Origin of the sequence: Corynebacterium sp. MSK297 (assembly GCF_030232885.1) — a bacterium.
Taxonomy (GTDB): domain Bacteria; phylum Actinomycetota; class Actinomycetes; order Mycobacteriales; family Mycobacteriaceae; genus Corynebacterium.
In genome coordinates this window covers 1-98,561 of the sequence record NZ_JASPGD010000008.1, presented here as the reverse complement: position 1 = coordinate 98,561, position 98,561 = coordinate 1, and the positions used below count along the sequence as shown (strand labels likewise).

Here is a 98,561-nt window from a genome sequence, read left to right as displayed (position 1 = left end):
CACCACCAACACCCTAGAAGGCGGAATCAATGCCGAGGTCAAACGCTTAGCCAATGCCCACCGAGGACTAACCCTAGAACACCAACGCCGCATGATCGATTGGTGGCTATACCTCAAAACAGAACTGCCTGACGACCCACTAGAGATCGCCAGGCAGTGCAACTGGGGTCAAGACCAACTCGCCAAAGTCAATGCCTTGATCCACAAAGAGAACCACACCAACCAGCTACCTGGTCAGCCAGCCCTCTATGACCAGGGTATCGATGTTGAATACACACACTCAATCGGTATCCGGAAAGGCCCGATCTAGGGAATTGGCGACACGCCGTAAAAACACACTTTTTGTCGTTTAACCCTAGAATCCCCCCTTGTAAATATTTCAATACCCCGGCGAGAATATCTACTCCTGAATAACAGAAACAGATAGCGCTCCACCGGGGCTTCGTAGAATATTGTAGCGCCTAGCTCCTTTTAACTCAACGAGTTCACACTCAGCGCGTTCTTTACCGAAAATAGAGAGAGACACCAGCAGCTCCTCAGACTTCACGGGCTCCAAGCGTCACGGCGCTCAACCAACTATTCTGAAGGCATGAATACTGCGCCGTTGCTGAACTATCTGGAGCCAGCCGTTATTGATCGCGGCCACGAGCTTTTCCACAGAAACGCAGCCGAGATCACCGACATCCAACGTACTTTTAATTTGACGGAAATCAGCGGCAACTGCCTGGGCTCGCAGGGCGATTTATACCACCCGCGTGTGGCTATGCATATATCACCCGACGGTGTGCTCCGCGCATTCATCGGGCATTGTTCCTGTCCCTACGGGATTAATTGCAAGCATACTGCCGCACTGTGCTTGACCTACATGGCAGCGCAGCACAAGCAAGCCGATGATCCTGTGCAGCCAGGGTGGAAGCATGACTTAGACAATATTTTCTCTCCTGCCAGGCCAGCCGGCCTACCCCAGCGGCACCAGAGACAGCCATCCCGACCCCAGACGACGCAGGCTGAGCGTTCTACCCGGCTTGCACTCTTGTTTAATTATTCTCCGGCCGGTGTACGCGAAACCCACTGGGGTCCAATCAACGCACCGGCAAGCCTGTCTGTGGAATTGGTTCGCCCTACGAAAAACCAGATCAACAAACGTAGCTGGGCCAAAACCGACGTGAGCTTTCACCGCTTCCTTAATCAGACCTATGCTCCCACAATTTTGCCTGCTCATGAGCACGCAGCACAGAAATTAACGGATACGTTTATAAACCACGAGATATACTTCGATAGCCAGCATACGCTGGCGCCGTTAACGCATATTGACAATGCAGAACCCCTGAAAGCCATCGCCCGTACCGCAGCAGAAGGCATCGAATTGGTCGATGCCACCAGCAATGGCCGCGTCATCTTCCACGACGGCCTGGTGCGCCCCTACCTAGCCCTTCACCAGCACGAAGATGGCGATATTCAGTTAACCGCAACACTGCACCTCCACGCTGCAGGCTTTATCGAACCAGAATTAGTGCTCGGATACCCCGGCTTTGGGGCGGTGTGGCGCGATGAAACCGAAACGCTCCACATTGCGCGTTTTACAGAACCAGCCAGTGAGCACTGGCGAAGGCTCCACGAAGTGGAGCACACGGTGCGCATCCCGGACGAGGATAAAGATGAATTCGAAGAAGATTTTTTAGACCGCCTGGACAACAACACTCCGTGGGCCAGCCCAGATAAATCTTTTACCCCAGGCCCGCCACCGGCTCCGCATCTGCGGGTCGATATTTCCACAGACCGGCACGCCAACCACCCCTTAACAGCGGAATTCACCTGGTATTTCGTATACGGCAGGCGCACAATCTCCCTGCCAGATGCCGGGCACGCTTCCTCTGATCCACGTCGCAACGCCGATGCCGAACAGGAACTGCTCGGATTACTCTGGTTCACACCACGCAACGGCACCCTGCACGGTGCAGAATTACTAAATTTCTTCCGCACCGGGCTGCCACGGCTAGAACAACTGGGCGTCGACGTGCACATTGATGATGCCGCCCAACGCACAGCGGCACTGACCCCGGCGTCCGACGTCGATGTCGCAGTTGCTGCCCAACGCGGAGCTAATGACTGGTTTGGCCTGGACGTGCAGGTTATGGTGGATCAACAGCCGGTTCCTATAGCGAAACTGATCGCAGCGTTGAACGATCCGCACCGGCTGCTCATCCTCGACAACGGCACCTATGCTGATTTGAACAATGAGGAATACGACGCCTTCGCCAGGTTGTTGGAAGAAGCGCGCGCCCTGGGCGATACTCGTTCTTCCCGCCCGCAGGTTCCCCGCGTGCGCACGTCGTTTTGGGATGAGTTGGAAGCACTCGAATCCATCAATTTCACCCCGGATGAATGGCTGCGCAGCGCCCTCGATGCAGTGCACGAACCAATGGGGCAACTCTCCGTGCCAGCTGAGCTGCAGGCGGAGTTACGGCCCTACCAAGAAACTGGTTTTCGCTGGTTAGCGGGACTCAATCGGCGTGGTTTTGGCGGTGTGCTTGCCGACGACATGGGCCTGGGCAAGACTCTGCAGGTGTTATCAATGATCGTCGATTCCCCAGAGCGCCCATGGCTGGTGGTCGCACCCACGTCTGTAGTGAGTAACTGGGCACGTGAGGTAGCAAAATTCGCCCCACACCTGAAAGCGGCTACGGTGAATGCGACCAGCAAGCGTCGTGAAAAATCCCTTTCCCAGCTTGCCGACGATAACGACATCGTCATTACCTCATATACCTTGTTGCGCCTCGAAGCTGCCCAGTACCAGGACGTCGACTGGTCCGGGGTAATTCTCGACGAAGCACAGCACGCGAAAAACCCTGCCTCGAAGATCTTCAGCACAATCCGCGACCTGCGGGTGGCCAAGAAATTCGCCATCACCGGCACCCCAATCGAAAACTCCCTATCCGATGCGTGGTCCATGTTTTCCCTGACCACCCCGGGATTGCTCGGCAATGTGAAACAATTCCGCGAGCACTTCGAACGGCCAATTTCCCGTGGCGACGACGAAAAAATGGAGGTGTTGCGCCAACGCACATCCCCATTTTTACTGCGGCGGCGAAAAGCCGATGTGGCACTTGATCTTCCGCCAATCCAAACCCAGGTGGTTCCGGTGGAATTAGCTGCTAACCACCGCAAGCTCTACGACCTGCATTTTGCTCGGGAGCGGCAGCGCATTCTGGGGCTGCTTGCCGACGATCCGGATGGCAACCGCATCGAGGTACTCGCTGCCATTACGCGGCTGCGGCAACTAGCCATTGATCCACAGCTGGCTATCCCCGATTCCACGGCAACCTCATCCAAGTTGCGGGTCTTGGATGAGCTATTAGAAAGCATCGTGCAAGAAGGCCACCGCGTGCTAATTTTCAGCCAATTCACCACCTTTTTGCGCAAAGTACGTGAGCATTTGGAGGCAGCTGATATTCCTACGAGCTATCTCGATGGGCAGACCAAAAACCGGCAGGACGTCATCGACGAGTTCAGCAATGGTGACAACCAAGTCTTTTTGATTAGCTTGAAAGCAGGCGGAGTGGGGCTCAACCTGACCTCTGCTAATTACGTGATTTTGCTTGATCCGTGGTGGAACCCGGCAGCAGAGCAACAAGCCATTGACCGTGCTCACCGTATTGGCCAAAAAGTTCCAGTGACTGTATTCCGTCTGGTGTCCATGGATACCATCGAAGATCAGGTTGTCGCCTTGCAGGATTCCAAGCGCGAGCTCATGGAAAACTTCTTAGAACCCGGCCAATCTGGCCAGACAGGTGGTGTCGAATTAAACGCCGATGTCCTCCGGGAGCTCTTCGACGCAGACTAGGACAACGACTAGGGCAACAGCTAAGGCAACGGAGAAGCCGGGATGGTTCTACTCTGGTCAAGTCCATTCGAGTGACCACGTTGCGCGAGGATCATTCGGGCTCTGTTTATGCCACGCAACCAGGCCACGCGAATGCAACTCTTTCAAATGGCGCAGCACAGTAGGGCGCGCAAGACTTACTAACTCGGTTATCTCCCCAGTCCCTAATTGCTTTTGGGACTGCCGGAGCACTGTGAGAATTTCCAATGCTGCCCGGCCCAAGTCTCGCGTTAAATCTGCTGGAATAGCATTGCTTGCATGCAAAGTCAATTTTACCGACTCATTCACCTGCTCATACACTGGATCCACTAGCCCCGATGTGCGCATCTCCTGGAATATACGACGAATACCTTCACCTAATTCCTGAGTAATCCCGAGATCCGCACATACCCTTGCAATGCGAGGGTTACGCGCGTTCCGGCTAATCTGCTCTGGATTATCAATTCGGTTCAAACCGAGGAACCTACCAGGATTAGTAATCTCTATACGGTTAGGAAAGATTTCTACCCGAATATGATCACCGCCCATGCTGTACGAACGGTGAACCAACGCATTTACCAAACCTTCAAGCCATGCGTCCTTCGGAACAATTGCATGAGGCACAAACCGCCCGGCATCCCCCAATGCTTGCCGCTTAGGCATGAGCTGCTCAATAGCTTCTGTCGCTGCCGAAAGCTGCTCAGGGATCGCGCCTTCAGCGCGTATATCTCCCCCGTGAACAAGATTTTGTCGTCGTCCAGCACCACGATCATTATCGTCGTAGCGCAAAATTCTTACATGCGCATTGGGATAAAAAATCTGCGGCCTGTGTGCAAACAATAGCGCTGCTGCAACTGTGACCTCCTCTTTTCGAGTCAATAAATCCCGTGCTTGCAACGCTAATTGCGGGCTTGATGATGTCAGCAACGCCCGGAATTCTTCTACCTTTTGCGGATCCAAAACCTCGTCAAAGCTGCCTCCACCAGGCACTGGCGTCGACTCAAACCGTGATGCTCCCCGATCCCATTCAAGTTCTTGCCGCTGCGCAAACGACAACTTCAGGGTGGAATCGCCCATACGCTGGTAACAATCCCCACGGTTATCTTGGTGCACATATTCGGACATACCAACCCGAAACACCAAGACTTTACCTTCGGCCGTAGACAGCTCTTCTACCGATAACCGCACAGGTGGATCAATGAAGTTATGAGCTACACGGCGTAACTCGTTTTCCTGTTTGTCGCTGACTGGAGAAATTTTGCCACCATGCAAACCAGCAACCACTACGCCGCCTTCAGCATTTGCCATAGCGATTAAGGGTTTCGCGAAATCGCTTGGCTTCACCGCACCCGATTTGCGTTCATACCACTGCGACTCTGGAAGTTTCAGAAGTGCCGATACTGCTTGCTCCGCCGGAAGCGATAAGGCCCGATCCACCTCTACTGCTGTCATGATTTCTACTCTAACATTGTTAGAGTAACTTTAGAGTAGCTTTAACAGTAGACCGTTTCAGCTGGTCATGGGGATTTTCTACTCTAACATCTAGTGTTAGAGTACTTTAGAGTAGCTTTACAGTAGACCACACCGCTGAGCTCTGATCGCGCTGTCAGCTCAGTTAATTGCAAAAGTGCGCTACAATAAAAACAACACGACCGGTTCCGCTCTCCACTCTTGGTGGAAGCCCAGGGCCGGTCTCTTTCATTATTTTCATTGTGGCCCATTGTCACCGTGCCCACGGAATTCAAAGCACCGCACACTACCGCAGCTCCCGCAAACCACCATCCAGGCGACGGGTAATACCCTGCTCATCGAGATACTCCAGCAGCGGGATGGCCACCCGGCGCGTGGTCGACAAAGCTTTCCGAGCTGCCGACAGTGTAAACGGTTGCTCCAGCTGCGCGATACGCTTTTTCGCCTCCTGTACAGCAGACGGCAGCAGCACAATCCCCTGCGACAACCGCAATAAACGCCCCGCATTTTCCGCCGCCGCCAACTGCTTGGCACCCAACCGGAGTTCCTGCAGCTCATCCGCCTCCGGTGCGGCGAAGGGGTCGTCGGCAAGCCAGGTTTCCAGCTTGACGACGGATGCTGCCGCCTCACCCAGATCCACCTTGTGCCCCGGCAGACGCAGCAGCCCGTCGGCCTGTTCCACCTTGGCGGCGGCCACCGCGATGCCCAGCAGCGCATCCTCGCGCAAGTCCAGCGCATCCATCGCAGCCTTACGCGGCATGCCTGCGGCCAGCGGATTATCCTGCGCGTGCTTCTCCAACACCACCAGCAGCTGGTTTTTCCAGCGCGTGATCTGCCGGGCGGCGATCCACCACTGCCGGAAAGCAATAATGCCCTGCGGCGGGACAGCCGGATCACTCACGCTGAACCCGGCGCGCTGCAACTTGCCGACGGGCACGTAACCGACGCGCTGGATGTAGCCTGTGGGATCGGTGAACGGACTCGGGCTGGCCGCGGCAGTAGTGGTGGCATCGCTGGGGCTGCGGTCATTGCGGTCGCGACCAGCGCTGTTGCCGTCGGCAAGCAGTTCCAATTCCTCTGCACGCCGACGCGCCGCACCACGACGGTTCAGCTCCGGCGGATACACATCAATAACCTGCACCCCGGCACTCACATGCCGCCCACCCGGGCTGCGCACCACGAAGCGATCCAACAACTGCAGCGGCAACGGGTGCGCCAAATTCAACCGCGCATAATCCGCGGACAACGGCCGCACGCGCGCCTCCAGCCCAGCAGTGCCAATGTGGACGACGATATTCTGCGGAAACTCATAAAAATCCTGGCCAAAGGTGCGGCGCACATCGACCTGCTCCACCAACTCCCACGCACCCGAGCTCACCAGACTGTGGCCGCGATGGATGGCATCGGAGCTGATCCCGCGCAGATTCACTGCAACCCGAGAAGTCGGGCCCAACACCTGGTGGGCGGTATTTTCGCTATGCAAGCCGCGCACTTCCACCACGCGAGTGCCGTCCGGGCTGGCCAACTGCAAGGTATCCCCCACCCGCAGCGTGCCCGCCGCCAATGTTCCGGTAACCACGGTGCCAGCGCCTTTCACGGAAAACGCGCGATCAATCCACACCCGCACCCGCGCCTGCGGGTCCGGGGCAGGCACCTTTGCCAGCACCTCATCCAAAACCTGCCGCATCTGCGCGATGCCCTCGCCGGTATGGGCGGAGACTTCCACCAGGGGCGCGTCGGCAAGCGCGGTGCCCGCCAGCTCATGGCGCACCTGGGCGGCGACCTCGGCACGACGGGCGGCATCGGCGCGATCAGCACGGGTCAGGGCGATCAGCCCATGCCGGATATCCAGCGCGCGAAGGGCATCGCGGTGATCTGTCGACTGCTCCTGCCAACCTTCATCGGCAGCGACCACGAAAATGACCACCGGCGCCGGGCCCACACCGGCGAGCATATTGCCCAGGAACTTCTCGTGCCCGGGCACATCCACGAACGCCAGATCCGTGCCGGACGGCAGCGTCGTCCAAACAAAGCCCAGATCAATGGTCAGCCCGCGGCGCTTTTCTTCCGCCCAGCGATCCGGGTCCATATCCGTCAGGGCGCGCACCAAAGCGGATTTGCCGTGGTCAACGTGCCCGGCGGTGGCAACGACGTGCATTTAGTTCGCCTCCTGGGTGGGCTGTTGAACGCCCCGAATGGTCTGGGCCAGCAGCTCATCCTGGTCTTCCGGTACGCAGCGCACATCCACCACACACTGGCCATCATGCACCCGCGCGAGCACCGGTGGGCTGGCCTGCCGCAACGGCGCAGCCAGCGACTCCGGCAGAGCCACCGCCACACCAGGCAACGGATACTCCGGCGCTCCCCCGCCACCGACGCGCCCGTCATGCTCCACGACGCGGCCACCGGTGGCGTCGGCAAGAGCCTGCGTGCGCTCGCGATACCGCTGCGGATCAATATGCAATGCATCCTGCACGGCGTTCGACGGCGTCGTTACCGCTGCTTGCAAGGCATTCAGGCGCAACTTATCAATGCGCACCGCCCGCGCCAACGGATGCTTTTTCATTTTCGCAATCGCCTCGGCGCTCCCCAGCACAATGCCCGCTTGCGGGCCGCCAAGCAGCTTATCGCCACTAGCAATCACCACATCCGCCCCGGCAGCCAGCTGGCTATGAATATCTGGTTCCTCCGGCAACGCGGGATCATGCGTGAGCAGGCCCGAACCCAGATCCACAAGCAAGTACTTGCCGTGGGTGCGCGCGAGCTGGCGCAGCTTGTCGACGCCCACCGCAGCCGTGAATCCTTCCATCCGGAAATTCGACGGGTGTACTTTTAAAATCGCGCCAGTATTTGCGGTGATCGCGTTGTCATAATCCGCCAGGTGCGTGCGGTTGCTCGCACCCACCTCGCGCAGACGCGTCGCGGTGGATTCAATGAGCTCCGGCAAGCGGAACCCGGCGCCGATCTCGATCAACTCGCCACGGGAGATAATCACCTCTTGGTTCGGCGCCAGCGCCGCCGTCGCCAGCAACAATGCGGAGGCCCCATTGTTAACGATCAGCGCGTCCTCCGCCGCTGGGCACGCATCCAGCAACGCCTGGGTAGCTCCCGCCCCACGGTTTTTCGATCGCTTACCGCTGGCCAGATCCATTTCCACGTCCGTGTACGAAGCCGCAGCCTGCAGTGCTTCCACGGCAGCCGGTGGCAGCGGGGCGCGGCCCAGGTTGGTGTGGATGATCACCCCGGTGGCGTTCAGGACCGGGCGCAGGGCAAACGGCTGCTGCGCGCGTAGGGCCTCGGTGATGCGCTCTTCGATGGAATCGACAGCGATGGCCCCGCGGCGGGCGTCGGCAAGAATGTTTTTTATGGCCGCGCGGATGGTGTGCTCTGCGAGCTTCTCACGTGCCGATTCGACGGCGGGAAGCTGCAACAGTTGATCCATCTTCGGGATATTCCTGCGGGGATCGTTGTCAGGCGTTAAAGAATCAGGCACCGTGGCGACCTCCTTGCAGGGCGGGAAACTTGCCTGCCTTGTGGCAAAATTTGTGGCGGAGACGGACAGGAATCGAACCTGCCAGACCGAGATGCTCGGCCTCACCGGTTTTGAAGACCGGGGCGCCCACCAGGAACGCATACGCCTCCACCGCGTCAGTTTACTAGGGCACAGGTGCAGGGTGGCGGAGTAGGCAGCAGAATAACGAGCACACCGGTACAGCGACGGCGCACAGGTAGCATAGGCCTATGAGTGACGAAGCTGGAAGCAATAACATCAACCTCACCTCGTTTGCCGCCGGCGGTGGCTGCGCCTGCAAGATCCCAGCCGGGGAGTTGGAATCGGCCGTCGAGGGCCTGATCGGCAAAGCCGACCCCAACGTGCTGGTCGGGCTGGACGACGGCGACGATGCCGCGGCCGTAAAAATCCAGGACGGGTTGGCCGTGATCTCTACCGCAGACTTTTTCACCCCCATGCTCAACGACCCTTATGACTGGGGCCGGGTAGCAGCCGCCAATGCGCTTTCCGACGTCTACGCCATGGGCGGCACCCCGGTGACCGCGATCAACCTGGTGGGCTGGCCCAACGACATACTCGGCCTGGACGTGCTGCGCGAGGTCCTACGCGGCGGTATGGATGTGGCCACCCAAGCAGGCATTTCTGTCACCGGTGGGCACTCGATCACCGCTCCGGAACCGATGTACGGCATGGCTGCCACCGGCATTGTCGCACCAGAAAAACTCATGCGTAACGACGCCGCCCAGCCCGGTTTGCCCATCACGTTAACCAAGCCGATCGGCGTGGGAATTCTGAATAACAAGCACAAAGCCACCGGGGAGGTTTCCCAGGCAGCTGTTGATTCCATGACCGCCCTCAACCGCGAAGCTTCGCAGGCCGCGCTGGCGGCGGGCGCAATGGCGGCCACGGATGTCACCGGCTTCGGTTTGCTGGGGCATTTGTACAAAATGTGCCGGGCATCCGGGGTGGCCGCGGAACTGGACTTTTCCGCGGTTCCTGCCATCGACGGCGCCAAGGAAGCGCTTGCCGACGGCTTCATCCCCGGCGGTTCACACCGCAACCTGGATTGGGTGCGCCCGCACTTGTCGGTGGAATCGGAGGCGATTTCGGAAGAAGACTTGATCTTCCTGGCCGACGCCCAAACCTCCGGCGGCTTGCTGGTCATCGGCGAAGTGCCTGGTTACCCGGTTATCGGCCGCACTGTAGAACGCGCCATGGAACCCACTGCGGAAGGCAACGGTGGTAACGGCTCCGGCGAGAACACCGCGTATATCTCGGTGTGCTAGTGCTGCTTTAATCCGGCGGCGCCACCTTTAGTCCGGTGCCACCACCTGTAGTTCGGTGCCACCACGGGCACGCTATTCCGGCGTCACCACGTCGCCAGCTAAGCCCTGCTGCTCACGGCGGCGCTGCGCACGACGCTTCTGCGGACCAATGGTGGTGGCCGGATCTTTCACTGCCTCCAGCCCGGCATCCAACACCCCGAAGCGCGTGCAGGCAGAACCCGCCAACAACGACAGGCCCGAAAGCACCGAGACAGCACGGGATTTCGTCACCGCCGACACCACAGCACCCACACCACCAGCGGCGATGAGGTATTCCGAGGCTTTCATGAGCTTGCCGGACAAGCCGTGGTGCAAAGCCTCGCGCGGTTCCGGCTCCATGCCATTTTCCAGTACTTTCGTGGCCACCAGATCACTCACAGCCGCACCCATGGCCAACGCGCGGGCCGGACCCGCGCTGCCTACTGGCGTGGTCACCATCGCACACCCCGACGCCGCCGCCGAGGCCGAGGACACAAACACATACGGCAGGTGGTTTTTCATGTCATTCCACACCGGGTTCGAGGTATTCGACAACAGCACCGCCGTATAACCAGCCAGCGGGCCACCCAAAACACCTATGGCCGCACCAGCGGGCCCGGCGAGTTTCTGCAGCACAGTGCGCGCGAACTTCGGCAACGGCAGACCAGAACGGCCCGCCAGCTCATCGACTTCCACCAGCGCCGGGATCACCGAAGCACTGGCGAAGCTCATCAAAATCCACGAGCCCACAGACATCGGCGAGGTCACCTTGAACACGCGGAACATATTCAACGCGCGTTCCGGCCGCCCCAAATCCAGAATCAAAAACACGGAACCAAGCGAGGCAGCAGACAGCGTCGTCAAGCGAGTTGTGCGCAGCAAGGGCTTATTGCCGGTGGCCTGCGCGCCCGCGGCCAACATGCCGGAGCCGCCGCTGACACCGCCGAGGAACAAATAAACACCAATTGGCCACTCCCACGGCGGAGCCTTGACGACGGGTTTTCCGTAGTAGGAAGAAAACTCGAAGTCTTCTGCCATCCGCTCTTCTTTGGAACCATCCTGTGCACCCGCACCTGGGCGTTTGCGCTTCTTCTTCGGCTTTGTGCCATCGAATTTTCGGTAGCGGTTCGGTCGTGCACCCTGCGGTGGGCGGTATTCGTCGAAGTTGCTCACTTCCGGCCTCCCATAACAAACGCGCCAGCCACGGCCAGCGCCATGCCACCGATGGCCTTCACGGCGGTCTTATACATCTGCGGCAAATCCGCCGTTGGCACGCGGGGGTCTGGCGGCAAACCGTAGACCTCGGGTGAATCCAGCAGCAAGAAAATCGAGCCCGTGCCGCCCACACCGTCCTGGTTGTTCGCGCCATACAGGCGGGCCTCGGTCAACCCTTGTTCATGCAGCACGCGCACGCGTTGTTTTGCGGCGACCAGCATGTCCTCGTAGGTGCCGAACTGAATGGAATCCGTCGGGCAGGTCTTCGAACATGCTGGTTGTTCGCCGAGTTTCAGCCGGTCGTAGCACATGGTGCATTTCTGGGCGACGCCAATATTTTTAATCGGCATGGACTTACCCGGGGTGTGGTCGATCTTGTTCGGACCCTGCAGCCCACGCTGCTTCAACTTCGCCAGCACATTCACCCCGGCGTGCGAATTATCCTGGTAGTCCACGGTGGCGGTTTTGTCTTGCTTGAGCGTGACTCCGCCGTCGTCGCGGCGCTCAATAACACCAAACGGGCACCCAGCCACGCACGTGCCGCAACCATTGCACACATCATCTTGCACGACGACGGTGCCGAACTCCGTGCGAAACAGCGCACCAGTAGGGCACACGTCCAGGCAACCGGCGTTGGTGCAGTGTTTACACACATCCGAGGACATCAGCCAGCGGAAAGAATCCGTATCCGGCGGGGTGGTCTCTGTTGCGGCGCCAGCGGGGCTACCGGTTGCGGCGCCCGCGCTCGAGCCAGCCTGACCAGCTTTCCCATCCTGCCCACCGATCGTCGGCATGCCCAGCGAGATCAGCTTCTTGCCCTCTGCGCGGGACTGCTCAATGCGGTCGTTGTTCTGCTCCACAAACGCCACGTGCCGCCAGGTATTCGCCCCCAGCGAGCCGGTGTTGTCATAAGAATCACCCGTGACCTCGTAGCCTTCCACGGGGTTGCGGTTCCACTCTTTGCAGGCAACCTCGCAGGCCTTGCAGCCAATGCACACCGAGGTATCGGTGAAAAATGCCATGCGCTGGTAATTGTCATAGCCGTGTGACGAGCCGTGTGCGGCGCCATGCGAGGAGGCGTTTTCGGTCAGAAGCATAGTCCTTTACTTCCCTTCTTCGCTCTCATCGGGGCTGTGTTTGCCGACGCTATCCTTGCCGACGCTGTGCTGGTCAGCGCTATCCTTAGCGGCGCGATTCTCCGGCCCGTACTCAGACTTGCCGACGGCATCCAGACGTTGTTGCCGCGAGGCTGCATCAGAAACACTGCCGTCCTCGCCGGTGAGCAACTCATTGCCGCTTTCCACAGTCAACTGCGCACGCTGCTGGTATTCCACCAGCAAATCCCGGCGCGCCTGCCCGCGGGGGCGTCGGCCCGGCTGAATATCGCAGGCACCGATCTTCGAGTTCTGGATGAGCACGTTCGGCTCCAGCGTCAGCCCCAGCAGATCATTAGCTCCGTCACCGGCGACTTCCGTGGTATCGGATTCGCCGTAGTGGAACGGCAAACCAATCTGGTGGAATTCCTCGCCGTTGATCTGCAGCATCTGCATGCGGTCGGTGACCAGCACCTGCGCTTCGATCACGCCACGCGGAGAAACGATCGTCGCCCACTCGCCATTTTCCAGCCCGCGCTTGGCAGCCAAGTCCTTATCCACTTCACAGAACAAGCCCGGTTGCAACTCCGCGAGGTACGGCAAGCGTCGTGTCATCGCACCCGAGGTGTACATCTCGGTCAATCGGTAGGTAGAAAACACGAACGGGAAGACCTCAGAGCCAGGCTTGCCCGGCTCCGGACGCGAGAGGTTGTCTTCCCGCTTGATCGGCATACGTGTCGGCGACTGCTGCTGGGTATACAGGATATTTCCCACCGGCGATTCGTGCGGTTCGTAGTGCGTCGGCAAGGGCCCATCCGACAAGCCATCCGGCGCGAACAACCAGCCGCGCCCGTCGGCCTGCATGATGAAGGCGTCGGTGCCATCCAGTGCGTCCGGGCCCACGGCGTCGGCAGGCGCCTTGTAGTCCGGGGCTTTGTCCACCGGGAAATCCGGCACGTCGTCGCCAACCCACTTGCCAGCGTCCTTGTCCCACCACACGTACTTTTTGCGCTCCGACCAGGGGGTTCCGTCCGGTCGCGCCGAGGCACGGTTGTACAAGATGCGTCGGTTCGACGGCCAGACCCAGCCCCAATCCAGCGCGACCTCGTTTTGCTCGCGGCCCGGGACCTTCTTCTGCGAATGGTTGATGCCCTCTTTATACACGCCAGTATAAATCCAACAGCCACCAGAGGTGGTGCCGTCGGCTTTCATCTCCGTATAACTCGGCAACAACTCACCCTTGTGCGGCCCATCCAGGTAGTAGCCGTTGATCTCTTTAAGCACGTCCTCTGGGTTCGGCTCGCCTTCCTCGGTTTCCACGTAATCCCAGGTGAGTTTCTGCACCGGAAGATCGCGCGGGTCCGTCGAATCCGCCAAGCGCTGTTTGATCTTCTTGCCCAGCTGGTAGAAGAACCACAAATCGCTCTTGGCATCACCCGGCGAAGGTGCGGCTTTGAAACGCCATTGCAACATGCGCTGGGTTTGCGTGAACGTACCGGCCTTTTCCGCGTGCGTGGCGGCAGGCAGCAAGAAGACCTCCGTGCCGATCTCCTCGGTTTTCAGCTCACCAGTTTTAATCTCTGGCGCATCCTTCCAGAACGACGCCGTCTCAATCTCCTGAAAATCACGCACGACCAGCCACTTCAACGCGGCCAAACCACGGCGTTGCATACCACCGTTGGATTGCGCCACCGCCGGGTTCTGCCCAAAGACCAGATAGCCTTCCACAGCGCCGTCCAGCATCGCCTCCAGCGTCTGATACGTGGAATGCGCACCGGAAATCCGCGGCATCAAGTCATAGCCCCAGTTGTTCTCGGCCGTTGCCGCATCGCCCCAGTAGGACTTCATCAATGAGACGGCATAGCTCTCGCCAAGCTGCCAGAAGCCCTTCTGCGACTCTTCCCGAATCTCGTCGCAGTATTCCTGCCAGCTTTGCTTGTCGACGCTCGGCATCGGCAAGTAGCCCGGCAGGGAATGGAACAGCGTCGGGATGTCCGTCGAGCCCTGGATCGAGGCATGCCCGCGCAAGGCCATGATGCCGGAGCCCGGGCGGCCCACGTTACCCATCAGCAGCTGCAAAATCGCGGCAGTGCGGATGAACTGCGCGCCCAGCGTGTGCTGGGTAAAGCCCAATGCGTAGGCAAAACACGTGGTGCGATCCGGCTTGGAGTTATCCGCGATCGAGCTGGCCAAGTAGTAGAAATCTTCCTGCGAGATGCCGCAGGTTTCTTCCACCAGCTCCGGGGTATAGCGGGCGAAGTGGCGCTTGAGAATCTGGAACACGCTGCGCGGGTGCTGCAGGGTGTCGTCGCGTTCCACGTTCCAGGACGAGCCGCCATCTTTGCTCTCATATTGCCAGGTATCGGTGACGTATTTGCCGGTTTCTGGATCAAAGCCCGAAAACAGCCCGTCGAGATCCTCGGTGTCTTGGTAGTCCTCAGAAACCAGCATCGGCGCATTGGTATATGCCACCACGTAATCGTGGAAGTACAAGTCATTGTCCAGCATGTACTTGATCAATGCACCCAAGAGCACAACGTCGGTGCCGCCGCGAATGCCGATGTGGCGGTTCGCAAACGCCGAGGTGCGCGTGTAGCGCGGGTCGACGTGGATGATGCGTGCGCCACGCTTTTTCGCTTCTACGACCCACTGGAATCCCACCGGGTGGCACTCGGCCATGTTCGAACCCTCGATGACGATACAGTCGGCATTTGCCATATCCTGCAGCGGTTGCGTCGCACCGCCGCGGCCAAAGGAAGTTCCTAAACTAGGAACTGTGGCGGAGTGTCATATGCGCGCCTGGTTTTCTACCTGAATCGCGCCCGTGGCGGTAAACAGCTTTTTAATCAGGTAGTTTTCCTCATTATCCAGCGTCGCACCGCCCAACCCGGCAACACCCATGGTGCGGTTGAGCCTGCGACCTTCGTCGTCAGTATCCTGCCAACCATTACGACGGGCTTCCAAGTAACGATCCGCGATCATGTCCATCGCGGTCTCTTCATCCAGTTCCTGCCATTCGGTGGAATAGGGCGCGCGGTATTTGATCGTGGTTAACCGCGATGCAGAGTTAATCAGCTGCTCAGAAGCCGAGCCCTTCGGGCACAACCGGCCACGGGAAATCGGCGAATCCGGGTCGCCTTCCACCTGGATGACACGATCGTCTTTGACGTAAATGCGCTGTGAACACCCCACCGCGCAATACGGGCAGACGGATTGCACCACCCGGTCTGCCTCCTCAATGCGGCCACGCTTGTCTTTGCTCTTTTGCGATTGCGTGTTGACGTCCCTACCGAAAGGGTCTCTGCCGCGGATCTGGCGCACAACGGGCCAGTTGAGGGGGCTAAAACGAGACATGTTTTTAATGTATTCCGCGGCATAACAAAAATCCAGCAAGGCAAGGCTTGGCATTACGAAATCTAATCCACACGCGAAACCCTCCCGCACGCCACAACCCCTAAGTCACCGTGTGCATCGTCACGGCAGGTCACGTGTGCTTCTGGTTTTACATAAGAATATATTTTCGCGTCGTGTTGCGCCCCAAAAACTAGAGGGAGTACAGTCAAGGAAACGTTGTTGAACAGAATGGTTCACCAAGAATAGACCAATCTGTTCATAATGAACGACATTTAGCCCTATAAACTCACGCGATAAGGAACACTTATGGCACATCAAAACTCCGCGCAGGCGTCGACAAGCGCGCCCGAGCACGCAGAAAGCAAGCACAAGCTCCCCAGCTGGGCCACCGGCTTCGGCGCACAAGTCATCGCCGGTTTGATCATCGGCGTGATCTTAGGATTAGTTGCCTCCAACATGGACACCGACCCGGAAAACCCGGGGTGGCTGACCAGCATTCTTAGCAACGTTGGCAGCGCCTACGTGCAGTTGCTGAAAGTCATGGTGCCACCGCTGATCTTTGCCGCAGTGGTTACCTCCGTAGCGAACCTGCGCAAGGTCACCAACGCCGCGTCCCTGGCGTTTTCCACGCTGCTGTGGTTCGCAATCACCGCGTTTTTCTCCGTTATCGTCGGCATCATCGTCGCCCTGGCACTGAAACCGGGCGTCGGCACCAGCGTCGATGCTTCCCAGGCGCAAGACCCAACCAGCTTGGGTTCGTGGACAGCCTTCTTCGAACAATTGCTGCCGCAGAACTTCTTCGGACTGAATGCGTCGGTCAGCGACGGCGAAGTTTCGCTGAGCTTCGGCGCGCTGCAGCTGCTGGTAATTTCCCTGGCTATTGGTATCGCAGCGGTGAAAGCAGGCAAGGCTGCGGATCCGTTTTTGCGGTTTACCGAATCCTTCTTGAAGGTCATCCAGGTCGTGCTGTGGTGGATCATCCGCCTGGCACCCATCGGCACCGCCGCATTAATTGGTAAAGCTGTCGCCACCTACGGCTGGGACGCAATGGGCTCACTCGGCAAATTCGTACTCGCAGTTTACGTCGGCCTGGCCCTAGTCTTCCTGGTGGTCTACCCGGCCGTCATGAAGGCGCACAACATCCCGATCTTTGGTTTTTACAAGCGCATCTGGCCAGTTATTTCCTTGGGCTTCGTCACCCGCTCCTCGATGGGTGTCATGCCAGCAACGCAGCGCTTCAGCGAACGCGCCGTGGGTGTTCCCCGCGAGTACGCCTCCTTCGCCATCCCGCTGGGTGCTACCACCAAGATGGACGGCTGCGCCTCGGTCTACCCTGCCGTCGCCGCGATCTTCGTCGCCCAGTTCTATGGCATTAACCTGGACTTCACCCAATACCTGCTGATCATCTTCGTTTCCGTCATTGGTTCCGCAGCCACCGCGGGCACCACCGGCGCCACCGTCATGCTGACGCTGACCTTGTCGACGCTAGGCCTGCCGCTGGCTGGCGTGGGCTTGCTGCTAGCCGTCGAACCAATCATCGACATGGGCCGTACCGCGCTGAACGTCACCGGCCAGATCCTGGCCGCAACCGTCGTCGCCAAGCGCGCCGGCATCCAAGACATGGATGTGTGGGATGCTGCCGAAAGCGGTGTCAACGATCTGCTGAATGACAATGCTCAGAATGATGACGCCGCCTCACTGGATGACGCCGCCGAACCAGCCAAGGCTGGCGCTGGGGCCCATGCTGAAACCGGTGAAGATTTTTATGCTCCAAACAGATCTAATGGGATGACAGCGACCCCATCGTCACGTCGATAAGCATGCTCACCGGTGTTTAGTACAACCATATCCACCAGGTCTTCACCTAGTTTCTCCTTGAGCCAATGCAGGTGCTCCACATCATCGTCATTGATATGCGCAGCTAGCTTCACCTCAATGGCGATGACATCACCATCCTGGTTTTGCACGATCAGGTCTACTTCGTGATCACCTTTTGCCGTACGACAGTGCGCAATGCTTCCAAATAGCGATTCGGCAGCAACCCGAACAGATAACGTGGCCAAGGATTCAAACAAAGGCCCCAAAAAATGCGCAAACCGCGAAGTATTCAGTTTCGCGCGCGGTATCCGCAACAACCGCATCGCCAAGGCGGGGTCTGCAAGCTGATGTTTTGGTGCTCGCGCCAATCCTGCAAAAGCCCCACGCTGCGGCGACCAGGCTTTGACTGGATCAAGCATCCAGATCTCCGAGAGCTTTTCCCGGTAGGTCATGGTCGTGGACTTAGCCGGTTTCTTCCCTTCACCCGACGTAGCTGCAGCAAGAATTTCTGAATACCCAGTGGTAGTAGAACTCGCAGCGGCATACGCCGTCAACCAGCGCAACAAGCCATCGCGGTTTCGCGCTGTATAACCCTGATCGGGAAGATCACGGTCCGCAATTCGCTCAATATAAGAATCCAAGTATTCATTACGCACGATTTCTGGAGCTCGATAAATTCCAGGAAACCCGCTACAGGAAATGTGTTCAATGTAATCGCTCAGCGAAAGCGTACTTTCCCCCGATATTTGCGCGCGAGATTCGAAGAGTTCGGATAATTTCACAGACGGATTCATGCCCTCCCGTTCGAAAAGCGCAAGCGGGCGCATGCGTACGCTCAGAATCCGCCCTGCCCCGCTGTGCGTATCAACTCCTACTTGCGGCGTCGCCGACCCCGTCAATAAAAACCTTCCGGCCCCAGCCCCATCATCGACTGCGCGGCGGACATAATCCCAGCTTTCGGGATGCTTTTGCCACTCATCAAGCAGAATCGTGCCTTCGTCGAACGAGTGGAACCCTGGATCTGCCCTGAGGCGCTCGCGGCCAGTCGTCGTATCTAACCGAATTTCTGTTTCTGCGCGACGACGTGCAGTCTCCGTTTTCCCTACACCCTTCAGGCCATCAATCGCCACCGCCGACGCAAACGGCAACAAGGTATCTAATTGCTGGTCAATCACTCGAAATAAATAATCCACTGCTTAATCCTACTTATTTTCCGTCTTCTATCGGTCGAATTTTCCGCGACTTACGCTACTTATTTTACCCGTTCTACGCTACTTATTTTCCGCATTGTTTTGTAATGGCCATTAGATGACTGCGAAAAATAAAACGAATAAATTTTCGATATTCAGCACATTCAAGCTCCCGCATTCTGGATCTTTGCTAGCGTTTGACCTAAGCAATGGTTAGTAATGGTTCCGCAACGCCTATGTCGAGACGACGCGCAAGGGTACAAGGACCAACAACCACAGAAGGTTCAGAAGGCGCGGAAGCCGCTTGAACGGTAGACAAGGAGGCGACGATGGCGACAATCCTCGATGTAGGTCAATACATCACAGAACTGCTTCCTGGCGTCGACAAGCACAGCGATGAGGCTACACAGCATTCCAACAACCGGGTGCTGTCTGCACAAGCGCACGACATCGTCGACATCCACCACTCCTACTGCTGGCTCGAGATGCCCGAATTGCAAGAGCTTGTACATAAAGTCGCTCGTGTGCACGGCGGCGCGCACCCAGAACCTAATACCCCACCGGGTCGCGCGTGATCGGGCACGTCATGCAGTGCCCACCACCGCGGCCACGTCCCAGTTCTGCCGAGCTGATCTCCAGAAGTTCCACACCTGCCGCCCGAATCAACTTGTTGGTATAGGTATTTCGGTCGTAGCCAACCACCACTCCAGGCTCTAGGGCGACCACATTATTGGCATCATCCCACTGCTCACGGGCCGCCCCATAAAAATCCCCGCCGGTTTCTACTACTAGCAGCGAGGAAAGCCCCAGCGCATCACGTACGACCTCGATAAAATTCTTGTCGACGACTTCCACCTCCAGACCCGTCGGCGCATGACCGGGGCGCAGCACGGTCGGTCTAATCTTGTCGACGACCGGTGGATACGCCGTTACCTTATCTGCATCCAAAAAAGTAAAAACTGTATCCAGGTGCATTGAGGCGCGCTCCGACGGCATCGCCGCCACAATCACTTTTTCGGCTTCCTGCGCGGCAAACAGGTTCGCCGCCAATCTAGACCCGTTCGCAGCTTATTACCGTTCCAATTCAGGCAGAGACCTTCTCGATGAATTTCAACAGGAGGCCATGCCTATTGAGGATAAGGCTGATTTGCATGACCAACTCGACGATTTATTGGCTCGCATCGAGGCCGTCGACAAGCAAACGCTGGGCAACCGTGTACGTCGACATCACGCCCATCTCCGCGATGGCGCGGGGTAGGTTGCGCTGCAGGTACATCCGCCGCAGCAGAATCAGCGCATCACTGACTAAAAACAGCACAGAACCAGCGGCAAAGCGCGTACTTTTATCCTGCCCGCCAAGCACCCCGGAGGTCCCCAACACTGAGGTCATCGCAACCAAGCCCCCGTACCCGGCAGCCGCGGGCAGCACGCGTGGATCATGCCGGGCGGCCTGGCTCACCAAACCCACCAGCCCTACGCCATGAGCGGCTAGCACCCCCGGATGCACACGTGCGCCCTGCCGCCACGCACTCACCTGATAACACACATGCGCCACCCCAAAAGCCAAAGCCGCGGAATTCAGGCTGTTCCCAGAGGCTTTCGCATCTTCTCCCAAAGCCTTCGGGCTCTGCAGAATCACATCACCGCAGGTAGAACCTGCCACAGCACTCAGCAGCAAAGCATTATCCGTGGCTTGCCGACGCCGCCAGCCGCGCGCAACCGTACCCGCTAGCGAAACTCCGATTAACGGTTTGAACACCCGCAGCAACCGGTGCCGCTCGGTAGCCGCGGCGGCGGTGGCGACCGTCGAGCTAGCAGCAAACAACAGCCGTTCAGGTTGGGAAAATATGCGCATGCCCTGCAGTGTATCCTGCTTGAGGTTTTAGCGCCGTCGTGCACGCAACACCAGATCACGGTGATGGTGCGCCCCGCCGCCACGTTCGAGGTTCTTTTCAAACACGTAGTCGTCGACAAGCTCCAACTCCGTGAGCTGCTCTTTCAGACTCGTCGGCATCAGGTATTTCTCGGATTCCATATCGTGATGCACGAAAATCAACCAGCCGCCCGGCGCAACCACCGATTCCAGCTTCGGCACATCGTCGTCGCTAAGCTGCCCGAAAAAGCAGATGACCAAGTCAAACATGGTCCGGTCGAAGTCCTGGAAACTCACCGTTTGCGCGTTGATCTGCACGTCGTTGTCCGCCGCCAATTCCTTCGCGCGCCGCACGGCAGTGGGCGCATGATCAATGGCGGTTACCTGCCAGCCTTGCTGCGCCAACCACACGGCGTCTGCTCCCTCGCCACAGCCAATATCCAACGCGGTGCGCGGGCTGGTCGCGCCTGGCTGTGCCTGTGCATCCGGGCCCATTCCCGCAAGCGCATGAAGCAGAGCCACATTCGGATCCCCGGACCAGACACGCTCTGTACCTGCGTAACGCTCCTCCATCGCCGCAGCTGTCGGAGCATGGTGGTCGGCGTCGTCGGAACCACCGGGCACGTTATCAGCAAGCGCTTTTCCGTCAGTCGCGTTATCGTCGTTGTGGTGACAAGCGCCAGTGTGCATTGCGGAGTCCTTTCGCACGAATACCTCTAGGAGAATTTTACCGATGACCCAGGCCTGCGGCTGCAAGCATTCCACGAACACAGCCTCTACGAACACAGAAGACTCCAACCCATGGTGGCGTGATCGCAGCCTACTCATCCCGTTGAGTGCGGGCCTTCTTTTACTTTCCGGGCTGTTGGTCTCTTGGCTTGTCGACGGTGCGCTTGCCGACGGTGCACTTGCCGACGCACTAGCCCAGGCACTGTTCTGGGCATCATTGCTAGCTGGTGCCTCACAGTTCGCGCTCGGAGCAGTACGCGGATTGCTCCGCCACGGGCGGCTGGGCATCGGTTTGTTGATGACCATCAGCGCCACCGGCGCCGTCATCCTGGGGCACGTAGAAGAAGCCGCTGCCCTGGCGTTTTTATATTCGATCGTGGAAGCCTTGGAAGACCGCGCGATGGACAAGGCCCATTCCGGGCTGCGTTCGCTGTTATCGCTGATCCCGACAACCGCCACTGTGCTCGTCAGCGACCAAGATCATGCAGCTGCGCATGAACCTGAGCACAGCACCCCGCGCGCCATCGATGTCGAGGTCAGCGCCCTGCAACCCGGCCAGCTCCTACTCGTGGCAGCCGGTCAGCGCTTAGCTACCGACGGCATCGTGCGTTCTGGGTTTGCCAATCTGGACGTTTCTGCAATCACCGGCGAATCCATGCCGGTACGGGTCGGCCCCGGTGACGAGGTGCTGGCTGGTTCCATCGCGGTGGATTCCACGTTGCAGGTCGAAGCCACTGCAGCGGGCACGGATAATTCTCTGACCACCGTGGTCAGTCTCGTAGAAAACGCTAACGAGAAAAAGGGACAACGCGCACGCATCGCTGACCGCCTGGCCCGCCCGCTGGTTCCGGGAGTACTCATCTTGGCGCTGGCGGTCGCGCTAGTGGGATCGAGTTTTGGCGACCCCGCCGTGTGGATCGAGCGTGCCCTGGTGGTGTTGGTGGCGGCCTCACCGTGCGCATTAGCGATCTCTGTGCCGGTCACCGTGGTTTCCGCGATCGGTGCAGCCAGCCGCATGGGGGTGATTATTAAATCTGGCGCCGCCTTTGAACAGCTCGGCACCATCAACCAGATTGCCGTCGACAAGACCGGCACGCTGACACAAAACCGCACCGCAATTATCGATATTCTGGCCACCGATGCCACCAGCCCTGAGGCCGTGCTGCAGCTAGCAGCCGCCCTGGAATCCCACTCCACGCACCCGCTGGCCGCGGCGATCACCCGCGCTGCACGCTCTGAATGCACTGGTCAACCAGACAAGACAGAGCTGGGCTCTGCCTCCGAAATCACCGAACACGCCGGTTCAGGCATCAGTGGTGTCATCAACGGCACCCCCATAGCGCTAGGAAATCCGCGTTGGCTGGATCCGGGTGCGTTGCAACCGCAGGTCACAGAGCTGGAATCTGCCGGCAAGACGGTCATTATTGTGCAACGCGCAAAGGAAACCATCGGCGCGGTGGCTCTCCGCGACGAGTTACGCGCGGAGGCCCCGAACGTCGTCCAGCAGCTTGCCGACGACGGTTACGGCATCACGATGCTGACCGGGGATAACGTGCGTACCGCTAAGGCGGTGGGAGCAACCGCAGGTATTTCCGATGTACGCGCTGGTTTGTCGCCCCAGGATAAGGCGGACGCGGTCGCTGAACTTGCACGTCAGCGCTGCGTGGTGATGCTCGGAGATGGCATTAACGATGCCCCGGCGTTAGCGGCGGCAGATGTGGGGATCGCTATGGGGGCGACAGGCTCAGATGTCGCGGTGGAATCCGCAGATGCCGCGCTCGGCAGCGATAATTTAGTGCTTCTGCCACGGGCATTGCGCCACGCGCGACGCGGGCGGGCGATCATCAACCAGAATATTGCGCTTTCTCTCGCCATCATCACCGTGCTGCTACCACTGGCAGTAACTGGTGTGCTCGGCCTAGCCGCCGTGGTGTTGATCCACGAAGTAGCCGAGGTATTCGTGATACTCAACGGTTTGCGGGCGGGGCTGCTCAAAGCATCGCCCCACGCTAGAAATTAAAACCTGCCGCTGGCTAGTTACCGCCAGTTGCTTGCCGCTGCTTGGTTACTTTTTATCCGACTGTACCCAGTCATACGGCAGGTACTTGCCGTCGATGGTGATGTGTACGCGGTCACCACCAGGGTGTTCCACGCGCTGGAAATCAAGGCTGCAATTGATCGCGCTCATGATTCCGTCACCGAATTCATCATGAATCAACGCCTTCAAGGCCGGGCCGTAGATGTCGATGAGTTCATGAAAGCGATAGATGGTGGGGTCCGTGGCGATTTCACGCTCCGGAACGCGGGTTGGTTGCCTGCGCAAAGCCTTGACCAGCTCGTCGTCAAGCTCAAGTTCTTTGCGTAAAAACTCCGCAACCTCTTCTGGCACTGGGTGCATGCCCAACACAGCAGAAACTAGCCAGACATTCGGGCACTCGGCGCGCTCGGCAAGCTCTGACCAACTCAAGCCCTTTTCTTGGCGCAATTCATCAATCATGATGCCTGCATCTTGTTTGGATAACATATATGCTCCTCACAGCCGATTTTACTCGTGAATCTGTCCCAAGTTTAGCGGAAATAGATAGCCACCGGGTTCTGGTTAAACAGTTCGATTTGCATATCCATGTCGTAAATAGAGCGCATGACTTCTTTCTTCATGATCTCACCCGGCGATCCCGCATGCACAAGTTGGCCATGCTTCAGCGCGATAATGTGGTCCGAATATGCCGCCGCAAAGTTGATATCGTGAATCACCACCACGATGGTTTTCCCCTGCTCATCGCACGCTTTGCGCAGCATTTTCATCATGGACACTGCGTAACGCATATCCAGGTTATTCAGCGGCTCATCCAGCAGAATATAGTCAGTATCCTGTGCTAACACCATGGCGACGAAAGCCCGTTGTCGCTGTCCACCGGATAACTCATCCAACGCATGATCAGCCATGTGCTCCAGCCCCATCTGTTCAATGGCGTCATCGACGTATTTTTTATCGTCTGCAGTCAGTCGGCCTTGCGTGTGAGGGAAACGCCCGAATTCCACCAGCTCGCGTACCGTCAGGCGTACCACCAGGTGGTTTTCCTGCCGCAGGATCGCCATAGTGCGTGCCAACTCTGGGCCTGGAGTGGTGGATACGTCCAGATCATCAATCAGCACCGCACCCTCGGTAATTGGTTCCAGGCGAGCGATCATCTGCAGCAGAGTGGACTTGCCCGCACCATTCGGCCCAATGACCGAGGTGAATTTACCACGCGGGATCGTGGTGGAAATATTATCGACGACGGTGTGCTCGTCGTAGCGTTTGGTGACTTCTTCGATGCGGATCATTTGTTGATTCCACCTTTCCGGAGCAACAAGTACAAGAAGGCCAGGCCACCGAAGAGTTCGATGATAATCGACAGCGCGGTGTTAAACGCAAAGACTTGGCCCAAGATAAACTGGCCGGCTAGTAACGCGGTAATACCAATCAGCACGGCACCGGGAAGCGTCCACGCATGGCGATCAGTGCGCATCAGCTGGTACGACAGGTGCGCAACCAGCAAACCAAAGAACAGTACCGGGCCGACGAGCGCCGTTGAACTGGACACCAGCACCGCGATCAAAATCAACGTGATAATGACTTCGCGCCGGTAGTTGATTCCCAGGTTGAGCGAAATATCTCGGCCCAGCAGCAAAGTGTCGTAAATGCGGCGCTTCTTCCACATCACCACTGCGCACCCCAGCGTCAGTGCGGTGGTCACCCACAACAAATTCTTGTCGATGTAGCTAAAATTCGCGAAAAATCTATCTTGCAGCGCAGCGTGTAAACCGGGGTCAATCAGCCGCTGCAGAAGCGAGGACACGCTACGGAAAAAGACTCCGAATACGATGCCCACCAGTAACAACAGATCCAAGCTGGTACGGCCGCCGCGGAACATCAGTGCATACAGCAGGATGGCAAAGCCAACCATGATGCCAACTTCCACCGCGAATAGCCCCCGTGCTTCCCACGGCGAAAGCGCGCTAAGCCCAAAGAAATACACCAACGCGGTTTGCAGCAGGATATAAAGGGCATCAAAGCCCATCAGTGACGGGGTTAAAATTCGGTTAGCAGTAATAGTCTGAAACAACACCGTCGACAAGCCGATGGATGTAGCGACGACGATGAGCCCACCAGCAATGTAGGCACGGCGTTCCAGGGCCCACTGCCAAGCTTTCGGCAAATCCCAAGCCAGGAACAGACCTAAACTCACCAGCGCTAGAACGAGCAGGATAGACAACGTCAGTGTGCGTTTCTGGTTAGTGTGCATGCTGATGCCTCCGGAGCAGAATGACCAAGAAGATCGCACCACCGACCACGCCGACGACGGTACCCACCGGGATTTCAAATGGATAGCGAAGCAGGCGTCCGGCCAGATCACATATCAAAGTAAAACCGGCGCCAAGGATCATCACCCATGGCAGGGAGCGTCGCGCATTGTCCCCGAAATACAGTGAGACTATGTTGGGCACCACCAAACCCAAAAATGGCAAAGAACCAATTACCGTAACCACGATCGCCGCGGTAATCGCCACAATAACCAGACCGAGGGTTTCTGTGCGTTTGAAGTTAATGCCAGCGTTAATGGCGTAGCTTTTACCCAGCCCCAACAAGGTGAACCGGTCGGCGACGAAATACGAGATCACTAGCATCACGGCGACCAACATCAGCAGCTCCCAACGTCCGACGATTGCGCCGGCGAAAGAGCCTAATTGCCAGGCATTAAGAGACTGAATGAGATCCACGTCCAGGGCAATAAACGTGGAGATCGCACCGATAACGGTACCGATCATGATGCCGACCAACGGCACGATGAAGCCTTTGCGGTGGCGCAGGCGACCGATTGTGAAAATGAACAACGCTGTACCGGCGATAGCAGCCGCACATGCGACCGCCATTTTGACAAAGATAGGCGAGGCTGGCGCGAAGATAGTGATCAACAGCAAACCAAGCGCGGCTGATTCCGTGGTGCCGACAGTCGATGGCTCCACAAAGCGGTTTTGTGTCAGCAGTTGCATCAGCAAACCAGCCATCGCTAGCGCAGACCCTGCCAGCAGGACTGCGGCGGTGCGCGGCAAGCGTGATTGGCGTAGTAGCTCCCAGTCGAAATCGGCGGCGCCAATCATAATACTAGCCCCTGCCAAGGCAACGAGAATGCCTATGGCCAGGGGCATAGCCCACCAACGGTGCAAAAGTTTCATCAGAGAATACTAGAGCGCTGCTTCAACTTCGCCGATCATGGCGTCCACGTTGTTGATGCCACCGCCCATCAAGTACCACAGTTCAGGTGACAGGTAGACGATATTGTCGTTCTTCGCTGCCTTGGTGCCCTGAACCAGTGGGTTATCCAGGGTTGCCTCTGCGGTAGCTTCATCAGAACCACGGGCTGCGTCACGGTCAATGACGAAGATGTAGTCCGGGTCAGCGTCCGCAATGTATTCGAAGGAGACGACCTCACCGTAGCGACCATCCATCTTTACTTCTGCAGCTTCCTTGAAGCCGAATGCATTGTGGATCGCGCCGAAACGGGACCCCGGAGCGAAAGCGTGGGTCTCGCCACCGTTCGTCATCAGGATCAGAGCGTTCAGGTCTTCAGCCTCAACTTTCTCCTTGAGTTCGTCGGCACGCTTCTGGATAGCCTCGATTTTTTCGTCCGCTTCTTTCTGCACATCCTCACCGAACAGACCAGCCAAGTTGTGGGCGGTCTCCAAGTTCAAGTCCAAGCTGCCCTCGGTGTAGTCGGTGGAGTAGTCCAAAGCAGGAGCAATCTTGCCCAACTCTTCCACCAAGGATGGTTCGCGAGCAGTACGCGCACCCATGAGAATGACATCTGGCTCAGCGGAAGCAATAGCCTCCAGGTCCGGCTCGCTCATTCCGCCGGCCTCTGCAGTATCAGCATATTCTTCTGCAAACGCTGGTGGATTGTTGCTGGTTGGAGTGAGCACGACAGAATCGCCCTTGCCCAGAGAATCAATCACGTCCAGGACGGAATAGTCCAAGACGACAATATTTTCTGGCATAGCGTCCAGCTCTACCTCACCGTTGTTATCGGTGACGGTAAATTTACCTTCCGCCGAAGCAGCAGAATCCGCGCTCGCATTGGACTCACCAGAAGTGTTTGTCTCATCAGCGCTGCTACACCCTGCCACTACCAATCCGGCGGCACAGACAGTAGCGATAGTTTTCGCTAGTTTCGCAGTCGTCTTAGTCATTAATCGGTCTCCTCCTGAACTCTCACTGCGAGTTCAAGCAAATTATCATAATGTTCATTACAGGTTTCTTAGATTAACCTGACGTAAAATAAATTATCGGAGCCTTTCGGAATAGTCAACAAAACATAAATAAATACTCCGCAGAAAAACCCGCACTTTTACTGCGGAATATCGTCTCACCATTTAAACGAAGGCCTAAACGAAAATCCGAAATTGGGGTTATACGACAAAAGCGTGTCTGGTCGGGGCGTCGACCAGAATATGGTTCCGTTTTACAAATAGGCCGCCTGAAACCGGCCTTTTTCGTCCACTATTTGCAAAACGGGACCCCAGACATGATTACCGGCGATGGAGTAAGCGGGTGAAGAAGCAAAAATCAGGGGATGCGGACGAAATTACCCCCCCCCTGAAGAGAGGCAGACGAAAACCCGGATTATCACCACGCTATAGTGATAATCCGGGTTTTTCTGTGTGCGCCCGGAGGGATTCGAACCCCCAACCTTCTGATCCGTAGTCAGATGCTCTATCCGTTGAGCTACGGGCGCTTCCCGCTACACTGTGAGAAAATCTTTCGATTGCTCTTCTGTGCAACGAGAATACACTTTACTGACCATCCCGGTTTCTAGCAAATCGCCAGCACAGAACATATAAACACGAACAATTACCGCACGACTACAGCACGGCTAGAGACCGGCTCGAGCACGGCTAGGGCACGACTACAGCACGATATCGAAGACGGGGATGGCAACGAAATAGACCACCAGCGTCGTCAAGATCACGGCCACGACGTTCAGCCACACGCCGCCCTTGATCATGTCACCGATGCGCACGTAGCCGGAACCGAAAGCGATTGCGTTTGGCGGGGTGGCCACCGGCAGCATGAACGCACACGTAGCAGCCAGCGCGACGGGAATCGCCAGCACCAACACGTTGTGATCGGCGTTTGCGGTCAGGCCAATGCCGACGGCGACACCGCCCATGATCGGCAAGAACGTCGCTGCAGTTGCCGTGTTGGAAGTAAACTCCGTCAAGATCAGCACCAGACCAGCGACCGCGAAAATCAACAGGAACAGCGGCAACGAGCCCAGCACCTTGGCAATCTCACCGATCCACAACGACAATCCCGTATTCGTAAACATTGAGGAAAGCGCCAGGCCACCACCGAACAGCAGCAGCACATCCCACGGCAGCTCGTTCGCGGTTTTCCAATCCATCAGACGGGTACCCTTTTTATCTGCCGGGAGAGCAAACATCAGCAGGCCGGCAGCAATACCGACGATGGCGTCCTCGTAGCCGGTTTCAATTTCTAGCCACTGATCCAAAATCAGCGGCACGAGAATCCACGACACCGCAGCCAACACAAAGATGATGCTGACGCTAATCTGCGGGCCGGTCCACTTGCCCATCTCGTGCAGCTCTTTTTTGATCAGCTCACGGCCACCAGGAATTTCCGTCATCTCTGGTTTGAATACCGTCACCAGCACCGCCCAGGCGATGAACACGAAAACCACCGCGATCGGCATACCGACCATCATCCACTGCGCAAACCCGATGGTGTAGCCGTGCGCCTCGCTCATATAACCAGCCAGCAGCGCGTTCGGCGGAGTACCAATCAGCGTGCCCAGCGAACCAATCGAGGCCGAATACGCAATGGCCAACATCAATGCAGTCGCAAATTTCGCCTGCTTACGCATGCCACCAACCACGTCAGCGGTCAACTGCAACACCGACATACCAATGGGCAGCATGACGACGGCCGTGGCGGTATTGGACACCCACATGGACAAAAAGCCGGTCGCGATCATAAAGCCCAAAATCAGCTTCTTCGGCGAAGTACCCACCAACAGCACCACCATCAGCGCGATCCGGCGGTGCACGTTCCAACGTTGCAGGCCGAGTGCGATCAAGAAGCCGCCCAAGAACAGGAAGATCGTCGCCGAGGCATAAGGCTTGGCGACGTCAGAGAACTCGCCAACTTGGAATAGTGGAAACACCACCAGTGGCACCATTGCGGTGGCGGCCAGCGGAATGGCTTCTGTCATCCACCAGGTGCCCATCAGCACCGTTATCGCGGCAACAATCCGCAGCGACTGCACACTATACTCAGTTTCTGGGTCAGCACCAGCGGATTGGCTGAGTGTTTCTACTGCGTTCGACGGGAAAATCATATACACCAACACCGCCAGGGCAATACCGACGAGCAAGCCGGTGTACTGGCGGGTGGTTTCGCGGCGTTCACGAACCTCGGTGTCTTGGCCTTCGGCCTTCGAGGTGCTCTCGTGCACCTGCGGAGTGCTCATAACGAGTCCATTTCTTGCTCTATGTCATATGGGCTGGGAGTGTCTAAATCCTAACCCATGAGCAACGCCTAAATCCCCAAAATGGTTTTCGCAATCAAGAAATAGATGATCAGGCCCGTCGCATCGCAGAACGTCGAAATGAACGGGTTAGAAAACACGGCTGGATCTGCACCAACAGTCTTGGCGACGATCGGCATCGCTCCACCGACAGTCGCCGACATCGCGCACACGCTCAACAGCGTCAAACCGATCACTATTCCAATATCAGAGCCATAGACCAACGTCGCCAAGATAAAGCCCAACGAACCCAAGGTGGTACCCAGCATCAAGCCCACGCGCAATTCGCGCCACATCACCTGCGCGATATCGCGTTTTCGCACGTCACCCAGCGCCAACGCACGAGTGACTGTCGTCGCCGCCTGGTTGCCCGTGTTACCGCCAGTACCGGTCAGCAGCGGAATAAACAGCGACAGCACCACGGCTTTTTCCAGCGTGCCTTCAAAAGCATCCAATACCTGCACCGTCAACAGCGCAGATACCGCCAACACCAACAGCCAGACGATACGCGAACGCATGATTTTCACCAGCGGCGTCGACATATACGGCTGCTGCAACGGCTCGGCACCACCGGCACGAGCAGAGTCCTCGCTGTCTTCTTCCTCCACGATGTCCTGCGCATCGTCGAAGGTCAGGATACCCACCAGGCGTTCGGTGTGATCGACGATCGGCATCGCCAGCAAATCCAACGGTAAGAACCAACGCGCGGTTTCTTCGGCATCATCGTTAGCGCAAGCAAAGATCGGATCCGCCATCACGGATTTCACTTTGCGGTCGCCATGCGCCAAAAACAGCTCACGCAGCGAAGTTACGCCCACCAGGCGGCGGTCCCGGCGCGTCACCGGGATGGAATACAGAGTTTCCAGGTCATCGGCTTCTTTACGCAGCAGCGTCATGGCCTCATTGACCGTCATATCCTCATGGATTTCCGGCACCTCCGGCGACATGCGGCGGCCAATCGAGCCTTTCGGGTACCCCAAAATGACGCCGGTGACATCACGCTCGGTTTTATCCAGGTTCTTCAGCAGCCGGTCGGCAATTTCCGCCGGTAGCTCGTCGATCAGCGAGACCCTGTCGTCCGGGTCCAGCTCATCAAAGAAGGAATAGACATCTTTATTACCCAGCGCACCAATCACATCGGCCTGGTGGGCAGCATCCAGCGCATCGAATACGGCAATAGAGCGCTCACGCGACAGCAGCCGGAGCACGACCGCAGCACGGGTGGCATTGGAGCGTTCTACCAGCGCAACAATGTCTTTGATTGGGGGCTCGTCCAGCAGCGTGCGTAATCGCAACGCTTCCTTCGGAGGTACGTCATCATGACTCCTCAGCAGACCTTCTAGTTCGTCAATTGCTTCTACTGCTGCATCGTGCATAACGCACCTCCCTTACAGGATCATCGAGCGCCCTCGTGGGCCGGACTAGCCCCTGGGCAGATAGCTGCCCCAGTAAGCTTCGGCTAGAATATACCCGTTTGGCAGTTATAAAAAATTTCGCCAGGGCACTTGAGAACACCAGCAGGCGCGCTCCGGAAGCTGCTGCTCGCCGTTGTAGAGTCGCTGCCTCAAAGTGACCGCCTTAGAGTTACCGCGCCAGGGCTTTCACCGCGCTTTCAAAATTCACCAGGGACTCTGCTGGGCTGGCAAACCCCACCATGGTTACGCTCATGCGATCATCCCCTGCCGCAATCAGCATAAAACCGCATTCGTTGACATCGGCGACCCAGACTTGGCCGTTCCAGTGCGGGCACATCGGTTGTGTGCGGTCACTTAGCACTAGCCCAGCGGTCACCCCGGCCATGACTTCCTCGTGCAGGGTCGCCAGGCGTCGCTTGCCGACGCCATCCAGTACCTCACGCGCAGCAAATTCATCGATCCGCTCAGCCGTGTGCTGCACCGCGCCTTCCTGCAGCTCCGCCATCCGAACCAGGCTTGCCCCACACGGCCAATGCAGGTGCGCGTGGTCCAAGGTCACGATACCGAATCGCAGAAACGGGGTGGGTTCTTCCACCAGATCTTGCGCAGCATACCAACCGTCCTGCCATTCCACCTCTGCAACAGCATGCAAGCTGGCGATGGTGATGTCAGTACTGAATTCCAACGCCTTCTTAATGCCATCCAGGCGCGCACGCCCGTCGCTCAAACAAGCAACATCATCGACGTGGCAGGCGATGATCATTTGGCCGTGATGATCAAAACCGTGGGCAGCTACCGCGATGGACGCGGTGGCATCCATATCTAAAGGGATGAGTGAAAGCGTGCCAGCGCCACCCAGAATGCGTCTGGTTAGGCTTTGTGCACATATTTCCGGCGTGAGCATACAACCTCCATCTTTAAGGTATGGCTACCCTATTGCATATTGGCCTCTTTGCGCAACACCGCCTTGCTAATAAGCCGTGCCACGAGCCATTCCAGCGGACCACGCCGGAAAAACGCTTTCCACAACGCTGCAAACGCAATAAGCCCCAGCGCGTTCCACGCAGCAGTGGCCCAATCATTGAGCTGACCAGAACCTTTCGCACCCAGCTCGCCTTCGCCTTCACTCGGACCCCAGCCTTGGGTAACCTTGTTATCCCAAAACTCCGCGGTCAGTTCGTCATATTCCTGCCAAGTATCAGCCTCTTGAATAATTTTTTGGTAGCGCTCAAAACTCGGGTCAGATTCGGCTGGACTCGCGTCTTCTACATCTTGTCCATCTGCCACGGTTTCCGCCTTCGCCACCTCGGCGTCCTCCAACGGAACGCCACCGAGCATGAAGAACCCCGCGATAAACACGTGTGCGACGTACGTCGTCAAGGCCATCGTGCCCACCGCACGCAGCGGATAAGAGGCAATATTCACCCACCGCACGCGACACAGCAAGCAGCACAGACAAATCACCGCAATGGCGAATGCGATGCTTGCCAACAGGTCACCAAACATTCCGGTGTGCGGCTCAAAACTCTGCGTCAACAGTGATTGCGCACCCGGATCACTGTCAATCTGCGACTCGGTGGCCTCAGCAAGCGCTTCATCAGGCACAACGGCGGCATTGTTCACACGGATAACAAATCCCACGGCAGCGACCACCAACGCGGGCACCACCGCAATCGCCTGAGACTTGGTGTTACCCACGAGGAACCGGTGCACCAGAACCCCCACCGAACCATAGGTCAACCATGCCAATATCGGGTACGGCGGCATGAACAGTTCAAAGCCCAGCGGTACGAGCTCCACCAGCACAAATCCCACGGAAGAAATCGCGGCCAGCACCGCGACCAGCACGGAGATCACCCAGGTTTTACACCGTGGTAGCCAGAACAGCAGAAGGTAGATAGCGGCAATAGCCGTCAACACGATGGCAATGGTGGACTGCACCATCGACATCAGCGTACCGGCGACTAAAAGTATGACACCACGCACCAGCGTTGCAAGCCGTGTACGCACAGGATCAGCAGCGCCGCGCTCAGTAAACAGACCTAACGAAACCCCGGCCAGCACCGCGAACAGTGCTGAGGGATAGCCAGCAACAGCGGTGGTGGTATAGTCCGCGACGACTCCGCCAGCAAAACCGGTAGGGCCCAAATGGGCGAATACCATGCCCACGATCGCAAGTCCGCGGGCCAGATCAATACCATCAAAGCGGAAACTAGACTTCATACAGCTTAGGATAGACCAAGCAATCAAGAACTGAGCCCAGGCATCGGGGCAACTACATCGCACCGGAAAAGGCATTGTTGCTAGCCCTCAGTGCGAATGCCAAGACGAGTCACACCATGTAAGTACTTTCTTCCCCCAAGTGATCACGAGCTAAAGATCCCCGAGAGTGTAATCAGATACTCAACAAAGAAACAATTTATATTCACTCTTCCGTGGGATAATGGAGCAGCTGGCTGACAATAGTCAGCACACTTCGAAATTCCGAATCTATAGGAGGAGACCACAATGTCTGTTTCATCTTTGCTAGCCGGCTCTCTCTCAGCTCTTATGTCATTGTCCAGCGTAATCACGCCAGCCGATCACTTAAATAGTGTCGATCAACCCAACATCGGTATTGTTTCTGCCCAGGATGAGACTGCTCAACCCGGGGCCCATGCTCACAAAGGTCGCATGACTGGCGACAACGAAGAATTGATCAATGCCCACAAAGATCAGGCCACCGGCTTTTTGCAAAGCGGAAAACTAGCAGTGCAGCGTGAACTGGCGCTCGCCACCGAAGAAGTCGGCCACGAATTCTTAAACATCGATTTCAAGGATAACCACACCGCGCACCTCACGTTCCCAGCAACTTTCAATCATGACACCGATCAGGCTGCTGTGGACCGCGTATTGGACGCTTTGAAGATTAATGGCTACGACAACATCACTGCCGCAATGTAACTTCGAGGTCGTGCAACCTGTCTTCACTGTGCTGAAGATAACCGGGCAACGGCACGTCGAAGACTAGATAATACACTCAAGCGGGTGAGCTAAGCACAACTAGCTTGCTCACCCGCTTGAACTCTGGATACTGCGGCGAGGCCAAGCAAAACTCAGCCTTCAAGGCCGCAGAACAAAATTTCGTACCGTCAGAGTCTTTTTAATCAAATTGTCCTTGCACAATTGCGGCCACATCAAGTGGGGTCACATGGTAGGAAATATTCTTCTGATTTGCCCCTGCCATAAGAGCACCATCGCACGAATGTCCGGCTCCCATCAGGTGACCAAGTTCATGGGCGATCGTACCTTGCAGCGCTTCCGGATACATGAGAGTGGCGGTTTTAATAACCAACCGCTTCTGGCTTGGAATTGCTGATCCTTGTACAAAACCACCAGGTTCCGGGCGGTATTGGATCTTTACCGTGTCATCATCAACCTCGTCTCCACTGACTTCTTTCAGGGAGGCTTTGCCCTCTAAAGAATTGTTCCAATCCGCGACAGCGGCATCGAGTTGCTTGCGGTATGGGAAGTTATCTTCGACTTTATACTTGAGAACACCATCGCGGAAATATCCCGGAAGGCTATCTTCGTCGTGAAGGATAGAGACATCCGGAACAGGCTTGCCTTCATTCGCAAGCTGAGTGATCTTGGTGCATGTTGCTTTGTCGATGAGCGACAGCTGCGGATGGCTTTTCGCATCAGCAGCTGGGGCAAGCACAGAAGTGAAAATGGCAGCAGCCGTTAATGCTGCACCACAGAAAGTCTTCGCCGATTTCATGCGTTATACGCTACCTTCCTCTTCGAATTGGCCCACGTCGTTTTACGATGGTCATCGCAAACGGATAAATCGCGGAATCTGACTTCCCAGTTTAGAGGATTTCTCAAACAGGCATCAAGCTGTTTATCAAGCTGTTTTCCGCGCTCATCGTGGTTCTAGCATCAACCCAAACACGAAAAATTCGCGTTAACGCCAAAAATTCTACCGATGATCAATAATCTCGCCGTCGAGATGAAGCAGAAGCCCCGATGACTTCACAGAGAAATCTCGGGGCTTCGCAGTGCGGAGATGAGAGGATTCGAACCTCCGGCCCGCCGTTAAGCAGGCAACTCATTAGCAGTGAGTCCCATTCGGCCGCTCTGGCACATCTCCAACGCGGTCTAGCATAACTGTTAGCATGCCCTCGCGCAATTAAGCCCGTGCGAGCATCAAATACGGCTACACTGACACGCATGTTGCGAGAAGATCTCAATTCACTGCCATCATACGTCCCCGGTAAACGTATGCCGGATGCAGTTAAGCTTTCTTCTAACGAATCCGCCCACCCGCCGCTACCAAGCATTACCGAGGCGATCACCGAATCCGCCGCGCAATCCCACCGCTACCCGGATATGGGAGCCATAGAGCTACGCAAGAAGCTCGCCGCACACTTGGGGCTTGCCGACGAAACCAGCGTCACCGTCGGCACGGGTTCTTCCGCATTGTGCCAGCAGTTGGTGACCATCACCTGCCAGCCGGGCGATGAAGTCATCTTCCCATGGCGCAGCTTCGAGGCCTACCCGATTTTCAGCCGGGTCACCGGCGCCACTGCCGTGCCGGTCCCACTGCGCGAGCTGCGTAATGACCTACCCGCCATGGCCGACGCCATCAGCGAACGCACCCGCCTGATTTTCGTGTGCAACCCAAACAATCCCACCGGCACCACCATCAGCACCAAGGAATTCCACGAGTTCATAGACCGGGTGCCCGCCGACGTCGTTGTCGCACTAGACGAGGCTTATGTGGAATACAACACCGCCGATAACACCCCGCTGGCCACCGAAGCCGTACAGCAGTACCCGAACGTGATCGGCCTGCGCACCTTCTCGAAGGCCTACGGGCTGGCGGGTTTACGCGTCGGCTATGCCTTCGGTAACCCAGAAATCATCGCTACGCTGGGAAAAGTCGCCGTTCCCTTCAGCGTGTCCGCGGTAGCGCAAGCGGCAGCGCTAGCTTCTTTGGAGGCTGCCGACGAGCTCAACGAACGCGTCGTCGAAACTAATCAGCAGCGTGACCGGCTTGCCGACGAGCTGGGCCTGACGCAATCTTTCGCTAATTTCGTGTGGGTTCCGGCCGAATCTTTGCACGACAGCGCACAAGAAGTAGCTGCACATTTGGCTGATTCTGGGGTGTTGGTGCGTGCTTTCGACGAAGGTCTGCGCATCACCGTCACCACTGCAGAAGAAACCGACGCCTTGCTTGCCGCGTGGAAGAAGGTGACCGCCTAATGCGTGCGCTGGCACTGTTGCTCAATATCATCACCATTGCCGCGGCCCTCGCTGTGACTGTTTGGCTGGTGCCGGGCGTGAATTACACAGGCCCGAATAAACTGCTTGTCGACGAATCTTTCGATCCTGCCATCGCGCTGGGTGTCGTCGCAATCGCGTTCATGCTGGTCAACTCCACCGTCGGCCCAATTGTGCGCACAGTGGGCGCGCCGATCAATTGCCTGACGCTAGGCCTGTTTTCTTTCTTCATGAATATCGCGATCCTGTGGTTGGCGGCGGCGATCACCAATGCAGTCAGTATCTGGGGTATTACCTTTACTATTGACGGCTTTTGGTCCGCTGCTTTCGGTGCTGGAATTTTCGCTTTCGCACGCAGCATCGTCGCGATGATCACCAGCCCCGTGCGCGCCCGGGGCTAGAGTGGCGCCGCTACTTGCTGGTCAATAGTGACTGACCGTTAGTCGTTAGCCGTCAGTGGTTAGTCGTTAGTGGTTAGTTACCGAGTAGCCCAATTGTTGTAGCTGCGGGACGACGCCTTCACCGACTGACCAGGTTTCTTCTAAATGTGGATACCCGGACAAAATGAAATGCTTGATCCCGGCTTCTCGGTATTCCGCCAGCCGTTGCGCCACTTCCTGGTGGCTGCCCACCAACGCAGTGCCTGCCCCACCACGGAGCAGGCCAACACCTGCCCACAGGTTCGGCGCGATCTCTAACTCATGGGCATCGGCGCCGGAGACAAAATCCTGCCCCTGCCCATGTAGTTCACTTTGTAGGCGCTGGCTTTCTGATTGCGAACGAGCCAAGTCTTGTTGAATCTTCTGCACCTCTTGTGGGTCTACACTGTCTAATAGCCGCTGTGCTTCTGTCCAAGCTTGCTCGGAGGTATCGCGGGCGATGACATGCAGCCGGATGCCGTACTCGATATCTCGGCCTGCCTCGGCAGCGGATTGCCGCACCCGATCGAGTTTTTCTGCCACCTTATCCGGGGTCTCACCCCAGGTTAAATACACATCTGCGCGTCGTCCAGCAACCTCAATGCCGGGCTGCGAAGAGCCACCGAAAAAGATGCATGGGGTGGCCTCAGGTCGCTGCGCTAATTGTGCATTTTCTACCGTTTCGTAGGTGCCTTCCCGTGTGATCGGTTCCGGGCTGGTCCACAAATCCTGCGCTAGACTCAGCGCTTCATCGGCCCGCGCATAGCGCTGCTTTTTAGTGGAATAATCACCATACGCTTTCTGTTCAATATCCTCACCACCAACCACCACGTTGAGCAGCACCCGACCGTCGGATAGTTCTTGCAGCGTTTGGGTTTGTTGTGCAAATAGTGGGGTGCTCACCAATCCTGGACGAAAAGCAATCAGAAATTTGATACGGGAGGTTCGCGCCAACAAAGCAGCGGCGGTAACCCAGGCGTCTGCACACCACTGCCCGGTGGGGGTGAGCAAGGACTCGAAGCCATTGGCCTCAGCTGCGAGAGCAATTTGCGTGAGGTAGTCCAGCGTGGGTTTTCTTTCGCCGTGATAGATGCCCCCGCCGTGTCCGCCGCCGATGATCTGTCGGGAATCGCCGTAAGTGGGTAGGTACCAGTGCACTGTGATCTCGTTATCAGTCATAAAAATAGTAGACCATACGGTCTACAAAAGATACCAAAATTACATTCACTCAACGCTATTTAATAGACCGATTAGTCTACTAAGTGCATATTTAGCTGCGGGTTTATAGGAAGACAAACCACTAAACTGCAACACGCTATGCAGACAGATCAGTCTGCAGTTACCGAATTTGCGCCATCTTTCGCAAGGTATTATGCCTATCCAGAAACTTCCCGACCCAATACTTCTTGCCACAACCCGTTCTACTCGGGCAAAGCCCCGACGGCTTATCATCAGCACAGGCAGCACACTAGGGCAGCGAGGCCAATACCAGCATTGACCTCAGCAAGGTTTGCGAACAATATTGACTTCAGCAAGGTTTGCTGAGAAACGAAAAGAGGACATCATGTCGACCTTCACTGAGCCCAAGAAAATCGTTCGATCATTTGCTGCGATCATCGCCGGTAGCTGGATCTACTGCCTAGTCTTAGCACCAGCTTTTTCGGAACAAAATTATGCCGATGTCGCGGCGGAAAAATCAAAAGAAATCAGTATCGGATTCACAGTTGTGGCACTGCTCGTAGGAGCAATCTGGTTCTTTATCGCCACTAAAAAATCAAAATCCTAACGAATTCTTGCCCAGGGCATTGCACATAAAAACAATCGGTAGCACCTGAGATAAACAACCGGGTGGCACCTAAAATAAAAACAGGCACCACCGGTATCTCCACTGGCGGAGGCGGCGGGATTTGAACCCGCGGTGAGTTTCCCCACGCTGGTTTTCAAGACCAGTGCATTCGGCCGCTCTGCCACGCCTCCAGCGACATTAACCTACCATGGAATTCTATGACTTCGAAAAAGGCCCAGAAAAATGTAACCGCCAACACTGCACAAGCCACCACAGACGCGACTATCCCGGCCACCATGCACGCCATCGTACAAACCGATGCCGACGACCCACAGTCGCTAGCACTCACCCAAGTGGACGTGCCAACCCTGCGCGCGGGCGAGGTGCTGGTCAAGGTGGCAGCATCTGGCGTGAACCGTGCGGATTTACTCCAGGCCAAGGGCGCATACCCGCCACCACCGGGGGCCTCCGAACTCATTGGCCTGGAAGCCGCCGGCACCATCGTCGACGCCGGTGATACCGGCCGCGCGGTAGGCGAAGAAGTCGGCGCGTTGCTCGCCGGTGGCGGTTATGCGGAATACGTCGCTGTGCCCGAAGGCCAACTCACCCCGATCCCCGAGGGCTATTCCCTGGAAGATACCGCCTCTGTCGTGGAGGTAGCCTGCACCGTCTGGTCCAACCTCGTAATGACGGCTGGCCTGCGCTCCGGCCAAACCATCCTGATTCACGGCGGCGGTGGCGGCATCGGCACCTTCGCCATCCAGGTCGCGAAAAAACTGGGAGCGAAAGTCGCCGTCACCGCAGGCTCGGCGGAAAAGCTGGAAACCTGCAAAAAATACGGCGCAGATATCTTAATCAACTACAAAGAAGAGGATTTCGTCGACAAGCTGAAAGGCTCCTGCGATGTCATCCTGGACATCATCGGCGCGAAATACCTGAAGCAAAACCTAAAATCGCTGGCCAAAGACGGCAAATTGGTGATCATCGGCATGCAGGGTGGCACGAAAGAAGAAATCAACCTGGGCGCGGTGCTGGCCAATCGCCTGAGCATTTTCGGCACCACACTGCGTTCACGCGATATCGAGGCAAAAGCCGAGATCGTGCGCGAGACTGTTGCCAACGTCTGGCCGTGGCTTGCCGACGGCTCCATCACCCACCACCGGCACGCCAGCTACCCGCTTGCCGACGCCGTCGCCGCGCACCAAGCACTCGACTCTGGCGAAGTCACCGGCACGCTGGTGCTCACGCAGAGCAGCTAGACCCCATCGCGTGCAGCGGAAACGTCACAATTCCGCTTGGTAGCTGCAGCACCGGGCCATCGGAAGTAATGATTGCCATGAATTCCGGTGCGCCCGACTTTTTCGTATCGATGACCTCGGCGAAGCTGTGCAACGATTCCTCTGCTTTCGAGATCTGCCGCTGCCCAAGTTTTATTTCTACCGCTGCCCACCGGCCGTCACGCAGTTGCACGATGGCATCGACCTCGCGTTTCGACGAATCCCGGTAGTGATACACCTTGCCGCCGTGGGCCTCGGCAAACACTCGCAAATGTTGTACCACCTGCGACTCAAACAAAAACCCGGCGGTTTCCAGATCACGGCGCAGCGAATCCGCTGATGCACCGTGGATTGCCAGCGCCAAAGAGGGATCAACGAAATGCAGTTTCGGGCTCTGCCGAACTTTCGCGCGCGAACGCAAATGTGGTGCCCACGCAGGTTGCTCTTCCACGACATAAAGGCGTCGTAAAGCATTGATATACGCCGCTACGGTATCCGGTTTTGTCGTGCGAGTACCAGAAATATCTTTCGCAACCGTGGCATATGAGACTTCCGATGCCACATTTCGCGCCAAGCTGCGCAACACCGCCAGCATCAGATCTGGATCCCGGCGCGATTCCCCATCGAGACGCTCCACATCGCGGTTAATGAGGTCATCGACATAATCCGTGAGATGCGCCAGCGCCTGATTCGTCGGTAATTCCAGGTCAGTCGGCCAGCCGCCGTGCGCAAGATGGTCTAGCGCATCAGAAACCGTAAATGGGTTGTCCAACACTGGCGGCAGCTCAGCACCCGAGAATAATTTTTGCAGCGACACCGACGTATCACCAATGCGGCGTTCTACAAGCGTCATCGGACGCATCCGTAACCGCGCAATGCGATGTGCCCCGGAATGGCGCTGTGCATCTTCCGCTGGCACCGAAGAACCAGTCAGAATAAACTGCCCTTTTTCACCACGTCGATCAATCTCTCGCCGCACGATATTCCATAACGACGGTTCCAACTGCCATTCATCAATAAGTCGCGGATTCGCGCCTTCTAGCAGCAAGTTCGGGTCATTGTCGAGGGCTACCTGTACTGACGGCACCCCAGAGTCCAACGCTACCTCCGAGTTGGAATGTGCCCGAGCGGTTTCGGTTTTGCCGCAAGCCCGAACTCCCTCAATAAGCACACCACCGGAATAAGACAAGCGATCAGCCAGCATCTGATCAACAACCCTCGGTAAGTACATAATTGCTGATCATAGCGTCGAGGGGGTGATTTGTCGACAGTTTAGGGGGCGGTTTGTCGCCCGTCTAGGGGGTGATTTGTCGTCTATTTACGGGGCGAAAAGTTAAGCCAACGAAGCCACCACGCGCGTCAGATGCGCAATATCGGCCTCAGTATTAAACGGTGCGGCGGAAATCGTCACCGCGCCACCAATCTCACCGACCCCCATGTTTTCCAACAGCGGGGTATTCGGCGCGATGGTCGTGACCAGCCCGTTATCGAATAAGCGTTGATGCACCGTCGCCGCCGGTACCCCATGCACGGCAAAAGACAAACGCGGCAGCCGGTCCGCCGTCGACCCAGCCGCGGCCTCACCAGTCACACCAATGATGTGCGCGGCAGGCAGCGTGCCCAAAAACGTATACATCTGGTTAGTCAGCCGCGCCATGTACACATCCAACTCCGCCATGGACTGCTGTACACGCTTGCGCCGTGATCCAGCAGCCGCAGAACCCAGCCGTGCTATATGATCCACCGCCGGGCCGACGCCACCGGCCAGACCGGCAGAAAACGGAGATTCCAGCTTCGCGTAGGTGTCACAATCTTGGGTCGGCGAAATCGGTGCAATGCGTTTAAACATCGCGGTATCGCGGAAGACCAACGCGGCCAGCTGCGGGCCGCCAATCTGCGCCAGGTCGATAGCCAAGATGTTGCAGTCCCAGTCATCGGCCACGATCGGCCGGTACATCGCGATGCTGGAGACGTCGACAAGCGTCCAGGCTCGCGAACGCGAACGCACGTGCTCCACGATCTCGCTGACCGGCGCGACCGTGCCCAGCAAGTCATGCGCGGCGGACAGTGCGACGAAGCGCGTGTGGCCGTCGACCAGATCTTGATACTGAAACGCCGGCAACTCGCCCGTGGCCAAATCCGGCAAGGCCCAGCGGGTATCGTCGACAAGCCCGGAAAACGGCGCAGAAACCTCCGGGGCATCCAAGCCCGACAACACCACCGAGGTGCCACGGCGCGCGAGCATCGGCTCCATCGCGCGCGCCAGAGACTGATACAGCACCGGCAAGCTGGAACCCAGCACGACTCGATCGGCGCGCACCCCCAGCAAATCCGCCACGGCGCCGCGGGCATTTTCGATGTACACATCGCCTTCTAACCGCCCGGCGTGTTGGCGCTGCGAATGGCTCCCGGTGGGCCCGGTGCTGACAGAAGTGGCATTACGGAAAGCACGGGCGACACCCACCGCCACTCGTTCCGGGACCTGCGGAGTGGCATGCGCATTCAGATACGTCCAGCCCTCAGATAGCGTGGTGTACAAACCGCGCACGCTGTAGACGTCATAAGCCATGCCTGTCTCAGCTCCCTTCTGCCTTACCCGTTAATACTGTATACCGAAAATTGCGGCGCATTCAATCCTCCTGGCCGACGCCTGTCCCCCAAGAAATTCCCAGCTCACGCAAAGAAACACGGCAGGGTAGTGCGCGTTTGAGACTCGCCAGGCAGCACGCAACTGCTAAGGTTTGCCCTTGTGCAGGAGAACAATACGCAGCTTGACCAAGATATTGCCCGGATGACCTCTGGCGCCGACGGCGATGCACCCCAGTCTAAGTCCATGACCTTCGGGGCCGCCTGGCGTGATCTATCGCATGGCCTCAAGCAGCACGAATTATGGCTGCTGCTGGGTCTGCAGGATATGAAGCAACGCTACCGGCGCTCGGTGCTGGGGCCGTTCTGGATCACCATCGCCACCGGTGCCATGGCGACTGCACTGGGCTTTTTGTACTCCATGCTGTTTGATATCCCCACCGCGGAATTCTTGCCACACGTGACTGTGGGCTTGATCTTGTGGACGTTTATCTCTGGCTGCCTGAAAGAAGGCGCGTTGATCTTCATCGACAACGAAGGGCTGATCAAACAGCTCCCGGCCGCGATTTCTGTGCATGTCTACCGGCTGGTGTGGCGCCAACTGCTGTTCTTGGCGCACAATATGATCATCTGGGTCGCGCTGATCATCATCTTCCCACGTCACCTGGGCTGGGAGGTGCTGCTAGCCATCCCCGCATTGACATTGTTGGTGCTTAACGGCGCGTGGGTGTCGATGTTCTTCGGTATCGTCGCGACCCGTTTCCGTGACGTCGCCCCGCTGCTGGAAGCCCTGACCCAGCTGCTGTTTTATGTCACCCCAATCGTGTGGACGGTGCGCACGCTGGAAGAACAAGGCGGTGACGGCATTGAAGGCCCTGCCCGCCTAGTGGAGTTGAATCCACTGTTCCACTACCTCGAAATCGTTCGTGGCCCACTGATCGGCCAGCCTGTCGACGCCTACCACTGGTGGGTCGTGCTGGGCTGCACCGTCGTCGGTTTCGGCCTGGCACTGCTGGCGATGAAGCGCTGGCGTTTCCGCGTTAGCTACTGGGTTTAATTTAGCTGGGTTTCATCCTGCGGGATTGTTTAAGGAGTTTCCACCATGGTCTCAATCGATACCTACAACGCCTGCGTCGATTTCCCGATCTTCGATGCCAAGTCGCGCTCACTGAAAAAGGCAATGCTGTCCACCGCCGGTGGCGCGTTGGGCAAAAACGCCAGCAACACCGTCGTCGTCGAAGCGCTGCGCGACATCAATCTGCACCTGCGCGAAGGCGACCGCGTTGGGTTGGTCGGCCACAACGGTGCCGGTAAATCTACCTTGCTTCGCCTGCTGTCTGGCATCTACGAGCCCACTCGTGGCAGCGCCGATGTGCGCGGCCGAGTCGCCCCTGTCTTTGACCTGGGTGTAGGTATGGACCCGGAGATTTCGGGTTACGACAACATCATTATCCGTGGGCTATTTTTGGGCCAATCGCGCAAGCAGATGGAAAAGAAAATGGACGAGATCGCGGAGTTTTCCGAGCTCGGCGACTACCTGCGTATGCCTCTGCGCACCTATTCCACTGGTATGCGCGTGCGCTTGGCACTGGGTGTGGTCACCTCTATTGAGCCGGAGATTTTGCTTCTCGACGAAGGCATCGGCGCTGTCGACGCGGCGTTCATGGCCAAAGCCCGCGTGCGCCTGCAAGATCTGGTCAAACGCGCCGGTATTTTGGTGTTTGCTTCGCACTCCAATGATTTCTTGGCACAGTTGTGCAACACCGCGCTGTGGGTGGACAAAGGCGAGATCCGTTCCGTGGGCCGCGTGGAGGACGTCGTCGAGGATTACGAAGGCGTCGAAGCCGGTAATTACGTGCGCGATCTGGTGCGACGCTTTCAGAACTAAACGCTTTCAGAGTTAAGCGTTTCCAGAACCACACCCAACCTCAGCAATAGGATGGATTCCATGACAGCTTCTTCTGCTTCGCCAGAGCCGACCTCTACGTCGTCGCTGCGCCGTACTGGCACCACCGCCGCGGTGATCGTGACCCACCGCCGCGCCGAGCTGCTGCGCGCCTCGCTCGAGCAGGTAGTTGCGCAAACGCACCCGGTTGACTGGATCATCGTCGTCGACAATGGCGCGGAAGCTGCGGTGGAAACGCTTGTCGACGAATTAGCTGGCGAGCGTGGCCACTATTTGCCGAGCCACACGAACCTCGGTGGTGCCGGTGGTTTCGCTTATGGTTTTCTCACGGCCCTGGCGCTGGGCGCGGATGCCATTTGGTGTGCCGACGACGACGGGCGCCCCGCCGATAAGCACGTGCTAGACAAGCTGTATTCCGTGGCCGAATCCCACGGGCTGCACCAGGTCAGCCCAGTCGTGTGCAATATCAACGATCCGCAGCGCCTGGCCTTCCCGCTGCGGCAGAGCCTGGTTTGGCGTCGACGCGTGGATGAGTTGGACGGCGAGTTTTTGCCGGGCATCGCCTCGTTGTTTAATGGCGCGCTGATTTCGGCTGCCGCCATGGAGCAGATCGGAGTGCCGGATTATCGTCTGTTTATCCGTGGTGATGAGGTGGAATACCACCGTCGCCTGGTCAATTCCGGTGTGCGTTTTGGCACGTGCCTGACCGCGGCGTATTTACACCCGGATGGTGCCGACGAGTTCAAGCCGATTCTCGGTGGCAAGATGCACACGCAATTTCCCGATAATCCAGGCAAGCGATTTTTCACCTACCGCAACCGCGGTTATATTTTGTGGCAGCGTGGAATGAAGAAGCTGTTGCCGCAAGAATTCGCCCGCTTTGGGTGGTTCTTCTTGGTGCAGCGGCGTGATTTCGCTGGTTTTAAAAACTGGTTGCGCCTGCATAACCGTGGCCGTACGGAAGATTTCCGCCGCCCGGAGCATTAGCGCAGTGCTGCATCGGATCAGAGTTAAAGAGGCTCAGCGTTAAATCGGTTCACTGCTAAATCGGTTCAGCGTTTTTAAAAATGAACAAGCGCTGCACGAAGAAGTTGATGACCGTCGCAGTACCCTGCGCGATCACGAACGAAACCGCCAGCGCAATCGAGTCTGCCCAGCCGAAAACTTCCGAAAACAACTCGAAAAGCAGGCGCGAACCACCGACGTTAATCAGATACGTCATCGTGTACAGCAACGCCACCGCCGCGAAGCGTCGGAAAGATTTCTGCGCCCGGAACGTCCACGCGCGGTTCAACAAATACGCCGTCAGCGTGCCAAAAATAAAACCAACGGTACGAGCCCACAACGGAGCCAAGGCTTCCAGCCCGATCTGCAGAATCCATGTCAACGAAAAGTCCACGATCGCGGCGATGATGCCCGTGAGCAAGAATTTCAGCGATTGCGTCCGCAGCTTCTTCGAATCATCTACCGACGACGAACGCAGCGCCTGCACCGCGGAAAACTTAGGCATGAAACTCACTCGACTTTCTCGGCAAACAATCTGCCAACAACGGCAAACAACAACTGCACAGATCCTACCTAACCGGCAGCATCGGCACCGCGCAACACAACCCGATACACATCCAACCGGTCCACCGGCGCCACCGCCGCCACACACTGCGCCAACACGGCAAGCGAATCCGCGCACAACTGGCGTGGCTTAGCGCTCTGGTCTGTCTGGCCTGTCTGGCCTGATTGCCCAGAATCTCCCAGCGCAGCAAACAGCACCCCAGCGATCTCGTCGGTCATGTCCAGCCCACCCATGCACGAAAGCCCCAGTACACAAGCCCAAAACGCTTCTCGACGCCGCGGCTCGGTTTCCAGTGGCAACTGCTCCAACCGCGCGCGCACCTGCGCATCGACCGTGCATTCTCGGCGCACATCAATCGCCTGCAACAACGGCACCAGATCTGTCACTCCGGAACGGCGAATCAACGCCCCGACTTCCGGGTTTACCTCCGCCAACACCTGATCAATGGCATCCGGCCCCGTCAACTGCGCGTTAATCGCGGTGAGATCAAATTTACTGCCCAAAAACGAGCCCGATCCACCGACGCACAACGCCACCGGGGTTTCCTTATCGCGCGGATACGTCTCCACGGTCTGCAGCTGAAAGACCCACAGGCCCCAGTGAAAATTCAAACCGGCGTGCTCGCTGCCTAGATATTCGCCAACCAAGTGCTGCGGATCGACGCGGGAGGTTTCTGTGCGCGAGGTCGTCGGCAAGCGGCCCGTCGTCGTGAAGTGCCAGGGGGTTTGCTCATCACGCAGATCAAAACAGGTCGCCAACACGTCGGCAAGCTCCGCCAAATCCAGAGACTCGGACACGCCAATATGCCGGTGAATTTCATAGTCGTCGCGCACCAGGGAAGCCCGCACGATGACAGTCCGCTCCCGCAAATACACGACGTTGCTGTGCCTGAGCATGCGCCCCAGGGTAGACGAGCAGGCCAGAACACGTAGGCTTAAAGCATGTTCGGAAAACGGAAAAAAGACTCCTACGACGCCGAAAATGACCGCCTGAACGGCTCTTATATCGCCTCACAAGAAACCAACCTGCCACTGGATGAGTTCATGACGCGTCTGTTCGCCGAGGAGCTTCCCATGTTGGATAGCACCTCCCGACGCGAGGTGTACCGCCTGCTGCGCGAATACGATGGAAAGACGATCACCTCACAAGACGAGTTGCCTGCCCCCATCCGTGAATTGATGGACTTATAGTAATAGCTATGGAATTACACACCAGCGAAGCCACCCTGCACGGCTGGGGCCGCACCGCCCCTACCCGTGCACAAGTTTTGAGCACGGAAGACCTCGACACCATCGTCGCGGCCGTCAAGCAGGTTGCCGACGATAACGCCGACAAGCCGGATCACCTCAAGCGTGGCGTCATCGCCCGCGGCATGGGCCGTTCCTACGGGGACCCGGCACAAAACGCTGGTGGGTTGGTCATCGATATGCGGCCCTTCAACAAAATCCATTCCATTGACCCGGACAACGCCTTGGTGGTTGTCGACGGCGGCGTGACCCTGGATCAGTTGATGAAGGCAGCCCTGCCGTATGGTCTGTGGGTTCCGGTGCTGCCTGGTACGCGCCAGGTGACCATCGGTGGTGCGATCGGCCCGGATATTCACGGTAAAAACCACCACTCGGCCGGTTCTTTTGGCAATCACGTCGTGTCTATGGACCTGCTGGTAGCCAGCGGCGAGATCCTTACCCTGAAGCCGGAAGGCTCCGAGGATGATCCAGATGGCGAGCTGTTCTGGGCGACGGTTGGCGGCATGGGGTTGACCGGCATCATCGTGCAGGCGACTATCCGCATGACCAAGACTGAAACCGCATTTTTCATTGCCGACGGGGATTTGACCAGCAATTTTGATGAAACCATCGAGTTTCATGCCGACGGTTCTGAGGCCAACTACACCTACTCCTCGGCGTGGTTCGACGCCATCAGCCCAGAACCGAAGCTGGGCCGCGCCGCGATTTCCCGTGGCAGCTTGGCGACGTTGGATCAGCTGAAAGAGCTGGCACCGAAACTGGCGAAGGATCCGCTGAAATTCAGCGCACCGCAACTGATCACCGTGCCGGATATTTTCCCAAACTTCACCATGAATAAGCTGACCATGCAGGCCGTCGGCCAGGCTTGGTGGCTGAAATCCGGTGAATACCGCGACCAGGTGCAGAACCTGACGCAGTTCTATCAGCCACTGGATCTGATCGGTGAATGGAACCGTGGTTACGGTTCACGCGGCTTCTTGCAGTACCAATTCGTCGTGCCACGCGAAGCCACCAGCGAATTGAAGTCCATCGTGCGCTCCATCCAGGCTTCCGGCCACTACAGTGCACTGAACGTCTTCAAGCTCTTCGGCGAAGGCAACCGCGCGCCGCTATCGTTCCCGATGCCGGGCTGGAATATTTGTGTGGACTTCCCCATCAAGCCAGGCCTGGGTCATTTCTTGGATGAGTTGGACAAGCGCGTGCTGGATTTCGGCGGCCGGTTGTACTTGGCGAAGGAATCGCGCACCTCGGCGGAGAAATTCCACCAGATGTACCCACAGATGCAATCGTGGTTGGATACCCGCAATGAGATCGACCCAACCGGCGTGTTCGCTTCGGACATGTCGCGTCGTCTGGAACTGCACTAAACCCACAAGCTACGCTAAGCCCACAAGCTGCACTAATCCCCAAAAATTTTTAAAGGACCCTATTTTTATGTTGAATGCTGTAGGTCAAGCTCAGCACATTTTGTTGCTCGGCGGAACCAGTGAAATTGGCGTCGGCATCGCCCGCGAATTGCTGTCGGCCGGCCCAGCCAAGGTCACTCTGGCTGCGCGCAAGGATTCGCCACGCGTGGCTGATTCCACACGCAACCTGGAAAGTGCTGGTGCCAGCGAGGTCAACGTCATCGATTTCGACGCCACCGATTACGATTCCCACCCAGCTGTGCTGGAGGAAGCATTTTCTGCTGGCGATGTGGATGTCGCGGTGGTTGCCTTCGGCACGTTGGGTGACCAGGAAGAGCTGTGGCAGTCCCACGAAGCCGCGGTGGCTTCGGCTCAGGTGAACTACACCGGCGCAATCTCGGTCGGTGTGGCACTGGGACAGAAGATGCGCCAGCAGGGCCACGGCACCATCGTCGCATTGTCATCGGTGGCTGGCATGCGTGTGCGTCGTTCCAACTTCGTCTACGGTGCCTCCAAGGCCGGGGTCGACGGTTTCTTCGTCAACTTGGGTGAAGCCCTGCGCGATTCCGGCGTGAACGTGTTGGTCGTGCGCCCAGGCCAGGTGCGCACCAAGATGTCCGCGGAAGCTGGTGAGGCCCCTCTGACTGTCGATGTCGACGACGTCGCCAAGGCCACCGTCGAGGCGATCAAGGACGGCAAGGATAATATCTTCGTCCACCCGCTGTTCCGCTATGTCTCGCTAGCATTCCAGTTCATCCCACAAGCGATTTTCCGTCGCCTACCGTTCTAACTTTCGTACACTGCTCCACTAACCGCGTATCCCCCGTAACCCTGAATGAACAAACCAGACCAACTCACCCGGCCCCAAATATTTTCGGCCCTAGCCTGCACGGGGCTGGGCAGTTTTGTCGCCGCGCTTAGCGCGTGGATCATCCTGGACCGGACGAATCTCCCGGCGTTTAATACCTCCATGGTCACCCGCGCGCTGGCCACCGCAGTCTCGGTGGGCTTGCTCGTGCTGGTGGCCGTGTTGCTGTGGCAGTGGCGCAAAACTGACCACCACCCACGGCCACGGTGGCGCAGCGCGCTCACCTACCTGGTTAGTTATCTCTCTCCTGCCGGGCTGACCATCGCGACGCTGGGCATTCCGCTTTCTGCCACCCGCCTGTGGCTCGACGGCCTGCAGGTGGACCAGCTGTTTCGCACGCAGTTCCTCACCCGCACCGCCACCAACTTCGGCTACCAGGACATGAATTACCTGGATATGCCCACCTACTACCCTCTGGGCTGGTTCTGGGGCGGCGGTCGTTTGGCGAACCTGCTGGATATGCCCGGATGGGAGGTCTACCAACCGTGGGCGTTGGTGTCCTTGGCGACGGCTGCTGCGTTGTTGGTTCCGGTGTGGCAGGCATTAACCGGCTCACTGCCTTTGGCCACGAGCCTGGCACTCGCCAACACCGCGGTCACACTGTCCATGGCGGCAGATGAGCCGTATGCTGCCATCGTCGGCATGGGTATCGCCCCGGCTGTGGTGATGGCAGCCCGCGCGGTGCGCGGCTCCTGGCTGGCCGTCGCCGGCGTGGCGGTCTACCTGGGAGTTTCGGCCACAATGTACACGCTGTTCGTCGGCGTGACTGCGCTGATCACCATCGTGTTGACGATCCACTATTTCTGGGCCCGCCAACCGGGCCAACGCAACCTCGGACCGTTTATCCGCCTGGCGGTAGTGGGGCTGGGATCAATGGCGATCGCCGCTATTTCCTGGGGCCCCTACCTGTGCCTGGTGGCCACCGCGGACTATAAGCCATCCTCGGTAGCCCAGCACTTCTTGCCTGCCAACGGCACCGAAGTTCCACTGCCGTTTTTCGAGTTATCCGCGCTCGGCTTTTTCAGCTTGCTCGGCTTGCTGTACTTGGTGCTGCGCAGCACGCGTCGTCCGTTGTTAATTGCCACCGTCGTGCTCTACGCCTGGGTGTTAGCTTCCATGCTGATGACGCTGCTCGGCTCCACCCTGCTGGGCTTCCGCATTGAATTACCAATCGCGCTGATCCTCTCCACTGCAGGTTTTTTCGCCTTCGCCGATACCGATCGCACGAAGGTGGTGCACTTTTTCGAATCCCGCAAAATCAACCTGTCCGCCCGCCAAGTTTCGGGCGCGTTCACCGTGTTGTTGGTGGCAGCCAGCATTGGTTACGCGCAACAGATTTCCGCAACCAACGAAAATGAAATCGACCACGCCTATACCGATACCGACGGCTACGGCGAACGCGCAGATCAATACGCCCCTGGCTCGGCGAAGTACTTCGCCGAGATCGTCGCCACGCTGGGCACCGCCGGCCACTCGCCGCAACACACCGTGCTGCTGACAGACGAAAATTCGCTGCTGTCCTACTACCCGTACTACGGTTTCAACGCGTTCACCTCGCATTACGCGAACCCGATGGGCCAGTACACCGAGCGCAATGACACCATCAAGCATTGGGCGCAAGCCTCGTTCGATGAGCTTTCTGCCCCGCAAGATTTCGCCGCTGCGCTGGAAGATACCGAGTGGAAAGGCCCGGATGCGTTTGTCTTCCGTGGCCACAAAGACGACGAGGAATACAAGACCCACGTCGCGGTAGATTTGTTCCCGAATAACCCGAACGTGGCCTACGAAGGCGTGTTTTTCAATTCCGAGGTATTCGCAGATGACGCATTGTGGGATATCGAACAAGTCGGCCCTTATGTAGTAATTAGCCGCACCAAGTAAGCACACCCAATAGTGCGCTGTCACATGGGCCAGAACAAGGGCCCAGTCAAGACCAGTTTTGGCCGCGGCTGGGCTAGACTGACACGTTGTGTCACCTCAACCTCTCACCCCCCAAGCAGTCGGAACCGAGGAATCTGCACAGCGAGCAGCCAGTGCACACAGTGCCTCGAACCCCACCACAGCCGCGCGCGCACACAAGCTACATCTCACGGCGATCATCACCGGCGTCGTGGGCTTTCTGTTGTTTATTGCCACCCCGCTGCTGCCGGTCAACCAGACGCAGTCGTCGTTCGAGTGGCCGCAGAATGGCTCACTGAATTCCATCAACGCGCCGCTGATTTCCGTGGCGCCGGAATCCTTCGAGGCCACGGTTCCAGTCGCTGCGCTGGATACGCTCCGCGACGAGCAGACATTGGTGCTGGGCACTGTTCCGGAGGATTCCCCTGAGGCCTCCAACCGTGGGCTGTTCGTGCGTTCTGCCGACGGCGGTTTGGATGTGTTCGCCTTGGACGAGGTTCTGCTGAGCTTGCAGGAATCCGAGGTCGCAGCGCTTGCCGACGACGCGTTGATCAAGATTTCGGTGACCGCAGATGGCACGAAGGTAGCCGTCGGCAAGCATTCGGAAGTAACCGAGGATGATCTGCGCCCGCAGGTCACCGGCATTTATTCCGAGCTGGAGGACACGCCGGAGAATGTGGCTGCGCTGACCGCTGCAGGCCTGGATGTGGATGTGGAGATCAACTCACGATTTACCTCCACCCCGACGCTGGCGAAATCACTGGCGATGGGCTTGGGCGTGTTTTTCATGGTGATCGCACTGATCGCGTTGGCGCGGATGGATCTATTGGATGGCCGCAAAGATCTCAAGGTACTGCCAGCGCGCTGGTTTAAGCTACGCCCACTGGATGGCCTGGTGGTGGCTGTGCTGGCATTGTGGCACGTATTTGGTGCGAATACCTCGGACGACGGCTATATCCTGACCATGGCGCGGGTGACCGAGCATGCGGATTATATGGCGAATTATTATCGCTGGTATGGCGTGCCGGAATCGCCGTTTGGTACCCCGTATTATGACCTGTTGGCGCTGTTTGCCGCGGTATCCACGAACTCTCTGTGGATGCGCCTGCCCGCGCTGCTGTGTGGTCTGGCGATCTGGTGGGTGCTTTCCCGCGAAATCCTGCCGCGCCTGGGCGAGATGGTCAACGACCGTCGCGTGGCGCACTGGACCGCCGCGCTGGTGTTTTTGGCTTTCTGGCTGCCGTTCAACAACGGTATCCGTCCGGAACCATTCGTCGCCCTGGGCGTGGTGCTCACCTGGGTTTCTTTCGAACGTGCCATTGCCACCCAGCGTCTGTTGCCAGCGGCAATCGGTACGTTCATCGCAACGGTCACCCTGGCCGCGGGCCCGACGGGTCTGTTCGCGGTCGGTTCGTTCTTGATCGCGCTGCCGTACCTGATCCGCATTCTGCGCTACCGCCTACAACTGCTGGAAGGCGGCAAGCTGACGGCCGCGGCGATGATCGCGCCGTTTTTGGCAGCCGGAACGATGATCATGGTGATGATCTTCAACAACCAGACCATCGCGACGGTGCTGGAATCCGCAAGCGTCCGCGGCGAAGTCGGGCCGTCGCTGGAATGGTTCTTCGAGTTCGTCCGCTACCAAACGCTGTTTGCGCAAACCGTCGACGGTTCGTTTACCCGCCGCTTTGGCCCTGTGGTGATGTTCGCCTGCATCGGGCTGATTCTGTACGCGTTCGTGCGCGACCGGAAAATGGCGAATGGCCCGGCGTTGCGTTTGGTGCTGATCGTGTTCGTCTCGCTGTTTTTCTTGATGTTCACCCCGACGAAGTGGACCCACCACTTCGGTATTTATGCCGGTATCGCCGCCGCGATTGCCGCCTTGGGTGCGGTGGTGCTCTCGCAGGTGGCGGTGCGTTCCCGGCGCGCCCGCGTGTTCTCCATCGCGGGTGTGTTGTTCCTGTTGGCGTTTACTCTGGCCGGTTGGAATGCCTGGTGGTATGTGTCGTCGTTTGGTATTCCGTGGTGGGATCGCACGATCCAGTTGCACGGAATCGAGGCCACCAACGTCGTATTGCTCCTGGCCCTGTTGGTGCTGCTGGTCGGCGTTATTTATTCTTTCCGCACCCCGAAACCGGAGCGTAATACGCGCTGGGCTGGTGTGATGGCCGCCCCCATCGCGATTGTGTCTGCGCTAGCGGTCGCGCTCTCGCTGGCCTCGTTCGCGAAGGCCTTCGTGGATCAATATCCTTCGTACTCCGTGGGCAAGGGCAACCTGCAGGCGCTCACCGGTAACCACTGTGCACTTGCCGACGACGCCTTGCTAGAAACCAACACCAATGACTCGTTCTTACGTCCGGTTAATGGGGAACTCGGCGAATCGCTCGAGGCTGGTGATTCGCGCGGTTTCGCCCCGAACGGTGTGCCTTCTGAGATCGAGCCGGATGGTGGCGATTCGGCTGCTGTTGGCGTGATTGGTGATGCTGATTCGCCAACCAGCGCTGGTGCTGGCTCAGAATCGACTGAGGAAACCGAGGACGGCAACCGCGAGGACGCTGGCGTGAATGATTCCACGATCCGCCTGCCGTTCAACTTGGACTACAACCGCGTTCCGGTGCTGGGTTCGTGGGCGGATGAATCCGAACCACAATCCGCTGCCGAACTGACCACCGGTTGGTACGAGATGCCGGAACGCCGCGAATCTGCCCCACTGCTGGTGGTCTCTGCTGCCGGGCGCATCGCCCACCACGACATCAACGGCATTGAGCAAGAAGGCGAAGAGCTGTTGCTGGAATACGGCACCCGCGGTGCAGATGGCAAGGTCACAAACACCAAGAAGGTGGAGATGATGGACGTCGGCCAGCGCCCCGCCTGGCGCAACCTGCGCTTCCCGCTGGAAGAGATCCCCGAAGACGCCGACGTGGTGCGCTTGGTGGCCGAGGATTACTCGCTGGCCCCAGAAGACTGGATCGCCGTGACCCCGCCACGCAACCCGGAGTTGGAGCCGGTCAGCCAGCGCTTCGACAGCGATACCCCGGCGCTGCTGGACTGGTCGACCGCCTTCCAATTCCCGTGCCAGCGCCCGTTTGATCACTACGCTGGCGTTACAGAGATCCCGGAGTTCCGCGTGTTGCCGGATTCTGATGCGCAATTCCAGCTGGGTGGTTTCCAGGATTACTACGGCGGTGGCGCGATGGCCACAGCAGAAGCCGTGAACTGGTCCTATGAAATCCCGGGCTACCTGGATGGTGACTGGAACCGCGACTGGGGTGCGGTGCACAAATACGAGCTGCGCCGCGATTCTGCGGGCAATGTCCCGGATGAAGCTGCGATAAACTACGCCGAACACACCCGGAGTGGTTTGTGGCACAGCTCGGATATGAAAATCCGCGAGGAACGGAGTTAAGTAATGGCAGCAGCGATTTTCGTCGCCAGTCTCATCGCCGTGGTGATCGTGCCCGGGTTGCTGGTTGGCTGGCGGGCTCGCCTGTCAGTGCCAGTTGCTCTGCTGGCGGCACCTGCGGTCACGTTCGGCATCGTCGCTGCTGGTGTACAAATAAGCAACGTTTTTGGGGCTGGCTGGCGCGTGCCGACAGCCGCGATCACCTTGCTGGTTGCCGTTGTGCTGGCAGAATTGTGGGGACGGTGTGTTCCGAAGCCTGCGACCCAGACGCGCCGCTGGGAAGCCAAGGACTGGCTCCCGGTCGCCGGAGTGGCTGCGGGAACGCTGACCATCGGCGGGATGTACTGGAATTACTTGGCGGCTATGCCGCACGGCATCAACAACATCTTCCAAGGTTGGGATGCGCACTGGCACGCGAATGTGCTGGCATTCATCAGTGAAGAAGGCACCGCTGCCCCGGGTGCGATGGGTGCGTTGCATCACCAGTTCACCGATGCGCCCATGTATTACCCCACGGCATGGCATTCTGTCGTTTCCATTCCTGCCCATTGGGTGGATCTCACGACGATGGCCGAGTACAACCTGGGCTCAGGTATCATGCTGGCGCTCGTCACCCCGTGGGCAGTGGCTGCGTTGGCGAATTTGTTGGGCGGTCGTGCCGTGGCCGGTATCGCTGGTGCGGGCACCGCTTTTTTCCCGGCTTTGCCGTGGATTGAGATTCGTGTGGCGGCCATCCCTGCTGCCACCTCGATGATGCTGGGCGCGATGGCAGCTGTGCTTACCATCCATTGCCTGCGCGATCGTCGGGCCATCCCGTTCGCGATTCTGGCGTTGTTTGGTGCATTGAGTAGCCAGCCACAGGGGTTGTTGGTCGCGGTATTCCTGGTGCTTATCTACTGGCTATTCCACGCATTATTCGCTCCGACGCGTTCACGGTTGGGGGATTTCTTGACTTTGGCCGCGGTGGGCCTGGGTGCGATGGCTACGGCGATCCCGGCTGCTGTGTTCCTGTTCGGCAACGAGGATGCAGAAGATTTCGGTGATTTCGCCCGGACCTTCGAAGTCCCGGAAATTGACCGCGCTGAAAGCTGGCGCCTGGCTGCCGGGTTAATGACCCGCCACACGAACGAATTCGGGCCCACGTGGTATTTGCTGCTCATTGGTGGGATCGGCGCGCTGATTTTACTTACCCGCAAAACGGTCTGGCCCATCCTACTGTGGGGTTTTGGTGTGGCACTTTCTGCCCACGCCATGAAGTATTTTGAAACCCCGGTGGGCGATTTCCTGCAGAGCCTCGTCGGCCCGTTTTATTCAGATGCCCGACGCATCAACGTGTGGGTGTCCCTGTTAGTGGCTGCCACGAGCGCGCTGGCGCTGGGGTGGATCATTCACACAGTGGCAGCGGCTGTCAACAAAGACCGCATCCGTAAACTACCCGTCACGGTCGGGATCACCAGCGTCGTCATCGCCATCATGGCAGGCACTACCCTAGTTACCCTGCAAGAACCAGCACGGCGATTGTCGCAGGAATCCCGTACTGGCCGTGTGGTCAACGAGCGCGACCAACGCGCCTATGACTGGCTGGCGCAGCAACCGAAGGCCTACGATGGGCATGTTTTCGTCCACCCTAGTGAAGGCAATGGCTGGATGTATGCCTATAACCGGCTGCCTTCGACATCACGGCATTATCACTACACCGGCGCTGTGGAACCAGAGCTGACCACGCTCTTCCTTCATCTGAACGAGGCCGGATCAGGCACCGCTACAGGCGAGGCCGTCGATGCCATCCTCGAGCGCATGGACATCAACTACGTGTTCATCAGTCCGCCGAATTGGTGGGGCCCGGAGGTGCAACCACCGAACGAGATGCTGCTGAACCTGCGGGATAATGCCCCTGGGCTGACGGAGGTGTATCGCAACCACGAGGTCAGCATCTATGCCGTCGATGCGATGTTTAGTGACGCAGAGATGGAAAAGATCCTTAGCGATAGTCCGTACCCACCGCAGACACAATAGAGCGCAGGGCGTACCCTTAGGGTCATGAAAGCTTTGGTTACCGGCGGCGCCGGATTCATCGGTTCTACATTGGTCGATCAGCTTTTGGCGCGGGGCGACAACGTCGTCGCCCTCGATAACCTCAGTCGGGGTAGCCGCGCCAACCTGGCGCAAGCCCGCGACCATGACGGTTTCAGTTTCGTGGAAGCCGACATCATCACTGGTGATCTGGAAGCCCTCTGTGCCGAGCACGAGCCGGAAGTGATTTTCCACCTGGCCGCACAGATCGACGTGCGCCACTCAGTGACTGATCCGCTGCATGATGCGCAAGCGAATATCATCGGCACGATTCGTCTGGCCGAAGCCGCGCGGAAAACCGGGGTGCGCAAAATCGTCGGTACGCCATCCGGCGGTTCTATTTATGGGGTGCCAGAAGATTACCCAGTCGATGAATCCACAGCAATTGATCCGCACTCGCCATACGCGGCCAGCAAGGCAGCTGGCGAGATTTATTTGAATACCTACCGGCACCTCTATGGCCTGGAGTGTTCGCATATTGCACCAGCGAATGTCTACGGCCCGCGGCAAGATCCACACGGGGAAGCCGGTGTGGTGGCGATTTTCGCGCAGCGTTTATTATCTGGAGAGCCCACGAAAGTCTTTGGCAACGGTAGCAATACCCGGGATTATATTTTCGTCGATGACGTCGTCGCTGCCTATCTGGCGGCTTCCGGTGCCGCGGGTGATGGCGAGCGCTTCAATATCGGTACGGGTGTGGAAACCTCCGACCGACAGCTACACACCCTGGTTGCGAAAGCCGCCGGTGCCCCCGACACCCCAGAATATGCACCAGCTCGGCTCGGCGATGTGCCGCGCAGCTGCCTGAACCCTGCCAAAGCGGAGCAGCTATTAGGTTGGCGCCCGCAGGTGGATATCGCGGAAGGTGTGGCTAGGACCGTGGAGTATTTCCGCCGTTAGCCTCGGTATTTTCCGGCCGCGCGCTTTTTTCTGGCTGTGCAGTTTTTTCCGGCGCTGGTGCCTGAGCGTTACTCAGCGCCACTGCACGCGCCAAGCGGGCAAAGCGCAATTCCTGCTCGCGGAAACGCAAATACGAGCTGATCGTGACAAACACGAAAGCCACGATCAACCCATACAGCATCAAATCAGTACCGCGCTGCACGCCAACCAGCTGGGCAATCCACGTGGTGGCATCCGGAAATAGCACCGCAAAAATGGCGAGGATCAAAAACACCATGAAGCCGATTTTCACGCCAGCTTTCGCGCGTGCTTTGCGGCGGTTGCTCAGGAAATACAGCGTCAACGCGGCCACGGCGATGACCAGCAGAATTTGAATCAACAGCATTTAATCGAGTCTCTTTCCCAGTAGCCCGTCGGCAAGAATATTGACACCATTGAACAGCGACTGGCCCTTCGACATCGAATATTCGGTATACAGCACGTCGACGGGTTCTTCGCCCACGGTCCACTCGCCGTTGCCCATGATGTCGACGAACTCACTGGCATGGCTCATGCCGTTCATACGCAGCTGCAGATCATTGCCGAAGCGATGCCCCATCACACGCAAACCATTGTGGGCGTCGCTTAAGCCCAGGCGCTTCAGCTTGGGTGACAGGGCCACCACGACACGTAACACGATGCGTTTGATCAGCGGAACCTGGGACGATTCGCGTTCGTAAGCTCCAAAACGCGTACCGACGACTATGTCGAGGTCATCTTTGCGCAGCCGGGCGATCATATTCTCCACATCGTGCACCTGGTGCTGGCCGTCAGCATCAAAGGTGACAAAGATCCGTGCACCGGGTTGCGCCCGGGCGTATTCCACGCCGGTTTGGATCGCCGCCCCCTGCCCCAGGTTCACAGGATGTTGCACCAGGTGCGCGCCGCCAGCCAAGATTTGCTCTGGAGAGCCATCCTTGGATCCATCATCAACCGCCACGATATTCGGAAAAGTCTTCCGCGCGTTTGCGATCACGTCACGGATTACCGTCGCTTCGTTGAAGCACGGGATCACCAGCCACACATCGGAATATTTCATTAAGCGTTACTATATCCTAATCAGACGCGTAATTTGCGCGAAGGCGCGCCAATGTGGCCACATGCCAGACCACACCGGCCAATGGGCCCACCGCCAGGGCGAGCGCAGATCGGGTCACCAGGTCCAACGGCAGCAGCAGCAACAAGATATACGCAATGGCTGCCGCCCACCAGCCTAGGGTGTATGAGCGGTGGCGCTGATGCGCCAATACCGCCGAACCTGTCACCATCAACAGCGCGGTGCCCACCGAGGCCGCGGTCAGTACCGCGAGCACCCGGCCAGACAGAATGAAATCGTCGTCCAGAAACAGCCCGAACAGCCGCGGCCCGATCGCCCATGCCAAGCCCGCGCCGACGACACCCAGAACGACGAGCCCGGCCGCCGGCGCGCGCAAGGCGCCGAGTGGTTGCTCGCGGCGCTGCAGGAAGAACATGACGACGGCTGATTGGAATGCCGTGAGCGGCACCAGCAGCGGGGCTCGGGTGAGCATGACGCAGTACAGCAACGCGGCGATGGGCACAGCGGTGCTCGTGGGGGAAAGTGCCAGGCTGAGATCCACAAGTGCGGGAAAACCGGTGACCATCAGCGCGGTCGCGGCGGTAGCGGCCATAGCAGCGAGGCTGTTGCGCCAAAACTGCTGCCCAGTCACGTCAACCGCGGCATGTAGAAAGCCCACCCGATCGCGCGAAGTGGCAATGATGATGATCCAGGAGATCGCACCGCAGACTGTGGCGACCATGAAGCCGATTTGATAGCCGGCATCCGGAATCATCTGCACCGTTAGATAATCCAGGGATAATACCGCGGCGATAATTAAGCGCAGCACAGCATCCATGCCCAATAATGCGGCGTAGCGGTTCCAACGTTGTGTGCCAGATAGCAAGCCCGCCACCGTCTGCTGCACGAAAATGCTGGCTATGCCGAAGGCCATGAGAATACTCGCCCACCAGGAATGTTGCGGGGCCACCGACGGCGCCCACCACAGCGCCGATAACGCCGCGAAAGCGCCCAACCCGATGCCGACGGCAGCACCGATGCGCAGTGGGTTGGCCTGATTTTTTAGCGTGGGGTTGGTGGTGTGCTCGGTTGCCGCCTCGCCCACCGCGCGGGTAGTTTCTTGCAACATGCCGTTGGCCACGGCCGCGACCGCGAAAAACGAGGACCAAAACACCAGCCAACGATCTGCACCATCGGTGCCCAACACGGCTGCGGCCAACACCATGACCACATAGCCACTGGCTGCAGCAAAGACCATCGCCACTGTCATCCAACGCACGGATTTGCTCCTTAATTTTTTTCCTGCTCCACCGCAGAACGGAACAACGCTCGGTAGGCCAAACGCAGAAGCGGCCCTGGTAACAGACGAAAAGAGTTACGCAGCAGGAAATTAAATACTGCACGCGGCCACGAAATCAGCCCATAGCTGACCAAGTTGCGTTGCAGATGCCATTCGGAAATAAACGCCCGTTTATTCAGGCGACGCTGAAACATCGCGCTGTTGACCCGAAAGTACAACAAAGGTTCTGTTAAATTCGCTGCCTGCGCCCCGTTGGCCAGCATACGCGCGAAGAGATCGTAGTCCTCTAAAAAGTCCACCGGCCGGTAACCGCCAGCTGCACGGACGCATTCGGTGCGCATGATAATGGTCGGGTGATTAAACGGCGTGGCGGTTTTAATTCGCGTGGCGATCTCGGAAGTCTTCGTGCCGGCACGTCGAGCAATCACCAGATCTTCCGGCTTGCCTGCTCCATCACCGTCGAATTCATACATCGCCGCCCCCAGTAGATCCAGGTTTTCGTCGACAAGCACCGGGAGCTGGGTGGCAAAACGTTGCGGCAAGCACACATCATCGGCGTCCATCACCGCGACATAAGTGGTGGTAACTTCATCCAGGCTACGCTGGCGTGCGATCGCGGAACCACGGTTTTCAGGCAAGCGGAACAGCGTGATGTGCTCGGAGTATTCCGCGAGCACGGCATCGAGTTCCGCGCCTAACGGACCGTCGGCAGTCACCAAGATTTCGTGCGCCGGAAGGGTCTGCCGGAGCAACGAGTCCAGGCATTCGCGCAGCGCGGCGGGTTTATCTTTGTGATACACCGGCATGATTACACTGAAGTCTGTACTGTGCTCCATCAGCGGCCGTCCCAAAATTCTGCGATCCCCTGGAGAGCTTCGCGCGAAACCGTCGGGGTGGCCACATGCCGTTGGGCGACGAGGTCTTGTACCAACACTCGTGCATCTGTTGCTGGTGCGGAACCACTGGTGGGATCACTGCTAGAGAATGTCACCGCGAGGGAGTCGACAAGCTCGGCATTATCCAGCAGCAAATCGGCCCCTGCCCACTTGCCCCAGGCAACAATTTCACCATCACCGCGGGCGGATTCCACGGCCTGGCGCACAAACGTGCGCGCCTGCTCGACGGTAGCTTCTGGCTGTAACGGAAAGTGCACGCTCAACACCGCACGCTGGGAATAACCGGCCAGCGCGGCAATCTCCGGCTCCCAGGCCATCTCGCGGGCCGCCCCGGCATACCACCAGCCTCCGACCACCGCGACGGCCACACCGCGCGGGTTTTCTGGGATATACCAGCGGCCGAACTCGTCGTCACGCGTGTCGATGCCACCGGCGTAGGCAGTCACCGGCAGGGAATGATCCACCGCGCTGCCCAGCATAATCATCGCGGCATGCGTGATGCGATCCGGCAGCCGGGCGAGGTAATTTTCCAACTCCGTGCGCTGCTCTACGGAGCCCGTGTGCGCGGCTTCGGCTTCCCAGCCAGGGGGTTTGTCGTAATGCGCATCAATAAACGACGCCAGCTGCTCCAAACGTTCGCTTTCTGGCATCTCACGCTCGTGGCCGCCGATCTGAAAGTCGTCGTACATGCGGGCTTCTTCCGCACTCAAACCTTCCGGGCGCTGCTTGCTGACGTTTTTATTAATCGCGCTGTTTTCCGTCATGAGTTGTAGTTTACGTGGTCTGTCCAGCCGATTAATTGAGCTCACTAATCCGGCAAGCTCATCCAGCTGGCTCGGTACTATGGGGCCCAACAGCGATCCATGTGAAAGGAGTCTCTGATGACCGCAGTCGCAGAAATTTTTAACGCGAAATTGCAGCCAGGCAAAGAAGAAATTGCCGCACAATACGGCAATATTACTGACTTGCAGGGCTTTTACCGCCTGGTGGACCCAGCCGGGGAAGTCGGCATCGAGGTCTATGTCGGCACCGGCGATTCCGAGCAGCTACGCCAACTACCCTTGAGCTACCGCGCGGCCAACAACCTGGACCCGCATGCAGCGGATAACCCGATCGTGTCCATGCAACACTCGGTACTGGGGCAGCGTTCCGTGGCCTACGGGCTGTGCGATTCCGTCGCCGTGGAACAGTGGGTGCGCGCCATGATGACCGGGCAGCGGGGTGCCGCATTTTCCAATGGCATCATCCCGATTTTCGCCATCCGTGGCACCGGCAAATCCCCCGATACCCACATCAGCGCGGTGAACTTGGACAAGGGCACTCCTGATTACGCGGAAGGCACCGTCAACGTTGACGGTGAGGTGAAACGCTTCGAGCTGCACTTCCGCACAGAATTAACGCCCAGCGAGCAAGATGAAAAAGTCACCTATAGCTTGCTGGGCGTACACCGCGACAATGGCGAAGAATATGTCCTCGCCAGCCTTACGGTGAAATAATAAAAGCGGCTGCGCGCGAAGTAACTACCAGATGCTTACGCGCTGCTCCGGCGGCAAATACATTGGCGAATCCGGGCCAACTTCTTCGAAAGCCTCGTAGAATTCGTCGATATTTGCTGCGATCTGATTACAGCGGAATTCCGCCGGTGAGTGCGGGTCAATGGCCAAGTACTGCTTTGCCATTTCTGGGCGAATCGCAGTGCGCCACACCCGGCCCCAGGCCAAAAACAGGCGCTGCAGGCCGTTGAATTTCCGCTCATAAAGCTCCGGCTGCGCATCGTCCACGTCAAAGGCTGCCACCGCGGTGTCGTCGTAGCTCATGCCGCGATCCTGCAGGTACAGCCGGTATGCCACCACAGCGATGCCCAAACCACCCAGATCGCCAATGTTTTCACCCAGGGTGAATTCGCCGTTCACGCCTGGCTTCTCGACGGTGTCGGTGTTTTCAGCGTTGCCGACAGAACCGTCTGTACCACTTTCTGCATCCCGCAGCACCGACGGCACCAAACCGTCAAATTGCTGTACGAGTTTTTCGGTCAGCTCATCGAAGGCTTCGCGGTCTTCATCCGACCACCACTGGTTCAGATTGCCCTGGCCGTCGTAGTTCGAGCCTTGGTCATCAAAACCGTGACCAATCTCGTGCCCGATGACGGAACCGATTGCGCCGAAGTTTTCCGCGGCATCGGCTTCTGGGTTATAAAACGGTGCGCGCAAAATCGCGGCCGGGAAGGTGATGTCGTTGACCACCGGGTTATAAAACGCGTTGACCGTCTGCGGGTTGGCCACCCACTCGTCGCGACGCGCAGGCTTACCCACTTTGTCCAGCTCATAGTCGTGGCTAAACGCAGCCCCGGCGCGAACATTCGCCACCAGATCGGCACCGTTCGGGGAAAACTCCAGGCCAGAATAGTCCCGCCAGGTATCCGGGTAGCCGATTTTCGCTTTAAACTGCTCTAATTTTTCCAGCGCCCGCTCGCGGGTAGCTTGCGTCATCCACTCCAGATCAGAGATGCGCTGGCGGTAAGCGCGGATCAGGTAGTCCACCAGTTCCAGCATGTCTTTCTTGGACGAGGCCGGGAAGTGCTTGTCGACGTAAAGCTTGCCGATCTCCTGGCCCACCAAAGATTCCACGATACCGACGCCACGCTTCCAGCGGTCACGCTGCTCGGTGGAACCGGTGAGCTGACGGCCGTAGAAATTGAAATTCGCCTCGCTGATCTCTTCGGTGAGAATGCCAGCGCGGGAAAGCAGAATGTGCCAGGTGGCCCACAGCTGCCAGTCGGCCAACCGGTCGTCGGTCAAAAGCCCCACCAGGTGCTCAACGTAGCTCGGCATCATGTTCACCAGGCGATGCTCCGGCAGTTTTCCGCCGCGCAGCAAGCGCTGGATCAACTCTGGCAGTTCGTCGAAATCCATCGGGTTATAGGTTTTCAGAGCATCGCGGCTAGCAACCACATCCCAATGCCCAGAGGCGATATCGGTTTCCAGGGCGACGATACGCTCTGCGGCGACATCGGCATCCAGCCCGAACAGCTTCGCGGAATCCACAAACCTCAACATCTTTGCGACGTGCTCGCGGTAAGCAGCCAGCGTATCCGCGTGGGTTTCGCTGTGATAATAGGCCTCATCCGGCAGACCAAGGCCGGATTGCACCAGGTACGCCACCGCATCTTCACTGCCAGAGTCTTTTTCTACCCAGAACGTCAGCGGGCTGCCCACACCGACGCGTTCTAGCGCGCCCAAGTTTTCGACGAATTCTCCAATATCAGCGACAGAAAGCTTGGCGAAGTCGTCGGCAAGCGCTTCCAACCCAGCAGCATTGACACCCTCGGTGTCCATGAAAGAAGCAAACAGGCTCCCGGCGCGGCCGGTGTCCTCATTCACGATCTTTCGGACGTCATCTTCGGATTGATCACGCAGTTTGTGGAAGGTGCCATCCACGGCGCGATCATCCGGGATCACATGGTTTTCCAACCACGGGCCGTTGACATAGGTATATAGGTCATTCATGTTTGCTTAGTTTACTAGGCTGGCTAGCATGCCCGCTCCCGTTTCCCCGCCCGATCTACGCTCACCCCAACTTCGCTTATACCGCAGCCAACCGCAACGCACGACGCTGCTATGGGTGGTGCTTGTCGTTGTGGTCACCGTCGCCATGCTCGCGCCCGTGGTACTCAGCAAAGCGACCCCGTCAACACGCCAAGCCACTGCCCCACTGGTGGTATCCGACCCACTGGTGGGTTCGGAATTACACCTGGCGGACCGGGAATGCCCCGTCGACGCATTGGCGCTGACCGGCCAGGGGTGGAATTGCCCGGGGCTACATATTGAGGCGATAACCACCCCGCACGCAGGCGATCCGGACCTGGCTTTGCGCCGCATGTTCCGGTTTATCACGGGTACTGACCTGCCCGAAGGCGATATTTTGCGTGAGGGTGAACAACGCCTGCTCATCGAACCGAATGGTCGAGGTATTGCCATGTCGACGAGCGAAATCGGGGCTTCCCAGGTGATTGTTTTCCAGGGACTCATCAGCGAAAACTTAGATATTATTAGCAGTTCTTGGCGCGAAATTTCCGGGACCGAACTGCCAGAAATCGTCCACGAACTGCTGCAAGGCTATTCCGGTACTGGCAGCTCCGGTACTGGCAGCGATGCTGCAGAAAACCCGCTGCCGCAATCCGTCCACAACGCGGCCATCCATAACGCGTCCGGACACACAAATGTATCCACACAAACAGTCAGGCGGCACGTATAACCATGAGCAAACTATTCCGCTATTCACTGTTCTTATTCATCCTGGTGGGACTGCCATTCATGGCGATTCCTGTGCTGCCGAATGCCCTCGCTTTACCCACCCCGGCTGCGATCAGCGCCGTGTTTACCTTGTTGTATTTGGCCGTGCTCATCGCGGTAGTTCGTTGCACCCGCCTGTGGCCGTATCAAGGTTGGGCGCCCGCGGTTCTGGCGATGTTGTGGGGTGCGGGCACCAGTTATGCATTGGTGTCGGTAAGCGCGCCGTCGATCATTGACCTTGCCGCGTATACCGGTGCCACCACGACGGCCGCGTCCTGGGGCGGGGCCTACCCGGAGGAGATCGCGAAAGCCACCGGCGTGGTTTTCATTTTATTGGCGTTTAAGCAGCTCAACCGTCCGTGGCATGGTTTTGTCATCGGCATGCTGGTTGGCTTAGGTTTTGAATCTTTTGAAAATCTGCTTTACGGCATCGTGATGGCGCCGATCCACCCGTCGTCGGATGTCATGGGTGTGCTGCAGATTTGGGGCGCCCGGGTGTTCCTCGGCCCGTTTTTACATATCGCGTTTACCGGCCTTGCCGGTTGGGGCATCGGTTGGGCCTTGTTCGCCGTCGGCCGGGGCTTGGCCTGGCGCCTGGCCCACGCGCTGGGCTGGTTTGCCGTGGCGTTCGCCTGCCACTTCGGCTGGAATATTCTTGGCGACGACCTCGTGCTGCTGATCGGCAGCAAGATCGTCACCGGAATCGTGCTGTATGCGTCATTTATCTACGTCTGGGTGGCCGCCTTCAAGGCAGCCAAACCCCAGAACGAGTTATATACGGCAGTCAGTCAGTTACCAAGCAGTCAGTTACCTACTGCTGACCAAACTGACCGTGCACGGTAGGCGTCAGGTTGTGGTACACGTGCTTGTGCTCCTGGTATTCCGCCAAGCCGACCTCACCTAGCTCGCGGCCATTACCGGATTGCTTGTAACCGCCCCACTCTGCCTGTGGCAGGTACGGGTGGTAGTCGTTGATCCAGATGGTGCAGTGACGCAGACCGCGCACGATGCGCTCGGCTTTGCCGGCATCGGTGGTAAATACTGCGCCGGTCAGGCCATAGATGGTGTCGTTGGCGATCTCCAGGGCCTCGTCTTCATCGCGGAAAGTCTCGATGGTCACGACGGGGCCGAAGGCTTCGTCATAGACGAAATCCATGTCGGCATTGCGGTCGACGCCATCGATGACCGTCGGCAAGTAATAAAAACCTGCGCCCAGATCCGACTTCCCGGTGCCGTGCTGGCCGTTGGTGTCCTCACTGGTGGCAGCGCGTCCGCCGGAGAGGATCTTAGCACCGTGCTCGCGGGCTTCGTCCACGTACCCCGCGACTTTTTCGCGGTGCTCGGCGGAAATCAGCGGGCCGGTTTCGGCCTTGTCGTCGGTGGGGCCGCCCAGCTTGATGTTGTTGGCGCGCTTGGCGAATTCTTCAACGAATTTATCGTGCAGCGATTCCTCCACCAGAATGCGCGAACCCGCCGAGCAAACCTGGCCGGAGTGGAAGAACGCGCCGTTCAACGCGTTGTCGACGGCAACGTCGAAGTCGGCGTCGGCAAAGATGATATTCGGGTTCTTGCCACCCAGCTCCAGGGCCACGCGCTTGACGGTTTCTGCCGCGTTGCGGGCGATGAGCTTGCCTGTCTGCAGGCCACCGGTGAACGAGACCATGTCCACGTCTGGGTGGGTAGACAATGGGTTACCGCAGGCAGCGCCAGCACCGGTGATCAGGTTGGCCACGCCGTCGGGCAGGCCGAGTTCCTTGGTCACGGCCATCAGCAGCATTGCGGTGTGCGGGGTCAGCTCTGCCTGCTTGAGCACGAAGGTGTTGCCAGCGGCGATAGCAGGTGCGACCTTGTAAGCAACCTGTAGCAGCGGGTAGTTCCACGGGGTAACCATGCCGACGACGCCGACTGGTTCGTGATCAATGCGCGAGCGCACATTATCCATGCCCGGATCGATCACGCGGCCAGCCTGGTGTCCGATCAGGGTACCGAAATGATCGAAGGCCGCAGCGATATCATCCATATCCACCAGGGAATCTTCGAAGCGTTTGCCGGTGTCGGCGGATTCTGCAGCGGCGAAGAGTTCTTTATTTTCGCGGATCTTATCCGCGATGCCGATGACCAGGCGGCCGCGTTCCCGGGCTGGCACCGACGACCACACGCCGGAGTCAAAAGTTTCGCGGGCGACCTTGATGGCCGCGATGGTGTCGTCATCCGTGGCTTCCGAGACCGCACCCACCGTGGTGCCGTCAGCGGGGCAGCTGATGGTGCGAGTGCCGCCTTCTTGTGCCTGGCGCCACTGCCCACCAATGAACAAGCTGGCCGGGGCGTCGTTTCCGGCGCGGTAGACGTCGGCAAGCAAGTCCGTGGTGGTGGGGTCAAACAGCGTGCTGCGGTTATTCGCGTTGGTCAAAATGACACCTTTCGCTTGGGGTCGAATGTTTCTCGAATATCCCAATTTTACTGCGAAAGGTGGTCACGCGCTGTGCAAGTTTGCTCACGCTATGTGCTTGCCAACGCCGTCAGATAGATTCTTCTGCGGTTCATTTCAGCGTTGCCGAAACAAGAATTTTCCGGACAGAAATTTACAGGCTGGACGACGACAGCAACGAGCTGCCCAGGTGTGGTTGAGCGGGTTGTGGCGCCTGCTCCTGTTTTTTATTGTGCTCAGGGCCGGTTTCTTCAGCGCCTGTTTCTTCAGCGCTCTCCTTTTCAGCGCCGGTTTCTTCAGGGTTGCCTATTCCAGCATCCGGCTTCGGCAAATTTTTATTTTGCGAAAGTTTCTCCACACCGTTGACCGCGCCATTGCCCAGGTTTGGCTCGTCACCGTTTTTCGCCATGGTCTGTGTGATCCAGTCCAGCTGCGCAGAAATATCAGCCAAATTCAGTGGCACGCCATCACCGGAAATTGCAGAAGCCACACCAGAAAGCTTGCCGTTGATGAAGAACGGTCCGCCGGAATCACCTGGCTGCGAGTACGCACCGTCTTTGTGATGAATGACATACATCTTGCCGTTGTTGTAGCTACCGTCCTGGTAGGTTCCTTTCACCTCAGCTTGCGAATGTGGCAGCCGCTCATGCGAAGTGTTATCCCAGCCGTAGAAGGTTCCTACCTGGCCTGGCTTCGGTTCTTCAGTGGCCAGCTCTGGGTAGCTGTCAAAATCAAACGAGGAGTGCGTAGACATGCGTACCAAGGAAATATCGCCACTTGGTGCGTGATACACCTCTTCAGAGCCTTTAGTGCCAGTCTTTTCAATTCCGGTGCGCACCAGCTTCGCGGTGGTCCCGTCACCGAAGCAATGCCGTGCTGCCAGCACCCAGTGTGGGCTGATGGCGGTGCCGGTGCATCCAGCGACGATGACGACGTTTTTCGCGTTGGCATCGTCATCGGAAACTGGAGTGCCGCCCTGTACGGCGTGAGCGGCTGGAGTAGTAATAACGCTTGCCGCCATCGTCGCGGCAGCGACTACGGATAGCGCAATCTTATGCATATTCATGCGCTATATAATACTTCATTCGGAGAAGTCTTCTTTCCAACTGCGAACCGGATTCGAGTTATCCGACAGATCCGAGGAACCACGCAGCGGCGCCTGCATGTGCAGATACTCCAAGTGGCGATCGTAGAGGTCCAGCACGTTATTGATCAGCTGATCCTCGTCGTAGCCATAAACATCAAAGCCCATGGAGCCGTTGTTGTCGAAGACCTCCAGGCGATAATAATCGCTGCTGCTGTCCACAAAATCCGGGCTCTCGGTCTGGATTGGGTACAGCTGATAACGGAACTCGCGCTCGTCGCCCAGCTGAATTTCCAGGTCCAGCTGCGGCAGCTGGCATTCTTCCACCAGGCTGGTGAGCAAACGCGCATCCAAACCTTCACTGCGCAGCTCGGTGCAGAGCTTCTCCAGTGCAGGGGTGGCGGTATTCTCGAAGTATTCGGTGATTTCCTTGCCACTTGGCCAACGGTTGGCACGACCAATCCGGGATTTCCACCGCGCCCCGCCGACGCGACCGGCGATCGCGGAATGCAACGCCACCGCGCGGGAATCACGCTGGATATTTTCTTGCCGCAGCGACTTCCACAACGAGAACATCACCATCCACATCACGAAAGCGAACGGCAAGCCCATGATCACCGTGGCTGCCTGCACTGCGGCGACGCCACCAATGCCCAGCATGCCCAGGGTGAGCACACCAACGGTCAGCGACCAGAACACGCGCAACCACGGCGCACCATCCTGACGGTGGTCCACGATGTGCGAGGTGAAGTTCGCCATCACCAGCGCACCGGAGTCTGCCGAGGTGATGTACAACAACAGACCACACAGGGTGGCCAGCAAAATCAGGGCCGATGCACCCGGGTAGGTGCCCAGCAATTCGTAGAAACCGGACTCAGGTTGGGCCATCGCGGTTTCGGCGAATTCTTCATTGTTGCCGCCCATGACCACATCCAGTGCCGAGTTACCGAAAAACGACATCCACAGCACGATGAACAGGAATGGGAACATCAAGGTACCGATGACGAATTGGCGCAGGGTGCGGCCACGAGAAACGCGCGCCAGGAACAGACCAACGAATGTTGCCCACGCGATCCACCAGGCCCAGAAGAACAACGTCCAGGCTTCCATCCACGCGCCGACGGCTTCCTGATCATCCGCGTAGGCGTAGGTGTCCATCACCCATGCTGGGAAGCTCGCTAGCATCGTGCCGACGTTATCGATCAAAGCATTCAGCAACCAGGCGGTCTTACCGGCGATGAGTACGTACGCACCCAGGAAGATGGCGACGGCCACGTTAAGCTCAGAAAGACGACGAATACCCTTGTCGACGCCCGAGATCGCGGAAATCGTCGCGACGATGACGCCGACAGCAACCAAGGTAGCCTGCAGCCCCATGGTGACTTCGAGACCAAAGATGAGGTGCAAGCCGTAGCTGAGCTGGACGACGCCGATACCCAGCGAAGCAGCAATACCGAAGACGGTGCCCAACATCGCCGCGATTTCCACGGTGTGACCAGCGGCGCCGTGGATGCGCTTGCCGATGATCGGATATAGCGCCGAGCGGATCGCCAGCGGCATATTCAGGCGGTAGGCGAAGTAGCCGAAGGCCATACCCATCAGTGCATACATCGCCCAACCGACGATGCCATAGTGGAACATCGCCCAGGCCACCGCCTCTTTTGCCGCGGCATAGGTTTCTGGGTCCGTTGTTGGCGGCTCGAAGTACTGCGTGAGTGGTTCGGCAACGCCGAAGAACATCAAGTCGACGCCAATGCCCGCCGCAAACAGCATCGAAGCCCAGGTGTACAGGCTGTATTTCGGGCGGGAGTGGTCCGGCCCCAAGCGGAGATTACCGGTGCGGGAAAATGCCACTACCAGCACGAAGATCACCACTGCGGTGGCGGTCAAAATATAAAACCAGCCGAAGTTGCTGGCGATCCAGCTCGTGATCGCGTTCAGGTTGTCTTCCGCGGATTCCGTCGCCAGGAACGTATACAGTGCAATGGCCAAAATGATCGCACTGGAAAAACCAAACACGACCCAGTTCGGCTTGGCTACCGGCACGTCATCACCGTGGTCATAGCCAGTTTCGGCACGGAAGGTTCCCACCAATGCCCGAGGGATAAACCGCGAAGCCTTACTGTCTGTACTGCCCGTCGATTGCGGTTCAGCTGAATCAGCCACCACCATCTCCTTATATTCTGCTGTTGTGCGGATTTTTTGATTCCACTTTGAACCGATTCTCAGTTTTTCAAGCTTTTTGACTGTATACCATCACACAGTTATTGGCTAGGGCTATTTTTCGCCGCTAGGCTGGGCTATTGTTCCGCACGCGGCTACCGCCGTGGGCACAAGCAGTAGAAAGGACGCAGCGTGAGCATTTTTTCGCGACTGTTTAACACCATGAATGCCGCAACCTCGGCGAAGAAAGCGTCGAAAAACTCGGCGCCAGTGACCGATGAGGTCAGCGACGTCGTTGTCGTCGGCGGTGGATCTGCAGGATCGGTGGTTGCCAACCGTTTGACCGAAGACCCAGACACCCGCGTCGTCGTGTTGGAAGCTGGCCGCCCAGACAGCATCTGGGACCTTTTCATCCACATGCCCTCAGGTTTTTCCTTCCCAATCGGCGACAAGGACTACGACTGGGTGTATGAAACCGAGCCAGAACCAGAGATGAACGGCCGCCGCGTGCCACACGCCCGCGGTAAGGTGCTCGGCGGTTCCGGTTCCATCAACGGCATGATCTTCCAGCGCGGCAACCCACTCGATTATGAAAAGTGGGCAGAAAACCCAGGCCTGGAGCACTGGGACTACGCGCACTGCCTGCCGTACTTCAACAAAATGGAAACCGCGAAGGGCGCCGACGCCAACGATCCGCGCCGTGGCCACAACGGCCCGCTGTACCTGTCCCGCGGCCCGGCCACCAGCCCGCTGTTCCAGGCACTGTTCAAATCTGTGCAGGAATCCGGCTATGAGCTGACCAACGACGTCAACGGCTACCGGCAAGAAGGCTTTGCGCCTTTCGACCGCAATATTAAAAAAGGCCGCCGCCACTCGTCGGCACGCGCCTACCTGCACCCAATCTTGCAGCGGGAGAACCTGGAAGTGCGCACCCAGGCATTCACCCGTCGCGTAATTTTCGACGGCACCACCGCCAAGGGCGTGGAATACGAATGGCAGGGCGCTACCCGCCGCATCTACGCGGACAAGGTCATCCTGGCTTCCGGGGCTATCAACACGCCACAGCTGCTGCAACTTTCCGGCGTGGGCCCGCGCGAATTGCTGGAAGAACACGGCATTGACGTCGTCAAGGAACTGCCTGGCGTGGGCGAAAACCTGCAGGACCACCTGGAGGTCTACATCCAGTATGAGGTAGACACGCCGCATTCCTCGCAGCCGTACCTGCGCAAGTGGCGTTGGCCGTTCATGGGCCTACAGTGGTTGCTGACCCACAAGGGCCCAGTGGCAACCTCCCACTTTGAAGCCGGTGGCTTCGTGCGTTCCAACGACGACGAAGAATACCCGAACCTGATGTTCCACTTCCTGCCTATGGCGGTGCGTTACGACGGCACCCCAGCCAAGGTCAAGCATGGTTTCCAGTGGCACGTCGGCCCAATGTTCTCCGACACCAAGGGCTGGGTGCGCATCCAATCGGCAGACCCACACGTCAAGCCAAAGATGCTGTTCAACTACCTGCGCACCGAGCAAGACCGCCGCGAATGGGTCGAGGCCGTGCACAAGGCGCGTGAACTGATGGCCACCGACGCGATGGCCGAGCACGGCACCCGTGAGTTCTCCCCAGGCCCGGATGTGCAGACCGACGAGGAGATCCTGGAGTGGGTACGCAACGACGGCGAAACCGCTTTGCACCCTTCCTGTACTGCAAAGATGGGCGCTGAGGACGATCCGATGGCCGTCGTGGACCCAGACACCATGCAGGTATGGGGCACCGAAGGCTTGTACGTCGTCGACTCTTCGGTATTCCCATCTATTACCAACGGCAATATTTACGCGCCGACGATGATGGTGGCCGAGAAGGCAGCAGATTTGATCAAGGGCAAAAACCCACTGCCTGCCAACAACGCGCCGTTCTACCGTGCCGGTCAAGACATGCCGTTGTACGCCGAAGGAGAAAAACGCCGCGACCACGTCGAGGCGCCTAGCTCCTGGGAGTAATAAAAACCGATCCTAATTAAACACGTGCGCCGTCCACAGCTGCACGCCTGGTTTCGTGCCCGGTGTGCCCGGTCTGCCCGGCGCGCTTGCTCAGCAACACGTCGGCAAGCAACATCGCGGCCAGGCTAATACCGAATAGCGGCAAGAAACCGCCCACGGCAACCAGGAATATTGCGACGATGATCCACTGTGTGCTGCTCAGCTTGGTGCGTGGCCCTGGGATGCCTGCGGTCGCACCCGGGGTTGGGCGGCGTTTCCACCAGATCAGGTAGCCCAGCACCACCAGGCCCGCGATGGCCAGCGCGGTAACCAGCAGCAGGATCTGCAGTGGCAGGCCGAACATGATTCCCATGTGCAGGTAAATGCCCCAGGAAGTCAGTTTGGAAAACAGTGGCAGTTCGGAAAATGGCAGGCGGTCAATGACTTCGCCGGTCTCACCGTCGACGGAAATCGCATCCGAGGTGGTGCGCCATTCGGTCCAGCGCTCACTGGCCTGCCAGCCGTGCTCCACGCTTTCGCCTGGGTACATGCGCAATGAACCAGTCAGGCCCTCTTCACGAGCCGTCGCCAGAACCTGATCGGCCTGTTCGGCGATTTCCTCCGGGGTCCAAGCGCGAGCTTCTGCCTCGGACGCCGCGCTACCGCCGTGGCCAGCGTGCTCTGCGTGCAGGCCTGCCTCTGCTGCCGATTCCCCGCTGAGTTCCGTGGTGATCGGATCCGCCCGCCACTGCAACGCTTCCACGGTGCGGTTCACGTTTGCGCCAGCATAAGTGGACCACGTAATTCCGGTGACTGAGAGTGCCAGCATGCCGATGAGCATCCAGGTACCCGTCACGCCGTGCAGGCTGACCAGGCGACGACGTCCGGTGCCTTTGTTTTTGGCGTCTTTGGCATCCTTGGCATTTTTGGCGCCACCATTTTTCGTTTCTTTGCCGGTACGCGCGTTACCGAACCCGAATAGCTGCTGCACCTTTTTATTGCGGGAAGCCCACAACACCAGGCCACCGAAGGCAAAGAACCACAGCCAGCTGGCCGCCAGCTCCGAGTACAGCTCACCTACTGGCCCCAGGTGCATGCTCTCATGCAGGTGTGAAATCCACCTGCGCAGTGGCAACTCGCCCAGACCGGAATAGGACGGCTCATCACCGACTACCGATCCGGTGTACGGGTTGACGAACACGCTGCGCAGTTCTGCCTCGTCAATGGTTTCGTCGATAAGCAGCACGCGCGTGGTCTCACCTGGCTCCGACGATGGCCACACCTGGGCAATATCCAAATCCGGGAAGGCTTCGTGGGCGTTATTTACTTGCTCTTCCAACGTGATGGTGTTGGTAACACCTTCTGCCCCAGGTGGCGGGGTGACGGTCAAAACGTCCTGGTACGCCAGCTTTTCTGCGGTGGGTGCGACTGCGTACAACGCGCCACTGATGGCTGCGATGAGCAGGAACGGTCCGATGAACATACCCGCATAGAAATGCAGGCGTCGGAGCAGCGCCACAAGTGCATTGGGTTTGCGTGCGCCACGTGAATTGCGCGCAGAGGTCTCGTCGACGGCGCCAGCAGGCATCGTTGCTGATGCTTGCGCTGGGCGATCTTGGCGTAGAGTCATGGACAAAAGCCTTCGGGTTCGGGGACTAAAACTTGTTTTGGTGAAGTTCTCGTCTGCAGCCGCGAACTACACAAAGTAGTCGCACCCCGAGTGGGAAAAGTTCCCAAGCATTTTTAACGCTTCGGATTGGTGATCTTTTCAAGTCAACCGGTTGAAACTTCCCAGTGAAATACGCATGCGACCCAAAATTGTTAGATTAGCACCCCCTCTAAATTAACAATTTTCGCCAATTTTCCGAATAATGCACAATTACGACTCGCTTGAGCCACACCACCGCGGAACTTTCCACCGCACGATTTAAACTGCTGGGCATGACTTCTCACGCTGAGTCGAATCATCAAGCACCGCACAATCAAGCGCTGCAAATCTCCGCTGGCGCCTACACCGCCACGATCGACCCACATGGTGCTGGCCTGGCAACCTTGCTTTACGACGGGAAACCCCTGGTAGCGGGCTATCAGCACGCGCGTCCGCTCACCGCCGGAGCACTCCTCGCACCGTGGCCCAACCGCACCGGCGACGGAATCTTTTCCCACCACGGCACCATCCACCGCCTGGCCTGCAACGAGGCCGACCGCAACAATGCTTTACACGGCTTTGCTGCCGAAGCGAACTGGGAAATCACCGACCACTCCCCCGGTTCCGTCACTATGCAGTGGCAGGGCCCGGCGCGCACCGACTGGGCCTGGCCGCTGCACTATTCCATCACCTGGGCGCTTGCCGACGATGGCCTGTCCGCAGAACTTACTGTCACCAATACCGGCTCCGAAACTGCCCACCCCAGCACAGCATCCAGCCCTTTCGGCGTGGGCTGGCATCCGTACCTCAGCGCGCTGGGTGCACCGCTGGATGAGTGCACCTTATCCATGCCAGCAGCTACGAATCTGCCGCTCGACCCAGACCGTTTGCTTCCGGCGGGGCCGGAAATTCCGGCGACGGAGATCGTCGGCAAGCAGCAACACATGGCGGGAATAGAGCTGGATCATTGCTTCCGGTTGGACGCACCCCAGACCAGCAGCGATCACACCGCCCACCAGATCGAGCTGCGCAATGCCGCAGGTGGTGGCGCCGTACTCTGGGCGGATGAATATTTCGGCTGGTGTCAGGTTTATACTTCCCCAGAATCTGCCCCAACGATCGGGCGTGCCGTTGCCGTGGAACCGATGACCTGCCCACCGAATGCACTGCGCAGTGGTGAGAGCTTGCTGCAGTTGGCGTCGGCAAGCAGCACGACTTTCCGCTTCGGAATTTCCGCGATTTAGGCCCCACCTCACCCTAAACTTAGCCTTTAGGGTTATGATGAATTCGCCGCACCGCACCTAGCATATGATGGTTACCTAACTTGGGTAGTTTTCGCTGCTAGGCGCACATCCATTTTCCTTCGCACAGGGACCGAGCGGGCCAGCAATGCAGGTTATCCTCGGCCGTGGGGAAGGCCTATTTTTCCGGGAGGTTCCCGCTATGCAGGAAGACGGCCTGCTTTTGAATGCGTCCTGGGTGGACTACACCCTGGTGGCGATTTATTTCTTGTTCGTGCTCGGCATCGGCTGGGCCGCGAAATCGAAGGTGTCGAGTTCCATCGACTTCTTCTTGTCCGGACGCTCGCTACCAGCGTGGGTGACGGGCCTGGCCTTTATTTCCGCCAACCTGGGTGCTGTCGAAATCGTCGGTATGTCCGCCAACGGTGTGCAGTACGGCTTCGAAACCATGCATTACTTCTGGATCGGCGCCATCCCGGCGATGGTGTTCCTGGGTATCGTGATGATGCCGTTCTACTACGGATCCAAGGTTCGTTCGGTTCCCGAGTTCATGCGCCGTCGTTTCGGTAACGGTGCGCACCTGGTCAACGCCCTGTCTTTTGCCTTGGCGCAGCTGCTGATCGCCGGTATTAACCTGTTGCTGCTGGCCAAGGTCGTCAACTCACTGCTGGGTTGGCCGCTGTGGGTCACGCTGGTGATCGCCGCGGTCATCGTGCTGTCTTATATCACCTTGGGCGGACTGTCGGCTGCCATTTACAACGAGGTGCTGCAGTTCTTCGTCATCATCGCTGCCCTGCTGCCGCTGACCCTGATTGGTCTGCACAGCGTCGGCGGTTGGTCTGGACTGAAGGAAAAAGTCGCTGATCCGAGCCACTTCAGCGCCTGGCCAGGTACAGAAATTTCTGGTTTCGACCACCCCATCGTTTCCGCCATCGGCCTGGTCTTCGGCCTCGGCTTCGTGCTGTCGTTCGGTTACTGGACCACCAACTTCGTTGAGGTGCAGCGTTCCATGGCTGCGGATTCGTTGTCGTCGGCACGCAAAACCCCGATCATTGGTGCGTTCCCGAAGATGTTCGTGCCGTTCATCGTCGTCATCCCGGGCATGATCGCCGGCGCCACCGTCACCCCGCTGATGGATGGTTCCGCGGAACCGAACGACGCCATGCTGTACCTCATGCGCGATCTGCTGCCGAACGGCCTGCTGGGTGTCGCTTTGGCTGGTCTGCTGGCTGCTTTCATGGCTGGTATGGCCGCGAATATTTCTGCGTTCAACACCGTGTTCTCCTATGACCTGTGGCAAACCTACGTGGTCAAAGACCGTGAGGACGACTACTACACCCGTGTCGGCCGCTTGGCGACGATCGGTGCCACCGTTATTGCCGTGTTCACCGCGCTGCTGGCGTCGAACTTCGGCAACGTCATGGACTACCTGCAAACCTTGTTCGGTTTCTTCAACGCACCACTGTTCGCCACTTTCATCCTGGGTATGTTCTGGAAGCGCATGACCCCGACTGCTGGTTGGGCTGGCCTGGTCGCCGGTACTGGTTCTGCGATTGTTTATTGGGCGATTGCTACCTTCTCCGCCACGGAATCCGGCCTGTTCAACCTGCCGGGCCAGGGCACCGCGTTCGTCGCAGCATCGCTGGCCTTCATCGTGGACATCCTGGTTTCCATCGTCGTATCCCTGGTCACCAAGCCAAAACCGGACGAAGAGCTGGTGGGCTTCGTCAAGTCCGTCACCCCGAAGGAAAACCTCACCGACGCCGCCGAAAATGGCTTGCCGTGGTACCGCCGCACCGTCCCGTTGGGTGTGCTGTGCCTGGTGTTGGTCGTTATCCTCAACGTCATCTTTGTTTAATAAGGAGCACGCATAATCATGAGTACACAAGGATCGCAGCGCTCCCACACGGCCGGCGCATTCGATATCCGCAACGTCATCGGCGCACTGCTGGGCCTGTACGGCCTGATCTTGCTGCTGAGCTTTTTCTTCCTGGACCCAGGCGTGGATGCCGCGACGGGTGCAGCGAAGGATTCCTCATACAACCTGTGGACCGGCGTGGCGATGCTGGTCGCGGCCGGTGTGTTCTTCTGGTGGACGAAGGCCAACCCGATCAAAATCGACGAGGCTGAGACCGAAGCCAATCCCGGCGATTCCACCACCCGCTAAGTCTGGAGTTTTCCATGCAGCATCCGATGCGCATTACCCGCGCCCAGCTTGCCGACGGCCGCGAGCTGCTCTACTTCGATGACACGCCAGAGTTTGTCTCTGGCGAGCGCACCCGCACGCTTGTCGACGAACGCGAGTTGCCCGCCGCCACCAGCGCTTCGGAGCTGCGCCAGGACCCGTTGACCGGCGCCTGGTACACCTATGCCGCGCACCGGATGAACCGCACTTTTTTGCCGCCGGCGAATGAAAATCCACTGGCGCCGACGCGCCCAGGCCAGCTGCCCACCGAAATTCCTGCCGACGACTACGACGTCGTAGTGTTCCAGAACCGCTTCCCGTCGCTGGCGCAGTCAGAATCGCAGGCTGGCTCGGGCGCTGAATCTGACTTAGGCACTCATTCTGCCACTGCCGCGCCCGCTTTCGTGCCCTGCAAGCCAGGCCATGGCCGCTGCGAAGTAGTCTGTTTTACCCCGGATTCGCAGGTGTCTTTTCGCGATTTGCCGTATACCCGGGCACGCACCATCGTCGAGGCCTGGGCGCACCGCACCAAAGAACTTTCCGCGCTGCCTGGCATCGAGTACGTCTACCCGTTTGAAAACCGGGGCGAGGAAATCGGTGTCACCCTGCAGCACCCGCACGGCCAGATTTATGCTTATCCGTTCGTTCCGGAGCGCGCCGCGCAGATCGCTGCCCGTGCGCACGAATTTCGGAAAGCGCAAGGCGACACTGGCACCGGCGCTACTGGCGCTGAAACCTGCCCAGATCTGTTCGATCACATCCTCGAATCCGAGCATGCCGACGGCCAGCGCGTCGTCGTGCAGGGCGAGTATTTCACCGCTTTCGTGCCCGCCGCGGCGAAGTGGCCGGTGGAGATCATGTTAGTTCCGCACCGCGCGGTGCCGAATTTCGCGGAACTGCACGATGCCGAAAAAGACGAGTTGACGCGGTTGTACCTGGATATTCTCGGGCGCATGGACCGCTTTTTCGACGGTGTCGAACGCACCCCGTATATTGCGTCGTGGAACCAGGCTCCGGTGAATGCGCCACAGGATGGCCGGTTGCACCTGCAGCTATTTTCGCTGATGCGTTCGCCGGGCCGTATGAAGTTCTTGGCTGGTAGCGAATCCGGCCAGGGTGCCTGGATTTCCGATACCACCCCGGAGCGCATCGCCGCACGATTCCGAGAAGTCGCAGACATCAAAGAAATCGCCGAAGAAGAGGTAGCTGATCACGATGGTTAATTGGTTTTCCACCCGCAGCACTGAGCAGGCAATCGCCGATGTCACCGCGCTGTTTCGTGAGCACTTTGCCGAACCCGCTGGTGTGTGGTCTGCTCCGGGACGGGTGAACCTGATCGGTGAGCACGTCGACTATGCCGGTGGTATCTGCCTGCCGTTTGCGTTGTCGCAGCGTACTTATGTGGCAGCGGCGCTAAACCACGACGGCGTCTACCGTGTGGTCTCGCAGTTTGGTGCTGAAAACGCGCAGGCAGACACTATGCACGAAGAGATCGCCATGGACCAGGTTTGCCCTGGTTATCCGGATAATTGGGCGGGCTATGTCGTCGGCACGGTGTGGGCCGCGGGCTTCAAGGTGTCGGGCCTGGATATCGCGATTGTCTCGGACGTGCCGGTAGGCGCTGGGTTGTCGAGTTCCGCAGCGCTGGAGTGTTCGGTGGCGTTAGCGGCTGCGGACCTGGCGGTAGGTCTGGCTGCGGATCCGGCGGCGGGTCTACGCAAAACCAGCACTGACCGCACCGCTTTGATGCACGCTGCCATCCGCGCGGAAAACGAAGTCGTCGGTGCCTCCACTGGTGGTTTGGACCAGCGCATTGCTCTGTTCGCCGAGCCGGGCCACGCGCTTGCGATTGATTTCGCCACCAATTCCACCCACCAGGTGCCGTTCCAGATCGCCGATCGTGGTCTAGCCGTGCTGATTACTAATACGAACGCACCGCATTCGCTTGCCGACGGCCAGTACGCCTCACGTCGTGCCGTCGTCGATGGCGTCACCGCTGATCTGGGAGTGGATAGCCTGCGGTATGCGGACAACGCCGAGGCCGAATCTGCGCGCTGGGCAGAAGCGAATACCCCGGACGGGGTGGATGCTGCTGCGTGGCAGGAGGTCGTCGGCAAGCGGGTCCGGCATATCGTCACCGAGATTTCCCGGACGGCGGAAGCGATCGGACAACTACAGGCCGGCGATCTGGCGGGCTTTGGCGAATCTATGCAGGCCAGCCACGCGTCTCTGCGTGATGATTATGAGGTCAGCGTGGCGCAGTTGGACGTTTCGGTGGACGTCGCGATGGCACATGGTGCGCTTGGTGCGCGCATGACCGGCGGCGGTTTTGGTGGTTCGTCGATTGCTTTGTTGCCTTCTGAAAAGGTGGAGCTGGCCGCGGAAGCCATCGCGCAGGCTTTTGCCGAGGCCGGTTTTGCCGAACCCGAGTTTGCGGTGGCACTTCCGGGGGCGGGTGCGCGGCGCGAAGCATAGCGCGAGCTGCGGATTTCTCGGCCTGCGCAGGTAGTTTCCGCATCACTCACCGACCGTTTATCACCACACCACCGCGACGACTAAGGTATGTGCCGTGTTGCGTACCATGCTGAAATCTAAGATTCACCGAGCCACCGTCACGCAGGCGGACCTGCATTATGTCGGCTCGTGCACCATCGACGCGGCTTTGATGGAGGCCGCGGATATTCTCGAAGGCGAGCAGATCGACATCGTTGACATCAACAACGGCAATCGCCTGACCACTTATGCGATCACCGGCGAACGCGAGTCGGGCATCATTGGAATCAATGGTGCGGCCGCGCGGCTCATCAACCCAGGTGACCTGGTGATCATCATCGCGTATGCACAGTACAGCGACGAAGAACTGCGCGATTACCGCTCACGGGTAATTTTCGTCGACGAGCATAATAAACAGCTGGAAGCCGGCGCCGATCCCGCGCACGCTCCGGATGGCTCGGATCTGCTGAACCCACGGCGCCCGGAATAGCTGGCCCCGGGGCGCCCGCAAAATGAGCTAGCCGCTATCACTAAGTTTTAGAGAATCACAGAACCAAAGAGGTAGCCCAGCAGCACAGAGCTGGCAATGCTGACCACGCCCGGGATCAGGAATGGGTGGTTAAACACTGCTTTACCGATGCGCGTGGTGCCGGTGTCGTCCATTTCAACGGCCGCCAGCAGCGTTGGGTACGTCGGCAAGATAAACAGTGCAGATACTGCAGGGAAGGCTGCTACGGCAGTGACCGGGTTGACGCCGAGGGCGAGTGCCGCTGGCATGAGCGCTTTGGTCGTCGCTGCTTGCGAGTACAGCAGTGCCGCGCCGAAGAAGAGGACCACCGCGAGCAACCACGGCGAAGATTCGAGGACACCACCGGCAAGGTTTTGAATATCATCGAGGTAGTGGTTGATCAGCGTGGTTCCGAGCCAAGCCACGCCCAATACGCAGACGCAGGCAGACATGCCTGATTTGAACACTGGGGTATTGAGAACGTCGCCAGCCGGGATCTTCGTGAGCATGACGATGATGGTCGCCGCCGTCAGCATGACCGTCATGATGGCTTCATTGCGCGGCAAGGTTGGCTCGGCGATGAGGCCGACCTGATCCGAGGTGATGGTTGCCCAGGCCATGACGATGACGATGGCAGCGAGGAAGACCAACACGGAAGATTTGGCACCAGCTTGCGGCTGGTAGTTTTTCGCCCCGAGCGGTTCTGCCACCAAGCCTTGCGCTTTGCGCTCCAGGTAGACGGAGTCGTCGACAAGTTCTTTGCCGAATTTATTGGCAACCCAGGCGGCCGGGAAGATCGAAATGAAGGTTGCTGGGATGACAACCGCGAGCACCTGCAGGTAGCCAACACCCATTGGTTCCAGCAGGCCAGCCAGCAAAACCACGGCGGCGGAAATCGGCGAGGCACAGATGGCCATTTGCGAAGCAACAACGGCTACCGACAGGGGGCGCGATGGGCGGACTTTGCCTTCTTTTGCTACCTCCACGATGACAGGCAACGTCGAAAAGGCCGTGTGACCAGTACCCGCGAGCACAGTCATCAGCCAGGTGACGACGGGCGCGTAGAAGGTAATGCGCTTGGGATGCTTGCGCAGGAAACGTTCCGCGATGTGCACGAGGTAGTCCATGCCGCCAGCGCGTTGCATCGCTGCGATGGCAGCGATGACCGTCATGATGATGGCGATGACATCGAAAGGAATATCTTCCCGGGTTACGGGAATTCCAGAAAGGCCCAGCAGAACGACACCTAAACCACCGGCCATACCGATGCCGATGGAACCAATTCGCGCGCCGAGGAAAATGGCGCCGAGCACGATAGCAATGTGAACAATAACCACGCCCATGCTCCCTTTCATTTATTTGTAGTAATGCAGATTCGTCGTTGTACAGATTCTTGTAGTTAAGGTTGCCCTTCCATTGTCTCGCACTCAGTCGGTGTGGTTTTCAAAATCAGGGCATTTGTGGTGCGTCCCACATGTGTTTTACCCCTCCTCGCGTCGACGGATTTTTAGCTGGACGCCCGCCAAAAACTAGCCCGCTTCGATTCGAACATAAATGATCTTCCATATTCGGAACACTAGCAGACCGATTCGCCTAATACGAATATGTCTTCTAGTTCAAAACAGACACACTTTTGTGTGCCGTCGACGAGACAATCTTAAAACCTTCCATTATCAGCAGTTTTACCTGCATATTCAAACACCATACCTCGCCTCCCCAAAGACCTATACCACCGCACCCCAATTTCTTGGAACACGTTTCCATTCGAACACCATTGCTTTTTAGTCTTTTTATCGCTAGACTAGAATCATTCTAGTTAGCAATCACGTTCGGGGAGGGACGTCATGGCACGGAACAATCATCGCCGCAAAAACCACCAAGGCGTCCAGCATTCGTCTGAGTTCCCAGAGGCATATTTCACCCACTGCAATCCACATGATAAAGACGCCATGACGATGTTGGAGCTGCGTCGTCACGCTTATTTTGCGTGGAAGCGAATCACTGATCTTGCCAGCGATGATTACGACCTCATGTTGCGGTATATCACTGCAGCCAGCGGCGTTGGTAACCACAAGGCCGGTGACATCGCCAGCGCGTTTTACCGCATGTCAGACCTTCCGCGGCTGCGCAAGCTAGCAACCTCGATGTGGCAATTAGATCTCGACCATTGGGTCACCATTGATCGTGCTCTGAATAAAGCAGGTGCCGTCAATGCCGGCTTGTTTGCCGCCGTAGATGAGCTGCTCGTAGAGCTTCTCACTCCAACGAAACCGAACCAGCAGATGGCGTCGAGAAGAACCATCAGAAACCGGATCACTCGCGAAATTGATGCCCTTGATTCTTCGGTGCGCAAAGACAAGAAGAAGGAATCACCCAGGAAGACCTACGGCGTCAATGATATTCCCGATTTTGAGCGCAACGATACCGATACGCATGAAATTCGCTTCGATACCGACGCCGCCACTGCAGTCACAATCGATGCGCACATCCGCGAGCACGCGAAACAAGCCGGACTTTCGCTTCGCGACGCCACCATCGATCTGCTCTTGGGCAAAGCACACACATCCGTGACCCTAAATTGCTACCGCGCCAACGATATTGCCGACGCCCCACTGTTTATCTCCACAGATACCGGTGCCGGTGTAACCACGCTGTTTGGCACCTCTGCCGACGCCCTCGCCGATAAGGCGGACAAGCACCACGACATGGATGCCACTGCGCACCACGAAGTCACAGGCTATACCACCACACCAACCATGCGCGCTGCCGTCACCGGCCGCGATGGACACTGCCGCTACCCAGGCTGCACAAAACCCGCAACCATCTGCCAAATGGACCACGTCATCGAATACCACAACGGCGGGCCAACAACCCCAACCAACCTCATCTCACTATGCCAACACCACCACAACATCAAAACCGACAAACGCGCCCGACCCATCTTCGAACCAGCCACCGGAACCATCGTGTGGTTATTCGCCGACGGCACCTGGCAATCCACCGACGCAGAAGGCCCACTAGCTAAACCGAACCGCCGCTGGGTACAAACCGTGGCACAGAAAATGTCGTGCTACCGCAAAGCACAGCGCGAAGAAGCACAAAAAATGCAGCGTCTGGCCGTAGAAAACAACCAAGCAGATACACCGGGGATGTCGAAATTGTCGCAGACTCCGAAAACTTCGAGATCTTCGAGAGCATCGAGAACATCGGAAACAATGGCAGAAGAGCAAAAGCTCTGGTACAGCGACATTTTAAAACTACAAAGCATGCTAGATCACGACAGTTTCCGCACGATCAAGATTGCCGCCTGCCGGAAACACATCGACAAAATCCAAGAAGCAATTACTTCGATACGGAACCTCGACCCAGTGGCTGAATCCCGGGATCGCACAGACGAATGCACAGTCACTCTGCCGGAGGTTGCAGGCGACCCCTGGGTGGCGGCCGCCCAGCAGAAGTCTGACGATCCGCCGCCGTTTTAAACTCCGAGGTGTTATTTCAATCGTTATTCGTCGTCAAGCAGATATTCAGAGCGAATAAACTCTGCAAATCCCGGCGCTGTAAAAGTTAAAAACCCGTGCTTTGGTGATTCAATGAGCCCCTTATCCATCAATGACCTCCGCAGCTCACTGAGATTCGTCGTGTTCACGCCCATTGAGTCAGCGATCGCCGCTCGTTTAATATAAGGCGTTTCGTGCTCAGCCATCGCGGCCAAAAAATCCATCTCCCGCTTCGTAGCTTTCTTCCAGCGGGCACGATAAAAATGTTTCTGACTTTCTTGAAAGCGGCTTTCTGCTGCTTCAAAATGCGACATCAGCAACGTTTCGCCAGGATCCGGGAAACCAGCAGCCTTCCAGACCTCATCACCAATAAGCTGTAAGAAATACGGATAGCCCCCAGCCCTGTGCAGCGCAGCTTTTCACGCCCAGGAAGGTGGGCAGTGACGCGTCCTGGTGTATAGGGGGTGTTCTGCATTAGATTCCTCAAGCTAATCCGGTTGATAATTATTGATAATTCGAACGGTTCTATCAATAGTTATCAATTTTGAGGTGCACCATGCCACTATGCCCAGCACAATAGTGCCAGTATTTCTCAGCTCAGAGCACCACACATTCAGGCCATCACACTCTGCCAGAATGAAACCATAAAAGGCATCTCCACCAACGTCGCCGTCCGTAGACACGATCCAAGTGGGCGCCATGACTACACCGGCATCGACAAGCAGCCGCTACCACGACGTGACCATGGGTACGGCGTTCCGCGCGAAAATGGGTGATATAGACTTAGCCCGGCACATCGTCACGATCGGTTGCCTAGCACCGGTGTATCACGAGCAGCTAAAAGCAAAGCTCGCAAAGCATGACGCGCGGGCCCGAGGCCAGCCGAGGAGGCAGGGTCGCGAAGAACGTGCAACACATTAGCCACAATTCACGATTACTCAGTGCACGACCATGACTCATAAACAAGCAAGCCCCCGCCCCCTCCCGAAAGGACTTCTATGACAGTAACCACGGCACCAACCATCACGGCGAAAGAACGCCGCCGTGTGGTTGCGGCAACCACCATCGGTACGGCGATCGAGTGGTACGACTATTTCCTCTACGCTGCCGTCGCTGGCCTCGTATTCAACCAGCTCATGTTCGGCCCGCTAGAAGGCGGCTTGGCGACGATAGTCTCCTTCGCTTCGGTCGGTCTGTCGTTCCTGTTCCGCCCGCTCGGCGCGTTCCTAGCAGGTCACTTCGGTGACAAGCTAGGTCGCCGCACCGTCTTGATGGTCACGCTGTTTGCCATGGGCGGTGCCACCACCCTCATTGGTGTGCTGCCAACCTACGACACCTGGGGAATCTGGGCTCCAATTCTGCTGATCAGCCTGCGCATCATCCAGGGAATTTCTGCAGGTGGCGAATGGGGCTCGGCTGTGTTGCTGGCCGTAGAACACGCCCCAAACAACAAACGTGGTGTATACGGCGCTGGCCCGCAGGTCGGTGTGCCTCTCGGTTTGCTGATGTCGTCTGGTGTTTTGTCGATCATGAACACCATCGCACCAGGCGAGGCATTTCTGGAGTGGGGTTGGCGTATCCCATTCCTGTTCAGCATCGTGCTGGTGATCATTGGTTATGCGGTGCGAATGGGCGTCGACGAATCCCCAGTTTTCCGTGAGATCTCTGAGCGCAAAGATGCCGAAGCGACCAACCCAATCGGAATTTTATTCAAACGCTACTTGCCGCTCGTCTTCACCGCAGCGCTGGTTTTCGCAGGTAATGGCGCTGTTGGTTATATGACCACGGGTGGGTACATCCAGAACTACACCACCAGCCCAGATGGCCCGATTGGTCTGGATCGTGGCGACGTCCTCAACGCCGTCACCTTATCTGCTGTGACCTGGATGCTCTCGACGCTATTCGCTGGGTGGATCTCCGACCATATCGGACGACGAATGACGTACCTGATCGGCTTCGTGCTGCAGGGCATCGGTGCCGCCGCATTGTTCCCGCTGGTGAATACGGGGTCGTTGGGCATGCTGTACCTGGCACTCATCGGTCTAACCGTCGGCTTGGGACTAACCTATGGTCCACAGTCCGCGCTGTACGCGGAGCTGTTCCCGGCCTCAATTCGCGCCTCCGGCGTATCCATCACCTATGCCATCGGGTCCATTTTCGGTGGTGCCTTCGCACCAATGATTGCCGCCGCTCTGCTGGAAGCTACCGGCACCACGTTTGCAATCTCTGTTTACCTCGTCGGTATGTCCACTGTCGGGTTCGTCTGCACGTTCTTGCTGCGTGAGCGCAAAGGCATCCCACTGGGGCCAGAGCATGAAGCACAACAGATGACTGGACACTTCACCTTCGGCAAAAATTGCTGATCGCAGTTATTCCCCCAGCACTGTCAGCGGGACGACGACAACGCCGTCGTCTCGTTGATACGCCAGGCCACTCGGGACCACCACGATAAGTGCTTCCGGCGGCCGGATGATTTTTGCGCTCACCCGCAAATCATGGACCACCTGGCTTTCAAATAAAAACCCGAGCGACTCGGGCTCTGCCAATAACCGATCAGCATTCACCCCGAGTAGTGCGGCTGCCAGCGAAAGATCGCATAAGTGACGCTTCGGTGTTTGTATCGCGGCGGTCCGTGAACGCAGCTTCGGTGCCCAGGCTGGTTGATCCTCGGTTAAAAACATACGCTCGGCGAAATCATGCAGCACAGATGGCGCAGTTTCGCCGATGAGCAATGCCGCAGCATCCTTCATCCTGCGGCCAATCGCACTAAAAGTAGCAGGTTGCGCCGAAAAACCAGCGATCGCCTCCAGAAACACGCGGATCCGACGTGGATCCCTGCGCGGACCAGCAACAGAAGGAAAATCGTGCTCACACGTGTCGTCAAGATACGAGTGGTTCATCTCTACGGCGGCCTCGTGCGACATATTCAATGCGCCCGGTCATCCACCTCGGACAACACGCGCGATGAGTTCGGAAAAATCACGTTCGGATTCCGCGATCGCAGGTGATTCCCCACGCAATAACGCGGCCAAGGACACCTCCCCGGTGGAATCACCGGTTTCCTGCAACGTCATCATCCGCATGCGCAAGCGACGAAACCGCCCCGCCCCAGAATGACGCATTGGATGCTCATCAGGAGTAGCAGAACCGGTGAGCAGAAATTGGCCCGCTTGCCGACGACGGTCCACCTCGTGGCGCACTTCATTCCAGACTTCCGGCACCGCTTGCCACTCATCCAGCAAGCGCGGAGTCTCGCCATGCAATGCGCTGGCGGGTTGTTCGCGCGCAAGAACCGCTCGCTTATCTGCAGAATCGAGATAAATCTGGGAAGCCGAAAACTGCAAGGCGCTTTCGGTTTTCCCACAGGCACGCGGACCAGCGATCACTACAGCCGGGGCAGACTACAGTGCCGTCGAAATTGACTGGTCAAGATGGCGTTTTTGATATTCATTCACACCCCCAGCCTAGCAGCCTGCGGCATTTCTCCACCCCTGCCTACCGGATTTCTCCGGTAGAACCTAGTGGATTTCTCCAGCAGAAGGTGTGGCATTTCTCCACAAATCAGCCGCAATTACGTCAGGTCGATTCCAGCACTATCTCGGGCAAACTTCATAGTCGCGGAGCTATACACTTGAGTTATTATTCCGCGATTCTTCCTCGTACAGTTTCTTGCCAAATGATCGTGTCTTGTACTCGCGCAGCATCACCAGGACCACGGCGCCAATTACAAAACCTAGGCCAGCTGTCTGAGTAATTCCCCAGACATCAAAAATTGACAGTGCTTGCAAAATGCAGCCTGCGAGCACTATGCCAAGTGTATTACTGGAATGAGGAATAGGGTTTCGTACCAAGTACAACAGAACCGCGGCTGCTAAAGCGAACACCAAAAGGTTTTCAAAATTCAGACCACCCCCAAAAACCGTTGCCAGCATTAAAAGCAAAATTAGACAGCCGACGAAGAGTGACTGTTTTCGGACTTTTTCATGCTCTACATCATGCTTGCTCATACATCTACCTGTGCGTACCTGTAAACTGCGTACACTATCGAAGACCTAGTCACATTTGTGTGCTGGTGCTTTTTCCCAGCCAATATTGAGCGCTTGACTTAAATCATAACATTGTGGATCATCTAGGATCGTTCCGCTCGCGAGCTTATTCCACGCTAGTTCCGCCACAACACCACATGCTGCGCCTCCGATGGCTCCACCGAATACACTACAAATCGCTGAACTAAATCCTGTAGCGCCCAAGCTCCAGAATTCTTCACCTGTCATATAGAGTCGTGGCCCCCAGTCCCACTCAACGTTCCACCTAGGCTCGTAGACGTTCAACTCACCTGCGTTTGAAATTACATCATACTCGACAGCGATTCCTTCTGGTACAGATTTTCTAAACGCTTCTACCTTTTTACCGTATTCGAGCCGCTCATGAGTCTTGACGAAGTTATTATCCAATAGTAATTTCCGGCAGATTTGCGGATCTTTCGGAAGATCAAATTCAAAATTCTTTATTTCAAATTCGATTCTCTCATTTGGTTCCGAAATTCTTGGCTCTGCCTGCGCTGCAACAGAACCAAAGACGCCAGACATTAAGCCCACTCAGGAAAATCCGGCTACTACAATTCGAGGAAACAGAGACCGCATAATCACCACCCCTTGCGTTAGTCACTTACGTTCATGATACTCACCAAAGTACCCAATGATTAATGTCGCATCAATACCATTCGTGTGAGATCCATCATTTAATGGTGTTTATATTGTCCCCTTCACCGTCAGTGGGACGACGAAAACGCCATCGTCTATTACACAAATAGATTTCTCCATCATTGGGTAATGGATTTCTCCAGCAGAAGGTGTGGCATTTCTCCACCGGGGGTGCAGATCGAACTACAGTAACGATCACTACGGCAGGTCAAACTACGGTAGGTCAAACTACGGCAGGTCAAACTACGGCAGGTCGATGCCGTCCAGGGGATCTTCTTCGCGACCTTCTTCTGGGGCTTCTTCTACCTCGCACAAGGTGACGGTGGCACCGGTCGGATCCGCGATCAAGCACAGGCGCCCGAATGGTGAATCCCACGGCTCGCGGATGACCTCGCCGCCAAGCTCAGCGCAGCGAGCAGCGGCCGCATCGACATCGGCAACACCCAAATACGTCTGCCAAAAGCCCTTGACCTGCGGCGGGAATTGCCCCTCGGCCTTCCACAGCCCCGCGAAAGGCGCACCGTCGGCCATCGCCGCAGCATAGGTGCCGTTCGGGTAGACGCCGTCCGCATCGGATTCATCGTCGGTCAGCGTGCGGATACCCCAGTCGAATAGCTCGTGGTAAAACTCCACCGCATCCTCGAAACCGGCATTGCAGGTCAACTCGTGCCACACCGGGGTCGACGGCTCACCAGCAGCGATGAACTTATCCTCCCCCTTCGGCTGCAGCAGACCAAACAATCCACCGGCGGCGTCGGCAAGCACGGTCATGGTGCCCAATTCCACCTGGCGCGGATCGGCCAGGACGGAACCGCCGAGCTTGCGTACCTTCGCGATATCCGAATCGATGTCGGCGCTCAAGAAATACGTCACCCAGGTATCGGGCGCGTTGGTGCCCTCCGGCTGCGGGATCAAGCCCGCGACGGGCAAGCCCTGCAGGCGCGCGATGCGGTAATCGTCGCCAGAGATCTCCCAGCCCAACAGCCCGGAATAAAAATCGACCGCGGCCTGCGGGTTTGAGGTGGTCAGATCCGCCCAATAGGGCATGCCAACTTCAGCAATAAATGCGGGCATTACATGTTCCTCCACTTTTCCGGATCGAAATCGTCGTCGGCGGTGGCTTCGTCGAAGTAGTCGTCGTCGCCCATACCGTCGTCGTCAAGCTCATCGGCGCCAGCCACGGCCACGCACTCGTCGTCAATGCACACCACATCGCCAGGGTGCAGCGCGGCGCCACGCTTGTCGACGGGCGCGCCGTTGACCGTCACCGCACCGGCAGCGATCAGCTCTTTCGCCTCCCCACCGGTGGCCACGAGACTGGCCAGTTTGATGAATTGGCCCAACTTGATCGCGTCACCGCTGATGGGAACCTTGGGGTAATTCTCCGCAGTCGTCATAGCGGCCAGGTTACCGAACCGCCGCGGTGGCGATTAAACGCGGCTGTTTTTAAGCGCGGCTGCTTTTAGACCTGGTCGCGCGGGGTGATCTGCATGGTGTCGATATTCATGTGCGCCGGTAGTGACGCGACCCAGCGCACGGCCTCGGCGATGTCCTCGGCGCTCAGGTTCAGCTTGTCGGCATAGACCTCGGCGGCCTTCTCGGCATCACCGCGGAAACGATTCAGCGAGAACTCCTCGGTAGCCACCCGGCCCGGGTCAATCTCGGTAACCCGCAGCGTCCCCGGGTTTTCCAGACGCAGTACCCGGTTGAACGCCCGCACCCCGTGCTTGGCAGCGTTATAGCCCGCGCCACCGGCATACGGGGTCCAGCCAGCCACCGAACCGATGTTGACCACCAGGCCGGCGTTGTCGCCTGCAGCGTTATCGGTAGAAGCCAGCAACGACGGCAAAAACGCTTTGGTCACGCGCACGGTGCCGGCAACGTTAATCTCATACATGCGGTCCCAATCTTCCAGCGAAGATTCCGCGATCGATTCCAGCCCAATCGCACCACCGGCGTTGTTGACCAGCAGGTCGATGCGCCCGACGGCTGCCGCCAGCTTGTCGACGCTTTCCTGGCTGGTCACGTCCAGCTGGTGCGCGGTGGCACCGATCTCGCCAGCGAGTTTCTCCAACCGGTCCATGCGCCGGGCGGCGATGACGACGCGCCAGCCGTCGTCGGCAAGCGCTTTCGCGGTGGCGGCACCAATGCCGGAGGATGCGCCGGTGACCAGGGCAGTTTTCTGCTGTGCAGTGGTTCCTGCGTTGGTTGCAGTGGTCGCGGAAGTCTCAGTGGAAGCAGTCATGCGGCACATTTTAGTGGACGCGGCGAAGCTCGCAGGGCCGCTCGGCGGCTACAGTGGATAGCGATGAAACCGCAATCCTGGGCACTGCCATCCTGGACGCCGCGATCCTGGCGGTGGTTCCTGCTCGCGCCCGCGTCCGTGGCGCTCGGGTGGGCGCTGGATGCGGTGGGGCTGCCGGCGGCGTGGATTATCGGCGCGATTTTGATCTCTGGCACCTGGAGCTTGTCGACGGGCGAGCAGCTGAATGTGCACCCGGTGTTTTATCGTTTCGGTCGCGGCATCATCATGACGTTGGCGGCGGTGCCGTTGACGCAGATTCCGGCGGCTGACCTGCTGAATTTCTTGCTTCCCGGGTTGTTTGTGACCGCGTTTACGGTGACCGTGGGCGTGATCGGTGGCGTGCTGCTTTCGCGCGCGCAGCCGCGACACATCAGCCCGGAGACCGGTGTGCTGTCGATGTTGCCGGGTGGGGCATCGGTGGTTTCTACGCTGGCGATCGATTTCGGGGCGAATTTCCGTTATGTCATGCTCACGCAGTTTTTGCGAGTGCTGGTGTTGTCGCTGACGCTGCCGGTGATCGTGCACTTGTTCATGAGTGAGCAGCTACATGAGGAAGGCTTGAGCAACGATAGCCCGTGGTGGATGCTGCTGGTGTTCGCCGCGATTGCACTGGGTGCCGAGCCTGCCGCACGACGGTTGCACGTGCCCGCGCCGACGGCGTTGGGGCCGCTACTAGCCACGGTGCTGGCTGCCACGGTGCTTCCCGACGGCGTGGAGGTGGCACCGCCGGCGTATTTGGCAATTGTGGCGTTTTTGTCCATCGGCTGGGTGTGCGGTGGTTCGTTGCAGCGCGATACGCTGGCGTTTTTCTCGAAGCAGTTGCCGGCGACGTTCGCGTTTTTGGGTGCGCTGATGGCGGTGTGCGCGCTGAGCGCGTGGCCGCTCACGGCGTGGCTGGACATCACCTATTTCGAGGCTTATCTGGCGACCAGCCCCGGCGCGCTGGAGACGGTGTTGGCGTTGTCTGCGGAAGGCAGTGCTGGTGCCGAGGTGGTGGCGATCCAGATCATCCGTTTGTTGGCGGTGCTGTTGCTGGCGAGCTGGCTGCCACAGGTGCTGCATGCGGTGCGGAAGCTGCGGCATTAGAGGCTGGGGTTTTTGCGGCCGGAGTTTTAGAGGCCGGGACCCAGACCACTAAGCTAAATCGCCTACTCAAGAACGGTTTCTCCGCAGGTCAGGCAGCATATCACTGAACATAACACTCAACATAACACGGGTGTTATGTTATGTGGGAAGTTAAGGTGTTATGTTCGGGTAATTTTAGAATATGTATCGACTCTAAAACTTCCCTGACCAGCATTTATAATACGTTCAAGGCAGCATAACACCACTTACAGACGGTGTTATGTTGAGTAGGAAGCTGGAGATAGTTCAACCCCACACACGACGCAAACTGTTGCACTGCACCATTTTCAAGTGCCTCCCTTCCGATGCAGAATTCGAGCATCCCACCAATTAGCCCAATGGCAGTAGCTACATCAAAAAAATCAGTCAATAGTGGCCGTTGAGCTAGACATCATCAGTTTTCTATACCGATCTGTCTATACATTTTGAACCTTTTAGTCTACTGTAGACGGACGTAATACTCGCTGCTAAAACAAGCAAAGGAACCGAACAAATGAAACCAACATTCTCCAAGATCACCGCAACAGTGGCAGCTACTGCTACCACGTTTACCCTCAGCGCGTGCGCCGGTGGTAACGCCGACGACGAGAACACGATTAAAGTCGGCACTTCCCCCGGCCCCTACTCGGAATTATTTAAAGACGGCATTGCGCCAATCTTGAGCGATGAGGGTTATACCATCGATTACACGGACTTCTCCGAGTTGCGACAGGCCAACGTAGCCCTCACGGAAGACCGAATTGACCTCAACGTCGACCAGCACATTGCGTACATGGACGTTTACAACAATGAAACCGGCGCTGACCTGATCAACCTGACCGATGTTCCGACGGTGAAAACCAAGATCTACTCGAAGTCCATTGATTCTCTCGACGGCGTCGACAAGGGCCAAACCGTGGCTATCCCCCAAGATGGTTCTAACCAAACCCGTGCGTTCCGTATCTTGGTAAAACTGGGTTGGCTGACCATGAACGATGATGCCGACGAGAAACTCCTCACCGTTAATGACATCAAGGACAATCCACACGACCTGAAAATCCAGCCGATGGATTCGGCCACGATCCCACGCGCCTTAGACGATGTTGATTGGGGCATCATTCCGGGTTCCATTTCCTATTCTTCCGGTGTGGACCCTGCGCTTGCCCTGGAAAGTGAGGATCTTAGCGACGACCTGATATTGCAGGCAGTGACCACCGAAGATAAAAAGGATGCCAAGTGGGCTCAGGCTGTCATCGACGCCTACAGGTCACAAGAGTTCCTCGACTACGTCGAAAGCCAAAACGAGGACGACTACTGGTTTATCCCAAAGTCCCTCACCAACTAGTCCGGCCGCACCCTAACCTGTACATCTGCCATGGCTCACGTTTCATTTCGCGATTTACATAAAACATTCACCAGTAAATCTGGTGAAATCAACGCGCTGCAAGACATCAACTTGGAAATACCGTCTGGCTCTATTTTTGGAGTAGTCGGCACCAGCGGCGCTGGCAAATCCACCTTGCTGCGCGCCATCAACGGCCTGGAAAAGCCGACCAGCGGTTCCGTGCGCGTGCTCGACCAGGACCTCGGCACACTGTCTAAAAAGCAGTTGCGCGATCTACGCAGCGAAGTTTCCATGGTCTTCCAACACTTCAACCTGCTAGAAACCCAAACGGTGGCACAGAACGTCGCCATGCCACTGGTGCTTGCAAAGGCGAAGAAGCGCGAAATCGACCAGCGCGTCGCCGAAGTCCTGGAAATGGTGGGATTGGCGGAGCGCGCCGACCATCTGCCCAAACAACTTTCTGGTGGACAGCGGCAACGCGTCGGCATTGCGCGTGCGTTAGTAACCAACCCGAAGATCTTGCTGTGCGACGAGCCAACATCCGCGCTGGACCCATTGACCACAGGCCAGATACTGGACTTGATCATGCGGGTCAATGAACAACTCGGCATCACCGTCATCATCATTACGCATGAAATCGGAGTGATTGCCCGAATCGCTGACACAGTGGCGGTAATGGAAAACGGTCGGATCATCGAAAAAGGGTCGGTCACGGAGGTTTTTGCGCACCCGCAACAACCACTCACCCGCCGGTTCGTGGAAAATGTTTTGCCCCATTCGCTTCCCGACGCCGTGCAAGAAGTTACCGACAAGGCCAATTACGGAGCAGTCATTCGCTTGGTGCACAGGCACGGTGCAGCGAAAGACTTGGTTAATCACCTGGTCAACAAAGGTATTTCTACCGACATCATTCATGCCTCCGATACGATACTGCGCTCGGGGACGGTCGGGACTCTGGTATTGGGTCTTTCTACACGCGAGGCTGTGCAGGATTCCAGCCTGCTCGACAAGGCAGTGCGGTGGATTGATGAGCAAGCCGATATTGATGTGGAGGTAGTCAGCTAATGGATATTACGCAGATCCTGGATACCAAGGTCACCTTGGAACAGTATGCTGAAGCTGGCTGGCAAACCTTATACATGGTCGGTTTTTCCCTGCTGTTGGGCACGCTGGGTGGTATCCCCTTGGGCATCATTTTGGTGCTGACTCGCCCGCATGGTTTGTACCCACAGCGGGTGCTTTTCCAGGTAACTAACTTCTTGGTGAATACGGTACGTTCGCTGCCTTTCGTGATTTTGATGGTGGCGATCATCCCGTTTACCCGTGCACTGGTAGGTACCTCGATTGGTATGACTGCCGCGCTGGTGCCACTAACTATCTTTATCGCCCCGTTCATGGCACGCCTCATCGAGCAATCTGTACTTGAGGTCAACGAAGGTATTTTGGAAGCCGCTGAGTCCATGGGTGCGTCGCTATGGCAGACGATCCGGTACTTTTTGCTTCCTGAAGCCAAAAGCTCGATCATTTTGGCGCTGACAACTTCGACGATCACCCTGATTTCAGCCACGGCTATGGCCGGCACCATCGGCGGTGGTGGCGTTGGTGACCTGGCAGTCTCCTATGGTTACCAGCAGTTCGATTCCGTGGCGATCATTCTGACCGTCATCATCTTGATCATCGTGGTGCAGGTAATCCAGGCGTTGGGCAATAAGCTCGCGCAGCGCGCTCGTAACGACGCCTAATCGCTCGCGGGACAGCAACACGTAGGCTCACTACCCCGCAATATGCTCCGCAGCATGAGAATCATCCGGCAGCACTGTCGCCTGGGAAGGGTCGACGACCTTGACAGTCAGGCCGGTGCGAAAGAAGAATCCTGCTTATTCACTGCGGAGGTCATAGGTAGATGAGTAGGTGATGGCTGCTCGTTATCGGCAGTAGATGTATTTACCTAGCACTCAGCTAGTTCACTCTGTACGCTGCGTGGCACCCCAGCTTCTTGCAACCTGGCGGGGTCGTAGCACGATACATTTCCTGGACCGATAGAACCATCCATGTTGAATATTTGCCAGCCGCCATCATCCCAGTAGAACAATCCCTTATTAGAAGTTCCCTTTTCAGCTAGATACAGCCATTCGCCGTCGCAATGCAGGCGCAGAAGTTTTTATGTGGGAAATCGCTGAGCTTATCCGCATATGGCCCGCATTTTTCTGCCTCGGATATACCTGAGTTGGTGTTTGTTGTCACGATTGGTTCCGGGGATGTCGCAGCAGAGGAACTGTTGGAGCTCTGCGTGGTGGCAGCAGACTCGGCGGTAGATTCGCTGGTCGTAGATGGCTCGGTACTGGACTTGCTAGCACTCGGTTCCGTAGCACTCGACTCCGCTGCATCCGATGATGTTGTTGTTGCGGCAGCGACATTGTTGGATCCGTCTGCATCATCAGAACCAGCCGCAGACAACGCAGCCCACGCAATACCGCTAGCAACCGCAATAATTGCCGCAGATACCGCAACAATTTTAAGAGTGCTGCCACCCGTTGCTGCGGCACCGGGCCCACCGCCAGGTCCACCGCGCCCATTGGGTCCGCCTGCACCGTATGCGCCTCCCGGTTGTTGGCCCCTGTTCTGCGAATCGGAGGCACCCCAACTGTTCTGCGGTTGCGCAGCATACCAACTACTCTGCGAGCCACTCACACCCCAGTCATACCCAGAGTTTCCGGGTTCAGAATTACCCCAGGAATATTTCTCAGACACCAGCGGGCTCCTTTAAGCACAACGTCGACAAGCACTCAGATACACACAGTATGACTCAGACCATACTCAACCCACCACCCACCTGGGGAGAACTCCCGGGTGGGAATATACTGCGCGCCATTATTGTGCGACCAAGATCCGCCGCCGTGGACTCAACTAGTCAGCCATACCGACTCAGATTTCCCATTTATCAACATTCTTAAAATGCAACGCGGTTTGATATCCGTGAGATCGTGTTCGACCGATGGGGAGCCATCGCCACCATCATGGCGCTGGACCGAGCCATCAGACGCGGCAACCACTCAGCCGAGCAGAGCGTTTATGACAGTCGGGGGTTACAAGTCCTGTAAATGCTCCCCAGATAATATAGGTTGCGCTTACCTAAAATATCGTGATATGGTCGTGAACATCACAATTTGATAGTGAACACTCGTCCGATCAGTCGGGCGAGTGATTATCGCGTAGCGGGATCAGACCAGATGATCCTGTGAAGCACAGGGGAATCCCCGAGCAGGGTTCTGCTGTGTTACCGGCACACATTTTCAGCCGGTACGTAGATAAAACTCCCCAGGAATCGCCAGTTTTCTGGAACGAAACGCAAGGAGAAACACCATGAATAAAGTTTGCAAGACTCTAACAGCTGCTTTAACTGCAGGCTCGCTGTCTCTAGCAGCAACAAATGCCGCAGTTGCTGCAGAGAACAATAGTTTTGAATCGAAGAACACAATGACAGCATCCATCGAAGTAGGTGCAGAGCTCAATCAGAAGGAATTGGAATACGCTCTAGCAACGATTGAGCAGATACCCGATAGCGCATTGGAGAGCGAGGAGGCATTTTCTGCCTGGAAAGACAATTATCTCTCCAATTTGACTCAGCCTCGTGCTAGCGTAGGAGGATGCGCATGGGAGATAACAAAGGCGCTGGCTGCTAATATTTTCATTTTCTCCAAGGTGACAAAACTAAAAACCGTTATCAAGGGTGCTGGTGGTGCCAAAGCTGTTGCTTCCAAAGCTAAAAAAGCTTACGATGCTGCTCGCAAGGCAGGTAAGTCCAAGAATGAAGCAATTGCTGCCGCTAGCAGAAGTATTGAGGCTCATGGTGGCGAGCAGGCTGCAAGTTTGTTACTTGAGCTGTTTTCTGTAGATGGCGTTGTCACTGGTTGTTTTACGGACTAAGCACATAAGGGTTGAAGGGGATCATCCAGATGAGCACTAAACCTAAAGAAACGTTGTTCATAGCAGGAGTTGGGTTACTTCTTATTAGTTCGCTGATCGCTCGCCTTCCTTCTCCTTGGCAGTGGCTAGCTGCAATCCCGTTCGCCATTTCGTTAGTATTTGGTGTCCGCTATTATCTGCAAGTTAAGCACTGGCAACGAACCGTTGAAAAACGTGATGATCGGGAGGCGTGAGTACTTTGACGACACGTTTTCCTTTCTTCGTCTCGTCGTGTGGGTACTCGTTTGGGGTTGCCCGCAAATCGTGGACACGTAGTGGAGCTACCTAATGATTAGGCAGCTATTTCTTTTCTGCTGGTGGTT

The 98,561-nt window shown here is 57.6% G+C and carries 82 protein-coding genes, 4 tRNA genes and 3 pseudogenes; 40 read left to right on the top strand and 49 right to left on the bottom strand.

Annotated elements, in window-relative coordinates; all coding sequences use genetic code 11:
- Both QP888_RS08750 and QP888_RS08745 read left to right on the top strand, forming a co-directional pair.
- Positions 1-310: pseudogene (locus QP888_RS08750) on the top strand (IS1249 family transposase); the annotation flags it as partial.
- A gap of 279 nt (positions 311-589) precedes the next feature.
- The gene (locus QP888_RS08745; RefSeq protein ID WP_284813182.1) at positions 590-3,844 is read left to right on the top strand and encodes a DEAD/DEAH box helicase; all 3,255 of its coding nucleotides are present in this window, start codon (positions 590-592) and stop codon (positions 3,842-3,844) included.
- A 57-nt stretch (positions 3,845-3,901) separates the two neighbouring features.
- Here QP888_RS08745 and QP888_RS08740 read toward each other — a convergent pair whose 3' ends face one another.
- The 4 genes from QP888_RS08740 to QP888_RS08725 all read right to left on the bottom strand — a co-directional run bounded on the left by QP888_RS08740 (position 3,902) and on the right by QP888_RS08725 (position 8,974).
- On the bottom strand, positions 3,902-5,314 hold the full coding sequence (locus QP888_RS08740) for an ATP-binding protein (protein WP_284813180.1): 1,413 nt from the start codon (positions 5,312-5,314) through the stop codon (positions 3,902-3,904).
- A gap of 304 nt (positions 5,315-5,618) precedes the next feature.
- Positions 5,619-7,490 (bottom strand): selenocysteine-specific translation elongation factor, encoded by a 1,872-nt coding sequence (gene selB, locus QP888_RS08735; protein ID WP_284813178.1) that lies wholly within the window; start codon positions 7,488-7,490, stop codon positions 5,619-5,621.
- The gene (gene selA / locus QP888_RS08730) at positions 7,491-8,825 is read right to left on the bottom strand and encodes an L-seryl-tRNA(Sec) selenium transferase (RefSeq protein ID WP_284813176.1); all 1,335 of its coding nucleotides are present in this window, start codon (positions 8,823-8,825) and stop codon (positions 7,491-7,493) included. It abuts the gene before it with no gap.
- Positions 8,826-8,878: 53 nt separating this feature from the next.
- Positions 8,879-8,974: transfer RNA gene (locus tag QP888_RS08725), tRNA-Sec, on the bottom strand.
- A 99-nt stretch (positions 8,975-9,073) separates the two neighbouring features.
- On the opposite strand from QP888_RS08725, the gene selD reads away from it, so the two are divergent.
- Complete coding sequence (gene selD, locus QP888_RS08720) at positions 9,074-10,129, top strand: selenide, water dikinase SelD (RefSeq protein WP_284813175.1); 1,056 nt, start codon at positions 9,074-9,076, stop codon at positions 10,127-10,129.
- A gap of 72 nt (positions 10,130-10,201) precedes the next feature.
- Here the strand turns inward: selD and nrfD are convergent, their stop codons facing one another.
- The 3 genes and pseudogenes from nrfD to fdnG all read right to left on the bottom strand — a co-directional run.
- On the bottom strand, positions 10,202-11,320 hold the full coding sequence (gene nrfD, locus QP888_RS08715) for an NrfD/PsrC family molybdoenzyme membrane anchor subunit (protein WP_284813173.1): 1,119 nt from the start codon (positions 11,318-11,320) through the stop codon (positions 10,202-10,204).
- Positions 11,317-12,459 carry a 4Fe-4S dicluster domain-containing protein gene (locus QP888_RS08710; protein WP_284813172.1) on the bottom strand — a complete coding sequence of 381 codons (1,143 nt, stop codon included), beginning with the start codon at positions 12,457-12,459 and terminating at the stop codon, positions 11,317-11,319. Before QP888_RS08710 ends, nrfD begins: the two co-directional genes overlap by 4 nt.
- Before the next feature lie 174 nt (positions 12,460-12,633).
- Positions 12,634-15,810: pseudogene (gene fdnG, locus QP888_RS08705) on the bottom strand (formate dehydrogenase-N subunit alpha); the annotation flags it as partial.
- Between the two features lie 306 nt (positions 15,811-16,116).
- Between fdnG and QP888_RS08700 the strand changes: the two are divergent.
- Complete coding sequence (locus tag QP888_RS08700; protein WP_284813170.1) at positions 16,117-17,628, top strand: dicarboxylate/amino acid:cation symporter; 1,512 nt, start codon at positions 16,117-16,119, stop codon at positions 17,626-17,628.
- Here QP888_RS08700 and QP888_RS08695 read toward each other — a convergent pair.
- Positions 17,574-18,821: an ATP-binding protein gene (locus QP888_RS08695; protein WP_284813169.1), complete on the bottom strand. Its 1,248-nt coding sequence runs from the start codon at positions 18,819-18,821 to the stop codon at positions 17,574-17,576. The genes QP888_RS08700 and QP888_RS08695 overlap by 55 nt on opposite strands.
- A gap of 326 nt (positions 18,822-19,147) precedes the next feature.
- Here QP888_RS08695 and QP888_RS08690 point away from each other — a divergent pair, with 326 nt between their 5' ends.
- Entirely contained in the window at positions 19,148-19,393 is a 246-nt protein-coding gene (locus tag QP888_RS08690) for a hypothetical protein (RefSeq protein ID WP_284813167.1), read from the top strand.
- Here QP888_RS08690 and QP888_RS08685 read toward each other — a convergent pair.
- The 3 genes and pseudogenes from QP888_RS08685 to QP888_RS08675 form a co-directional block, all read right to left on the bottom strand.
- Positions 19,368-19,874 (bottom strand): annotated as a pseudogene (locus tag QP888_RS08685) (arginine deiminase family protein); the annotation flags it as partial. The gene QP888_RS08690 and the pseudogene QP888_RS08685 sit on opposite strands and share 26 nt — an antisense overlap.
- Positions 19,875-19,986: 112 nt before the next feature.
- Complete coding sequence (locus QP888_RS08680) at positions 19,987-20,673, bottom strand: lysoplasmalogenase family protein (RefSeq protein ID WP_284813166.1); 687 nt, start codon at positions 20,671-20,673, stop codon at positions 19,987-19,989.
- Between the two features lie 27 nt (positions 20,674-20,700).
- Positions 20,701-21,381: a class I SAM-dependent methyltransferase gene (locus QP888_RS08675; protein ID WP_284813164.1), complete on the bottom strand. Its 681-nt coding sequence runs from the start codon at positions 21,379-21,381 to the stop codon at positions 20,701-20,703.
- 43 nt (positions 21,382-21,424) lie between these two features.
- On the opposite strand from QP888_RS08675, the gene QP888_RS08670 reads away from it, so the two are divergent.
- The gene (locus tag QP888_RS08670) at positions 21,425-23,440 is read left to right on the top strand and encodes a heavy metal translocating P-type ATPase (RefSeq protein ID WP_284813163.1); all 2,016 of its coding nucleotides are present in this window, start codon (positions 21,425-21,427) and stop codon (positions 23,438-23,440) included.
- A gap of 45 nt (positions 23,441-23,485) precedes the next feature.
- Here QP888_RS08670 and cynS read toward each other — a convergent pair whose 3' ends face one another.
- The 10 genes from cynS to QP888_RS08620 form a co-directional block, all read right to left on the bottom strand.
- Positions 23,486-23,944, bottom strand: a complete 459-nt coding sequence (cynS, locus tag QP888_RS08665; RefSeq protein WP_284813162.1) for a cyanase — start codon at positions 23,942-23,944, stop codon at positions 23,486-23,488.
- Between the two features lie 44 nt (positions 23,945-23,988).
- The gene (locus QP888_RS08660; protein ID WP_284813161.1) at positions 23,989-24,747 is read right to left on the bottom strand and encodes an iron ABC transporter ATP-binding protein; all 759 of its coding nucleotides are present in this window, start codon (positions 24,745-24,747) and stop codon (positions 23,989-23,991) included.
- Entirely contained in the window at positions 24,744-25,709 is a 966-nt protein-coding gene (locus QP888_RS08655; protein ID WP_284813159.1) for an iron chelate uptake ABC transporter family permease subunit, read from the bottom strand. Before QP888_RS08655 ends, QP888_RS08660 begins: the two co-directional genes overlap by 4 nt.
- Positions 25,699-26,640 (bottom strand): ABC transporter permease, encoded by a 942-nt coding sequence (locus QP888_RS08650; protein ID WP_284813157.1) that lies wholly within the window; start codon positions 26,638-26,640, stop codon positions 25,699-25,701. Before QP888_RS08650 ends, QP888_RS08655 begins: the two co-directional genes overlap by 11 nt.
- Positions 26,641-26,649: 9 nt before the next feature.
- Complete coding sequence (locus QP888_RS08645) at positions 26,650-27,651, bottom strand: siderophore ABC transporter substrate-binding protein (RefSeq protein WP_284813155.1); 1,002 nt, start codon at positions 27,649-27,651, stop codon at positions 26,650-26,652.
- 472 nt (positions 27,652-28,123) lie between these two features.
- Positions 28,124-28,196, bottom strand: a tRNA-Arg gene (locus QP888_RS08640).
- A 171-nt stretch (positions 28,197-28,367) separates the two neighbouring features.
- Entirely contained in the window at positions 28,368-29,951 is a 1,584-nt protein-coding gene (locus QP888_RS08635) for an SLC13 family permease (RefSeq protein ID WP_284813153.1), read from the bottom strand.
- Between the two features lie 68 nt (positions 29,952-30,019).
- Entirely contained in the window at positions 30,020-31,384 is a 1,365-nt protein-coding gene (gene mgtE / locus QP888_RS08630) for a magnesium transporter (RefSeq protein WP_284813151.1), read from the bottom strand.
- A 208-nt stretch (positions 31,385-31,592) separates the two neighbouring features.
- A complete protein-coding gene (locus QP888_RS08625) occupies positions 31,593-32,327 on the bottom strand; it encodes a type 1 periplasmic-binding domain-containing protein (protein ID WP_284813150.1) in 735 nt (244 codons plus the stop codon).
- Positions 32,328-32,356: 29 nt separating this feature from the next.
- Complete coding sequence (locus tag QP888_RS08620; protein ID WP_284813148.1) at positions 32,357-33,646, bottom strand: DUF418 domain-containing protein; 1,290 nt, start codon at positions 33,644-33,646, stop codon at positions 32,357-32,359.
- A 285-nt stretch (positions 33,647-33,931) separates the two neighbouring features.
- On the opposite strand from QP888_RS08620, the gene QP888_RS08615 reads away from it, so the two are divergent.
- Positions 33,932-34,366: a hypothetical protein gene (locus QP888_RS08615; protein ID WP_284813147.1), complete on the top strand. Its 435-nt coding sequence runs from the start codon at positions 33,932-33,934 to the stop codon at positions 34,364-34,366.
- Positions 34,367-34,565: 199 nt separating this feature from the next.
- Here QP888_RS08615 and QP888_RS08610 read toward each other — a convergent pair whose 3' ends face one another.
- Both QP888_RS08610 and QP888_RS08605 read right to left on the bottom strand, forming a co-directional pair.
- The gene (locus tag QP888_RS08610; protein WP_284813146.1) at positions 34,566-35,183 is read right to left on the bottom strand and encodes a zinc metalloprotease; all 618 of its coding nucleotides are present in this window, start codon (positions 35,181-35,183) and stop codon (positions 34,566-34,568) included.
- 283 nt (positions 35,184-35,466) lie between these two features.
- Positions 35,467-35,555 (bottom strand) — tRNA-Ser (locus tag QP888_RS08605).
- Between the two features lie 80 nt (positions 35,556-35,635).
- On the opposite strand from QP888_RS08605, the gene hisC reads away from it, so the two are divergent.
- Together hisC and QP888_RS08595 are read left to right on the top strand one after the other, a co-directional pair.
- On the top strand, positions 35,636-36,670 hold the full coding sequence (gene hisC, locus QP888_RS08600) for a histidinol-phosphate transaminase (RefSeq protein ID WP_284813144.1): 1,035 nt from the start codon (positions 35,636-35,638) through the stop codon (positions 36,668-36,670).
- On the top strand, positions 36,670-37,089 hold the full coding sequence (locus tag QP888_RS08595) for a phage holin family protein (RefSeq protein WP_284813143.1): 420 nt from the start codon (positions 36,670-36,672) through the stop codon (positions 37,087-37,089). Before hisC ends, QP888_RS08595 begins: the two co-directional genes overlap by 1 nt.
- A 66-nt stretch (positions 37,090-37,155) precedes the next feature.
- On the opposite strand, the gene QP888_RS08590 is transcribed toward QP888_RS08595, so the two are convergent.
- The gene (locus QP888_RS08590; RefSeq protein WP_284813142.1) at positions 37,156-38,286 is read right to left on the bottom strand and encodes an LLM class flavin-dependent oxidoreductase; all 1,131 of its coding nucleotides are present in this window, start codon (positions 38,284-38,286) and stop codon (positions 37,156-37,158) included.
- A gap of 343 nt (positions 38,287-38,629) precedes the next feature.
- Between QP888_RS08590 and QP888_RS08585 the strand changes: the two genes are divergently transcribed.
- The gene (locus QP888_RS08585; RefSeq protein WP_284813141.1) at positions 38,630-38,893 is read left to right on the top strand and encodes a hypothetical protein; all 264 of its coding nucleotides are present in this window, start codon (positions 38,630-38,632) and stop codon (positions 38,891-38,893) included.
- 103 nt (positions 38,894-38,996) lie between these two features.
- On the opposite strand, the gene QP888_RS08580 is transcribed toward QP888_RS08585, so the two are convergent.
- Positions 38,997-39,084: transfer RNA gene (locus QP888_RS08580), tRNA-Ser, on the bottom strand.
- 105 nt (positions 39,085-39,189) lie between these two features.
- Between QP888_RS08580 and QP888_RS08575 the strand changes: the two genes are divergently transcribed.
- Positions 39,190-40,152 (top strand): NAD(P)H-quinone oxidoreductase, encoded by a 963-nt coding sequence (locus QP888_RS08575; protein WP_284813186.1) that lies wholly within the window; start codon positions 39,190-39,192, stop codon positions 40,150-40,152.
- On the opposite strand, the gene QP888_RS08570 is transcribed toward QP888_RS08575, so the two are convergent.
- Entirely contained in the window at positions 40,136-41,401 is a 1,266-nt protein-coding gene (locus QP888_RS08570; protein ID WP_284813140.1) for an ATP-binding protein, read from the bottom strand. The two genes, QP888_RS08575 and QP888_RS08570, sit on opposite strands and share 17 nt — an antisense overlap.
- Before the next feature lie 102 nt (positions 41,402-41,503).
- Positions 41,504-42,739: an aminotransferase class V-fold PLP-dependent enzyme gene (locus QP888_RS08565; protein ID WP_284813139.1), complete on the bottom strand. Its 1,236-nt coding sequence runs from the start codon at positions 42,737-42,739 to the stop codon at positions 41,504-41,506.
- 180 nt (positions 42,740-42,919) lie between these two features.
- Here QP888_RS08565 and wzm point away from each other — a divergent pair, with 180 nt between their 5' ends.
- The 3 genes from wzm to glfT1 are packed head-to-tail and all read left to right on the top strand — an operon-like array spanning position 42,920 to position 45,649.
- Positions 42,920-43,813 carry a galactan export ABC transporter permease subunit Wzm/RfbD gene (gene wzm / locus QP888_RS08560; protein ID WP_284813138.1) on the top strand — a complete coding sequence of 298 codons (894 nt, stop codon included), beginning with the start codon at positions 42,920-42,922 and terminating at the stop codon, positions 43,811-43,813.
- Positions 43,814-43,858: 45 nt separating this feature from the next.
- The gene (gene wzt / locus QP888_RS08555; RefSeq protein WP_284813137.1) at positions 43,859-44,644 is read left to right on the top strand and encodes a galactan export ABC transporter ATP-binding subunit Wzt/RfbE; all 786 of its coding nucleotides are present in this window, start codon (positions 43,859-43,861) and stop codon (positions 44,642-44,644) included.
- Between the two features lie 60 nt (positions 44,645-44,704).
- Positions 44,705-45,649 (top strand): galactofuranosyltransferase GlfT1, encoded by a 945-nt coding sequence (glfT1, locus tag QP888_RS08550; protein WP_284813136.1) that lies wholly within the window; start codon positions 44,705-44,707, stop codon positions 45,647-45,649.
- A gap of 55 nt (positions 45,650-45,704) precedes the next feature.
- On the opposite strand, the gene QP888_RS08545 is transcribed toward glfT1, so the two are convergent.
- Positions 45,705-46,172 carry a GtrA family protein gene (locus tag QP888_RS08545; RefSeq protein ID WP_284813135.1) on the bottom strand — a complete coding sequence of 156 codons (468 nt, stop codon included), beginning with the start codon at positions 46,170-46,172 and terminating at the stop codon, positions 45,705-45,707.
- A 68-nt stretch (positions 46,173-46,240) separates the two neighbouring features.
- Complete coding sequence (locus QP888_RS08540) at positions 46,241-47,128, bottom strand: hypothetical protein (RefSeq protein WP_284813134.1); 888 nt, start codon at positions 47,126-47,128, stop codon at positions 46,241-46,243.
- A 45-nt stretch (positions 47,129-47,173) separates the two neighbouring features.
- On the opposite strand from QP888_RS08540, the gene QP888_RS08535 reads away from it, so the two are divergent.
- The 7 genes from QP888_RS08535 (at position 47,174) to QP888_RS08505 (ending at position 58,028) form a co-directional block, all read left to right on the top strand.
- Complete coding sequence (locus tag QP888_RS08535) at positions 47,174-47,422, top strand: hypothetical protein (protein ID WP_284813132.1); 249 nt, start codon at positions 47,174-47,176, stop codon at positions 47,420-47,422.
- A gap of 8 nt (positions 47,423-47,430) precedes the next feature.
- Positions 47,431-48,846, top strand: coding sequence for a decaprenylphosphoryl-beta-D-ribose oxidase (gene dprE1, locus QP888_RS08530; RefSeq protein WP_284813130.1), 1,416 nt, complete (start codon positions 47,431-47,433; stop codon positions 48,844-48,846).
- Positions 48,847-48,913: 67 nt separating this feature from the next.
- Positions 48,914-49,675: a decaprenylphospho-beta-D-erythro-pentofuranosid-2-ulose 2-reductase gene (gene dprE2 / locus QP888_RS08525; RefSeq protein WP_284813129.1), complete on the top strand. Its 762-nt coding sequence runs from the start codon at positions 48,914-48,916 to the stop codon at positions 49,673-49,675.
- 45 nt (positions 49,676-49,720) lie between these two features.
- Positions 49,721-51,634 (top strand): galactan 5-O-arabinofuranosyltransferase, encoded by a 1,914-nt coding sequence (locus QP888_RS08520; RefSeq protein ID WP_284813128.1) that lies wholly within the window; start codon positions 49,721-49,723, stop codon positions 51,632-51,634.
- An 88-nt stretch (positions 51,635-51,722) separates the two neighbouring features.
- Positions 51,723-55,058, top strand: coding sequence for an arabinosyltransferase domain-containing protein (locus QP888_RS08515; protein WP_284813127.1), 3,336 nt, complete (start codon positions 51,723-51,725; stop codon positions 55,056-55,058).
- A gap of 3 nt (positions 55,059-55,061) precedes the next feature.
- Positions 55,062-57,071, top strand: coding sequence for a DUF6541 family protein (locus tag QP888_RS08510; protein ID WP_284813126.1), 2,010 nt, complete (start codon positions 55,062-55,064; stop codon positions 57,069-57,071).
- A gap of 24 nt (positions 57,072-57,095) precedes the next feature.
- Entirely contained in the window at positions 57,096-58,028 is a 933-nt protein-coding gene (locus QP888_RS08505) for a GDP-mannose 4,6-dehydratase (protein WP_284813125.1), read from the top strand.
- Here QP888_RS08505 and QP888_RS08500 read toward each other — a convergent pair.
- Genes QP888_RS08500 through QP888_RS08480 form a run of 5 tightly spaced genes read right to left on the bottom strand, consistent with a single transcriptional unit; the run spans position 58,000 to position 62,063 of the window.
- Positions 58,000-58,413, bottom strand: coding sequence for a DUF2304 domain-containing protein (locus QP888_RS08500; RefSeq protein ID WP_284813124.1), 414 nt, complete (start codon positions 58,411-58,413; stop codon positions 58,000-58,002). The two genes, QP888_RS08505 and QP888_RS08500, sit on opposite strands and share 29 nt — an antisense overlap.
- Complete coding sequence (ppgS, locus tag QP888_RS08495) at positions 58,414-59,106, bottom strand: polyprenyl-phospho-N-acetylgalactosaminyl synthase PpgS (protein ID WP_284813123.1); 693 nt, start codon at positions 59,104-59,106, stop codon at positions 58,414-58,416.
- Between the two features lie 16 nt (positions 59,107-59,122).
- A complete protein-coding gene (locus QP888_RS08490; RefSeq protein WP_284813122.1) occupies positions 59,123-60,382 on the bottom strand; it encodes a polysaccharide biosynthesis protein in 1,260 nt (419 codons plus the stop codon).
- 11 nt (positions 60,383-60,393) lie between these two features.
- The gene (locus QP888_RS08485; RefSeq protein ID WP_284813121.1) at positions 60,394-61,239 is read right to left on the bottom strand and encodes a glycosyltransferase; all 846 of its coding nucleotides are present in this window, start codon (positions 61,237-61,239) and stop codon (positions 60,394-60,396) included.
- Entirely contained in the window at positions 61,239-62,063 is an 825-nt protein-coding gene (locus tag QP888_RS08480; protein WP_284813120.1) for an alpha/beta hydrolase family protein, read from the bottom strand. Before QP888_RS08480 ends, QP888_RS08485 begins: the two co-directional genes overlap by 1 nt.
- Before the next feature lie 117 nt (positions 62,064-62,180).
- On the opposite strand from QP888_RS08480, the gene QP888_RS08475 reads away from it, so the two are divergent.
- Positions 62,181-62,795 carry a CG0192 family protein gene (locus tag QP888_RS08475; RefSeq protein ID WP_284813118.1) on the top strand — a complete coding sequence of 205 codons (615 nt, stop codon included), beginning with the start codon at positions 62,181-62,183 and terminating at the stop codon, positions 62,793-62,795.
- Between the two features lie 24 nt (positions 62,796-62,819).
- Here the strand turns inward: QP888_RS08475 and QP888_RS08470 are convergent, their stop codons facing one another.
- The gene (locus tag QP888_RS08470; RefSeq protein ID WP_284813117.1) at positions 62,820-64,805 is read right to left on the bottom strand and encodes a M13 family metallopeptidase; all 1,986 of its coding nucleotides are present in this window, start codon (positions 64,803-64,805) and stop codon (positions 62,820-62,822) included.
- Between the two features lie 28 nt (positions 64,806-64,833).
- On the opposite strand from QP888_RS08470, the gene QP888_RS08465 reads away from it, so the two are divergent.
- Positions 64,834-65,553: a hypothetical protein gene (locus QP888_RS08465; protein WP_284813116.1), complete on the top strand. Its 720-nt coding sequence runs from the start codon at positions 64,834-64,836 to the stop codon at positions 65,551-65,553.
- 2 nt (positions 65,554-65,555) lie between these two features.
- Positions 65,556-66,434, top strand: coding sequence for a PrsW family intramembrane metalloprotease (locus QP888_RS08460; protein WP_284813115.1), 879 nt, complete (start codon positions 65,556-65,558; stop codon positions 66,432-66,434).
- Here the strand turns inward: QP888_RS08460 and QP888_RS08455 are convergent.
- The 3 genes from QP888_RS08455 to betT all read right to left on the bottom strand — a co-directional run bounded on the left by QP888_RS08455 (position 66,403) and on the right by betT (position 71,275).
- Entirely contained in the window at positions 66,403-68,001 is a 1,599-nt protein-coding gene (locus QP888_RS08455) for an aldehyde dehydrogenase family protein (protein ID WP_284813113.1), read from the bottom strand. The two genes, QP888_RS08460 and QP888_RS08455, sit on opposite strands and share 32 nt — an antisense overlap.
- A gap of 172 nt (positions 68,002-68,173) precedes the next feature.
- Positions 68,174-69,085, bottom strand: a complete 912-nt coding sequence (locus QP888_RS08450) for a S1 family peptidase (protein ID WP_284813112.1) — start codon at positions 69,083-69,085, stop codon at positions 68,174-68,176.
- 15 nt (positions 69,086-69,100) lie between these two features.
- The gene (betT, locus tag QP888_RS08445) at positions 69,101-71,275 is read right to left on the bottom strand and encodes a choline BCCT transporter BetT (protein WP_284813111.1); all 2,175 of its coding nucleotides are present in this window, start codon (positions 71,273-71,275) and stop codon (positions 69,101-69,103) included.
- Between the two features lie 213 nt (positions 71,276-71,488).
- On the opposite strand from betT, the gene betA reads away from it, so the two are divergent.
- Positions 71,489-73,261, top strand: coding sequence for a choline dehydrogenase (gene betA / locus QP888_RS08440; protein WP_284813185.1), 1,773 nt, complete (start codon positions 71,489-71,491; stop codon positions 73,259-73,261).
- A gap of 16 nt (positions 73,262-73,277) precedes the next feature.
- On the opposite strand, the gene QP888_RS08435 is transcribed toward betA, so the two are convergent.
- Positions 73,278-74,870, bottom strand: coding sequence for a PepSY-associated TM helix domain-containing protein (locus QP888_RS08435; RefSeq protein ID WP_284813110.1), 1,593 nt, complete (start codon positions 74,868-74,870; stop codon positions 73,278-73,280).
- Between the two features lie 311 nt (positions 74,871-75,181).
- Here QP888_RS08435 and QP888_RS08430 point away from each other — a divergent pair, with 311 nt between their 5' ends.
- From QP888_RS08430 to panD, 6 genes are all read left to right on the top strand, one after another.
- Positions 75,182-76,132: an aldose epimerase family protein gene (locus QP888_RS08430; RefSeq protein WP_284813109.1), complete on the top strand. Its 951-nt coding sequence runs from the start codon at positions 75,182-75,184 to the stop codon at positions 76,130-76,132.
- A 199-nt stretch (positions 76,133-76,331) separates the two neighbouring features.
- Positions 76,332-77,987, top strand: coding sequence for a sodium:solute symporter family protein (locus QP888_RS08425; protein ID WP_284813183.1), 1,656 nt, complete (start codon positions 76,332-76,334; stop codon positions 77,985-77,987).
- 18 nt (positions 77,988-78,005) lie between these two features.
- Positions 78,006-78,296: a hypothetical protein gene (locus QP888_RS08420; RefSeq protein WP_284813108.1), complete on the top strand. Its 291-nt coding sequence runs from the start codon at positions 78,006-78,008 to the stop codon at positions 78,294-78,296.
- Between the two features lie 14 nt (positions 78,297-78,310).
- A complete protein-coding gene (gene galT, locus QP888_RS08415) occupies positions 78,311-79,537 on the top strand; it encodes a galactose-1-phosphate uridylyltransferase (protein ID WP_284813107.1) in 1,227 nt (408 codons plus the stop codon).
- The gene (gene galK, locus QP888_RS08410) at positions 79,530-80,789 is read left to right on the top strand and encodes a galactokinase (RefSeq protein WP_284813105.1); all 1,260 of its coding nucleotides are present in this window, start codon (positions 79,530-79,532) and stop codon (positions 80,787-80,789) included. The genes galT and galK overlap by 8 nt, the downstream gene beginning before the upstream one ends.
- A 94-nt stretch (positions 80,790-80,883) precedes the next feature.
- Complete coding sequence (panD, locus tag QP888_RS08405) at positions 80,884-81,297, top strand: aspartate 1-decarboxylase (protein WP_284813104.1); 414 nt, start codon at positions 80,884-80,886, stop codon at positions 81,295-81,297.
- Between the two features lie 47 nt (positions 81,298-81,344).
- Here panD and QP888_RS08400 read toward each other — a convergent pair whose 3' ends face one another.
- Positions 81,345-82,652 (bottom strand): anaerobic C4-dicarboxylate transporter, encoded by a 1,308-nt coding sequence (locus QP888_RS08400; RefSeq protein WP_284813103.1) that lies wholly within the window; start codon positions 82,650-82,652, stop codon positions 81,345-81,347.
- 507 nt (positions 82,653-83,159) lie between these two features.
- On the opposite strand from QP888_RS08400, the gene QP888_RS08395 reads away from it, so the two are divergent.
- Positions 83,160-84,797: an HNH endonuclease signature motif containing protein gene (locus QP888_RS08395; protein WP_284813102.1), complete on the top strand. Its 1,638-nt coding sequence runs from the start codon at positions 83,160-83,162 to the stop codon at positions 84,795-84,797.
- Positions 84,798-84,820: 23 nt separating this feature from the next.
- On the opposite strand, the gene QP888_RS08390 is transcribed toward QP888_RS08395, so the two are convergent.
- The gene (locus tag QP888_RS08390; protein ID WP_284813101.1) at positions 84,821-85,129 is read right to left on the bottom strand and encodes a DUF8462 domain-containing protein; all 309 of its coding nucleotides are present in this window, start codon (positions 85,127-85,129) and stop codon (positions 84,821-84,823) included.
- 385 nt (positions 85,130-85,514) lie between these two features.
- Between QP888_RS08390 and QP888_RS08385 the strand changes: the two genes are divergently transcribed.
- Both QP888_RS08385 and QP888_RS08380 read left to right on the top strand, forming a co-directional pair.
- Positions 85,515-85,736: a hypothetical protein gene (locus QP888_RS08385; RefSeq protein WP_284813100.1), complete on the top strand. Its 222-nt coding sequence runs from the start codon at positions 85,515-85,517 to the stop codon at positions 85,734-85,736.
- Positions 85,737-85,813: 77 nt separating this feature from the next.
- Entirely contained in the window at positions 85,814-87,178 is a 1,365-nt protein-coding gene (locus QP888_RS08380) for an MFS transporter (protein WP_284813099.1), read from the top strand.
- A gap of 6 nt (positions 87,179-87,184) precedes the next feature.
- On the opposite strand, the gene QP888_RS08375 is transcribed toward QP888_RS08380, so the two are convergent.
- The 7 genes from QP888_RS08375 to QP888_RS08345 form a co-directional block, all read right to left on the bottom strand.
- Positions 87,185-87,739 carry a DUF8612 domain-containing protein gene (locus QP888_RS08375; protein WP_284813098.1) on the bottom strand — a complete coding sequence of 185 codons (555 nt, stop codon included), beginning with the start codon at positions 87,737-87,739 and terminating at the stop codon, positions 87,185-87,187.
- A gap of 15 nt (positions 87,740-87,754) precedes the next feature.
- Entirely contained in the window at positions 87,755-88,201 is a 447-nt protein-coding gene (locus QP888_RS08370) for an AAA family ATPase (protein ID WP_284813097.1), read from the bottom strand.
- Positions 88,202-88,438: 237 nt separating this feature from the next.
- Positions 88,439-88,822, bottom strand: coding sequence for a hypothetical protein (locus QP888_RS08365; RefSeq protein ID WP_284813096.1), 384 nt, complete (start codon positions 88,820-88,822; stop codon positions 88,439-88,441).
- 45 nt (positions 88,823-88,867) lie between these two features.
- Complete coding sequence (locus QP888_RS08360; protein ID WP_284813094.1) at positions 88,868-89,404, bottom strand: hypothetical protein; 537 nt, start codon at positions 89,402-89,404, stop codon at positions 88,868-88,870.
- A 357-nt stretch (positions 89,405-89,761) separates the two neighbouring features.
- Positions 89,762-90,592 (bottom strand): VOC family protein, encoded by an 831-nt coding sequence (locus QP888_RS08355; protein WP_284813093.1) that lies wholly within the window; start codon positions 90,590-90,592, stop codon positions 89,762-89,764.
- Positions 90,592-90,915 carry an RNA-binding S4 domain-containing protein gene (locus tag QP888_RS08350; RefSeq protein WP_284813092.1) on the bottom strand — a complete coding sequence of 108 codons (324 nt, stop codon included), beginning with the start codon at positions 90,913-90,915 and terminating at the stop codon, positions 90,592-90,594. The genes QP888_RS08355 and QP888_RS08350 overlap by 1 nt, the downstream gene beginning before the upstream one ends.
- 65 nt (positions 90,916-90,980) lie before the next feature.
- Positions 90,981-91,763, bottom strand: a complete 783-nt coding sequence (locus QP888_RS08345) for an SDR family oxidoreductase (RefSeq protein ID WP_284813091.1) — start codon at positions 91,761-91,763, stop codon at positions 90,981-90,983.
- A 63-nt stretch (positions 91,764-91,826) separates the two neighbouring features.
- Here QP888_RS08345 and QP888_RS08340 point away from each other — a divergent pair, with 63 nt between their 5' ends.
- From QP888_RS08340 to QP888_RS08325, 4 genes are all read left to right on the top strand, one after another.
- Positions 91,827-92,909, top strand: coding sequence for an AbrB family transcriptional regulator (locus QP888_RS08340; RefSeq protein WP_284813089.1), 1,083 nt, complete (start codon positions 91,827-91,829; stop codon positions 92,907-92,909).
- Positions 92,910-93,441: 532 nt separating this feature from the next.
- Entirely contained in the window at positions 93,442-94,272 is an 831-nt protein-coding gene (locus QP888_RS08335; RefSeq protein ID WP_284813087.1) for a MetQ/NlpA family ABC transporter substrate-binding protein, read from the top strand.
- A 30-nt stretch (positions 94,273-94,302) separates the two neighbouring features.
- Positions 94,303-95,337, top strand: a complete 1,035-nt coding sequence (locus QP888_RS08330; protein ID WP_284813086.1) for a methionine ABC transporter ATP-binding protein — start codon at positions 94,303-94,305, stop codon at positions 95,335-95,337.
- Positions 95,337-96,014, top strand: coding sequence for a methionine ABC transporter permease (locus QP888_RS08325; protein WP_259802803.1), 678 nt, complete (start codon positions 95,337-95,339; stop codon positions 96,012-96,014). Before QP888_RS08330 ends, QP888_RS08325 begins: the two co-directional genes overlap by 1 nt.
- A gap of 376 nt (positions 96,015-96,390) precedes the next feature.
- Here QP888_RS08325 and QP888_RS08320 read toward each other — a convergent pair whose 3' ends face one another.
- Positions 96,391-97,023: a hypothetical protein gene (locus QP888_RS08320; protein ID WP_284813084.1), complete on the bottom strand. Its 633-nt coding sequence runs from the start codon at positions 97,021-97,023 to the stop codon at positions 96,391-96,393.
- 612 nt (positions 97,024-97,635) lie between these two features.
- Here QP888_RS08320 and QP888_RS08315 point away from each other — a divergent pair.
- The gene (locus QP888_RS08315; RefSeq protein ID WP_284813083.1) at positions 97,636-98,199 is read left to right on the top strand and encodes a hypothetical protein; all 564 of its coding nucleotides are present in this window, start codon (positions 97,636-97,638) and stop codon (positions 98,197-98,199) included.
- A 29-nt stretch (positions 98,200-98,228) separates the two neighbouring features.
- On the top strand, positions 98,229-98,432 hold the full coding sequence (locus QP888_RS08310) for a hypothetical protein (RefSeq protein ID WP_284813082.1): 204 nt from the start codon (positions 98,229-98,231) through the stop codon (positions 98,430-98,432).
- The last annotated feature ends 129 nt before the right edge of the window (positions 98,433-98,561 follow it).

Coding starts and splice junctions, on each gene's coding strand:
- QP888_RS08570 (WP_284813140.1), bottom strand. CDS start 41,401: ATGTACTTACCGAGGGTTGTTGATCAGATGCTGGCTGATCGCTTGTCT.
- QP888_RS08420 (WP_284813108.1), top strand. CDS start 78,006: ATGAGTACACAAGGATCGCAGCGCTCCCACACGGCCGGCGCATTCGAT.
- QP888_RS08590 (WP_284813142.1), bottom strand. CDS start 38,286: ATGACTGATAACGAGATCACAGTGCACTGGTACCTACCCACTTACGGC.
- betT (WP_284813111.1), bottom strand. CDS start 71,275: ATGGTGGTGGCTGATTCAGCTGAACCGCAATCGACGGGCAGTACAGAC.
- QP888_RS08625 (WP_284813150.1), bottom strand. CDS start 32,327: ATGCTCACGCCGGAAATATGTGCACAAAGCCTAACCAGACGCATTCTG.
- QP888_RS08390 (WP_284813101.1), bottom strand. CDS start 85,129: ATGTCGCATTTTGAAGCAGCAGAAAGCCGCTTTCAAGAAAGTCAGAAA.
- QP888_RS08505 (WP_284813125.1), top strand. CDS start 57,096: ATGAAAGCTTTGGTTACCGGCGGCGCCGGATTCATCGGTTCTACATTG.
- QP888_RS08635 (WP_284813153.1), bottom strand. CDS start 29,951: ATGAGCACTCCGCAGGTGCACGAGAGCACCTCGAAGGCCGAAGGCCAA.
- QP888_RS08690 (WP_284813167.1), top strand. CDS start 19,148: ATGGCGACAATCCTCGATGTAGGTCAATACATCACAGAACTGCTTCCT.
- QP888_RS08485 (WP_284813121.1), bottom strand. CDS start 61,239: ATGGAGCACAGTACAGACTTCAGTGTAATCATGCCGGTGTATCACAAA.
- cynS (WP_284813162.1), bottom strand. CDS start 23,944: ATGTTATCCAAACAAGATGCAGGCATCATGATTGATGAATTGCGCCAA.
- QP888_RS08660 (WP_284813161.1), bottom strand. CDS start 24,747: ATGATCCGCATCGAAGAAGTCACCAAACGCTACGACGAGCACACCGTC.
- QP888_RS08460 (WP_284813115.1), top strand. CDS start 65,556: ATGAGCAAACTATTCCGCTATTCACTGTTCTTATTCATCCTGGTGGGA.
- QP888_RS08710 (WP_284813172.1), bottom strand. CDS start 12,459: ATGCTTCTGACCGAAAACGCCTCCTCGCATGGCGCCGCACACGGCTCG.
- ppgS (WP_284813123.1), bottom strand. CDS start 59,106: ATGAAATATTCCGATGTGTGGCTGGTGATCCCGTGCTTCAACGAAGCG.
- QP888_RS08425 (WP_284813183.1), top strand. CDS start 76,332: ATGCAGGAAGACGGCCTGCTTTTGAATGCGTCCTGGGTGGACTACACC.
- QP888_RS08435 (WP_284813110.1), bottom strand. CDS start 74,870: ATGACTCTACGCCAAGATCGCCCAGCGCAAGCATCAGCAACGATGCCT.
- QP888_RS08355 (WP_284813093.1), bottom strand. CDS start 90,592: ATGCCCGCATTTATTGCTGAAGTTGGCATGCCCTATTGGGCGGATCTG.
- QP888_RS08360 (WP_284813094.1), bottom strand. CDS start 89,404: ATGTCTGGCGTCTTTGGTTCTGTTGCAGCGCAGGCAGAGCCAAGAATT.
- QP888_RS08330 (WP_284813086.1), top strand. CDS start 94,303: ATGGCTCACGTTTCATTTCGCGATTTACATAAAACATTCACCAGTAAA.
- QP888_RS08430 (WP_284813109.1), top strand. CDS start 75,182: ATGACTTCTCACGCTGAGTCGAATCATCAAGCACCGCACAATCAAGCG.
- galK (WP_284813105.1), top strand. CDS start 79,530: ATGGTTAATTGGTTTTCCACCCGCAGCACTGAGCAGGCAATCGCCGAT.
- QP888_RS08465 (WP_284813116.1), top strand. CDS start 64,834: ATGCCCGCTCCCGTTTCCCCGCCCGATCTACGCTCACCCCAACTTCGC.
- QP888_RS08650 (WP_284813157.1), bottom strand. CDS start 26,640: ATGAAACTTTTGCACCGTTGGTGGGCTATGCCCCTGGCCATAGGCATT.
- QP888_RS08615 (WP_284813147.1), top strand. CDS start 33,932: ATGTCTGTTTCATCTTTGCTAGCCGGCTCTCTCTCAGCTCTTATGTCA.
- QP888_RS08350 (WP_284813092.1), bottom strand. CDS start 90,915: ATGACGACTGCGGAGAATTACCCCAAGGTTCCCATCAGCGGTGACGCG.
- QP888_RS08670 (WP_284813163.1), top strand. CDS start 21,425: ATGACCCAGGCCTGCGGCTGCAAGCATTCCACGAACACAGCCTCTACG.
- QP888_RS08470 (WP_284813117.1), bottom strand. CDS start 64,805: ATGAATGACCTATATACCTATGTCAACGGCCCGTGGTTGGAAAACCAT.
- QP888_RS08675 (WP_284813164.1), bottom strand. CDS start 21,381: ATGCACACTGGCGCTTGTCACCACAACGACGATAACGCGACTGACGGA.
- QP888_RS08325 (WP_259802803.1), top strand. CDS start 95,337: ATGGATATTACGCAGATCCTGGATACCAAGGTCACCTTGGAACAGTAT.
- QP888_RS08610 (WP_284813146.1), bottom strand. CDS start 35,183: ATGAAATCGGCGAAGACTTTCTGTGGTGCAGCATTAACGGCTGCTGCC.
- galT (WP_284813107.1), top strand. CDS start 78,311: ATGCAGCATCCGATGCGCATTACCCGCGCCCAGCTTGCCGACGGCCGC.
- QP888_RS08520 (WP_284813128.1), top strand. CDS start 49,721: ATGAACAAACCAGACCAACTCACCCGGCCCCAAATATTTTCGGCCCTA.
- QP888_RS08375 (WP_284813098.1), bottom strand. CDS start 87,739: ATGTCGCACGAGGCCGCCGTAGAGATGAACCACTCGTATCTTGACGAC.
- QP888_RS08620 (WP_284813148.1), bottom strand. CDS start 33,646: ATGAAGTCTAGTTTCCGCTTTGATGGTATTGATCTGGCCCGCGGACTT.
- selD (WP_284813175.1), top strand. CDS start 9,074: ATGAGTGACGAAGCTGGAAGCAATAACATCAACCTCACCTCGTTTGCC.
- selB (WP_284813178.1), bottom strand. CDS start 7,490: ATGCACGTCGTTGCCACCGCCGGGCACGTTGACCACGGCAAATCCGCT.
- QP888_RS08595 (WP_284813143.1), top strand. CDS start 36,670: ATGCGTGCGCTGGCACTGTTGCTCAATATCATCACCATTGCCGCGGCC.
- dprE2 (WP_284813129.1), top strand. CDS start 48,914: ATGTTGAATGCTGTAGGTCAAGCTCAGCACATTTTGTTGCTCGGCGGA.
- QP888_RS08575 (WP_284813186.1), top strand. CDS start 39,190: ATGCACGCCATCGTACAAACCGATGCCGACGACCCACAGTCGCTAGCA.
- hisC (WP_284813144.1), top strand. CDS start 35,636: ATGTTGCGAGAAGATCTCAATTCACTGCCATCATACGTCCCCGGTAAA.
- QP888_RS08480 (WP_284813120.1), bottom strand. CDS start 62,063: ATGACGGAAAACAGCGCGATTAATAAAAACGTCAGCAAGCAGCGCCCG.
- QP888_RS08310 (WP_284813082.1), top strand. CDS start 98,229: ATGAGCACTAAACCTAAAGAAACGTTGTTCATAGCAGGAGTTGGGTTA.
- QP888_RS08510 (WP_284813126.1), top strand. CDS start 55,062: ATGGCAGCAGCGATTTTCGTCGCCAGTCTCATCGCCGTGGTGATCGTG.
- QP888_RS08535 (WP_284813132.1), top strand. CDS start 47,174: ATGTTCGGAAAACGGAAAAAAGACTCCTACGACGCCGAAAATGACCGC.
- QP888_RS08385 (WP_284813100.1), top strand. CDS start 85,515: ATGACTACACCGGCATCGACAAGCAGCCGCTACCACGACGTGACCATG.
- QP888_RS08395 (WP_284813102.1), top strand. CDS start 83,160: ATGGCACGGAACAATCATCGCCGCAAAAACCACCAAGGCGTCCAGCAT.
- QP888_RS08340 (WP_284813089.1), top strand. CDS start 91,827: ATGAAACCGCAATCCTGGGCACTGCCATCCTGGACGCCGCGATCCTGG.
- QP888_RS08740 (WP_284813180.1), bottom strand. CDS start 5,314: ATGACAGCAGTAGAGGTGGATCGGGCCTTATCGCTTCCGGCGGAGCAA.
- QP888_RS08315 (WP_284813083.1), top strand. CDS start 97,636: ATGAATAAAGTTTGCAAGACTCTAACAGCTGCTTTAACTGCAGGCTCG.
- QP888_RS08545 (WP_284813135.1), bottom strand. CDS start 46,172: ATGCCTAAGTTTTCCGCGGTGCAGGCGCTGCGTTCGTCGTCGGTAGAT.
- wzt (WP_284813137.1), top strand. CDS start 43,859: ATGGTCTCAATCGATACCTACAACGCCTGCGTCGATTTCCCGATCTTC.
- QP888_RS08365 (WP_284813096.1), bottom strand. CDS start 88,822: ATGAGCAAGCATGATGTAGAGCATGAAAAAGTCCGAAAACAGTCACTC.
- QP888_RS08745 (WP_284813182.1), top strand. CDS start 590: ATGAATACTGCGCCGTTGCTGAACTATCTGGAGCCAGCCGTTATTGAT.
- dprE1 (WP_284813130.1), top strand. CDS start 47,431: ATGGAATTACACACCAGCGAAGCCACCCTGCACGGCTGGGGCCGCACC.
- QP888_RS08540 (WP_284813134.1), bottom strand. CDS start 47,128: ATGCTCAGGCACAGCAACGTCGTGTATTTGCGGGAGCGGACTGTCATC.
- mgtE (WP_284813151.1), bottom strand. CDS start 31,384: ATGCACGATGCAGCAGTAGAAGCAATTGACGAACTAGAAGGTCTGCTG.
- QP888_RS08475 (WP_284813118.1), top strand. CDS start 62,181: ATGACCGCAGTCGCAGAAATTTTTAACGCGAAATTGCAGCCAGGCAAA.
- QP888_RS08655 (WP_284813159.1), bottom strand. CDS start 25,709: ATGCACACTAACCAGAAACGCACACTGACGTTGTCTATCCTGCTCGTT.
- QP888_RS08700 (WP_284813170.1), top strand. CDS start 16,117: ATGGCACATCAAAACTCCGCGCAGGCGTCGACAAGCGCGCCCGAGCAC.
- QP888_RS08380 (WP_284813099.1), top strand. CDS start 85,814: ATGACAGTAACCACGGCACCAACCATCACGGCGAAAGAACGCCGCCGT.
- QP888_RS08645 (WP_284813155.1), bottom strand. CDS start 27,651: ATGACTAAGACGACTGCGAAACTAGCGAAAACTATCGCTACTGTCTGT.
- QP888_RS08500 (WP_284813124.1), bottom strand. CDS start 58,413: ATGCTGTTGATTCAAATTCTGCTGGTCATCGCCGTGGCCGCGTTGACG.
- betA (WP_284813185.1), top strand. CDS start 71,489: ATGAATGCCGCAACCTCGGCGAAGAAAGCGTCGAAAAACTCGGCGCCA.
- QP888_RS08565 (WP_284813139.1), bottom strand. CDS start 42,739: ATGGCTTATGACGTCTACAGCGTGCGCGGTTTGTACACCACGCTATCT.
- QP888_RS08335 (WP_284813087.1), top strand. CDS start 93,442: ATGAAACCAACATTCTCCAAGATCACCGCAACAGTGGCAGCTACTGCT.
- glfT1 (WP_284813136.1), top strand. CDS start 44,705: ATGACAGCTTCTTCTGCTTCGCCAGAGCCGACCTCTACGTCGTCGCTG.
- QP888_RS08680 (WP_284813166.1), bottom strand. CDS start 20,673: ATGCGCATATTTTCCCAACCTGAACGGCTGTTGTTTGCTGCTAGCTCG.
- QP888_RS08345 (WP_284813091.1), bottom strand. CDS start 91,763: ATGACTGCTTCCACTGAGACTTCCGCGACCACTGCAACCAACGCAGGA.
- QP888_RS08450 (WP_284813112.1), bottom strand. CDS start 69,085: ATGAATATGCATAAGATTGCGCTATCCGTAGTCGCTGCCGCGACGATG.